Source organism: Streptococcus sanguinis (assembly GCF_019929145.1).
Taxonomy (GTDB): Bacteria; Bacillota; Bacilli; order Lactobacillales; family Streptococcaceae; genus Streptococcus; species Streptococcus sanguinis_U.
Genome location: NZ_JAHZOW010000002.1, coordinates 230686 through 346028, shown reverse-complemented (window position 1 = coordinate 346028; position 115343 = coordinate 230686). Strand labels below are relative to the sequence as shown.

Genomic DNA, 115343 nt, shown 5'->3' with positions numbered 1-115343 from the left:
CAGACGCTGGAATCTCGTTGATATTAAAGCTTGTACCATACTTCTGATTGATGGCCTTGAGCAATAAAGGAATCCCAAAATAGGTCAGCATGAGCTGGACCAGAAGAGGTGTTCCTCTCAGAAAGCTGACAAAGAAAGCCTGAATCGGATACAGGACTTTAACCCGATTAATCTTGACGATAGCAAAAACCATGGCAAGCAGAATACCAAAGACTGCACCACCCGCTGTCAAGAGAAGGGTGATTGGCAGATTTTGCAAAATGCCGGGAATAGCCTCAAAAACAGCCCTTAAACTAAATAATTTACCATCTGGAAGTAGAGGCATTAATGAATTGTAGAATTCCAAGAGTGGTTGCGTTATCGCATTAAAAATGTTAGAGAAAAACTGCCCTATGGCATTAAATACATTTACAATTATTTGCAACAATTTCACAAGTAAATTTGGTATTAAAAGAACCATTGTAACCACTATTATTACTTCCTTTTCTTGATAATGAAATATTTTAACATAATTCTGGAACAAAACAAAGAATTTGCTTCGCTTTTACTGTCTTTTAGCAGTCAAAACATGAGTAGCTAGTGCAAATCTCGTGTTCCTAAATATCAAATAAGCCACACTAAGCCCAATATAAAAATAGACTAGTTTCACTAGTCTATCATATCTATCTCATAAAGACTAATATATTTTTCTTATCACAGCGATAAGAAAAGTATATCACTAAAAGGTTTGGCGCTTAGCCTTACGTTCTGCCCGGCCACGTGCACGATTCTCTGCTCGCTTGGTCTTGCGGCGCTTTTCGTTAACAGCCCACTGGATTTTTTTCTTGTAGCCTGGTTTGATTTTTTTCTTTTTCTTCTTGACCAGCCCCAGCATTTCCGTATCCAGCTTCTCCCGGCTCTTTTCCCGATTGGTCCGACGGTCTCGGTCGTAGGTATCCTGGAACTCGTCATCCTTTATCATCTTGGGAATGAACTTAATCCCCATCTTTTCCAACTCCCGAATATCTGAGTCGTCACTCGGCTGGTAGAGAGTAATGGCTGTGCCGAGAAGACCATTACGGCCGGTCCGGCCTACCCGATGGACAAAGAAAGACAAGTCCTGAGGAATGGCATCGTTGATAACATGGCTGACACCTTCGATATCAATCCCCCGCGCTGCCAAATCAGTAGCGACAATATACTCAAAATCCAGATTCTTGACCTGATTCATGATGCGCTTGCGCTCCCGCGGAGCAATATCTCCATGAATTTTAGCAACTTTGAGCCCTTGAGCTGTCAGATAGCTGTGTAGCTCATCTGCCCTCGTCTTGGTATTGACAAAAATCATGGCCAGATAAGGCTGCAGAAGCTGACTGATTTGATAAATCTGGGCATTCTTGTCTCGTCCCTTGGTTGACAGGAGCCAGTTTTCAATGGTGTCCGCAATGACCGTCTTGGTCTTAATCTGCTCAATGACTGGATTAGACAGATATTTTTTCAAAAAAGGCTGAAGCTTCTGTGGAATGGTCGCTGAAAAAACGAGAAACTGCAGATCTTTAGGCAACCGGCCTGCAATCTTATCAACCGTCGCCAAAAAGCCCATGTCCAGTGTCATATCTGCCTCGTCAACGACAAAGGTCTTGGCCTTGTGAATAGCCAAATCGCCAGACTCTACCAAGTCATAAATCCGACCAGGCGTTCCGATGACGATATGAGGCTGACTGGACTCTAACTTTCCAATCTGACGAGCCTTGTCTGTCCCACCGACATAGTTGGCCACCCGAATCTCTTTTTCAGAAAAGCTAGCCAACTGACGAGCAGCCTGATAAATCTGCGCTGCCAGCTCCCGACTTGGGGCTGTAATGACAGCCTGCACACTGTCTGCTTCCTCATCCAGCATTTGAAAGATCGGCAGCAAAAACGTGTGGGTCTTCCCAGAGCCTGTCTTGGACTCACCGACCAAATCCCGACCTGACAATACCACTGGAATCAGCTTCTCTTGGACTGGAGTCGCTTCAACGAAGTTCAAATCCCTGAGCGCTTCCTGAATATAATCTTTAAACTTAAATTCTGTAAATTTCATCTTGTCCTCTATTCTATTATCCTAACTATTATACCAAAAAATTGACCATCCTGCTTATCCTCAAATCTAAGAAGCAAAAAAGCGAGCCAGAGACTCGCTTCTTGCTATAGATATAAGATAGCTAGGGTCAAAAGACTGCCCACGATACCGATTCCCCAGAAGAAGAAATCGACCTTCCACTCGCTCCACTCCTTGCCGTGGCCAGTTAGGCCTCCCAACTCAAAGTGGTGATGAACCGGGGTCATCCGGAAAATCCGCTTGCCGCCGGTCAGCTTGAAGTAAGTCACCTGCATCATGACCGAGGTCGTTTCAAACACATAGACGATACCAATCAAGAGCAGGGTCCACTCTTGATGAAGGGAAATGGAGATAGCAGCCAGCATACCGCCCAAAGCCAAGCTTCCTACATCTCCCATGAAGATTTTAGCAGGCTTATGGTTGAAAACAAAGAAGCCTAGCAAGCCGCCAATCATACTGATGATGACAATCAAAATATCAAAACGCTTCTGCTCAACAGCAATTACAGCATAGGCCACCAAGCTAATGACCACTGAGATACTGGCCAAACCATCAATTCCATCCGTCAGATTGACAGCATTGGAGAAGCCAATCAGCCAAAAAAGGACGAAAAAGACATAGAGGAAGCCTATCTGGACAGGAACGGTGAAGATATTCAGCTGGTCGCCAACCCCGTGCTGATTGTAAAAGAAGTAAAAGACAACTCCGCCAACCAGCTGCAAAAACAGTTTCTGCTTGGGATTTAACCCCTCGTTGATCTTACGAAACACCTTAAGGAAATCATCCAAAAAGCCGACAACGCCATACAGGACCAAGATAAAAAGAATCATGATGAGGCCATTGGACAGCTGATGCGAAAACAGACCGATAACAAAGCTGGCCAAAACAGATGTCAGGAGAAAGACTGTGCCACCCATGGTTGGCGTTCCGGCCTTGGCCTGATGCTGCTTGACATCTTCGTGCATCTGTTGGCCTGTGATACGAGCCTTATGGTAAAAACGAATAAAGGCAGGAATGCCGATGATAGTTAGGATAAAAGTTACGATTCCTGCAATAAGAGCAATAAGCATATTAGTCTCCCATTGTAATTGTTATTTTCTTGAGATTTTTCAGCGAAGTATTGGTCTTTTCGCTCTGCTTGACGACCTTGGAGCCCTCTCCTTTGAAAGTGACTTCAATGTCCTGCCACTTCGCAAAACGTTCGACATTGGCCTTGGTCCAGCCGTACATATCAGGCAGACTGTCTAAATCATCTGACAAGATCAAAACCTGCTGGTTGGCCTTGAGATTTTTGCCCTCTTTGACAGATACTTTTTTAATCTTGCCACCTGTTCCCAGCACAATTGGTTGGACGAGGTTGCGGCGCAATTCATCTGCCAAGCCGCCAGGACTGACTTGATGTTTCAGACCTAGTTGCTTAGTCAGATCTTCCAGTGATGGCATTTTATAGCTGGTTTCTTCAGTGACTGTTTCAAGAGCTGGAGTCGCTTCTGTCGTCAGATTAAGGCTGTCTTTGAGAGCGACTGCTTCTTCCAAGACCGGATTGACCACTTCCTGCCAGAATATAGGCTGGAATTTTTCTTCAGGCTGCTGAACTGTCACATACATGATAAATTCCGGATTTTCTGCCGGGGTCATGGCAACAACTGAATAGATATAGTCGTTCTCGCCCTCTAGATAACCATTTTCAGAAGCGATCTGAGCGGTCCCTGACTTGACAGCGACATTCTGACCGGCCACTTGAATGACGGGTTCTCCACCGACATTCAGGGTTCCTTTGTAGGGGTCTGTTCCGACCTGAACCATATAATCCCGAGTGGTTTGAGCTGCTTTTTCTGAGACAGGATTTCCGATAATTTCTGTCGCTGTCTTACGAGCTGTATTAGTTTTAGGATCATGGATAGCATTGATAAACTTAGGCTCAACCATGACACCGTCATTGGCTACAGATGAGAAGGCACGAAGCATCTGCACTTGGGTCACACCAATCCCTTGACCGAAGGAGCTCATGGCAATCGTAACATAGTTATCACCTGGCAAGGAACCATAGGTTTCATTGCCCATCCCAAAGCGAGTCGGCAGACCAAACTTAAACTTACTCAAGTAGTCCAGCCACTTGTCATTGCCCATCTTCTGCTCCAGAATAGTCATACCGACGTTACTGGAATAGGTAAATCCTTGGGCAAAGGTCAGGGTTTCCCCTTCTGAAATCCCCATGTTGACGTTCCAGTCCCGAATGGTCGCATCCATGACTTTGTATTCTCTACTGTCATAGGTATCGTTAGGATTAAAGCTGCCATTATCAATAGCTGAAGCTAGAGTCATAACTTTCATAGTAGATCCAGGCTCGTACTGACCTTGATAGAGCATGGTGTTCCAGTTGCCCAGATTTTTCTCATTCAAGCCTTCCTTGGTATCTGCATTATAGGTCGGTCGTTGAGAAGTGGCTAGGATTTCGCCGGTCTTGGCACTGACCAAGGTTGCATTGACAAACTTACCTTTGACTTTTTCCTGAAAAGCATTCATCCGCGTTTCTAGGTAGGTTTGCAAATCAGCCGACAGCGTTGTATAGACGTCCTTGCCATCCTCTGCCTGGACAGAGACTTTTTCTGACCCAGGCACAACATTACCGTTTCGGTCTTTTTCGTAGGTCACAATCCCATTCTGACCGGCAAGAATCCTATCCAGAGCCTGCTCCATGCCAGAAGTCCCTTTCAGCGTCTTATTGCCTTCCTTATCCTCCTGCAGCTGGGCAAGACCGATAAACTGGGAGGCAAAGACACCGTTACTATAACTGCGGTTGGGACTAGTAGTAAAGTCAATTCCTTCAATACCAGCAGCTTCAAAGGCTTCCCGCATAGCATTCATATTACTGTAGGTAATGCCATTGCCCTGTGCCCCGAAGGAAACCTGCTTGAGATTTTTCTGCGACAGCTGGGTTTTGACATAGTCCTTATCCAGTTCTAGGTACTGATTGAAAATCTCTGCCACCTTATCATACTGGGATTCTTCTACGTAGAGAATCTTGCCGGTAGCTGACTTGTAACTCTTGTCAATGATAGCATAGACATTATAAGTCGTGGCATCCTCTGCAATGGGAACTCCATTTCGGTCATAAATCGTTCCCCGCCGGGCAGCGACTGTGACTGTCTTTTGATGGACCACTTCTGCACCCTTTGATAGATTAACCCCGAACTTCTGGTCCGTCCCGATAATGATGGCAAAATTAATCAAGAAAACGAAAAAGAGAAAGATAGCTAAGATGCTCATGCTCTTTCCCACTTGCCGCCGATTGTATTCAGGGGTTTGCCTATTTTTCAGGGCGTATTTTTTAATTCTTTCAAAAATTCTATTCTTCATCCGTTGAACTCACTGTTTTACGATTTCCCTTCTGGAGTTTCATATCCTGAGAGCTGGCCAGCTGGGACAGCCTTTCATAGCGGGTCAGTTCATTGACTTCCTGCTTGATGTCGGCTAGCTCTGTCTGCTCCGCTTCAATCTGGGTATTAACTTCTGTCAAATCCCGGTCCACCTGCAATAGCTTGGTCTGCATAAAGACGATGCTGACCGCTAAAATAATGGCAGTCAAAACGATAGATCCGTAAAAGGCCTTCTCAACTCGGGAAAATTTTCTCATCTGATCTTGAAGCGGGTTTGGTCTTTTTTCTGACATTTCTTCCTCACTTGTGTATCTTACGGGCCACGCGCAGCTTAGCGGAATGAGCCCGATTATTGCTTTCTAATTCTTCTTTGCTTGGTAAAATTGGTTTGCGGCTGACCAGCTCCAGCTTAGGCTGCAGTTCATCAGGGATGAAGGGCAGGCCCTTAGGAACATCCACTGTCGAAGCCTCCTTGAAAAGCTGCTTGGTCAGGCGGTCTTCCAGCGAATGAAAAGTAATGACCGCAATCCGGCCGTCCACCGCCAGCAGATCAATGGCCTGCTGAATAGACTCATCCGCCGCTCCCAGCTCATCATTGACCTCAATCCGAATGGCCTGAAAAATCTGCTTGGCTGGGTGCCCTTTCTTCTTTAGCTCCTTAGCTGGCTTGGCTGACTTGATAATTTCAGCCAGTTCTGTTGTTGTTTCAATAGGCTTGATACTTCTAGCCTGCTCAATCTTGCGAGCAATCTGCTTAGAAAACTTATCTTCGCCGTATTTAAAAAAGATTCGTACTAAATCCTGATAGCTATAATGATTGACAACCTCAAAAGCTGTCAAGGCTGCCTCGCGGTTCATGCGCATATCCAAAGGCGCATCCTGTTTATAGGAAAAACCACGCTCACGCTGATCCAGCTGAGGGCTGGAAACGCCTAAATCATAACAAATCCCATCAATTTCTTCCACACCGGCTTCTTGCAAACGGCTCTTGAGGTGGCGGAAATTGTCCTTGATAAAGGTCACCATCCCCCGCTCTATATAAGGAGCCAAGCGCTTTTTAGCATTGTCAATAGCTATCTGGTCCTGATCAAAAGCATAGAGATGCCCCTCATCTCCGAGCTGGCTCAAAAGATATTCGCTGTGACCAGCACCGCCAAGGGTCGCATCGACATAGATGCCGTCAGGCTTAACTGCCAGCTGGTCAACCGTTTCATGAAGAAGAACCGTAATGTGATGAAATTCGTTTGTCATATCTTACTTATTATATCACATTCAAAAGCAAAAAAAAATTTAAAAGAAAAAGTAAGCGGATGAAATCCTTTTTTAAATTTTTTGTCAGATATACTTGACACTTTTTCCAAAAAGTATTATACTAGCATAAAATAAAAGTCAAATATAACTGACAAACTTGCTGAAAGTTATCAGTTATAGTATTAGAAAGGAAGGGTGTAATGAATCGTGTCAAAGAATTTCGAAAAGAAAAAAAGATGTCTCAGCTAGAGTTGGCCAAATCTATCGGGGTATCGCGGCAAACTATCAATATGATTGAAAACAACAAATACAACCCCACCCTCGAGCTCTGTATCAATCTGGCTAGAGCGCTGGATACTGACCTCAACGCCCTCTTTTGGGATTCCCAGCTGACAGATGAAGATTCAGAGGACTAAGAATTTTTCCCTGTAGCAAATTTCATACCTAAAGAAAGGAAATAAACATGAAAAAAGAAACATTCTCAGACAAGATGATCAAACGATTTTACGGTATTACTGGACCATTGGACGAGCAAAAGCGCCAACAGGCTGAGCACTTAGGAAATATAGGCTTCATCTGGCTTTTCTTTATTCTGATTTTTGGCAATGCCATCGCCTTTCCCCTAGCCTTTCGCTGGCCCAAAATTATCGCTGTTGCCTATCCTATCCTGCTGGAAATCCTTATCCTCGGCTTCTGTGTCTATATAGTCATTCAAGCGCGGCGCAAAGGAATTGATGACCTAGAGCTAGGACTTCAGGATGAAAAAGAAGAAAAAGCTATGAAACATGCTGGTCTCAAAGCAGGTTTCTCCTATTGGCTGCTCTTTTACCCTCTCTTCGGCATCATGATAGCTGTCATGGAAAAGAAAGATATCCTACAAGTTCTGCTTCAGCCTAAACTCATTATAACTGGATTAGCTGCTGGTCTTGGATTTGGACTGATGATGCATTTTATTGCGAAAGGAAAGATTCGCCAAGCACAAAAAAAGGAGGAAGAAGATCTATGAGACTCAATCTCAAAGAAAAAATGGATCTAGGGATTCTGTCCCTCATTACTGCCATCGCTGCTTATTTCTTTTTCCGTATTACAGAGCCTTGGATTTTCTGGCTGGATGTAGCAATCATCGTTAGCTGCATCTATGTAGCCCTCCGCATTTTGAAAAAACGTAAACAAGAATAAAAGAACCCCTCGACAGGAACTTTCTAGCTTCCTAGCGAGGGATTTTTTTATATTTACTTAAGACTCTGGGTCATCCAGACTGCGGCCATGAAGACCTTTCTCGCGCTGAACTTGACGTAATTTTTCAGGCGTCACATCATTGCCATCCTCGTCGACAATCTTGATGCCTTCGATGTGATGACGAACAGAGCGACGGTAGCCCTCGATATACTCTTCACGAAGCTTGGCTTGTTCCACTTTTTCCTCAGCAGTTAAGCCTTCCGTTTTTTTCTTTTTAGCCAGTTCATTGATACGTTCAATTTTTTTAGGATCCATGATTCTACCTCTCTCTTACCTTTTATTTGGTATTAATCTGATTAAACTGAGCCATTTGTCCCGCTTTGGCTGTCAAAGAAGACAGGAGAGCTAGACGGTTGTTACGCACAGCCTCATCTTCAGCCATGACCATGGTATGGTCAAAGAAAGCATCGATAACTGGACTGAGGGCAAAGAGTTGGTCCAAATTGGTAGCTAAGTCAGATGTCAGCTCCACTTTTTCAATAGCTGCAGCCAAGTCTTTTTCCTCTTGATTTTCAAAGAGTGCTGAATTGACAGCTGTCTGCCCTTGGGCTTTCTCAGCAAGATTGAATACCCGCGACAGGCTTTCCACTGCCGACTTAAAGTTGTCTTCCTGAGCTTTTTCTGCTAGGAGCGCAGCTGTTTCTACCAAATCGCGTACGACAAAGTTAGTGCTTTGAAGAACAGCCGTCACGATGTCTTTCGGAATGCCGCGATTCATCATTTTCTCAACGCGGGCACGGAAGAAGTCTAGCACAGCCTCTTGATTGTCATAGCTTAGACTATCAAACTTGAGTTCGTAAAGTCGAGCAAGAAGCTGAGCCAAGTCAATGTTCCAGCCGAACTTGTCCAAGATACGCACAACGCCCTGAGTTGCACGGCGTAGTGCATACGGGTCATTGGAACCGCTCGGAATCAAGCCAACTGAGAAGAAGGACAGAATGGTGTCCAGCTTATCAGCAAGAGCCAAGACCGCTCCGACCTTGGTATCAGGTAATTCACCATCGGCTGAAGTCGGCATATAGTGCTCCCGAATGGCAGCTGCCACCGCAGCATTCTCCCCAGCCAGCAGAGCATACTTCTCACCCATGATACCTTGCAGCTCATCAAACTCACCAACCATGCCAGTCAGCAGGTCAAACTTATAAATAGCTGCTGCACGAGCCAAGTCGGCTGTCTCATCAGCATCCAATCCTGCCTCTTTTGCCAAGAGAGCAGCAATCTTGCCAGTCCGCTCCATGTGCTCTGCCAGAGAGCCAATCTTTTCGTGGAAGGTCACATTGCTCAGCTTTTCAACCAAGTCGGCAATAGCCAGTTTTTGGTCTTCCCGCCAGAAGAATTCCCCATCTTCCAGACGAGCCACCAAGACTTTCTCATTTCCCTTGATGACATTTTCTAAGTGCTCTGCATTTCCGTTGCGGACAGAGATAAAGTGTGGCAAAAGCTTGCCTTCAGCATCTCGCACAACAAAATAACGCTGGTGCTCTTTCATAGAAGTGACCAAGACTTCCTCAGGCACCTCTAAGTATTTAGCATCAAAATTACCCAAGAAAGCAGTTGGATATTCTACCAGATTCAACACTTCATTGAGCAAGTCTTCGTCAATCTCGATAGAAACACCGTGCTCCTCTTCCAGTGCTCGAATCTGCTCGACAATCATATCTCCCCGCTCAAGAGGACTGGCAATGACAAACTGAGTCCGTAGATCGTCTTCATAGGAATCTGCTGAAGCAATCTCCGTCTCTTTGCCCAAGAAGCGATGTCCACGGCTCGTACGGCCGCTCTTGATATCCAAGAAATCCAAATCAAAGGCCTGCTCATCTAGGAGCACAGTCAAGGTGTGGACTGGGCGGATGTATTCAAAGGTATTGTTGGCCCAGTGCATGCTGACAGGGAAGGTCAGAGCTTGCAGAACTTCCGTTACTGCTGGGATGATTTCTTCTACCGGACGGCCGATTTCTTCCTTGGTCACATAGACGTATTCTTCGCCCTTAATTTCGCGGAAAGTAATGTCCTCAACCGTCAAGCCCTTGCCACGGACAAAGCCTTCTGCAGCCTTGGTAAAGTTGCCATCTGCGTCCAGGGCAATTTTCTTAGAAGGGCCTTTGAAATCTTCTGTCAGATCAGACTGCTTATCCGCCAAGCCAACCACGCGCACCGCCAGACGACGCGGTGTGGAGAACATTTCAATTTTCTCAAAGGTCAGACGATGGTCTGTCAGGAAGCCTCCCATCTTGTCGCGCAGCTGCTTCATGCTCGGTGTCACGACATAGGCTGGCATTTCCTCCAAGCCTAATTCAACTAATAAATTTTTTACCATGATCATTCTCCCTCCTCTGCCAAGAGTTTCTCGCGAGTCTCTGCATCCAAAAGTGGGTAGCCTAGACGCTTGCGCTCAGCCACAAAGGTCTTGGCCACGACACGAGCCAGATTGCGAATGCGAGCGATATAGCCTGCTCGCTCTGTCACGGATACAGCTCCACGCGCATCCAAGAGGTTAAAGGTATGCGAGCATTTGAGAACATAGTCATAGGCCGGGTGCACCAGATGCTCGTCCAGACAGCGCTTGGCTTCTGCTTCAAACTTTTCAAAATTCCCCAGGAGCAAGTCTTGGTCGCTGACCTCAAAGCTGTACTTGGAATGTTCATACTCAGGATGCGTGAAAATTTCGCCGTACTTAACGCCATCAGCCCACTCAATGTCGTAGACAGAGTCCACTTCTTGGATATAAGAAGCTAGGCGCTCCAGACCATAAGTCACCTCAGCAGTCACCGGCTGAGTTGGCAGACCTCCGACCTGCTGGAAGTAAGTGAACTGAGTGATTTCCATACCATCCAGCCAGACTTCCCATCCCAAACCAGCTGAGCCAGTTGACGGGTTTTCCCAGTTATCCTCAACAAAGCGGATGTCGTGCTCCAGCGGATTAATCCCCAAGAGCTCCAAAGACTGCAAGTAAAGTTCTTGGATATTGCTTGGAGATGGCTTCATGACCACCTGAAATTGATGGTGCTGGTAAAGACGGTTGGGATTTTCCCCATAGCGCCCATCTGCTGGCCGGCGAGACGGCTCTACATAGGCCGCGTTCCAAGGCTCTGGCCCAATTGCCCGCAGGAAAGTATAGGGACTCATCGTTCCCGCCCCCTTCTCATTATCATAAGCCTGCATGAGCATACAGCCCTGATCATTCCAGAACTGCTGTAAAGTCAAAATTATTTCTTGAAATGTTAATTTTTTAGGCATTTTTTACTCCTTTAGTTTCTTGAGATTCTTGCGAAGCGTTCAAAAAGGAACGATTATTTCCCTTTTGAAAAACTAGTACATCGCCTAGACAAACCGCCCATAGCGGTTGTCGTTAGTCAATCGAACCTTTAGATTCGCAATTGACTTTGGCGAGGTGAAAGGTAAGTTTCTTAGACATTTGTTACTCCTTAATTTGTTTATATTTCTTTGTCTATTATTTTCTGTTCTATGAACCAATCCAACAAGGGAAGTGTTTTATTTGTATTTGTCCAACGATGATAAGAATCAAAGACCGCTTGCACGCTGCCTAGATTTTCTACTAGCTTGTCGACGGTCAAAAAACTGCGCCAGTATTGGTAAAAAATACTAGCATAATTCCCTTGATAAGTCGAAGTACCGAAATCATTCAATGAGTGCCAACCGTGCTTTTTCTGAAAGAGCTCAACAAGAGACTGATTACAAGCTTTTTCCACTCGAAATTCCTCATCTGTAAAGAAATACTTGCGGCTAATATACTCAACCATCCCTTCTTCAAACCAGATATAGGCACCGTATCCATCAAAGTCATCTAAAAAATGCTCCGACCAATGAGCCAACTCATGTCCAACAATCTGCAAGAGAGAATTTTCAGACAAAGACTGATAGTGGTTTGCTATTGCTTGAGTTTGGTGAGAGGTCTCGTAATTCTCTAACTGAAGGAGATACAAATCTTTCCAAATCGTCAATTCTGGAGTCATAACCATCCGCCTATCATTTGTATAGGCCGGTACAGGAATTTCCCGAATGATCTGCGTAGCAGAACCAAAATCGGACCAAATGATGGCTTGCGGCAAGTCATAAACCGCAAACTCGTCTTTTAAAAAAGCTAGATAATCCTGCAACTTTACGGCATTCTTTTCGACGAAATCTCGAAAAGCTGCTAATTGGTTCTCGTCTTTTACAAGGTAAAGGTTCTCCACGAATCTCCTTTCTTTCGAACAATAGACTCAGTACGCAAAAGAACCACATCCGACAGTCCTAGGCTCTTCAACCTAGGGGCGTCAAGACGCGGTTCCACCCTAATTTATTACTTCATTACTTTAAAAATTATAACCGAAAGCGCCATCTGCACTGCTTCCCTATCCGGCTCACACTATCCCGAACTCGCTAAAAAGTAGACAATGAGAATTCTTTCTAAAAAAGATTATAGCAGAAAATAGGGCCAATGTAAAATACTTATCGAAAAATCCCTCAAGTTTCAACTTAAGGGATTTCAACTAATCTAAACCAATTAGACTTGTTTAGGTTTTTTCGGTCTCACAACTCTTGGCTTTCTGCCATCAAGCTTTCTCTTGGCTGCTCTGAGATTGGCGATAGCTTCTTTGACATCTTCCTGGCTGGCACCTGGATCTGCCAATACTGCCTTGGCCTGTTCATAAGCTTCTAGATAAGCCGCCTTAACCGCATCAGTCGCATAGATAAACTTATTGCTGATGGCTTGGTAATGCACCTCATCATCAACTAGCTTCTTGAGATTGGTAAAGTTAGTCGCCTTGCCATCCAGCTTCTTCTCTGCTGTAGTCAGCTGAGCAAGAGCTGTATCGATTTGCTCCTGGGTCACTTTGTCCTGCACCAAGAGCAGAGCCACTGCTTGGAAGGCCTTATCATAAGCTCGGCGAGTCTTATCCTTAGCATTGGCATAAGCACCTGTCTTAGTGGTTGCTGCATAAGCTTCTACAGCTGCTTTAACCGCAGCAATATCAGAGTCCTTGCCGTCTAGATCAGCAGATGCTGTTTCTAGCTTACCTCTTACGGCATCAACTTGCGCTTGGGTCAGTTTGCTTGTCAAGGCTTCCTTGGCTGCTTGATACGCTTGGTCGTAGGCTGTGCGCTTCGCTGCAGAAGCATTGTAATACTGAGCAGTGCCGACCAGACTAGACTGCTGATTGACAGCTGCCAGCAAGCCTGACTTGACGATAACTCCCAGCTTCAGCAGATTATTCTTGCCTTCTTTGACCTCGACAGTCGGCTCACTCTCCCAGAGCTCGTAGCCAGTCGGCAGGTTAACAAAGACAGAGTAGAATCCAGCTGCTACGGATCTTCCGAAAGCATGCTTGCCAAACAGTTCTGCTGGAAGCGTATAGGCATCGCCATTATTATTCTTGAGAACCACTTGGGTATTCTTCGGAACAGCTTGATCAAAGGCAACGCTGACCGGTGCAAAGACCAGCTTCTTGACTAGAAACTCAATCGTCTTAAAGCTATCTTGGGCTGTCAGCTCAAACTCCTGAGTCAGATCGCTGTAGAAACGAAGCCCATCCTTATCATAAGTAAAGATCTCTGCTGTATAGCGGCCAAATGGCAGAGCGTTGATTTGCTTGCCCTTGTCCAGTTCGACATACTTGCCCTTGCTATCCTTGATTCGATAGACAAAGGTCGACGATACATCTTGATGCGTATTAGCATCTACCAGAGCGACACGGATACGACCATCATTTTCAGCACTGACCAGCTCTGACAGAGCTATGGCATCACGATTGCCTGCATAGTCCTCTACCACATAGAAAATTTTGGACTTGTCCACTCCTTTTGGCAAGGTGTAGCTGCCATCCGCATTGGCTGAGATGTAAACTCGACGCTCGTAATCACGCTCAATGCCAAAATCATCCACGGCTTTATAGGTCTCTTTCCCTTTTTCATCTGCTTGCAGATAGAAGACCTGCTCTCTCAAAATACCGCCGTTGCCAACATCTTTTGGCTTGCGAGCCGTAAAGGTTTCTGCGCCATCCTTGGTACTGATATAGCCTGAGCTAATCAAAGGCTTCTGAGTATCAATCTGCAGGTTAAAGGTAATCTGCTGCTCTTTAGCACCTGGTACATCTGGCGTATAGCGAACCAGATAGGTATAGAGGCCGTCCTCCAGCTTCTCACCCTTGCTATCACGACCATCCCAGTATGTATCTTCTAGTAGGTAGGACTTAGGATTGTCTGACTGACCACTATAATAGTTCTTGCGGCCTTCTCTAATCGTGCTGCTCTGCCAGATTGGGAAGCGATAGTCCGTATCATCTGCCGTATAGACACTAGCTGTCAGATTATTGATATTGCGATAGAGAACTGTCCGATACTGGATGCTGTCTTGATTGCCATCACCATTAGGTGAGAAGGCCAAACGAATCTTGCCATCCGCTCCCAGCTGCAGCACATGCTTACCATCCGCATTTTCTGCAGTTCCTAGTACAATTGAGCTGCGAGCAGCTGTTCGACCGGTAGAGTACAGTGTATCATTTGACTCTGTCACAAGGGAAGAGACATTGTCATCAGACAGGATACTCTTGTCCTCTGGCACTGGGTAATAGAAGCCTGACTTACCTTCTTGGACCAGATTATAGATTGGTCTTTCTACAGCTGGAAGATCTTGGAATTGCCCACGGAAGCCCATAAATGGCAGGCTAACCACATCGCCGTCATCCGCTGGATCGACAAAGCGGACAAAGCCTTCTAAGAAATAGCCGTTTGGCATCTGCTTGAGCAACTCTTCCGCAAACTTAGCAGTATTTACCTTGACCGTCACTTTCTGGCTGCTGTGAGCCTTGACGGTGACTTCTGGCCAAACCGTTTCGGTTAGTTTGCGAGGTGTCAGGGTAAAGTAGCCATCCTTGACCGCATCCGTGTTGGTATTGACAATCATCTTCAGCGTCCGGTCCTTATCAGTGATATTATGAACCGTAACATCAAAAGTGAAGCTGTCTTGGACATTGCCCAAGGAAACGCTAGGATATTGGTTATCTCCTGTCACATAGAGGCCGGTAGAAATAGCCGCTGCCGTATCTACGATACCAGCTCCCTGCTGACGCGGAGAGGTGTAGACACCAGTTTCCTTATTGACGTGCAGCTTAGCTGTGGACATGATGAGGGCTTTGACTAAGTCAGCATTCTGGGCAGGTGTCAAGTCTGGATAGTGCTGAAGGAGATATTCCTTGACCAGAGCCGCCACACCAGCCACATGAGGCGTAGCCATACTGGTTCCCTTCATAGAGCCATAGGTGTTATCATTAAGTGAAGAGTAGATATCGCCACCTGGTGCGGTCACATCTGGCTTGAGCAAGCCATCTGTCGTTACACCCCAACTAGAGAAGTCAGACAGACTACCAGCTCCTGGATGCGGCCGATTGACCTTAAGACCATTAAAGGCTACCTTGTAGTTACCGGCTGCCAAAGCCTCTCCATATTCCTTACTGATAAAGGCTGACGGAACCTTTTTAGATTCACTGTCCAGGCTCATAGTAAGGTTAGCTCCGTCAACATTATTGTAAATCAGAGCACCAACAGCACCATGGTTGATAGCATTTCTAACCTTTTCAGCAAAGGTAAAGGAACCACGCTGGATAAGAGCCAGCTTCCCTGTCAGATCCTTACCAGCAAAATCTTCTTCACGGCCAAGACCAACATGGACATACTCATATTCTTTGCCCTTTTCAAAGGTTGCATTTGTCTCACCCATGGAGTAGCTGAAATGACCGTTCAAAAGCTTATCGTTCTTTTCCAGACCACGAACTTCCATGACTTCTTCTGTCAGAACAGTATTATTGACAGAAGCGACTGAGATAGAGCTTTCTGCTGTTGAAGGATTGCCAACTAGACCATAGTCTGGATTTTCAACCAGCGGTTTAGAGTATTCACTTCCGAAGGTGTTGTCATTACCCGCCGCAATGATCACGCTCACCCCCTTGGCCCGAGCGCGCTCAATAGCGGCCTGCAGACTAGGGCTGACATCAACCGTTGAACCTGTTGCTGAACCTAGACTCATATTGATGGTATCTGCTCCCAGAGCCACCGCATCATCAATGGCTTTGATATAGATAGCGTCGCTAGTTGTGCGTTGACGGTCTGAGAAAACCCTCATAAACATAACTTGTGCTTCTGGCGCAACACCATAGACATACTCATCATTAGGAGCTTTCTTGTTAGGATTTCCCGCTGTAATCCCTGTTACGTGCATACCATGTGAGTAACTATTCTTTTCCTTGATATTGTCATCACCATCGATATAGTTATAGGCATAGACAACCTTGTTGTTGTACCATTTCCCGTAGTCAATACCGGCCTTTTTCTTAGCCTCTTCCAAAGCCGCCTCTGTCTGATACTTGGCCTTTGACGGGTCAGAAATCTTCAGAACCTCATGATGAACATCCAGACCTGAGTCGATAATCGCTACCACACGGCCTTGACCTTTATAGCCCTGAGACCAGGTCTGAGGAACCTTGATAATCTCATTGGTACTGATGCTGCTTGGTTTAGCATCCCGAGAAGTTGGTGACTCTGCTACTGCATCAGGATTAGCAGCAGACTTTTCTGAGTTTGCGGCCGCCGGAGACTCTGCTGTTGGACTAGCCGGAGCTATCGGCTTGGATTCCGTGGTAGATGGTTGAGTTACCTTCTCAGCACTTGAAGAAGCCTCTTCCGATGAAGAAGCAGCTCCTTTCTCTACAGGAGCTGCAGCTGCTTCCTTAGCCTCTGCTGTAGAAGGCTGGCTAGCCTGCTCTGTACTTGAAGCTACCGATTCAGAAGAAGCTGGTGCTGCTTTCTCCACAGGGGCTTGAGTTGCCGGCTGACTCTCAGGTGTAGATGATTGAGAAGCAGACTCAGTCGCTGATACCACAGTGGCAGTCGGCTGACCTTGCCCTGACGAACTAGCTGTCGCCTGCTCATCCGCCTGAGCCTGTCCAGCACCAAAAACCAGAGCAGTTCCCAGCAGAACAGAAGCCAAACCGAACTTGTATTTACGGAGTGAAAAACGTTGTCTTTGCATAGAAGTCTCCTTACTTTATTTATAAACCATATTATAATAAAAATTTTCTGACAATTCATACACTCCTAACAAATGTAACAAAAACGTAATAATGACGAATGTTTTAGCCGATAACAGCTATATAATAAAGTTTTAAGCATCTATTTATTTGAAATACAGAACAAATACATCTTAAAATCCGGAAATAAGAAAAACCAATCAGAACAAGTGCGGAATACACCAGCTTGATTGGTTTGTTATGGGATGGTTATTAAATATTATTTCTCATTGATAAATAAGCAAACGGACTACTTCTTGAAATAAGATTCTCATAAAATCAAAAATTCTCAAGAAACAAAGTAATAGTTCTCTTTTAATTCTCTAAACTGCTCATATCCAAGGTATTGATCCTTCTGCAAGCGTCCTAAGACAATACTAGGATGAATATCTATTTCCTCAGCAAAGCAAAGGATATCTGACTTATCAAAGTTCCCTTTTTCAACAAAAGCTTGATAGTCTTCAGGTCTAATCAAGAGATCTTTTGCAAACTGGTCTGCCTGCTCCTCGGAACGAAGGTATGACTCACTATTTCCAGCATCAGATGAAAAATCATTCTCCAGAATATGCCCAATCTCATGAAAAAGTGAGAACCAGAAAATATCGGACGCTTTGTTTCGATCCGTGAGTAAAAGCAGCGCACTGCCATTTCCAAATTTTTTCGTAGCACCATTCAGATTTGCATTTGGCAAAGCTGGTAGACCAACTAAGACAACACCACAGTCTAGCAAGATATCAGACAAGCGTTGAGGAAAGACTTCTGGGTCTTGTCTGGTCAACTTTCTCAAGGCAGGCAAGCTTCTTTCTAGCTTTCTACGATTGAGCTTAGTAGTTGTTTTATCACGTGCTTTTTTAGATGCCAACTCCAGCATGATATTGGAATTCACTATACTTTTAGTAGTGAACTCACGTGTATTCCGATAACTCACTAGATGATTGAAAGTTAAGAGGTTTTCTAAACTTGCAACACCTAGAATCTTGCGAAGTTCGACAATCTTTTCTTTCAAAGTATAGCGCTTTTCTATAACATAGCCCTCTTCCTTAAAATACTTAAAATCAATCATCTCACAGATTTCTTTCTCACAACCTTCTTCTAGCTCTCTTTGTTCTACAATATCTGCAACTTTTACATCGTAAGCATTTTGAAGATTGAGCCAGGTTTGCATGGAAACTCCGCTTAGCTTGGCTAACTTATGAGCTGTTTCTTTACTAATGGACTCCTCAGCATTGACGAGCTTGCTGACAGTCTTTGCAGAAACTCCTAAACGCTTCGCAAATTCTTTTTGCGTTACGTTATAATTTTCAATTAACTCTCCAACATACTGACCTGGATGAAAAGCAATCAGGTCTTTGTATTCAACAATTTTATTACTCATAGTGATTGCTGACCTCCTCTATTTTTAGGATTTCGATTTCAACAGGACTAGGAAATACCTTTTCTAGACCCTCCTCACGAAATTCTACAATCAACCGATAGGAACTCCTTCGACCATCTATATCTAAGGCAAACTGTCCCTGTCTCTTTCCCTTAAGTTGGTGAAAGTGATATTTAGGAAAAGCTGTCACACTAGCCAAAGAATCTGCCGCTTCCAAAAAGTTGATCAACTGATGCAACTTTACAGCAATCTTATCCGAAAAATCTTTTTTCGCTCGCCTCAGCTCTGTGCACTGCTTTTTAACAGTTTTGTTTGTATAGATAAGCTTCATAAATCCCTTTCCGTTGAATTAAATTACCTTTTAGGTAATTTAATTATATAATCTTTAGACAATAAAAACCAGCCAAAAGTAATTTGGCTGGGATTTACTTGTAAGCAATTACTTATTTAACTTTAAACGTGCAATTTTTATAATTTATTTTTATGTTTGGATCAATATTGGGAAGAAAGACATTAAATAGAGACTCTTTCTCTGTCACTGCCTGCAAGTGAATTCCAATTGGAATCTTATCAGCTTTATTTCGATAAATAGGGCGAGAATCAATACAAATTGAACTCTGTTCCAGTTCATCTATAATCTTCTCTTCAAAATACCACTGGCTGAATTTATTGTCAAACCCTTTCTTATTAACATCTTTCCCCATATTGCTCCATGCAGTCTGAATAAATAAGGATTTCAACGCTTTATAATCATGTCCATGAATCTCCTTATCTCCACCTAAAGAATAAGCGATTATATGACCTCGATGAAAATATACTTCATAGTCTTTATTTTTATTTATTTTGTCCCATCCTGCCGGATTTCCAAGTCTCGAACGATTTTTCTTTTTATCCATTGACTTTTTTTGTTTTTTTATACCTTTATAATCATTTTTGTTGATATAAAATATCGCGCCTTTGGGTCTTTTACCTAGCTCCAATGAATGTGGAACAATATAGCTTGTTTTATCTTTATCCGTAAAATCAATTTCTGCAATATTATCATTCACTACAAAATAATTCGATTCATTCTGATTTTCATCTATAATTGTACAGTACTGAACCGAGTTTCCAACTAAATTAGTAAGTTGCTCAATTGGAATATGAATCAAATCTAAAATTTCTTTCTCCAACATAATAACTCCTTCTTATTTAGAAATTTCTACTTTCCCTTCACCCTTTAAATTTCGCTAAAAACTGTTTGAGTTCGTCATCTGCTTCAGACGTTGTGCCTGTGAGTTGGCCCAGCATCTTTACAAGTTCAGCTGTTTTGCTGGCAATCTCCTTATTAGTACGATTAATCTTAGTCACAATCTCAGTCAATGGCTCGACTTCTTCTTCCTCAAAAGTATCTACGTAGCGAGGAATATTAAGATTGTAGTCATTTTCGACAATTTCTTCAAAGCTGGCCAGATGGGCAAACTTATCTACATCTTTCCTAGCCTGATAGGCTTTCAGGATCTTGTCAATATGAGTATCCGTCATGATATTCTGGTTCTTACCCTTTTCAAACTCCTTAGACGCATCAATAAAGAAAACATCACGGTTCGTCCGGTCTTTCTTGAGAATGATGACAGTCGTTGGAATGCTGGTATTAAAGAATATATTAGCAGGGAGTCCAATGACCGTATCAATTGCCCCTTCCTCTAGAAGAGCCTTACGAATCTTACCTTCGGCATTGCCCCTAAAGAGGACACCATGAGGCAGGACGATAGCCATGACACCGCCGGCCTGCTTGAGGTGATAAAAGCCATGCAGGAGAAAGGCAAAGTCTGCCTTAGACTTAGGCGCCAGAGCACCAAAACTAGAGAAACGTGGGTCCTGCAGGAAACCATCTGCTGCTGACCATTTGGCTGAGTAAGGCGGATTCATCAGTACTCCGTCAAAGTTGGTCGGCTCCTGAGTCGGCCAGTCCTCATCCAAAGTATCCGCGTTATGGAGAAATTGGTTCTCAATCGGAACGCCGTGCAGAATCATATTCATCCGAGCAAGGTTATAGGTAGCCGTATTGAGCTCCTGGCCGAAGTAAGAGACAGTCCCTGCCTCATGAGAATAGCGCTTAGCATTGAGTAGCAACGAGCCTGATCCCATGGTCGGGTCATAGAGAGTGAAGCCTTTCTGATCTTCACGCCCTAGAAAAGCAATCTGGGTCATGAGCTTTGCGACGGGCTGAGGCGTATAAAACTCGCCGGCTTTCTTGCCCGAGTCAGTCGCAAACTGACCAATCAGATACTCATAGGCATCGCCCAGCATATCGCCAGCATGACCTGCCACATCTAGGACAGCCAGCTCCTTCATAACCGCAGCTATCGTTTGATTTTGCTTCTGTGGCGTTGCTCCTAGCTTTTTAGAATAGAGGTCAATGTCCTCGAAGAGATTTTCAAAGAGCTCATCGCTCTGCTCGATATTACGAAAGCCCTGGGCTAGATGCTCCAGCTGGAAAGTACCGCTATTGACCTGCAGCACCAAGTTCGTAAAGGTCAGATCTGGCTCCATGGCATAGGACAGCTCCTGTTTGATGACATCGATTAGATCAGCCTTGGTCTCCTCATCCTCATAGTAGCCACGGTAAATATTCAGCGCCTGCTCCAAGTCCTCTGTCTCCTCTCCCATGGTCTCTGCTACGAAAAAGAGCAGCTTGTCGGATAGGTACTTATAAAAGACCATGCCTAATAGATAAGACTTGTATTCATTAGCATCCATCTTAGAGCGAAGCACATCTGCTGAGTTCCAGAGAGCCTGATAAAGCCCCTGGGATGTTTGAATTGTTTCTTGTGTCATAAGTTTCTTTCTAGTTGTTAAGTTTTGAGAAATTGCAGAGCAGTTATCAATAGCCGATAACCTCACGCTCAACTAATTCTATCGTTTCCTTTGGAATGTCTGAGATAGCCAAACAATAAACGACATTCTGTCTAGGATTGTAAAGCCCCAAATATTCAATGCTGCTAAACTCAGGATGAATAGAGCGAGTCCCCATCAGGTAATAAATCAGCAGCTGCAAGGTATGGTCTTTATTAGGTTTTGTCTTTGATACCTTGAAATCCCAAAGGGTATCTGCGGTCAAAAAGTCCCCGTCTCCAATCGTAATCAGGTCCGTATAGGCACCTTTCAAGTCAAAGCCATCTTTGACCACCGGACCATAGTCCGCAAAGAAGGCTAGACTTCTCTCTACCATGATACGAATATTAGCAATGGTCTGCTCGTCTGGATCAATCTCCTCAACCGGCTTATAAAAAGCCATCCCGGCCCGATAGACCACATCAAAGCCGACCATCTTACAAGCGTTTGAAATAGAGCTATCATCCAGATTGGTAATCTTGCTGAGAAACTCCTGCGCCAGTGCTTCCATTCCTGCCATGGAAGCACCTATCAAAGAAATCTCAAAGGCCTGCTCCTTGTCTGAGCCAGTCATAAACCGACTAAGATAGTCCACACAAAGCCCAACTAAATTAGGGGAAACATTTTCTTGACTAAACAGCACTTTCCTATCTGATAGCTTCTCCTCAGAAAAGAGCTTAACCGGCAGAAAACCACCACGAGGCTGTTTGACTAGTGAAATCCGTTGCGTTACTGATGTCATAATAATCTCCTTTTCGTAGAAATTTAAATAAACATATCTTGCAAAAGCTTTTTCTTCAATGTCTCCAACTGAGAAATCTTATCTTGGTAAGAGCTTATAAGCGTGTCAAGGTTGGAGAAGAAATTAGCAATAGCAATTTGTTCTTCTGGGGTAGGGAACATAAATTTTAAGCTAGAAAAATCTTTAAAACTGATACTTTTCCCATCACGAATTCCATATGTAACTGTTTCAAGTAATTTTATAAAACTTGTAGAAGTCAGAATGCAATTCCAAAACTCAGAATTATTCTTCTCCTTTTCAATAAAATCGATAATCGTATAGGCAGGTGAGGTAATGCCCTCAATTTTTGAAAGAGCAAAGCCACCTTGAAAAGATCTCAAATGGATGACAAATTGATTAGGCCTAACTACTTTATAATTTATTAATGTTGTTTCATCGTACTTAATATCAATACCTATTTTATCTCTCAAAACCATACCATCAATTTGAGAAGCTGATAACACAGGCAACGAAGCTTTATTTTTCTCAGATACTGACTTAAAAATTTCATCTGCACGTTTGATTTCCCACTCACCTTCAAATCCATCCAAACGAATCTCAGGAACAGTCTCTCCAGCTTTGGGAAACATCTTGGAGAGCATGGTCGCCTTGAGGGATTGGTAGTTGGTAAGATTGTCCTTGTAGCTAATAAGAAGGTCATCGAGGGTACAGAAAAGGGAGCCGATGGCGGATTGTTCATCTAATGTCGGGAAATCCATCCTAAAGTTTTTCATCTCTGAAGCTAAAATATGCTTAATAGTATTACCTGTAGAAATTAAATCAAGCTCTTTCCTCTTACTGTTAGATTGAAATTGATAATTCAGGAAATGCGGATTTACTTCTTTTTTATAATCAGTAAAAACTATCAGAGCGTGAGCAGCGGTATTATTTAATTCTTCTGGAATGACGGCTGTGTGACCTACATGCCCAGATTGTACCATTACAATATCATTTGTTTTCAACCACTTATCTCTTTGTTTTTCATAAAATTCATCATTTATGAAAATCTGAGAAATATAATTAATTTTGCCATTTTTGACATTATTAGATTCTAAGTAAAACTTACCTTTCTCAACATAATAAGGTGTTGCAGTTCCGACAAAAGCATTTCTTATAGTACCGAAAATATTTATTAATTTTTCTACATGCCATTCTTCTTCATAATTCTGAAACCTAGTTTTGGGTACATTCTTTTTTCTGTCCAATGGTTACTCCTTAATCCTCTTCAATTTTTCCCTTTTTTAAATTTAATAATTATAAATAAAAGTAAAAAAGATAGTGTTAAAACTCCAGAATAACAGATAAAACTTCTATTAAAAGTAAATAAAGTTGATTTGTTTTACATTATTATATCAATTATCCCACATTCTATAAAGTATTTATGCAAAAATCCCCTAGAATTTACAATTCTAAGGGGTTATTTTTTATCCTGTTACTTCCGGTACTGGTACTGATTCAGTTTTAGTTTTCTTATTTGGGCTAGCTAGGCGGCGCTTGCTGTCTCGGATGGTGTTGAAATCTTTGAGGAGTTTGGCAAAGTGAGTCTTCTCTGGATAGGCTTCTGCGGAAGCTGCAGTATAGCGCATAAAGAGGTCATAAGTGCGGGAGATTTCCGTACGCAGCTGCTTGGTCTTACCGATTTCCTTGCTAGACTTGGCTGCACGCGCTAGGGCTTCAGCCTTATCATAGTCTTCCTGAGCAATCGTCACTGCGCTAATCACAGGTGAGAGTCCCAGCGTAGTCACTGCCGCATTGTAGGGCTCTTCCTTGAGAGTTTTGAGGAGACTCTTGATCTCAGCAGTGGCGACATCGTTATTATGCTTGGTGATATCCTTGTACTTAGTCAGGACTGGAGCCAGCGCCTCATGCGCTTCCTTGAACTTTGCTTCCTTTATCTTGGCAAATCCCCTATGCAGGGTAAAGAGCCCGACCAGAGCGCTATCCCGCTCCTTGTCTACCTCTGCTAGACTTGTGGTCTGCTTCTTTTCCACGCTAGCTAGCTGTTTCTGGAACTCTTCTAACTTGCTCGTAAAGGGCTCCAAGTGCGTGCTATACATATCTTCGTTTTTATTTGCCTTGACAAAGTCCGAGATGATTTGACGAGAATCCGTCATCAAACTTTCAAACTCACGGTGAGTAAAGTTGCTATAGGTCAAGGGGCGAATGGTGTAGTTAGTAGTCATAATAAAACCTCTCCAATAATTTGATAAACTAAGTATAGCACGTGGCAATAAATCTTTTGCAAGGCTGCCCTGAAATGTCATTTTTTATCCCTGAAACAACACTTTTTAAAAATCAAAGACATAAAATATCCCCACCTGATAATTTCTTTAACTTCGGATGGGGATTGTTTCTCTTCAAAAATGAATTATCAAGTCATTTCACGCTTAGAATACTTTAAAATTTTAACAAACGCTAATATTCGAACTTTAGAACGCTTTTAAATTATAGCAAACTAGAACATACGACAGATAGAAAGAACGGGTTTTCTCACAAACAGGACTATTCGAAAGTTAGATTATGCAAATATTTTAGTAAGTACTCGTGTTCGGCTTTTAGATTGATTGTTTTTTTAGCCAGAGACTATTCTTCGAAGTTTTGATGATTCCCTTTTTCTCTTATCTCCCCGCTCTCAAGGGCTCGATGACCTCCTCAATCAGTCGGGTAGAGGCTTTTTTGTTTTCTTTTTTATTGGACGCTATTTAACTCTGTTAAAAATCTTTTATACTAATTATCACATGAATTTTTTTAGTAATAAATTGATCAACATTAATATCGCTTGTTTATAAATGTCCAATTCTCATTGTGTTATATTATGAGCGACGAAACATTCTGAAAAATATAACTGTTTTATGCTTTAATTCTTTAAAAAATTCAGAGAAGATTTGCCATCTATTTCTGTACCAAAAGATTTGAACTTCTCCCTTCTCCTCATCTTTTTCATCATATACCTTCAAGATATTTTTAGCTTCCCTAATATCTGCAATTACAAAATCTTTGTTCTTTCTTTGATTGTCAAAATACAGTTCAAACTCCTTCTTATCTTTCAAAAGTTTCACACTTATACTTTTTTCTTCACCGGATTGTTTAATGAATATATAGCTATCCCAAAAATCATCAAATATCTTCAAAAAACTAACTCCGACTATAATATGTAAAATCCACATGCTTCCAATAAATAAATATTGCAAACTATTATCGGAAAATACTTTTACATGTGTCACTATAGTTAAAATTACAGAAAATAGTAATATTCCAACCGCACGTAAAAGATAATTCATATGATAAATGCAATAAATTATACCAACTAGAAACCATAAAATAAATATTATAATTAAAGAATAGAGTATATAATCTGATAACACTCGTTCTCGTTCATACTTTCCAACAATAAATTCATAATGACTGTTATCTAGACTAGCTTTTTTATAAACTTTAAATGTCGATGTTCGAGATAAAAACATTGATGATTTCCCTGGAATAGTCTTTGCAACAAAAGAATTTTTAGCGTTGGGGCCATTGATATTTTTATAGTACTCTTGTTCAAATAACAACTGACTACCTTTTTTTAAAATTATCGTTTGATTAGTTTCTATCCCTAAAATAATTTCTTTATGATTCTCAACTTTCTGCTTCTTAGCATTTTTCTCTGATACAGTACTCTTAACACTAAAGTTCGTTCCTTTCGGGATAGAAAATACAGTACCTTTAGGTAAGATGACAGATCGCCCTAAATCATTAACAACTTGATTTTTTATATCTTCATTAGAAGAAATGTAGAACTTTTCATTTGTTACAAATGGGAAGTTTTCATCATAGTAAGGGTGAATAAAAGACGTGAAAAACATAGCTCCCATAAGTGAGTACATCAGGATAAGTAATAGTGTAACTATCGTATATAAATACGGCTTTATTCTTACCCGTATAGTTTTGAATCTATCAGTTATTATATAACTCTCAGTAATTTTATAACGGAATTTATATTTTTCTCTATTCTCTACATAATATTTACCATCAATCTTGATAACCTCACCCATATCATTTTTAAATGTTGGAAATTTAAAAACAAGGAACAACATAGGAAGGCCGAAACAAAGGATTAATATATAGGCCATTGAATCCCATTCAGGGATTTCTTTAATCATAATAAATATAAAAATGTTTATACTTATATAAAATAAACTTCCTAATATAGCAGTCTTTATAAGCGATTCTTTTAATCTTTTAATAAAGTCTGCATTAGCAGATCTTCCTTTGAAAAAAATAGAGGAAACTTTATCAAAAAATGTAAATACAGTTACAACAGCTCCAAGCCATTTTATCCAATCCATACCTTCTCCCAACTCTTTTTTACTAAAACACTATTAAAAATTCCTCAAAGGCTAACATTTTTAAATTTATCCTTGCTATATTGGGCTATTTCTTCCACACTCAACATTTGGTATTTTTCTTTTATCTTTGTAAAAAAATCTCCGATTGTTTCTTTTGAAATAATTTGATTGGACGGTTCATCTTCTTTCAAGTCTCCTCTAGCGTCTAGCCACGGAGCTTCATCGTGAGTAAATTGTTCCAAAACTTTTCCATTATAAACACTTAAATTTTTTACAATACTATCCAATAAACTAATTTCAAAAATAGTTAGTCGATTCTTGACATCTATCTTATCCTCAATAGCAATAGGGTTACGTCCAAATTCTTGAAATTTAAAATAAATATCTCGATAGACAGGTCCATGAACCCAGCTTTCACAATCACTATCAAAAAGGAAAGTACCTTTAAAAGCAAAGTAAAACCCTTGAACATAATAAAGCAACTTTTGTAAAGCTAAAGGTGTAATTTCACTATTCTTAGAAAGAAGGTAGCGAATAACCAAGTCTTCTTTTGTCATTTCTTCACTATCAAGGCATTCCTTTACTTTCTCTAAGGTCTTTTGATAGGCAACAGCCGTCAGTTGTTCCTTATTTTTTTCAAGAATTGAATAATATACCTTTGGTTCTTTTAGTATCATTTTTAATTGAGCAGAGTAAGTTGGTTTTGGTATATCACCACTAAGATATCTTTGAATCGTATTAATGCCCCAGCCCAATAACTGAGCTAAGGGTTTAGCACCGATGCAATACTTTTCTAAAATAAGATAAATATCATCGTTTGATATAATCTTGTTTACTTTTTTAAACTCTTTGTAAAGCGCCTGTTTATTTAACTCATTAATCTCATCTACATAGATAGTATGACTACACTCTTGACACAAAGCAGTCTTTCCCATAAATGTATAATCCTGACCTTTTAAAGTTCGGGTCAGTTTTTCATCTATTACCTTATAAGAAACAGGTTTTAAACAATATTCACAAAAAATAGATTGATTTGCCATAATGAACTCCTTCTAAGAGAAACTATTCTCTTAACATAGTATCCGCTTTATTCTTACTGAAAATAGTAAGAAAGTGGTTTGTTAGGATCGGGTTCATGAAACGATATAACCGCTAGCAAAGCACGATGGTTCGCATCGTCTTCTATAATGAATTTTACATAGACAGTCACATCGCATTCGTCACCGAATAGATCCTTTAGTTTGTAAACTGGGGCAAATAGAAAGTAATCTTTGTGATTTTGAGTAATATCATTTCTCTGAAGACATTCACAAAAATCTTTATATCTAATCTGCAATAATAACGTACCAACTTCTTCTTTGTTTAAATTATATTCGAACATAAAGGAATCATTGGCCTTTCTCTCCTTACCAGAAGAAATGATGAAAGAATCTCTTAAAACAAGCTCTCTCATTTCCTTCAATAACTCATTAATTTCATCCTCAGAAAAACTTTTCAATCCGCCACACCTTTCTTTATAGCATTATTTTATCCATTTCTACCCTCCTATCCGTACTCTAATTATATCATTCAATAACATTAAATACAATAAAAAGCACTATTTTTTTTAAAATAGTGCTTTTTACCTCCCCGCTCTCAAGGGCTCGATGACCTCCTCAATCAGTCGGGTGTAGGCTTCTTTGATTTCTTTTTTGTATCGCAGAGGATTAAGGGCATTTTCGACTTCTGACTTGTAGTCCTGGTAGCGCTGACTCTGATTAAGCTGGCTTTCACCGGCTTGCTTTTTCGCTCCCTTGCGATAGTTGTTGACAAGGTAGCGAAGTTCATCTGCTCCAACATGCCACTTCTTAGCAAAGGTCTGGACGTGCTGGTCAATGACTGACTGGATCATCTGATCTAGGATGTGGGAGATGGACTGGCCACGATAATTCTCAGGGTCTTTCTGGATTTCCTGCCAGAGGTCAGCGATGATCTGAGCTAAAGCTGGATTGGTCTTGCTGAGGCTGGCGATATAGTCACCAACAGCTTGGACATCCTTTGAACTCAACTCTCGACTCTCTGTATCCTCTTGAGGGATAAAGGCTTGGATGAGGGAGAGGATATAGCTGTAATTGATCTCATCAACATGGACAGATTCCAGCTCATAGAGGATATCCAAAGGCTCATCCTCGTCTGTACCGTCCTTGCGGAGCTTGAGCTCAGCTAGGATATTCTGATACAGGCCTAGATAGTCCTCCAGACTCTCATCGCTGAGACCAGTCTCCTGATAAAGCACCTCCTTATCATATTCCGTATAGACCTGGATAGAAGCTAGATACTTGTCCAGCTGCTGGTAGCTTTTGGCTAGCTTCTTCAGCAAGGCTGTAGGGGCGCTTTCGATAGCCAGTCCTTCCTCGGAGCTACTAGATAGTTGCCCCTGAAAGTCAGCTAAAGCCCGGTCAAAATTAGCTTTCTCCTCTGGCCATTCTGGAGCCAGCACCTCATTTTCTCCCCCATTGGAGTAGAGGCGCAAGGCATCGTCCACTGCATCCTTAAAGGCTAGGGGCTTTTGAAAAGTCATGATATGTCCATAGGATTTACGCTGATCAAAGATCCGGTTAGTCCGACTGAAAGCTTGGATCAAATCCTGCGGCTGCATAGGCTTTCTATCAATATACAGTGTCGATAGGCAAGGGGCATCAAAACCTGTTAGGAGTCTATTGACGACAATGACCAAGTCCAGCTGTTCATCTCGATAGAGATACTTCTCTTTCTTTCTGGAGAGACGATCATTGACATCAGTATTAAAGCTCCCAAGAGTTGATAGACTGTAGTGAGTGCCAAACTCCTGATTGTAGTCATCCAAAGCCTGCTTCATCTTGTCCTGATTGACAGAGGATTCCTCTTCATTCTCTGTCACTGAGTAGGTAATAGTAAACTTAGGAAAGTCTGGCAGCACGCGCTTCGTCCGCTCAGAGACCTTAATTCGAGTCTGACCTTCCTTGACCCGCTTGAGCAGGTCATAGTAGCGTTGTGCCTGATGAATTGACTTGACAGTCAGGATGGCAGTATAAGTCCGGCCAACGCCATTTTCAAGACCCAGCTGACGATGGCTTTTATTAAGGATAGCATCCAGCACTTCCAGCATATGATCTTCATGCTCATAGGCACTATCTGGTATAGCTTCTTCTCCTGCATCCGTGATGAGGGTATTGCGATAGTCCACCTTGAAACCTAGCACAGCATTGTCATGAATGGCTTCCTTGACCGTATATTCATGCAGGCGCTCACCATACTGCTGCTGGGTAGTCTGAGCCAAATCCCCTACCTGCTTGCGTTTATTTTCCCCAAAGATAGGTGTTCCAGTAAAGCCATACCAGAGCGAGTAGATAAAGAACTCGCTGAGAGACTTGTGAGCCTGTGGCGTGACAGCTCGGTGGCACTCATCCACGACAAAGGCTACTCTGAGCTCTTTGATTTTCTTGTATTCCCGCTGGTAATGTCCCTCTTCAAACTTGTGCAGCATGGCATTGATCTTCTGAATGGTCGTAACGACCAGCCCTTTACTATCTTCAGAGAGACGACTGATCAGTTCTTTAGAATTGTCCGTCTCATCAATATCAATGATATCATTGGCTGCATAAGAGAGAAAGCTAGAAGTGGTCTGATCATCAAGCTCTCTGCGGTCTACGACAAAGATTGTTTTTTGAATCGATGGGATTTGCAGGAGATTCCGAGCCACCTTATAGGAAGTCAATGTCTTCCCAGAGCCCGTCGTGTGCCAGATATAGCCCGACTCCTGACGCATGGAGGCTTCTCGGACGGCTTCAATAGCATGCACCTGATAAGGCCGCAGTAAAATAAGCGACTTTCTCACATCATCAATAACCGAATACTGCATGACCATCTGATGGGCACGCGGAATAGACAGCACCTGCTCCGCGAAATCAAAGAGATCTGTAACCGGCTGGTTCTGGCTATCAACCCACCTGGTCAGAAACTGCGCATTGAGCTTGTTTTCCTTTGCGGCTGCGATATAACGGGTGTCAATGACATTGGATACGACAAACATCTGCAGGCTGGAGTAAATCCCGCGAAACTTCCCTTCCTTGTCGTAATTCTGGATTTGCCGAAAAGCGTCCAAAAAAGGCTTCTGACGGCTTTTCAACTCGATATGAATCATGGGCAGGCCATTGATGAGCAGGGTCACATCCAGACGACGGTTCGGATCCATTGGATAGGCCTTGTCACGCTCCACTTGATGGACAATCTCATAGCTAGACTTACCACCTGCCACATTATCTCGCCAGATAACTGAGAGACGAACCTTTCCAAGTCTGGCATCTTCTCGCTGGACCTGGACTTTGGCAATTCCATTCTCACCTGCCAGCCATTTAGCTGCTTCATAGTAGTTGACAAAGTTGAGCTGGTTTTTGATTTGCTCCTTCTCCTGCGCAGTCAGCATCTGATCTTTCAAATCAGGCAGATTATTTTGCTCTAACTTAGCAAAAAAATTCTCCCACAGCTGCTCCTCTGTCCGCAACTCTTTCCGATAAGTCCACTGACTTTCTCCACTTGTCAAGCGCTCAATTAGCTGTCTTTCTGTTTCCAATTCTTGGGTCTTCTTCATCTAGCTCCCCCATCTTAGTGTTTCGTTGGATATTGGTCTCATTTTACATCTCTCATTATAGCATAGAAGCAGTTTGTTTTATAGTTTCTTCTAGTGGTAGAGATAAAAATCCCCAGCTCTTTTCAAACTGGGGATAGCTTTAGATTTTTAATTCATACACTTCCTGCCAGCCGGATGGTCCTAATATCCGCTGGGGCTGTTTGCTAAAACCAGTCTCTCGGTAGAGATAGGAGGGCGACTTGATTTCTCTCATTGACGCCTAGGATGATGCTTTTATACATGGGCAAATGCTCTCTTATGAAATCAGGCAAGAGCTTCAGCGTCTGACTACCGTACCCTCGCATCCGAAAGTCTTCATTCGTTGAAAAACTACGAAGGAGCAGGCTATCTGGCTGACCGCCATAAGTAAACTTCTTTTCTCCAGCATCCAAGATCAGAAAGGTTACGATTTGATCTTCTTCAAGGCCCAAGATGGCATAGCGATTTTCCAAGTCAGCGACAGCCTGACTGGGATGGCTGGTAAATCTCAAGTCGGTTAAATGGTAAGACTGCAAGGCTTCTCTATCTGAGCTTCTATAGAATCGGATTTTCATCTAAAAATCCATCCCATCCGGATTTGGTGCGCCAGATTCAACTGATAAACTCTTCAGAAGTTCCATATCAGCAGCATCTAGCTCAATGCCAAAGCAGTCCAGATTGCTGGCAATCCGGCTCGGAGTGACCGACTTAGGTAGAGGCAGGAAGCCTTCCTGCAAGCTCCAAGCTAGCGCGACTTGAGCAATGGTCTTGCCATATTTGTCTGCCACAGCCTGTACGGCTGGATTTTGGAAGAGCTCGCCTTGACCAAATGGTCCCCAAGCTTCCAGTAAAATCTCGTGCTCACGGCAGAAGTTGATTGCCTGTGTCTGATAGACACCTGGAGCCAGCCGGATTTGATTGACAGCTGGAGTCATGCGAGCTGTTTCAAGCAAGGCTTCTAAGTGATGAGGCAGGAAATTGCTGACGCCAATTGCTCGAATCTTGCCAAGATTATAAAGGTCTTCCATGGCACGCCAGACTTCGGCATTGCGCTTTTTCCAAGCATCGTTTTCCCTCAGGGGTTTGGGATTAGGCCAGTGAATAAGGTAGAGGTCCAGATAGTCCAGTCCCAACCGCTCCATTGAGGCAGCAAAGGCCTCTTGAGCCTCCTCATAAGTATGAATGTCATTCCAGAGCTTGGTCGTGATGAAGAGCTCCTCCCGCGGAATGCCGCTGTCCTTGATTGCCCGTCCGACACTCTCTTCGTTCTTATAGATAGCTGCCGTATCAATATGCCGATAGCCTGCCTTAAGAGCGGCTAATGTTGCTTGATAGGCTTCTTGGCCATCCTGAGCCTTCCAAGTACCGAAGCCCAGCACCGGAATGCCAACACCATTGTTCAAAAGATATTCTCTCATCTCATGTCTCCTTTATAAGTTCCATCTAATGCCTCCAGCAAGGCAGCTGCTATAGTGTTCACAAGAGCAGAACTGCTCACTTTTTTTCCTTTTTCTTCAGTATTGGCTTGGGTTTAAAGATATTTTCCTTAGTCGGCTCCATACCTTTACTGAAAAAGCTATAGATAATGAAAGCTACTCCTGCGACAAGGATTAAGATTCGTCCAAAGATTAGTCCCGCCAGCAGCAAAACAAGTCCCATTATCAGAAATTTCGCATCAATTCGTTTCATAGCCTACTCCTGTTTACATTATAGTCTCATTATATCACGCCTAAGAAAGCAATTCAAATCTAGGCGAAGGTTATCAAGTTGTCCGCCAATCAAAAAGAACAGGTTTCCCTGCTCTTTCTGAAAAATATAAGGAGACTAATTTAAAATACCTGCGGTTCTCATACATGGAATCGTTCTTGACCATCAAGATAAGTAGCTACCAGCTCTAAATCTTTATCTAAAACGATAAAGTCAGCATCGTAGCCTTCCTTGATCTGTCCGCAGACATCATCAATATGGACGGATTTTGCCGGAATCAGGCTAGCCATCATGACCGCCTGATGAGGATTGGCAATGCCCCATTTGACCACATTTTTCAATCCATCCTTAAGTTTGAGGATAGAACCAGCTAGATTGCCCGTTGACTTGAGCCGAGCGGTTCCTTCCGCCACAACCACTGGAAATTCTCCCAACATGTAGTCCCCATCTTCAAGACCTCCTGCGGTCATACAGTCAGTAATGAGGGCAATATTTTCATGTCCCTTCTGCTTGAGCAAGATGTCACAGGCCTTAGGATCCACATGGTGGCCGTCACAAATCAGTTCCGCATAGGTGTGAGGCAACTCATACATGGCACCAACCATGCCCAGCTCCCGGTGGGTCAAGCCCCTCATACCATTGTATGCATGCACCCAGACACTGGCACCTGCTTCGACCGCAGTTTTGGCTTCATCATAGGTTGCGTTAGAATGCCCCAGAGCAACGGTCACACCTTCATCAGTCAGCGTACGGACAAATTCCTCTACGCCTTCACGCTCTGGTGCGAGAGCAATCTTATTGAGCAAGCCATTTGCGGCCTTCTGCCAAGCACGAAACTCATCCATGCTAGGATCTTTCATATAGGCCGGATTTTGAGCGCCTTTATACTTCTCGGTGAAGTAAGGCCCTTCAAAATAGAGACCGCGAATCTTTGCCCCACTGGCTTCTTGATAGCGAGCACCGATATTTTCAGTTACTGCTAAGAGCCGCTCATAGGACGAAGTCAGGGTTGTTGGTAAAAAGCTGGTCACACCGGTAGTCAAGAGACCCTCACTCATGGTATGAAGAGTTCCTTCGATGTTATTGTCCATGACATCAACACCGCCAAAGCCGTGAATATGAGTGTCCACCAGACCTGGTGCAATCGAGTAGCCACTGTAGTCTATGACTTCTGCATCCTGCGGAACAGACTGCACCAGCTTGCCAAATTTGCCGTCAATCAGCTCTAAATAACCGCCCTGACAGATTCCCTGAGGATAGAAAAATTGATCTGCTTTGATATATGTAGGCATAAGACTGCCTCCCTTTTTCTTGACTTCTGTATTCTCTGCCATTCAAAGCGGAATTCTGTGATAGAGCTAGCATCTTTCTATAGCTGCTTTCTAACTCCCGCTTTTGAATCTCTGAGTTTTCTTAACTATATTATAACTCTTTCTTTTTTATTTGTAAATGGTATATACCTATTTTTGCAAAAAATTGTTATATTAAATTAAAAAAACAGAAAACCCAGCCATGATAGCTGGGTTTCCACTTTATTTTTTATCTAAATCGCGCAGCATCTGGTCGATTTTATTGCCATACTCGATGGATTCGTCCTTGACAAAGGTCAAATCTGGAATCTTGTACATCTTCAGATTGTGACCCAGCTCTCGCTTGATAGTACCGGTTGCTTTTTCTAGACCGGTCTGAGCTTTTTGATTATCAGAGGCCAGATTGCTCATAATCGTGTAGTAGACCTTGGCCATGGACAGGTCGCCCAGCATTTGGACATCAGTGATGGTCACTCCCTGCACCCTCGGGTCACGAACTTTCTTCTGCAAGATTTCATTGACTTCACGCTTGATTTCCATGCCTACACGGTCTGTACGAAAATTATTTGCCATGAGATTTCCTTTCTAATTTTTCTCTTCTGCAATATAAGCTAGGCCTAGCCTAGCTTATATTTTAGTTTTAATGAATGAAATTTGATCTAAACTCTTTGTGAAAAAGATGTGGAACTAGAAGTATCAACTTCCACCAACAATGATTTTCACTGCGAGTTTTTAACGGACTTCTTATCTTATTTCTTAATTTCTTCCATGATATAGGCTTCAATCGTGTCATCTACTTGGATGTCATTGTAGCCATCAATCATGAGTCCACCTTCGCGGCCGTTAGTAACTTCCTTAACATCATCCTTGAAATGCTTGAGGCTAGCAAGCTCCCCATCGTAAATCACGACGCCGTCACGGATAACGCGAACCTTGGAATCACGGGTAACTTTACCGTTGATAACCATAAATCCACCGATAGTACCAACCTTGGAAACCTTGAAGGTCTCGCGGATAAGAGCTTCCCCGATGATTTTTTCTTCGTATTCTGGATCCAGCATTCCCTTCATGGCATCTTCCATTTCTTCGATAACCTTGTAGATAATGCTGTGGAGACGAATTTCGACATCGTCAGCTTCTGCCTGTTGGCGAGCCTGAGAAGTTGGACGAACGTTAAATCCGATAATGAAGGCATTTGAGGCTTCTGCCAGTGTCACGTCAGATTCATTGATGGCACCAACCGCTGAGTGGACGATGGTGATCTTAACCCCTTCCACTTCAATCTTTTGCAGGGAAGCAGACAGGGCTTCTACAGACCCCTGCACATCAGCCTTGATGATAACATTGACAGACTTAACTTCACCAGCTTTGAGGGTATCAAAGAGATTTTCCAGACTAACGCGATGAGTAGCTTGACGCTGTTTGAGAAGGGCACGTTTGGCGCGTTCTTCACCGGCTGCACGCGCAGCTTTTTCATCTTCATAGACCGCAAAGTGGTCACCAGCCATCGGAGTTTCATTGAGACCAGTGATAGAAACCGGTGTAGATGGTCCTGCCACCTTAACACGACGGCCCAGATCATTGGTCATAGCCCGAACCCGACCGAAGGTATTTCCAACAACGATTGGATCCTGCACATTCAGAGTTCCCTGCTGAACCAGAAGGGTTGCGACAGCACCTTTTCCTTTATCTAGACGGGCCTCGATAACTGTACCAATCGCTCGAACAGTCGGATCTGCCTTGAGTTCTTGGATTTCAGCCACCAAGAGGACTGTTTCCAGCAAGCTGTCGATATTTTGATTGAATTTCGCTGAGATTTCAACAAATTCAGAATCTCCGCCCCAAGCTGTTGACATGACACCATGCTCAGCCAACTCACCAATCACGCGCTCAGGATTCGCTCCTGGCTTATCGATCTTGTTGATAGCTACGATGATTGGGACATCAGCGGCTTTGGAATGGTTGATCGCTTCGATCGTTTGCGGCATAACACCGTCATCAGCCGCAACGACCAAGATAGTGATATCCGTCACAGAGGCACCGCGGGCCCGCATAGAAGTAAAGGCCGCGTGTCCAGGCGTATCCAAGAAAGTAATCTTCTTGCCGCTTTCCTCGATCTGGTAAGCACCGATGTGCTGAGTAATACCACCTGCTTCACCTGTTGCTACGCGAGAGTTACGCAAGGTATCCAAGAGGGTTGTTTTACCATGGTCAACGTGTCCCATGATGGTGACAACTGGCGGACGCTCTACCAAGGCATCTTGGTTGATATAACCTTCTTCTACGAAGAAGCGCTCAATGTCAGCTGTGTCAACTTCCACCTTCTTCTTAGCTTCAATACCGTAGTCCACCATGAGGAGCTCAATAGTATCGCCGTCAAGAGATTGGTTTTGCGTTGCCATCACACCCATCATGAAGAGTTTCTTGACAATTTCAGCTGGCTCGCGCTTGATCCGTTTTGCGATTTCTGCAACGGTCATTCCGTCTGTATATTCAAATTCAGTTGGCAACTCATGGAACTTACGTTCTGTAACAGGTTTTGGTGCCTGGTTATTGTTGCCCTTTCCTTTTTTATTTTTCTTGTTTTTATTCCAATTACTATTTCTTTGATTTCTCACTTGATTTTGACTGCTTCGATTCTTTTGTTGTTTTCTTGGACCTTCTTCTTCGCGATCAAAATCATCGCGCTTCTTATCTGGTCGAGCTTGCTTCTTACGACGCGTATCCACAGCGGATGGCGCTGGGCTTGGATTCGCTGCTGGTGCAGATGGAGCTGCAGCAGGCTGAACTGGTGCACTTGCTTCTGCCTTAGGTTGCTCCTTGCGGCGGTTTTGCCGTTCCATAACTTCTTTAGCTTCCTGTGCTTGCTTAAAGCGTTCCTCACTTGAGCGAGCGTATTCAGCATTCTGCTCTGCTTTCAAAGCTGCTGCCCGAGCCTTAAAGTCAATCTTCGGTCCTTGAGGCTGTTGGCGGTTTTGACTGTTAAATCCTTGATGATTCTGACCATTGCGGCGGCCATCTTGACCACGATTATCGCGACGGTCATTTGGACGATTGCCCCTATCTCGGTCGTTGCGATTTCCACGATTCTTATTTCGATTGTCGCGGTCCTCGCGCTTGCCTTGCTCTTTGTTTTGCGATTTGCGGTTGCCTTGCTGCTTCCGACGTTCTGCCTCTTCCTTGGCTCTCGCTTCACGCTCTGCCTTAAAGTTCCGGCTTTGCGGGCGCTTGACAGGCGCTGCCGTTTCTGCTTTCGCTTCTGGCTTAGCAGCTGCTTTTGCTTCTGTCTGTTCTGCCTTGACTGGCGCCGCCTCTTTGGCAGGAGTTTTTTGCGGTGATGGCTGAGCTGCTGTAGGCTTTTCTGCAGTAGCTTGAGGTGTGGCTGCTTTTTTCGTAAAGCTGGATTTGATTCGTTCACCAGCGTCAGCTTCTACGCTGGATGAATGACTCTTGACATCCAGACCCAGCTCCTTCGCACGAGCCACTACCTCCTTGCTTTCTTTTCCCAGTTCTTTGGCGATTTCATACAATCTTACTTTAGACAAATCTTGTCCTCCTCTTCTATTACATAAGAGACCTCATTTTCTTTGTAAAACCAGCATCTGTCACGGCGAGCACTTTTCTGGCCTTGCCAATGGCAGAGCTTAATTCCAGTGTTGAAAACACGGTTGATACTTCTACTTGGTAGTAACGACTTTTATCAGTGATTTTCTTGCTGAGATTAGGAGCTGCATCCTGGGCCAAAAAGACCAGATGTGCTTTTCTCTCCTGGATAGCCTTGACGGTTAGCTCCTCACCAGAAATGATGCGGCCAGCCCGCTGAGCCAGTCCCAGCAAATTTGCAAGTTTCTCTTTATTCAAGACCTAACTCTCTTCTTTTGACTTTATGATCGACATAAGCGATTAACTCATCATAGAAAGCCTCATCCACTTCCATACTAAAGCTGCGGTTAAAGACCCGCTTCTTCTTGGCTTGAAGAGCTTCTTGATTGTCCAGCTTGATATAGGCTCCACGGCCGTTGGCCTTGCCTGTCGGATCGATAAAGACTTGACCTTCCTTGTTCTTGACAATCCGCAGTAAATCACGCTTGTCAATCACTTCGTTGGACACCACTGATTTTCTTAAAGGGATTTTTCTTGTTTTTGCCATTCCAGCCCCCTTAGTCTAGTTCTTCAGCTTCGCTTTCTATACCAGCTGTTTCTAGTACAGTTTCCTCTGCAGCTGCGTCAAAGTCTGTTGCTTCTGCTGCTGAAACTTCTGTCTCTAGAACAGCTGCATCCGCAAGGATTTCTTCAGCTTCCTGAGCAAATCCGCCCAGTTCATTTGCTGCTTCCATTTCTTCAAACTCTGTGGCAGACTTAATATCGATTCTAAAGCCTGTCAAATGAGCTGCCAAGCGTACATTCTGTCCGCGACGGCCGATAGCCAGAGAAAGCTTGTTGTCCGGTACGACAACCAAGGCCCGCTTGTTATCTTCTTGGTTAAAGATAACTTGGTCAACCTCAGCAGGAGCAATAGCGTTGTAGATAAATTCAGCTGGATCTGCTACCCACTCGATAACGTCGATATTTTCTTCAGTCGGCACCATACGTCCGCTCTTGGGATCGTATTTGGCAGGATGGAACTTGCTAGTAATTTTCTTAATATTAGCTCCACCGCGTCCAACGATTGTACCGATGGCATCCACATTAGGATTGTGGCTGCGAACCGCTACCTTGGTCCGATCGCCTGCTTCCCGTGACACGCTCATGATTTCCACAGTTCCGTCATAGACTTCTGGGATTTCTTGCTCCATCAAGCGCTTGATCATTTCTGGATGGCTGCGGCTGACAAAGACATTGACACCGCGAGGATTATCTTCTACCTTGTAGACAAAGACTTCGATGCGGTCATGAGAGGCAAAGACCTCACCAGGAATCTGGTCTTGCTTCGATAGTTGCGCTTCGATGCTACCAAGATTGACATAGATAAAGCGATTGTCAAAACGCTCCACCGTTCCTGACATGATTTCATTTTCATGCTCTTTATAGGTATTGTATGTGATTGCTCGGGTCTGCTTGCGCATCTTTTCCATGATGGTTTGCTTGGCAGACTGAGCAGCAACACGGCCAAATTCAGCTGGCGCTTCTTCAAACTTGATCTTATCTCCCAATTCATAGGCTGAACTAATAGCCAAGGCATCTTTGAGACTGATTTCCAAACGGCTGTCAAAGACCTCGTCCACGACTTCGCGAACAGTATAGACACGGAAATCTCCTGACTTTTCGTCAAACTCAATGGCTGCGCTGTCTGCCTGACCATAGCGGCGACGATAGGCTGAGCGGAGTGACTCAGTCACTGCGTCAATGATATCTTCTTTCTTGATTCCTTTGTCTTCTTCCAAAATGCGGAAGGCCTCTAGCATTTCTTTACTCATTTTCATGTGACTTTTGCCGAAACAAAAGTGTTCCTTTCTTTTCTATATTGCTTCTGCGGCTAAAACTTAACGGCTAATCTGGCTTTGGAAACCAGACTGTAGGGAATTTCGACTTCTTTTCTGCGAGTCTTGTCCAGATATTCCATGTGCAGAACATCCTCTTCAAAGCTCAGCAAGGTGCCTTCAAAGACTTTCTGCTTGTCAACAGCCTTATAGAGACTGACATGGATATAACTGCCGACTGCATCGGCTAGCTGTTCCTTGGTCTTGAGCGGGCGCTCCAAGCCTGGACTGGTCACTTCCAGAAAATACTGTTCCGGGAAAGGATCTGGCTTGATTTGATCCAAGATCGGACTGATAATATCCGTCAAATCCGCTGTATCATTGACCGTAATGCCCTCAGGCTTATCTACAAAAACACTGAGAACGTAGTCTCCGCCCATCTTTCCGTACTCAATATCGACTAATTCATAGGGGGCCAAAATGGCTGGTTCAATAACCTCCCTCACCAATTCAACAATCGTTGCGATATGACGACACCTCCTCACAGATAAGAGGCGAAGATACTTCCTCGCCTCTCTTTCCTTATTCATTATTAGTATTATAGCACGACAAGTCCCAGAATGCAAGGGAAATATGCTGTACAAGCTTTTAAAGACGGAATCCCACTTAAAACGATCTTATTTTTAAGCAAAATTCTTTCCTAATAATAAAGTCTTCAAGGAGTATTTCCTAGAAGACTCTTTCTTATTCAAACGCTGCTTCCACCCGATAGATGACTTGTCCCTTGTTAGCAAATTTCTGCTCATACTCAGTCAGGACATTGTCTTCAAAGTCGCTGGCATGCAAATCTAACCACACACCCTTCAACTTCATACCATACTGTGAAAAGCTAACTAAGCTATATTCAAAAAGACCGCGGTTGTCCGTTTTGAAGTGGATTTCTCCATTTTCTGGCAAAATTTGCTGATAGGTTGCCAGAAAGGACTGATAGGTCAGACGGCGCTTTTCATGGCGTTTCTTAGGCCAAGGATCTGAGAAGTTCAGATAGAGGCGGTCAATCTCGCCTTCTTCAAAATAATCAGTCAGATCCGAACCGTCTACCCAGAGCAGCTTGATATTGGGCACAGCCGTTGCCAGCACCTTGTCCAAGGCATAGCTGAGGACCGATTTCTGAATATCAATCCCAATGTAATTGATCTCAGGATTGGCCTTGGCCATGCCGGATACAAAAGCTCCTTTGCCGCTGCCAACCTCTACATGAATGGGATGATCATTGCCAAAAATCTCCTGCCATCTGCCCTTGGCGTCTGCCGGATTTAAAATCACATACTGGGGATGCGCCTCTAGCAGTTCCGTCGCTCCTTTACGATTCCTTACTCTCATTGTCCTCTTCCGTATTTGGAACGGAAGTTTCGTAATGCGTAAATCTCCCGGTTCACATTTTCTAAATCATTGTTTTCATAGTATTTGGCAATCTGCATCAGATAAGAATACTGACCAAACCAGTATAGCTTATTGAAAACAGTCTGATTATACTTATAGCCATAAGCGCTCAGCCACTCTTGCCAGCCTGAATCAGGCACATAATGGCTCAAAATATGAGCTACATCCATCATCCTGTCTGTCAGGCGCACAGAATCCCAATCCACTAAGTAAATAAGCCCGCTGTCGGTCTCTACCCAGTTGCTGTGGCGCACATCTCCGTGAACGATGGTCGCATAATCCTCACGAAAGGCCGGCACAGTCTGTCGCAGGTCTCGGATAACTGATTGCAGATATTGATTATTCCTCAAAGCAAGCGGCACTTGATTGAGCCAAGCATTCAGCAAATCAGTCGGCGTTTCCAAAGTATAGCCCAGCTTGGTCAGCTGCGTCATCAATGGGCGCGAGCGATGCAGCCGTGTTAAAATATTGATCACCTGCTTTTTGGACATATCATTTGGGGTCAGAATAGTGCCTGAAAGCCACTCCTGCCCGCTCATTACGTTGCCGTCCGGCATCCGGCGGCTCCACAAAAGCTGCGGTGCGATTTGTTCTCGAGCTAAGCCTGCTAAGATAGGGGTTGTATTCATCTTGACGAAAACGCGCCCCCCGTCCGGATAAGTCCCCATATAGGCCTTTCCGCTCTTACCAGCTATCGGTGTCAGGGTCAGCTCGTTATCAACCAAGTCCATGTTTCCCCTCCGTAAAAAGTTTCTTTATCATTTTACTAGTTTTACCTCTTTTAGTCAACCAATCTCCGTAACTTAAACGGCAGATAGAACAGATAGAGTAGGGCAGTTGCTCCCAGCATGGCCAGCACTGCTGTCTTGTCTTGGAAAAAGAGCAGAGCAGTCAGCACTTCAGCCAAGAGAACACTGCTGCCAATAGATGTGATAATTTGTCTTGCTCCTTTCAGCTTTTCCCCTCTTTCTATCGGAAAAAGCTGGGTCAAAAACTGATAGTCAAAAGCTTCATACAAAGCCGTCAGCTGGAAGAGCAAGAGGTAATTGAACAAGACCGCAAAAGCTGCAGCAATCCAAGCTTGACTGACAAAAATCAAGGCCAAAAAAGCTAGAATGAGCAGTCTCAAGGTCAGAGCAAAGAAGTCTCCATTTCGCAAGTAAGAACGCAAAAAGAGATTCTGCCAGGTCTTACTATGCTGCTTGCCCACAAGTCTCGTCAAACCATCAAGATAGGCCCTGCGCTTGACACTGTTTGAAATGCCTTTAACATTGGTAAAGAGAGCAAAGAAGCGCAGAATCGTCTGCTTTCGGGCTGCTTCATAAGCCACCAGAGCCTGCCAATCTAGGCCATTTTCAGTAAAGAACTTCTTGGCCTTAGCCTGAAACAAAAACCATTTCAAGACTAGCATAAAGAGACAGTAGAACCCGAAGCCCCAAACAGGCAATCCCAGAGCCAGAAAAAGCGGAGCCAGTAACAGTAAGATTCCAGTCTGTAAGACTGCGTACAAGAGATAGGAACGCAGAATCTGAGCCTTGATAAAAGCCCTGACTTCTGCTTCTCTGACCAAGAGAAAAAGAGCATCCGGCTTTTCCAGATAGGTGGCAATCCGTCCAAAAGGCAAGATAAAGACCGATAGAATAACCAGACTGACAATAATGGGTAGGTGATTGGTCGGAAAATGTCGCAATAGCTGACTGTACTGAACACCTAAAAATCCCATAAAAATCAGCAGAAAGAGCACGAAATGATCATTAAAAACATAGCGCAGGTATTTCAAACATTGCTGACGAAAATCCTGCTTTCGTTTAGCAAATAATTCTTTCATAGCGCCGCCTCTTCTGTCAGGGCTAGATAGATGTCATTCAGACTAGCATCCGGCATTTGGAATTGAGCCCGCAGCTCAGTCAAGCTGCCCTTGGCCCGTACTTGACCCTTGTGCAGAATTACAAAACTATCGCACATCTTCTCAGCAGAGTCCAGAACATGGGTGCTCATCAGAATGGACTTGCCCTTCTTCTTTTCCTCATCCAAGAGCTGGATAAGGTCTGCAATTGCTACCGGATCCAGACCTAGAAAAGGCTCATCTACGATAAAAAGGCTGGGATCAACTACAAAAGCACAGATAATCATCACTTTTTGCTTCATCCCTTTTGAAAAATGAACAGGGAACCAATCCAGTTTTTCCTTGAGTCGGAACATTTCCAATAGCTTATCCACGCGCTTAAAAGCTCTTTCCTGCTCAATGTCGTAAGCCATAGCTACCGTCTCAATGTGCTCACGCAGGGTTAATTCTTCATAGAGACTAGGCGTTTCCGGAATAAAACCGATTTTCTTGCGGTAATCACTGGGATTAGTCCGCAGCTCCAGTCCATCAATTTGAATCTGCCCCTTATAAGGCGTCAAAAGACCGATAATCTCATTGATAGTCGTGGACTTGCCCGCACCGTTGAGACCAATCAGACCAACCAGCTGGCCATTGCCCACTTCAAAGCTGACATCCTTTAAAACCGGGATATTAACATAGCCGCCCGTAAGCTCTTTGATTTCTAACATATTTTCTCCGAATTCTGGTATAATGGTTCTTATATTATAACAAAATCTAGCGAATAGAGGTACCATTTATGGCTGATTGTATTTTTTGTAAAATTATTGCTGGAGAAATCCCTTCTTCTAAAGTCTACGAAGACGAGAAAGTCCTTGCTTTTCTGGATATCTCTCAGGTAACACCAGGTCATACCTTGGTTGTCCCTAAAGAGCATTTCCGAAATGTACTGGATATGGATGCCGACAGCACCAGTCAGCTCTTCGCTCGCGTACCTGACATTGCTCGAAAGGTGATGAAAGCCACAGGTGCAGCCGGTATGAATATCATCAACAACAACGAAGAAATTGCTGGACAGACTGTCTTTCATACCCATGTGCATTTGGCACCGCGCTACAGTGATGCAGATGACCTCAAGATTACTTTCGCAGCCCACGAACCAGACTTCCTAGCTCTGGCTGAATTAGCTGAGAAGATTGCACAAGCTTAAGGAGGGACTATGAAACTTTCAAATATTTTCCTATTTATCGGTGCCGCAGCAGCCAGCTACAAACTGGTTGAAAACCGACAAAAAATTCAAGAAGAAATCATTGAAACAACAGATAGCCTAGACAAAGTAAAGGACAGTCTAGCCAATATCCAACGAAATATTGCCATCATTCAAGAGCAAAAAGAGCAAGTCAAAGACATCGCTCAAGATCTTACTTATAAATATAAAGTCCTTGAAAACCAAGCTCAAGTGCAGATCCAGCAAGTCAAAGACATCTGGGAAAAGTACGAGTCTTGATAGAGAAACGATGGGTGATAGGAAAACAAAAACTCCAATCCACTACCGCGTCAAGAACTTTCCGTCATTACCAAAAGAGGCCGAGACATTTTGTCCCGGCCTCTTTTTATATTAAACTTTTTACTCTGTAGTCGCATTGACTACTGGCTGACTTTGTGGGGTGCTAACACTGACATCTGTAGCTGGGGCAGAGGAAGCTGCTGGAGCAACCGGAGTCGTATTCGTAGTTCCAACTGTTGTATCTGTCGTCGGATAAGAATAATTTTCATAACCATTATTATAAGTAGGCTGACTATAAGAATTCTGGTAACTGCTATAGCTTTCTGTGCTACTAGATGTACTACTGCTATTGCTGCTTCTTAGACTATTGCCGCCCATAATATCTTCATAGAGAACAGCATTGGTCTTCAGACTCTTAACTGTGTCCAAGCCTAGAGACTTGCGGATTAGATTCTGCATGCTCAGCAGATGCTCCGACGTCACCAGCTGATAGCTTCCACCATCAGGCAAGGTCGCATCTTCTCCACGTAGTTGCTCGGACTTGATGTTCTTAAAGGCATCCTGATAGCCTAGCAGTTGAGGAATGCTTTTTGAATCAAGCGCGATATTGGTCTGCATGTTGCTGCTGACAGCTTTTAAAATAGCCTGATAATGGCTGACACTGTTGAGACTGAGAACTTTTTCAACCACTTTCTTAATTACTTCACGTTGACGCTTTTGGCGGCCATAGTCACCCTCTGGATCCTGATAGCGCATGCGAGCATAGACCAGTGCCTGATCACCATTGATGGTTTGCTTGCCAGGTTCCACCTTAGCAGTATACTCAGGCTCATTATCCTCAATAGAAATTGGGAAGTCAAAGGTATTATTGACCTCAATACCTCCTACTGCATCTACTAGCTGAACCAAGCCCTGCATATTGATCATCACATAGCGGTCAATGTGGATATTCATCAAGCCCTCAATGGTCGAAATGGCTAACTCTGCTCCGCCATTCGCATAGGCGGCATTCAGCTTGGCTTCAACTGTCTGACCGTTCTCATCAATCTGAGTCAGAATATCACGTTCCAAACTCATCATGACTGTTTTCTTAGTCTTTGGATTGACACTCAGGAGAATCATGGTATCGCTGTTCCCGACCCAAGTATCCTCGCGGGAGCCGCTCCCTGTATCCACTCCCATCAGCAAGATGGTCATGGGCTTAGTCGCAGAAATGACATCCGTCTCATTTCCCAAGCCCTTATAAGTCTTGGACAGTTCATCGGTTGACTGACCATAAATCGTCCAAGCATAAGTACCGATACCAGCTGTCGTTACGACAAGGAGGCTGAGAAACATCATTATAATCTTTTTAAACATATCTTTTTTAGTCTATCAGTTTACCCATCAGGTAAACATCAAGAAATATCCCTTCTTTTAAATAGGCTCCTCTTTTTTGTAAGCCTTCAATTTCAAATCCTAAATCTTTATAAAGGTGAACCGCTCGTTCATTTCTAACCTGAACGCTCAATTCCAAACGTCTAATAACTTGAGAATCCTCAGCCCAAGTCAGTGCCTCTTCTAGCAATATGCGTCCCAGTCCTTGGTTCCAGAAAGCTTTCTTCACCACGACAAAGACTTGACCAATATGGCGAATTCGCTCATGGAAATCAGCTGTGATGCTGACAAGGCCAGCAATCTCACCATTTAAAAGAGCCAACAAGTAAAGCTGATTACTGGAAGCAGCCTGATGCTCAATGAATGAAGCCATCTCCTCTTGATTCATCAAAATTCCAGCTTCATCCAGCGTCATATAATCTGACTCAGACCCGACCTGATTGAGGAAGGCAATCAGCTCAGCTGCATCTGTTTTTTCCGCTTCACGCAAGCACAATTCATATTCAGTCATTCTGCAGTCCCTCAAGTAGCTCTTGGGCTCGCTTTCCTTGGGCTTCAAAAACCAATTCACGCCCGTCTTCCTTTTTCAAGAGGCTTAATTTGAGATAATCTTCAGGCAGATTTTCTCCCAGCAGCTCGCCCCATTCAATGACCGTCACACCCTCCCCGAAGAGAAAGTCATCCAAATCAATGGAGTCTGGATCGTCTCCGATGCGGTAGACATCCAGATGATAGAGCGGCAAGCGCCCCTCATATTCCCGAACAATGGTATAGGTTGGACTTTTAATCATCTGATTGATGCCCAAACCTAGAGCCAGACCCTTAGTAAAGGTTGTCTTCCCTGCTCCTAAATCTCCCGTTAAAACCAGTACGTCCCCTGCCTGAAGCAATTTGCCCAGACGTTGACCCCACTGAATTAATTCTTCCTCATTATGACTAAACATTCTCTTATTATACCAGAAAAAAATTTTTTCTGCTTAATTTTGCAAAAGAAAAATCAGCCGCAAAAAGCTGATTTTTTATACTGAAAATATAAGCTATCCAAACTTCACTAGACACAAGGAAATCCAGCAATGTTTAGACCTAATTTAAAGCCAGATTTACGAAATTCAAAATAAAGAGAAGATCCAAAATCCAAATCATAGAATGCACATCCTTAGCTTGACCTTTGAAGATTTTGACCAAAGTGTAGGTAATAAATCCAGCTGCTATCCCGTGAGTGATAGAGTAGGCAAATCCCATAAAAATAGAAGTAAAGAAAGCTGGAATGGCTTCTGCCATATCATCCCAATGGATATTTTTCAGACTAGCTAGCATCATAATCCCCACAATAATCAGAATCGGTGCAGTTGCAGCGTTAGGAACAATGGCTAAAAGCGGACTAAAGAAGCTTGACACCGTAAAGCAGATGGCTACGACCAAGGCGGTCAGACCTGTTCGGCCTCCAGCTCCGATACCAGCTGCAGACTCCACATAAGTCGTCACGTTAGAGGTTCCAGCAATGGCTCCAATAGAGGTTCCGATGAGGTCCGAGTAAAGCGCCTTATCCAAACCTTCTGATTCATGGTTTTCCCCAGAAGTCGCCACAATCCCGACCTTTTCACCAGTCCCAATCAAAGTACCAATAGTATCAAAAATATCTGTCAAGGAGAAAGCCAGAATGGCCATACAGGTCTGGGGCCAGCGAGCTGAATCTGCCAAAAGGGCACCCAGACCTTTCGGGCCTACTGCCACCCCAAAAATCTGTTCCAGTTCATTAACAGCAGTACCAATGTTATTCTGCCCAAAATCAATAGATGACAAATCAACCAAGCCAACCAGAATAGCTACCACTGTCGTTACTAGGATGGATAGGATAACACCACCCTTGATATTTTTCACGATAAAGAAGATTGTGATGGTCAAACCAACCAGGGCTACTAGGACCGCTGGATTGTTAAAGTCTACCAGACCGGGAGTTGCTGCTGAATTAGCCGTGATAGCCGCTGCGGCCTTATCAGCTCCCTTGCCAGCTACTGTATAATTACCCGGATCGATTGAAAACTTGAGCAAGCCAGCATTTTTAATACCTACATAAGCCAGAAAGACTCCGATCCCTGCTGAAATTGCTGCGCGCAAGGAGCCAGGAATTGACTCGATGATCATCTTACGCACCTTGGTCAAAGTGATAATGAGCGAAATAATCCCGCAGATAAAGACCATAGCCAAGGCTTCCTGCCAAGTGTAGCCCAAGGCAAAGACGACCGTAAAAGTGAAAAAGGCATTCAACCCCATACCCGGCGCCTGCGCATAAGGCAGGTTGGCAAAGAAGGCCATCATCAAGGTGCCGGCAACAGCCCCGATAATCGTAGCTAGGAAAACACCCTGCTTAGGCATCCCTGTCTGAGCCAGCATGGCCGGATTGACAAATAAAATGTAGGACATGGCAAAGAAAGTCGTCAGACCAGCCAAAACTTCTGTCCGGACATCTGTCCCTTTTTCGGTCAGTTTGAAAAATTTATCCATTTTTCAATAAATCTCCTTTTGAGTAAAATTTCTAATATCTAGTTCAATAACAAAGAAAAACAGATTGAATTTCGTTTATTTGCGAACGATAGTTTAAATTATAATAAAAAACATTCACTTTTTCAAGGTGAATGTCTCGCTGTTCTTATTTTTTATTATCTCTCATCAGAAATACCAAACTCATAAACTGCAAAAAGGTAAAACCAAGAATGAATGGCAGTCGATCAGGATGCAAAGTTTGCAAGAGTTTCTGTAGAACCAGCTGAGGATGAAGCAATAAATCCCAGCTATTAAGGCGATCATAACGTCCTATATAGATAGCCAGACTGGACACAACAGACAGAGCTGCCGTCAGCAATAGATCCAAATACCAGTTAAGCTTCCAGCCTTCCTTGATGACATACCAGCTCTCCATCCCACAGAAAATCCCGAATAAAATACTGGAAACAAAAGCTAAAAAGAGCAGAAAAACACTTGGCTTACTCAGAACATCTGCCACCCAAATCATATGAATCAAATCTGTAATCATATAGAAAGTGTTAGGGAAGAAAAGCAACCACAGCAGGAAAAGAAGAGGATAAGCCCACTTCTGCTTCTTGAATAAAAGTGTCAATACAGCCGCATCATAGCTGATTAAGGCCAAGGTCATATTCCAGATGAGATAGGTCGGACCGCCATTTAGAGATTGGATATAGATAAAAAAAGCAATCATCAGAAAAAGAGCATGAATCATGATCGGTTTACGCATACGAAAAGCTCCTCCTTGGTGTGTCATAATTGTGACTGATTAGAGCACCATTATAACATAAGTCGTGTTATTTACACTGAATTCTGTTATAATAGTCTGTATTATCACTGAAAAGAGACTCACATGACAAAAAAAGTAATCGCTGTGGACTTAGACGGAACCTTGCTGGATTCTAACAGCAATCTGTCTGACTTCACCAAAGAAACCATCAAAAAAATTTCCCAAAAGGGTCACAAGGTCATTATCACAACAGGACGCCCCTACCGCATGGCTTTGAAATATTATAAAGAATTAGAGCTCAATACGCCCATGATCAACTTCAATGGCTCTCTGACTCACATTCCAGAAAAGAAATGGGACTTTGAAAAATCGCTGACGCTGGATAAGTCCTTTCTGCTGGATATGGTTAAGCGCAAGGATGAGATTGAAGCGGATTTCATTGCTGGCGAATACCGCAATAAATTTTATATCACCAATCCCAATGAAGAAATCGCTGATCCTAAGCTCTTTGGCATCGATGCTTTCAAGCCAGAAAACCAGTTTCAAGCCAACTTAGTAACGGAGAATCCTAACGCCATTCTCCTGCAAACGAGAGCAGCTGACAAATATGCTCTGGCAGAGGAAATGAATGCTTTTTACCAGCATGAACTTGCTATCAACTCTTGGGGCGGGCCGCTCAACATTCTCGAATGTGCTCCCAAAGGGGTCAACAAAGCCTTCGCCCTTCAGTACCTGCTTAATGTTCTCAATGTGGATCGCAAAAATCTGATTGCCTTTGGCGATGAGCAAAACGATACTGAGATGCTGTCCTTTGCTGGCACTGGCTATGCCATGAAAAATGCCAATACTGACCTGCTGCCATACGCCGACCAGCAGTTGTCTTTGACTAACGACCAAGATGGCGTCGCCCACGAGCTAAACAAACTCTTTTTATAAAAGTAGACAATTAGGCAAACTCTGTTTGAGAGTTTGTCTTTTCTTATTTGTCTTCTCTCGACCTCAATCATGCTCAAAAGCTTTAAAAATAGAAGCTTATCCGCAGTATCATAGTTTTAAAGGTTACTTTTACTTGAAATTGTAAACGTTTCCTATTTGTTTGAGTTTGTGATATAATTAACATAATCAAAAGCTAAATAACAGGAGGAAATTACTTATGAAAGCAGTTGTTGTAAATCCAGAAGGAACCAATGTCCAACTCATCGAAAATAAGGAACTTCGTCCTCTTGAAACAGGGGAAGCTCTCGTTGACATTGAATACTGCGGTGTCTGCCATACTGATTTACACGTCGCGCATGGTGACTTTGGTAAGGTACCGGGTCGCGTTCTTGGGCATGAAGGTATCGGTATTGTCAAAGAAATCGCTCCAGACGTAAAAAGTCTCAAGGTCGGAGACCGCGTCAGTGTCGCTTGGTTCTTTGAAGGCTGCGGCACTTGTGAATACTGTACAACTGGTCGCGAAACCCTTTGCCGTACAGTAAAAAATGCTGGTTACTCTGTTGACGGTGGGATGGCAGAGCAATGTATCGTAACAGCCGATTATGCTGTCAAAGTTCCTGAAGGACTGGATCCTGCCCAAGCTTCTTCTATCACTTGTGCCGGCGTAACGACCTACAAGGCTATCAAAGAGGCCCAGCTGCAGCCAGGGCAATGGACAGTTATCTTTGGAGCAGGTGGATTAGGTAACCTAGCGGTTCAATATGCCAAGAAAGTCTTTAATGCCCATGTTGTCGCTGTTGATATCAACAATGATAAGCTCGCTCTGGCCAAAGAAGTCGGTGCTGATATCGTCATCAACGGCCATGAAGTTGAAGATGTCGCTGCTCTTATCCAAGAAAAAACTGGCGGTGCGCATTCTGCCGTAGTAACAGCCGTTTCTAAAGTTGCCTTCAACCAAGCTGTTGACTCTGTTCGTGCTGGCGGTCGGGTAGTTGCCGTTGGATTGCCATCTGAAATGATGGACCTCAGCATTGTCAAAACTGTTTTAGATGGTATCCAAGTCATTGGTTCCCTCGTTGGTACACGCAAGGACTTGGAAGAAGCCTTCCAGTTTGGTGCTGAAGGATTAGTTGTTCCTGTCGTTCAAAAACGCCCTGTTTCAGATGCTGTGGATGTCTTTGACGAAATGGAAGCGGGTACTATTCAGGGACGTATGGTCCTTGACTTCACACACTAATACTTTAAAGCATGCCAGTTCCAACATTTACCAAGCTCTTGAAAACATATGATGGACAGACTTAATATTATTAGAAACTTTTGCCATTATAGATGGAGGCTAAAGACATAAGATGCGAATTCTTGTCTTTGGTCCTCCTCTTTCTTTTTTGATAAACAAACACTTTCTCAAACACGATTCTTTTCTTTCATTTCAAAAGTCTCTTTCATATTATTTCAACATTTTTCATATGTTAACCTGTTATATTCTCTGTTTTCCTAATTTATTAAAACATTTCTATAGCTAAGGTTTGCTTATACCTATATTTATCAGGCATTCAGTGAATACTGACATTTTTGAAAGAAAAAGTCGTTTTTAGGAACAAACGCTTGCATTTTTCATGAAAACGTTTTATAATAAACTTGCCTTAAAGTTTTCTTAAAACTTAAGTCAAACATTTTATAAGGAGGAATGTCAATAATGAGTATCGGAATCATTATTGCTAGCCACGGTGAATTTGCTGCTGGTATTCATCAATCAGGTTCTATGATTTTCGGTGAGCAGGAAAAAGTACAAGTTGTAACTTTCATGCCCAACGAAGGACCAGATGATCTCTATGCAAAGTTCAATAACGCTGTGGCTTCGTTTGATGCGGACGATGAAGTGTTGGTCTTGGCTGACCTTTGGAGTGGCTCTCCATTCAACCAAGCTAGCCGTGTCATGGGTGAAAATCCAGACCGCAAGTTCGCTATCATTACAGGCTTGAACCTGCCTATGCTGATTCAAGCTTATACAGAAAGGATGATGGATGCCAACGCCGGCGTTGAAGCTGTTGTTGCTAACATTATCAAAGAAGCCAAGGAAGGAGTCAAAGCTCTGCCTGAAGAGCTGAACCCTGCTGCTGAAGAAGCAAATGTTCCTGCTGCGGCTGCTCCAGTTGCCCAAGCAGCAATCCCTGAAGGGACTGTAATCGGTGACGGCAAGCTCAAAATCAACCTTGCCCGGATCGACACACGTTTGCTGCACGGTCAGGTAGCAACAGCTTGGACGCCAGATTCAAAAGCAGATCGTATTATCGTTGCTTCTGACTCAGTAGCTCAAGATGAACTTCGTAAAGAATTGATTAAGCAAGCTGCACCAGGTAATGTCAAAGCCAATGTTGTCCCAATCGACAAATTGATTGCTGTTTCAAAAGATCCTCGCTTTGGCAACACACATGCCTTGATTCTATTTGAAACTCCTCAAGATGCCCTCCGTGCTATTGAAGGCGGTGTGCCAATCAAGACCCTTAATGTCGGTTCTATGGCTCACTCAACTGGTAAAACAATGGTCAACAACGTACTGTCAATGGATAAGGAAGACGTTGCTACTTATGAAAAGCTGCGCGACCTTGGCGTTGAATTCGATGTACGTAAAGTACCAAATGACTCTAAAAAAGATTTGTTTGATTTGATTAAGAAAGCCAACGTGCAGTAGAATCAAACGTTTTGCTTCAATTAATTTACGAAAGGATTTAGAACATGTCTATTATTTCTATGGTTTTAGTAGTCTTTGTTGCCTTCTTAGCCGGTCTAGAAGGTATCTTGGACCAATTCCAATTCCACCAACCGCTGGTTGCTTGTACCTTAATTGGACTGGTAACTGGTAATTTGGCTGCTGGTGTTATGCTGGGTGGCTCTCTCCAGCTGATCGCTCTTGGCTGGGCTAATATCGGAGCTGCTGTAGCACCTGATGCTGCCCTCGCTTCTGTTGCCGCTGCCATCATCATGGTACTGGGTGGAGACTTCTCAAGCAAAGGAATCGCTGTAGCACAAGGTGTTGCTATTCCACTTGCTGTTGCTGGTCTCTTCTTGACTATGATTGTCCGTACTTTGTCAGTCGGTTTGGTTCACGGTGCAGATGCTGCTGCGAAAAAAGGAGACATTAAAGGAGTTGAACGCGCTCACTTTATCGCTCTTTTCATGCAAGGAGCACGTATTGCTATCCCTGCAGCACTTCTTTTGATGATTCCTGCTGAGTCTGTTAAATCTGCTCTTGAAGCTATGCCAGCTTGGCTATCAGAAGGTATGCAAATCGGTGGTGGTATGGTCGTAGCCGTTGGTTATGCCATGGTTATCAACATGATGGCAACTCGTGAAGTATGGCCATTCTTCGCTATTGGTTTTGCTTTAGCTGCTGTCAGCGAACTCACTCTGATTGCCCTCGGTGCAATTGGTGTCGCTATTGCCCTCATCTACCTAGCTCTGTCTAAAAAAGGCGGAAACGGTGGCGGCGGAGCAACAGCTTCATCTAACGATCCAATCGGCGACATCCTAGAAGACTACTAAGAAAGGAGACACACTATCATGACAGAATTAAATACTGTAAAACCTGATGAGTCAGGAAAATTGACTCTTTCAAAGGCTGACCGTCAAAAAGTTTGGTGGCGTTCTACTTTCTTGCAAGGTTCTTGGAACTACGAACGTATGCAAAACTTGGGCTGGGCTTATTCACTGATTCCAGCTATTAAGAAGCTTTATACTAAAAAAGAAGATCAAGCCGCTGCTCTTGAGCGTCACTTGGAATTCTTCAACACTCACCCATATGTAGCAGCTCCAATCATCGGAGTTACACTTGCCCTTGAAGAAGAGAAAGCAAATGGTGCAGCAATTGACGATGCGGCTATCCAAGGGGTTAAAATCGGTATGATGGGACCTCTGGCTGGTATCGGAGACCCTGTCTTCTGGTTCACAGTTCGTCCTATCCTTGGAGCACTTGGGGCATCTCTTGCTTTGACTGGAAATATCATTGGTCCACTTATCTTCTTTTTAGCTTGGAATGCTATCCGGATGGCTTTCCTCTGGTACACACAAGAATTGGGCTACAAGGCTGGTTCTGAAATCACTAAAGACATGTCTGGTGGTATCCTCCAAGACATTACCAAAGGTGCTTCAATCCTAGGTATGTTTATCTTGGCTGTTCTGGTTGAGCGCTGGGTATCTATTAAGTTTGTCTTTAACGTTTCATCTGTTAAGCTAGATGATAAAGCATATATCCATTGGGACAAATTGTCTAGTGGCTATAAGGGTATCCAAGAAGCCTTTGCTCAAGTAGGTCAAGGACTATCTCAAACCCCTGAAAAAGTTACAACTTTCCAACAAAACTTGGATTCCTTGATTCCTGGTTTGATGGGACTACTTCTAACTTTCGCTTGTATGTGGTTGCTTAAGAAGAAAGTATCCCCTATCACTATCATCATCGCTCTCTTTGTAGTTGGTGTACTAGCTCACGTTGCTGGTTTGATGTAATCAAAAAGAAGGTTTCGGCCTTCTTTTTATTGTGGTATAATAGCTATATTATTTAAAAGGGAGTTACTCTATGGCACAGTCACAAAACAAAACAGTTGAGTTTAATACCACTGGCGTTTCCTATCTTGGATTAGGCGGAAAGGTTGGGAAATTTCTAATCGGCGAGACAGCTCTGGAGTTTTATGCTGATGCCAATGTAGAAGATTATATTCAGCTTCCTTGGACTAGCATCACTGCTATCGGTGCTAATGTTTCTGGCAAGAAAGTCAGCCGCCACTTTGAAATCTGGACTGACAAGGGAAAGTTTCTCTTTGCCTCCAAAGACTCTGGTAAGATTCTCAAAATCGCGCGAGAACATATCGGCAACGACAAGGTCGTTAGATTGCCGACTCTGTTACAAAAAATTGCTGGAATCTTTAAGAAGAAAAAATAGGGTTGAAAAAGTTTCAACCTTATTTTTTATATTTTCGACTAAGACAAAAGCTGCTTGTAACACCAAAATGGAGCTAGCACAAAAAATTGAAAAGTGAAACAGGTTTGAGAATGCACTATTTCAGTCCCTTGAAATGATGGGGTGGGGTAAGCTGATATTATCAATGCAAGACCGCATCATTAGATCTTCAAAAAGGATAAATATCAGCTAATTTTTTCTCGAAAGTCCATGTCTTGACACCTTCAACATCACGGACATCTAGCTGCTTAAATCCGTTCTTTTTGTAAAAACGACAGTTGCTTTCTGTATGAGTAATCAAAGTAAGCCGCTGGCATTTTTCTTCTTTTGCAAGCAATTCAAGTCCCTTTGAGATAAAAAGACCGCCAACTCCCTGTCCTTGATAATCAGGCAGCACACCCAGCAATTCAAGATAAAGAGTTGAAATACCCCTTTTTTTAGCTTCTTTACTGCCCTCCCCAAAGACTTTTTGAAAGGCTAAAAGCTGGGGAATATATTGCCACATCCTCCATGCTCCTGCCCGCAAAAAGGAAAGCATACCAACAGGATGATTACCGAGCTTATGAATGGTAGCGACCGCCATAAGACACCCGTCCACTTCAGCAAGCAGACAAATATGATGACGCATCGCTGCCTTAACCATAACTGCATGCAATCTATTTAGAAAATCAATATAAGACTGGCTGCTGCCAAAGAGAGGGCGGAATTTTTCTCTATAGACCTCATGCTCAGCAAAAGCAGCAGTTAAAACTGAGACTGCAGCAGCAAGATCCCTTTCATCTGCTCTTCTAAAACGAATCATGATAACTACCTCTTCAAATCTTTTCTGCTAGTTTTTCTAAAAAAGCTTGACGTTTTTCAGCTGTAGACTGAGAAATATTCCCGAAATTCAACCAACTGCGCTGTCTAGCACCGATAGACTTAAAGGTATGGCCCAACATGGCTTTCTTGACGACATCACCACAGAAATACTTAAGATAGAAGGTCGGTGCTGCAGAGGTAGTAATAGCCAATACCTCTTTAATATTGGTCAAACGACCAACTAACTGGCGAGTCTTCGTCTCCTCGTAAATCTTATTTTTCAAAAAGACCTTATCTTCAAAGCCCTTGACAATAGCTGGCATATCCGCCCACCAGATAGGAAAAATCATGATAAGGCGGTCACAGGACGCAAGAGCTTCCTGATATTTTAAAACCAGTGGGTCTAGTGCCTGCCCTTTATTAAAAAGCGCTAGCTCTTCCTTGGTATAGACAGGGTTAAAACCATCCTCATAGAGATCAATCAGTTCATAGGTCTGACCTTTCTTCTTCAACAAGTCCTGAACCTGCTCTAAAATAGCATAGTTAAAGCTTTTATCATAGGGATGTGCATAAACAATGAGATTTTTACTCATATTTGTAACCTCCTAGTAAATCATTGAACATTGAGCGATAGACTTCCTCATCAAAAGGTTCCAAACCTTTGGCAATAAAATGCCCATAGCCTGTGATGAAGGTGTCCAGCTTGAGCAAAAGAATCTTTTTCTCTTTCTGACTCTCAATAGGCAGCTGATCCAGATAAACCACTGTCTTATTCCCGATTTCCAGAAGCTCACCTTTCCGGTAAGCCTCTATCGCCACAGGACTGAAAAAGAGAAAATCCATCATCCGACTGTTGGTCTCATATTCTGATAAAAGAAAGAGTCCTATCTGCCAAATGCAATCCAAAGGATTAGACACTCCGTATAAATACTGTTCCTCTAAACGTTTAATCTGCCTCTGGTTTTCCAAAAGACAGACCTGATAGTAAAGTTCCTCCTTATTCTCAAAAGCCTTGTAAAAAGCACCAGTCGTAACCCCCAGCAGAGATGCCAGTTTTCTCAAGGGGATATTCTGATAGCCATACTCTCTGATAAGCTGGCTTGCCTTCTCAATCATACGGTCGCGTGTTGTTTGTTTTACCATAAGAACTCCTTCAGATAACTATGTTACCTTTATTCAAAGATAACATAGTTATCTTTTTCTGTCAAGATTTTTCCTATCCTGGGATTTACATTTTCCGGAAAATCCTGTATAATAGTCGAAACGGATAAGTACTATTGGGCACTTTTCAGAAAGTCTGCGGTGGCTGTGAGCAGATAAGAAGAAAATAGGAAATTCTACCGTTAGTTTAAAAATGAATAATTAAGCAAGTGCACTTTTGTGAAGTTGGATGGAACCGCGGCTATGCCGCTCCAACAGTTTCATAAAGTGCTTTTATTTTTGGAGGTACCTATGTTAGATTTAAAACGTATCCGTACAGATTTTGATTCTGTAGCTGAAAAATTGGCTACGCGAGGTGTTGACGCAGCTACCCTTAACCAAATGAAAACCATTGACAAAGAACGTCGGGATTTATTGGTAAAGGTAGAAGAGCTCAAGGCAGAGCGCAATACTGTTTCTGCTGAAATTGCTCAAGCTAAACGCAACAAAGAAAATGCAGATGATAAGATTGCTGCCATGCAAAAACTCTCTGCTGAAGTCAAGAGCTTGGACGCAAGCTTGGCTGAGCTAGACGCTAAATTGACCGAGTTCACCACCACATTGCCTAATATTCCACATGATAGTGTTCCTGTAGGAGCAGACGAGGACGAAAACATTGAAGTTCGTCGCTGGGGTACACCGCGCCAATTTGACTTTGAGGCTAAGGCTCACTGGGATTTAGGTGAGGATTTGGACATCTTAGACTGGGAACGTGGGGCAAAAGTTACTGGTGCTCGTTTCCTCTTCTATAAGGGGCTGGGAGCTCGATTAGAGCGTGCTATCTACAACTTCATGCTGGATGAGCATGGCAAAGAAGGCTACACCGAAGTCATCACTCCTTATATGGTAAACCACGATTCCATGTTTGGGACTGGGCAATATCCTAAGTTCAAAGAAGATACGTTTGAGCTAAGCGATACCAACTTCGTTCTGATTCCGACTGCTGAAGTTCCGCTGACCAACTACTACCGAGATGAAATTTTGGACGGCAAAGAATTGCCAATCTACTTCACAGCTATGAGTCCATCATTCCGCTCTGAAGCTGGTTCTGCCGGTCGTGACACGCGCGGTCTCATCCGTCTGCACCAGTTCCACAAGGTTGAAATGGTGAAATTTGCCAAGCCAGAAGAATCATATGAAGAGCTAGAAAAGATGACTGCCAACGCTGAAAACATCCTGCAAAAGCTGAATCTGCCTTACCGCGTTGTAGCACTCTGTACTGGAGATATGGGCTTCTCAGCTGCTAAGACCTACGACTTGGAAGTCTGGATTCCAGCACAAAACACCTACCGTGAAATCTCTAGCTGCTCTAACACAGAAGATTTCCAAGCTCGTCGAGCTCAAATCCGCTACCGTGACGAAGCAGATGGCAAGGTCAAACTCCTTCATACTCTCAACGGTTCTGGACTGGCTGTCGGACGTACAGTAGCAGCTATCTTAGAGAATTACCAAAACGAAGATGGTTCTGTAACTATCCCAGAGGTTCTGCGTCCATATATGGGTGGATTAGAAGTCATCGCGCCAAAATAATTCACCTCATCTAACAGATAGTTTGTACCAGGGATATAAGCCTAGCTCATATCAAAAGCCAGCACCAAAAGATGCTGGCTTTTACTTTGTTCAAGCTTCATTGCTCTTGACTCGTCACAAGCCTCTCAAAGAGGCGTTTGCATTACTTACCACTATCTCTACTTAGATATTCACCTTCTTTCAAACTTAATCTATCCATTGCTATATTGTGCTTTTCCTGCTCTTGTATATCTTTCTTGATTGTGGCTTCGTTGAGTTCAACTGTACTCACGTAATAGCTTTCTGCTCAGAAATACCTTTTCTCAAATTTATACTTAGGATTGGCATGTTTACAAAATATCGCAAGAGCACTTTTACCTTTCAAGTAACCCATAAAATTTGAAACGCCTATTTTTGATGGGATACTCATTAACATACATGATCCGGTATAAAGTGTCCTTCTATAATTTCAATATCCTTATAAACACATAATATTCCACCTAAACTACTTTGATATTGATTTTCAATCTATACTTAAGTGTAAAATAATGTGATAGAACGCATCCACTTTATATGTGATAAACTATGTACCTTTTGCGCTTTTTTCTCCTTTCACTTTACAATTGGCTTGAACACCTTTATTGTATCGTGTCTGGAGTTTTTTGATATAATCCTTGATGCGCTGCCGAATAGTGGGTGGTTTATTTATCTTGCACCTAACGAAGTGAGACAAACTAAATGTCACAAATCAAAAAAAGTCAAGACAAGTGTCTCGACCTTCATTTTATTCAACTTATTCAACGATAAATTGACTCAAAATCCCATTAATGAACTTACTGGACTTTTCGTCAGAGAATTGCTTGGAAAGCTCAATGGCTTCGTTGACTGCTACCAACTGTGGGGTGTCAAACTCTGTAATCTCAAAGATCCCCAGACGCAGGATATTTTTTTCGACCAGCGTCAGACGATCTACTGTCCAGCCCTTTTTGAGATGCTGAGCAATTTTCTTGTCCAAGTCGTCCTTGGACTGGACCACACCAGATACCAGATTGAGCAAGAAGGCTGGAATATCAGCTTCCGCCGCTTTGTCAGCCTCTTCGTCCTTATCATAAGAATAGGCAAAACGGCAAGCTTCTACAAGATCCCCTTCATACTCTAGGCTCATCAGGGCCTGAAAAGCCCGCTGGCGCAGACCTCTTCTGGATTCCAACAGTATATCAGTCATTGAGGAAGTCCTCATCAAATAGATCTTTCAAGTCTGGCTTCGGTGCCTTTTCTGGAACAATACCTGCCACATGGATATTGACCGCTGACAGCTCTACCTCAGCCATATCAAAAACAGCACTTTTTACAGCCTTCTGAATCGCTACTGCAACAGTCGGAACACTGACACCGTATTCCAAATACAGATAGATGTCTACAGTCACATCACCTGTCTCATCGGTATGAAGCGATACTCCGCGACCGAGTGAGCGCATGGAAAGACTGTCTGACATACTCTTATTTGCGAAGGAATAAACACCCTCTACCTTTGCCGTTGCAATGGCAATGATTTTTTCCAAAACACGTGGCGCAATGACGATTTCACCTAATTGTTCAGCTGCCATAGTTATTACCTCTTCTATATTATGCGCGAGAAACGTAAGTTCCTTCTGCAGTGTTGATGATTAATTTTTGTCCAACTTCGATGAAGTCTGGTACGTTGACAACAAGACCTGTCTCAAGTGTAGCTGGCTTACCAGATCCGGTAACAGTAGCTCCCTTGATAGAAGGCTGAGTATCTGTTACGACCAATTCAACTGTTGTTGGTACTGTCACACCAATCACTTCTGTTCCGTAGAACTGGATTTTCACATCAGAGTTTTCAAGGATAAATTTCAATTCTTCTTCTACGTTGACTACTGGAATTTCATATTGATCGTAAGTCTCAGTATTCATGAAATAAGCAGTGTCATCCATTTTGTACAAGTATTGAGCTGGAACAGTTTCAATAATGGCTTGTTCAAATTTTTCTTCTGGACGGTAGCTGGTATCGAAGGTAGAGCCAGTACGAACATCGCGCAGTTTCATCCGCATAATCGTATTTCCCTTACCTGGCTTGTGGTGGCTCGCTTCCAAAACGCGGATGAGTTTTCCATCAGCTGTTTCGAAGGTCATTCCAGCTTTCAGCTTACTTGCTTCAATCATTCTATATTACCTCTTTTTAAAATTATATTTCTACTTATTCTATCATAAAGCCTGATAATTCTCAAATAACAATCAACTCTTTCGGCGCAAGAGTTAGGACTTCGCAGCCTGTTTCTGTGATGAGGAGATCGTCTTCGATGCGAACGCCGTATTTGCCATCCAGATAGATACCTGGCTCATCAGTCAGGACCATGCCCGCCTCAATCGGATCTTCTGACTTGCCAAAGTAAGGAATTTCATGTATATCCAGGCCGATACCGTGGCCAATCCCATGGCTAAAGTAAGAACCGTAGCCAACATCGTTAATAATCTGCCGTGGAATCCGGTCAAAATCAATCCGGCTAAGACCAGCCTTAGCAGATTCTATCAGGGCTTGATTGCTGCGCAGGACAATATCATAGATTTCCCGCTCTTCATCTGTCACTTGCCCCACATGAACAGTCCGCGTCATATCACTGACATAGTGATTGTAGTAGCAGCCAAAGTCCATGGTCAGGGTTTCACCTTTTTGAATGACCTTGTCACTAGCCACGCCATGTGGCATAGCAGAGCGGTAGCCCGAAGCGATGATAAAGTCAAAAGAAGCACCTGAAGCACCTAGCTGCCGCATACGGGCATCTAAAAAGTTCATAACAGCTAGCTCTGTCGTCTCACCAGGCTTGATAAAATCCAGCACATCTAGGAAGGCTTGATCCGAAATCTGACAGGCCTTGCGAATGGTCGCGATTTCTTGCTCATCTTTAATCATGCGCAGATTTTCAATAAAGGCTGTCATGGGAACCAGTTCGTAGGCCGAGAAGACACTTTCCAGCATTTTGAAGTAAGCATAGGAAATCTCGTCATCAAAACCGATTTTTTGCAGCTTGTCGTCCGCAATAATCTTGACAATCTCTCCAATCGCGTCGCGCGTTTCTACAATATCAAAACCTTGGACAACTCCCTTGGCAATCAGCGTATAGCGTGCATCCGTCAGGAAAATCCGACGATTCTTGCTGATAAAAACTGTCGCTTCTGTCCCGCTGAAACCAGTCAAATAGTAAATATTTTTCAGATTGGTTACTAAAACAGCATCGCATTCTGTCTGATCCAATGCTGCTTCAAACTTTTCAACTCTTGATAACATGAGCCACCTCCATGAAATAACTAAGCTTATTATATCAAAAAACAAGTCAAATAGGACATTTTTTAATAAGCCTTGCCTAAGACTTAAATCTGACCAGCATTCTCCGACACGAAAAATCCCTGTTTTTAATATCAAACAGGGATTTGATGAATTATTTTACGTGCAGCTTGCCTTTCAAGTACTGGCCGGTATAGCTGGCTGGATTAGCTGCGACTTCTTCCGGTGTACCCGTCGCAATAATTGTACCGCCACCGACACCGCCTTCCGGTCCTAAGTCGATAATATGGTCGGCCGTCTTGATAACATCCAGATTGTGCTCGATAACGAGTACTGTATTGCCATCGTCCACAAAGCGTGATAGCACTTGAAGGAGCTTGGCAATGTCTTCAGAATGCAGACCCGTGGTCGGCTCATCCAAGATATAGAAGGACTTACCAGTCGAGCGCTTGTGAAGTTCGCTGGCCAGCTTCATCCGCTGGGCTTCACCACCTGACAAGGTTGTGGCTGGCTGCCCTAGAGTCACATAGCCTAGCCCCACATCCTTGATAGTCTGGAGTTTGCGGGCAATCTTGGGAATATGCTGGAAGAACTCTACCGCATCATTGACCGTCATGTCCAGAACCTGAGCGATATTCTTCTCCTTGTAGTGAACTTCTAGAGTCTCGCTATTATAGCGGGTGCCGTGGCAGACCTCACAGGCCACATAGACGTCAGGCAGGAAGTGCATCTCAATCTTGATAATCCCATCACCCGAGCAAGCCTCACAGCGGCCACCCTTGACGTTAAAGCTGAAACGGCCCTTCTTGTAGCCGCGAATCTTAGCTTCATTGGTCTTGGCAAACAGATCGCGAATATCGTCAAAGACTCCAGTATAAGTAGCCGGATTAGAGCGTGGTGTCCGGCCAATCGGACTTTGGTCGATATCAATCAGTCTGTCCACATGCTCAATACCGCTGATTTTCTTGAACTTACCTGGCTTGACAGAATTGCGGTTGAGTTTTTGAGCAATGGCCTTTTTAAGGATAGAATTGACCAGCGTTGACTTACCGGATCCAGAAACTCCAGTCACAGCGATGAATTTGCCCAAAGGGAATCTAGCCGTGATATTCTGCAAGTTATTTTCCTGAGCCCCTGTCACTTCGATAAAGCGGCCATTGCCTACACGGCGTTCCAATGGTACTGGGATTTCGCGCTTACCTGACAGGTATTGGCCTGTGATAGATTTCTTACTCTTGGCCACTTGTATAGGGGTGCCGGCTGCGACGATTTCACCACCGAAAACACCGGCTCCTGGTCCCACATCAATCAGCCAGTCAGCCTCCCGCATGGTGTCCTCATCGTGCTCAACCACGATGAGGGTATTGCCCAGGTCGCGCATCTTCTTGAGGCTGGCAATCAGGCGGTCATTGTCACGCTGGTGCAAGCCAATAGAGGGCTCGTCCAGGATATAGAGGACGCCACTTAGATTGGAACCAATCTGAGTCGCCAGACGAATCCGCTGACTCTCACCTCCTGATAGAGTCCCAGCCGAGCGAGACAAGGTCAGGTAATTAAGGCCAACGTTATTAAGGAAGGTCAGGCGGTCATGAATTTCTTTGAGAATAGGCCGAGCAATCGTAGCTTCATTGTCAGTCAAGCTAAGCTTGTCCAACTGAAGCAGATGATCTGCAATGGACAAGTCTGAAATCTCACCGATATGCAAGCCGTTTTCGCCGCCAACCTTGACAGACAAGGCCTGAGGACTGAGTCGATAACCATGACAAGCCGCACAGGTCAGCTCATTCATATAAGCCCGCATCTGTGTCCGAGTAAAATCACTATTGGTTTCATGGTAGCGACGATTGATATTGGTGACAACCCCCTCAAAAGGAATGTCAATATCGCGCACGCCGCCAAATTCATTTTCATAATGGAAATGGAACTCCCGCCCATCCGAGCCAAAGAAAATCAGCTGCTTTTCTTCCTCCGTCAGCTCCTCAAATGGCTTGTCCATATCAATGCCAAAGGCAATCATCGCCTGCTCCAGCATCTGTGGATAGTAGTTGGAGGAGATGGGATTCCAAGGCGCTAGCGCTCCTTCGCGTAAGGTCTTGCCAGCTTCTGGCACAACCACATCTAGATCCACCTCCAGCTTAACCCCCAGACCATCACAGTCCGGACAGGAGCCAAAAGGCGCATTGAAAGAGAAGAGACGTGGCTCTAGCTCTGGCACTGTAAAGCCACAAACAGGGCAGGCATAATGCTCAGAAAAAAGTAGTTCTTGACCGTCCATAGTGTCAATCACCACATAACCCTCAGCAATCCGCAGAGCAGCTTCGACCGAGTCAAAGAGGCGGCTTCGCACCCCTTCCTTGATAACAATTCTGTCTACTACGACTTCAATATCATGCTGCTTGCTCTTAGAAAGCTCTGGTACTTCCGTCACATCGTAAATATCGCCATCCACGCGCACACGGACATAACCGTCCTTCTGAATCTTATCAAAAACAGTCTTATGCTGGCCCTTTTTCTTGCGGATGACCGGGGCCAATATCTGCAGCCGCTGACGCTCTGGCAATTCCAAGACCTTGTCAACAATCTGTTCAACAGATGAAGCCGTAATAGCTCCATGACCGTTGATACAGTAAGGCGTCCCAACACGAGCATAGAGCAGGCGCAGGTAATCATTGATTTCGGTAGCTGTCCCCACTGTTGAGCGGGGATTTTTACTGGTCGTCTTCTGGTCGATGGAAATAGCTGGGCTGAGACCATCAATCGAGTCCACATCTGGCTTTTCCATATTGCCCAAAAACTGCCGAGCATAGGCCGACAAACTCTCCACATAGCGACGCTGCCCTTCAGCATAGAGGGTGTCAAAAGCCAGACTGGACTTGCCCGAACCGGACAGACCCGTTACTACGACTAGCTTGTCCCGCGGAATTTCTACATCAATATTTTTTAAATTATGAGCTCGCGCTCCATGAATCACAATTTTATCTTGCATCTTGACCTCGTTTCACTTATAAACCTTCTCCATTATAACAAATTTTTCTGCAAACTTTTGTCCCAAAAGCCCGAATTTGTAGTATAATAGTACGGTATGCAAAAAACACTCTGGAAAGGAAAAAGAGCATGAAGCAAGTCTTTTTATCAACTACGACAGAATTCAAAGAGATTGATGCGCTCGAATCAGGCTCTTGGATCAATCTTGTCAATCCTTCCCAGAGCGAATCAATCGAAATTGCCAACGCCTTTGGCATTGACATCACTGACCTGCGAGCGCCGCTTGATGCGGAAGAAATGTCTCGGGTCACCATCGAGGATGAGTACACACTGATCATCGTTGATGTGCCCATCACTGAGGAGCGGAATAACCAGACTTACTATGTCACGATTCCCCTTGGTATTATCATCACGGAAGAGGCTATTATCACCACTTGTTTGGAAAAATTACCTCTGCTGGACATCTTCATTCACCGGCGCCTGCGCAACTTCTATACTTTTATGAAGTCACGTTTTATCTTTCAGATTCTCTACCACAATGCCGAATTATATCTGACAGCCCTGCGCTCCATTGACCGCAAGAGTGAGCAGATTGAGAGCCAGCTGCACAAGTCCACGCGAAATGAAGAACTGATTGAGCTCATGGAGTTGGAAAAGACTATCGTCTATTTCAAGGCCTCCCTTAAGACAAATGAGCGAGTGATTAAGAAGCTAACCAGCTCTACTAGTAATATCAAGAAATATCTGGAAGACGAGGACTTGCTGGAAGATACCTTGATCGAGACCCAGCAGGCCATTGAGATGGCTGATATCTACGGCAACATTCTCCACAGTATGACAGAGACCTTCGCCTCTATCATTTCTAATAATCAGAACAATATCATGAAAGCCTTGGCTCTGGTGACCATCGTTATGTCTATCCCGACCATGATTTTCTCGGCCTATGGGATGAACTTCAAAAATAACGAACTGCCTCTCAACGGCGAACCACATGCTTTCTGGATTATCATGTTCATCGCCTTTGCCATGAGTGCTTCGGTCATGGCCTATCTCATGCACAAAAAACTATTTTAACCTTTAGAAAGAACGCCTATGTCACAAGTATCCCTCGACAAACTCAGCAAAAAAAACAAAGAATTTATCCATATCGCGACTAATCAACTCCTACAAGACGGCAAATCTGATCAGGAAATCCAGACTATCTTAGAAGGTATTCTACCGGAAATCCTGGAAAATCAAACCAAGGGAATCACTGCCCGCGGCCTCTACGGAGCCCCAACCACTTGGGCAGCTTCTTTGACCGCAAAAGAGCGCTATGATGCCGAGCATCCAAAGGAAAATGACGATCCTAAATGGATGATGCTGGACTCTGTCCTCTTTATCTTTGGTTTCTTTACCCTTCTGACCTCTATCGTCAATCTGGCTTCCTCTCAGCCATCTGTCTATGGACTGACGACTCTCGTACTCGGAAGCATCGTCGGTGGCCTTTCTTTCTATGCCCTCTACCACTTTATCTACCGTTTCTACGGACCAGATAAGGACCGCAGCCAGCGCCCTAAACTGCTCAAGTCCATCCTTACCATGGCAGCGGCTATTCTCCTCTGGAGCATGTCCATCGTATTGACCAGCCTCCTGCCTGAATTCCTCAATCCCCGTCTGTCCAATGTCGTAGTTGCTATCGTCGGCGCTATCACCCTAGCCCTGCGCTTCTATCTCAAAAAACGCTTCAACATCAAGAGCGCGACTATGGGACCGACGAGATATTGATATCACACAAAAAGAGGTCAGTGACCTCTTTTTGATTTGCTTCGGAAATATTTCCAATAAAGAGAGTAGGGAATGGGCAAACCGAGAATCAACCAAAAGCGATTGACAACAATGTCCGCCTTTCCTGCGCTGTTAAAATGAATGGGAACCTGCTCTGGCAGCAGGCAGATAATCAAAAATATGATTACTGCTAAGATAAACAAAACGAATAAATCTTTCTTTTTCATTAGCCATGAACCTCCTTAAAATATCCTTGTTTTATTAAATGCCTATAAAGGACGGCTGCCAAAAGCAAAAGTCCAAGAGCTGAGATTCGCAGCGAAATCTCGAAGTCCATACCAAATAGTAAGGATAAGCAAAGAGGGAACACAAGAACCAAGATGCCAATTCCTCCAGACAAGATAGTCGAAAAACTTTGCTTAATAACAATCATTTCATTGTCCCAGATGAACTTAGGATAATGAAAATTAACCACAAGTCCCTGAAGAGCTGTAAATAGAGAATAAGCCAGTGAAATAAGGACCAAATCCACTACTTGCAAGCCTCCTAGCGAGAAACGCCAGGCCAGAACAGGTAAACCCAACAGTAAGGCTGTGAAGTGTAAGGACACCGTCAAGGCCAGCTTTGCCATCATTATCTGCCTCATAGAAACCGGGAGTGTCTGAAGCAGCCAAATCTCTTCCCCCTCCAAGGAAATACTGACAGCTGCAGGATTGGAAATACTGAGACAGCCAGCCAGTAATAGGGGTAAAAATTCTCGGCTATCTCTGAGTCCAATCGAAGAAAAGAGGACATCAGGAGTCATAAAACAAAGCGAGATGGCTAAAACGATGATTAAAATGGTTCCCAGTCCACTATTGAGCATATAAAGATAGGAAGTCATAAAATTCGAAATTTCTTTCCTATAAAGAGCCATAAAGGGAGACTTCTGCCGGCTTCTATAGACTTTGCTTTCTGACTTCACCCCTGTTATCATCTGATTTATTTTTAAATAATTTCTACTTAAATACCTTAGAAAAAGCCCTGTCAGCGCAAAAGATATAAGCATCAACAGAAGGCTAGCCCACAAAAAATGCTGAGGGTTAAAAAACAAGCTTGCCGGAGGATAGAGAGAAGTCAGCTGCTTGGTAAGCAAGAGACCAACATTTTCCGCTGACAGTCCAGCTCTCATAGCCCATATACTGCCTGTTGCCAGCCCCAAAAGCAAGAGGAGAGAAAAAAGGAAGGCAACTAGATTTTTATGAGGGGCCTTTGAGGCTATGTAGGCAACGCACAAGCCAAGTAAAGAGGCTAAACAGAGAGGTAAAAGAGGGACAAATCCCATTAAAAGCAGATAAAAAAGCAACTCCAACAAGGACGCACCATATCTAAACCAAACGAGGCCTGCTGGGAGCATGAGAAGGATGGCAAACACACTGTTCAAAAGATAAAGAAAAGCATATTTCTCATAGACGATTTCCCTAATACTGAGCGGTAATACGATGAGCCTGTCAAGTTCCTCTTGGTCAAACAAGATGCCATTTGACTGCATCAGACTGAAAAAGAAAATAATAAAACTAACCAAGGCAATCATATAGGCTGGAATCAAATTTACCTGCCCCAACCTGACCAAACTCAAAGCCGTCAAAAGGTTATAGCCTGAAAATAGAAAAACAAGCAAGAAGAGCAGGCCAAGCTTAAAATACTTGCCCAACCCTCGTCCTTTCCTTAAATCATTAAGCGAAAATGTGCTGTATAATTGTACTTTTAAAAACAAAAGAATATTAGTCATCATCCTGTAACTCCATAAATACTTGTTCCAAACTGAATGCCCCCTTAACTTCAGAGGTCCTTCCATTAGCCACCAAACGTCCCTTTTGCAGAATTGCTACCTTATTGCAGAGTTCTTCCGCAACCTCTAAAACGTGAGTAGAAAAGAAAATCGCATGCCCTTGACTTGCTAGCTCTCTCATGATCTGCTTAAAATAATATGCGCCTTTCGGATCTAAACCGACAAAAGGTTCATCTAAAATCAACAATTCTGGCTCATGCAAGAGGGCCGCTATTAGTGCCAATCGTTGCTTCATTCCATGTGAATAAGCCGATATCAACTGATCCAAAGACGTATCCAGCTCAAACATTTTAGAATACTTTTCTATAGCTGCTTGCCTCTTTTCCATAGAAACCCTATAAATGTCTGCTACAAAATCCAAAAACTGCCTTGCTGTCAGATTTTTATAAAGGTCTGGGTTATCCGGCAGAAACGCCATCTTTTTCTTACAAAGCAAGGGCTCCTTCCTGATAGAGTGCCCGCAGATATAAATCTCTCCTTTATCAAAATCATGAATCCCCACAATGGACTTAATGGTGGATGTCTTACCTGCTCCATTAGCGCCGATGAAGCCATAAATATCTCCAGGCTCCACCATCAGACTAAGATCATCCACAGCCTTTTTACCATTGCTATATACTTTTGTTAAATGTTCTATTTTTAACATGAATTTCTCCTTTTATTTAAACTGACATTTTGTCAGTATTGGCGTAAAATTTTTTTAAATATCAGGATTAAAAGATTGAAAATCCAAACTGACATTTTGTCAGTTCTATTTCTAAATAAAAGGCAGAAAACTGCCGATTATTCTAAAAAATAGATTCTTCTAATCCTAAGCTTCTTTCTAGGATTGCCTGGAAGCTGGTGAGATAATCCTGCAAAGTTTCTGGTTTTTCCTGACTCATCTTGATATCATTGGACACAAATACGTAGGCAGTCATGAGAAAAGAAGCCGTCTCATGCGGATATTTTAAATGAAAATCTCCAGATTTCTGACCTTCCTCCAAGATATGAGTGAAGAAAACAATCATCCGCTCACAGAGTCTATGATAAAAGCGATCCAAGACATAACGATTGGTCTCTAAATTGACTGTTTCCTGCAAGACTTGATTTTCCTGTGTTCTGCTCTCCTCTGGGATAAGGGTTGCCTCAATAAAAGTTCTGATTTTTTCCTTAGCTCCGACATTTGGCTGATAGCTGATTGTTTCGAGCTTTCTCAGCAAGGGCTCAGAGTTCTTTTCAATCAGACAATAGAGAATGTCTTCCTTATCCTTAAAATGATAGTAAAGCAGGCCTCGAGAAATTCCAAGCTTATCAATAATGTCTTGAGTTCTTGTCTTTAGATAGCCTTTTTGGGCAAAGAGCTGTAAGGCTGCAGACATAATCTCCGCCCGCCGTACCTCTACTTCCTTGACATCACGCATGATTTCTGCCTCCTTGTGGTCAGTATAGCACTCCACTGACATTTTGTCAATGATAAAATAAAAAAACAGCAAGCTAGAGCCTGCTGTTAATCGAATTAGTCTTCATTTACGAAAGGCATCAAAGCCATTACGCGAGCGCGTTTGATAGCTGTTGTTACTTTACGTTGGTTTTTAGCTGAAGTTCCTGTTACACGACGAGGAAGGATTTTCCCACGTTCTGAAACGAAACGGCTAAGAAGCTCAGTATCTTTGTAATCAACATATTCAATTTTGTTCGCTGCGATGTAATCAACTTTTTTACGGCGTTTGAATCCGCCACGACGTTGTTGAGCCATGTGTTTTCTCCTTTATATTATAGTTAGATTCGGTCCTTAGAAAGGTAGATCGTCGTCTGAGATATCCATCGGGTTAGAATTGCCGAATGGGCTCTCATCACGAGAAAAGTTCGGTACTTGGTTAGACGAGTCTGCACTGCCATAACTTGGAGCAGAACTGCCGCCAAAGCTGTTTCCACCGTAACCGCCAGATGACTGACCTTCACGATTAGAGCGGCTTTCCAAGAGTTGGAAATTGTCCGCAACAACTTCTGTGACATAGACACGCTGGCCTTGCTGATTCTCGTAGTTACGCGTTTGAATACGGCCTGTAATTCCGATCAGGGCTCCTTTTTTAGCCCAGTTTGCAAGATTTTCTGCCTGCTGGCGCCAGATGACAACATTGATAAAGTCTGCTTCTCGCTCGCCACTTTGATTTTTAAAGTTGCGATTGACAGCCAGAGTAAATGTTGCGACCGCTTGGTTCTGCGGAGTATAGCGAAGCTCGGCATCACGGGTCATGCGACCCACCAGTACAACGTTATTAATCATAGTCTACCTTCTTAAGCGTCAAGTTTGACGATCATGTGACGAAGAATGTCAGCGTTGATTTTTGAAAGACGGTCAAACTCTTTAAGAGCTGCATCGTCGTTTGCTTCAACGTTAACAATGTGGTAAAGTCCTTCACGGAAATCTTGGATTTCGTATGCAAGACGACGTTTTTCCCAGTCTTTTGATTCAACAACAGTTGCACCATTGTCAGTCAAGATAGAGTCAAAGCGTGCTACTAAAGCGTTTTTAGCTTCTTCTTCAATGTTTGGACGAATAATATAAAGAATTTCGTATTTAGCCATTGATTTTTCCTCCTTTTGGTCTAATGACCCCAAGGCTTTGCAAGGGGTAAGTGAGGTTTGCTCACAAATAACTATTATAGCAGACTTCCGGCAGAATGGCAAGGGAAAGTTTTGATATAAAGAAAACTCTCCCTGTCACCAGAGAGAGTCCGAAAAATACGATTCGTTTTTAGAGAGGCTAGACAATTCTACCTTGATCGACGACCAGTTTTCCAGCCTTGTAGACCTGATGGGTCAGGTTAGTCGCAAAGAAATAAAGTGGATAGTCGATATTCTTAGCGTCTAGGATGGTAATGTCAGCCTGCTTGCCAGTATCAAAGCTGCCAATCTTATCTTGACGGTTAACTGAGTAAGCCGCATTGATGGTTACAGCGTTAAGAACTTCTACTGGCGTCAGACGCATCATAAAGCAGCCCAGCTGCATGACGAACTGCAGGTTAGCAGTTGGACAGGAGCCTGGATTGCTGTCGGTAGTCAGAGTGATAGCCATACCAGCTTCCAGCATCTTGCGGGCTGGTGCATAGGTATCTTCCATCAGACTGAAGGTAGTTGCTGGTAGGAGATTGCCGATAACCTTAGCTTCTGCCATCTTGCGAATGCCCTCATCGGTCGCTACCATCAAGTGCTCTGCACTAGTTGCTCCCAGTTCAGCTGCTACATCTACTCCACCAATAGATTCGATTTCATCAGCATGGATACGGAGCTTGAAGCCCATTTCCTTAGCCTTAGAAAGCAGGTAGCGTGACTCATCAGCTGTAAAGACGCCTTTTTCACAGAAAATATCACAGAATTCAGCTAGATTTTCTGCTTTTACCCGAGGCAACATTTCCTCAACGATGAGCTCCAGATATTCCTGAGAATGTCCCTTATATTCTGGTGGAACGGCGTGGGCAGCCATAAAGGTAGAAACGAGATCAATCACGTGGTCACGGTCTAGAGCCCCAACGACATCTAGCTGGCGCTTCTCTGTTTCCCAGTACAGACCATAGCCACTCTTGGCCTCGACAGTCGTCACCCCATGAAGCAGCATATAATCCAGTAACCTCTTGGACTTATCGTAGAGAGTATCAAAAGAAGCTTCTCGTGTCGCCCGAACCGTACTGAGAATACCACCACCTTGAGCAAGAATTTCCAGATAAGGGACACCGGCTAATTTCTTAGCAAATTCATGTTCCCGGCTGCCGCCGTAGACCAAATGAGTGTGACAGTCGATCAAGCCAGGTGTAGCAATCTTGCCCTCATAAGACTGAATCTTAGTATCTGGTCCAACCAGACTGGCATTCGGCTCTCCGCTGCCAACTGCTAGGATTTTGCCGTCTTTGACTGCAATGTAGCCGTCTTCCAAAACCTGAGCTTCCTTCATCTCCTCACCAAAAAGGGGATGTCCGAGGTCCTTGGGACAGAAGACTTGATTAAAGTGAGTTAATAGTAAATCAGCAGTCATGCTTGTTCCTCCATTTCATTTTCCGACATATTTGCTTTTCATCATAATACACTATCGTCAAATTATAGTCAAAAGCTTGTAAAAGATAGGAGCCCCACTTTTTTTACTGTTTTTGTCATTTTCTTGACTCTTTATGGACGGGAGTCTTATAGAATGTAGGAGAAAGATATTTTACACTTGACTAAAAGGAGGATTTTTCATGTCATACTTTAGCGAAAATGAAATTGCAGCAGCAATGACCGTCAAATTAGACGATGTACTGCCTGAAAAAACAGTTTTCCAAGAAGGCATCCGCCGAGCACCTGACCGGGGCTTCCGTTTGACTCAAGCTCAAACCGAAATTGCTTTAAAAAATGCCCTTCGCTATATTCCAAAGAGATTCCATGAGGAAGTGATTCCGGAATTCTTGGAAGAACTGAAAACTCGCGGACGGATTTATGGCTACCGCTGGCGTCCAAAAGAACGCATCTATGGTAAACCAATTGATGAATATAAAGGGAACTGTACTGCAGCTAAGGCTATGCAGGTCATGATTGACAACAACCTGAGCTTTGAAATCGCCCTCTATCCTTATGAATTGGTTACCTACGGAGAAACTGGATCTGTCTGCGCTAACTGGATGCAGTACAACCTGATCAAGAAATACTTGGAAATCATGACCGACCATCAAACCTTGGTCGTGGAATCTGGCCATCCACTTGGACTTTTCAAATCTAAACCAGAAGCACCTCGTGTTATCATCACCAATGGCCTCTTGGTCGGTGAATACGACAACATGAAGGACTGGGAAATTGCAGAAGAAATGGGCGTGACCAACTATGGTCAAATGACAGCTGGCGGCTGGATGTACATCGGCCCTCAAGGTATCGTCCATGGTACTTTCAACACCCTCCTCAATGCTGGGCGCTTGAAACTGGGTGTAGCTGATGATGGCGACCTGACTGGCAAACTCTTCATCTCTTCTGGTCTGGGCGGCATGAGTGGAGCTCAAGGGAAAGCAGCCGAAATTGCTAAAGCTGTGGCAATCGTAGCTGAAGTAGACCAATCTCGGATTGAAACTCGCCATTCACAAGGCTGGATTAGCCAATTGGCTGAAAGTCCGAAGGAAGCCATCGACTTGGCTCAAAAAGCTCTGGAAGCTGGCGAATCAACTTCTATTGCCTATCATGGTAACATCGTAGACCTATTGGAATATGTCAACGAGAACAATATCCATGTCGATTTGCTGTCTGACCAAACTTCTTGCCACAATGTTTATGACGGCGGTTACTGTCCAGCTGGTATCAGCTTTGAAGAGCGGACTCGCCTCCTAGCTGAAGACAAGGAAACCTTTGCTAAGTTGGTTGACCAAACCTTGGAACGTCACTTCAAGGCAATCAAGGCCTTGACTAACAACGGCACCTACTTCTTTGACTACGGTAATGCCTTTATGAAGGCAGTCTATGACTCTGGCATCAAGGAAATTTCTAAGAATGGCTTTGACGACAAAGACGGCTTCATCTGGCCTTCTTATGTAGAAGATATCATGGGGCCAATGCTCTTTGACTATGGTTATGGTCCTTTCCGTTGGGTATGTCTGAGCGGTAAGCACGAAGATCTAGTCGCTACTGACCATGCAGCTATGGAAGTGATTGACCCTAACCGTCGCTACCAAGACCGCGATAACTATAACTGGATCCGTGATGCTGAGAAGAACCAGTTGGTTGTTGGAACTCAGGCTCGGATTCTCTACCAAGACTGTATGGGACGCGTCAATATCGCCCTCAAGTTCAATGAATTAGTCCGCGAAGGAAAGATTGGTCCTGTCATGATTGGTCGTGACCACCACGACGTATCTGGTACTGACTCTCCATTCCGCGAAACTTCCAATATCAAGGATGGTTCAAATGTTACTTGCGACATGGCTGTGCAATGTTACGCTGGTAATGCCGCTCGTGGTATGAGTCTGGTAGCTCTCCACAACGGTGGTGGAACTGGTATCGGTAAAGCGATCAACGGTGGTTTTGGCTTGGTACTGGACGGCAGCGAACGCATTGATGAAATCATCAAATCTGCTATCGCTTGGGATACGATCGGCGGAGTTGCACGTCGTAACTGGGCACGTAATGAGCATGCCATCGAAACTGCTATCGAGTACAACCGCCTCCACCAAGGCACAGACCACATTACCATTCCGTACTTAACTGACGAAGATTTGGTCAAAGAATCTGTTAAGAAATTGTTCGAATAGAAAAAACTTGTCCCCCAACTTCCGGCCTGAGCTGGGTATCAACCTGGCTCAGGAGAAGGTTCTGCTTCATTAAGTTCATATTATAAATTAAAATTATTGATATCACGAGGTAATATCTTATGGCAAAAATTGTTGAATGTATTCCTAACTTTTCTGAAGGCCGCAACCAAGCGGTCATTGACGGTCTAGTGGAAACAGCTAAGAGCGTGCCAGGCGTAACACTTTTGGACCACTCTTCTGATGCCAGCCACAACCGCAGCGTCTTTACCTTGGTCGGCGATGATCAAAATATTCAGGAAGTGGCCTTCCGTTTGGTTAAATACGCTTCTGAAAATATTGACTTGACCAAGCACCAAGGTGAACACCCTCGTATGGGCGCAACTGATGTCCTGCCTTTTGTACCTATCAAGGACATCACAAGTGAGGAATGCGTAGAAATTGCGAAGACCGTATCTGAGCGGATCAATCGTGAGCTCGGTATTCCTATCTTCCTCTATGAAGATGCAGCGACTCGTCCTGAGCGTAAGAACTTGGCTAAGGTTCGTAAAGGACAGTTTGAAGGTATGCCTGAAAAACTCTTGGAAGCTGACTGGGCACCTGACTACGGTGAAAGAAAGATTCACCCAACCGCTGGTGTTACTGCTGTTGGTGCCAGAATGCCGCTCATCGCCTACAATATCAACTTGGATACAGACAATCTGGAAATCGCCAACAATATTGCCAAAATCATCCGCGGATCAAGCGGTGGTTACAAGTACTGTAAAGCGATTGGCGTTATGCTGGAAGACCGCAACATTGCTCAGGTTTCTATCAATATGGTCAATCTGGAAAAATTCCCACTCTATCGTGTCTTTGAAACTGTTCGCTTTGAAGCCAAGCGCTACGGAGTTGGAATCCTCGGCTCAGAAGTTATCGGTTTAGCTCCAGCCAAGGCTTTGATTGACGCAGCAGAATACTATCTGCAAATCGAAGACTTTGACTATGGTAAGCAAGTTCTGGAAAACCATTTGCTGGGCTAGGAGGACAGAAACCTATGAAATTAGTAGATTTAAGTTTGACAGAATTTGCTCAAGTCCTAGGCTCAGATGCTCCTGCACCAGGAGGTGGCTCTGCCGCTGCTCTTTCCGCAGCGAACGGTATTTCCCTGACCAAGATGGTCTGTGAATTGACCCTTGGCAAGAAAAAATACGCAGAATTTGAAGCAGAAATTGCTCAAGTACACGCAGAAAGTGCCCACCTCCAAGAAAGCTTACTCGCAGCTATTGACAAGGACACTGAAGCCTTCAATCTAGTCTCCGCCGTCTTTGATATGCCTAAGGAGACAGAGGAAGACAAGGCTGCCCGTCGGGAAGCTATGCAACAAGCCCTCAAGGAAGCAACCAAGTCACCTTATGGCATGATGGAAGACATCTTGACTGCCCTGCAAACAACTCAAAAGGCTGTTGGCAAGTCCAATACCAATGCTGCCAGCGACCTGGGGGTAGCAGCTCTTAACCTTAAGGCTGGTCTGCAAGGGGCTTGGCTCAATGTCCTCATCAACCTGTCAGGTGTCAAGGATGAAGCATTCGTCGCAGACTACCGCAGCAAGGGTGAAGAGCTCCTGCAAAAAGGCTGCGCCCTAGCAGATGAAATTTATCAAGAAATTTTGAAAGTTGTCTAATAGATAAATGGAAGATAAGTCCGCTCATTCCTATGAATGGACTTCCTCTTCTCAAGAGGTAACAATATGGTTTTATCAGATATTGAAATTGCGAATTCGGTTCAAATGAAGCCCATCAAAGAGGTGGCAGAAAAGCTAGGAATTGCTGAGGACGCCTTGTCTCTTTATGGAAATTACAAGGCAAAAATCAGTGCTGGCCAACTGGAAGCCTTAAAAGACAAGCCAGACGGCAAACTGATTCTCGTGACAGCTATTTCTCCAACACCAGCCGGAGAAGGCAAGACCACGACTTCTGTCGGATTGGTCGATGCTTTGGCTGCTATCGGTAAAAAAGCCGTTATCGCTCTGCGGGAACCTTCACTCGGACCTGTCTTTGGTATCAAGGGCGGAGCTGCTGGCGGTGGGCACGCTCAGGTTGTACCCATGGAGGATATCAACCTCCACTTCACTGGTGACTTTCATGCCATCGGTGTTGCCAACAATCTGCTGGCGGCCCTCATTGACAACCACATCCACCATGGCAATGCCTTAGGCATTGATTCTCGCCGCATCACTTGGAAGCGGGCAGTAGATATGAATGACCGGCAACTGCGCCACATCGTAGACGGCTTGCAAGGTAAAGTCAACGGTGTTCCGCGTGAAGATGGGTTTGATATTACAGTTGCTTCTGAGGTTATGGCTATTCTCTGTCTGTCAGAAAATATTACCGATCTCAAGAACCGCTTGGAAAAAATTATCATTGGCTACAGCTTTGAAGGTAAGCCAGTAACTGCCAAGGACTTGAAAGCTGGTGGCGCTATGGCTGCTGTGCTCAAAGACGCTATCCATCCAAACCTGGTTCAAACTCTGGAACACACGCCAGCCTTGATTCACGGCGGACCTTTCGCCAACATTGCCCATGGCTGTAACAGTGTCCTAGCTACCAAGCTGGCTCTCAAATATGCCGACTATGCAGTCACAGAAGCTGGTTTCGGTGCTGACCTGGGTGCTGAAAAATTCATTGATATCAAGTGTCGTACATCTGGACTTCGTCCAGCAGCTGTAGTTCTGGTCGCTACCATCCGTGCTCTCAAGATGCACGGCGGTGTGGCTAAGAGTGATCTGGCTGAAGAAAATGTCCAAGCCGTTGTAGATGGACTGCCAAACTTGGAAAAACATCTGGAAAACATTCAAGATGTTTATGGATTGCCAGCAGTCGTTGCCATCAATAAATTCCCGCTGGATACCGAAGCAGAATTGCAAGCAGTTTATGACGCCTGCCAAAAACGCGGCGTTGACGTCGTGATTTCCGACGTTTGGGCAAATGGCGGAACCGGTGGCAAAGAGTTGGCTGAAAAAGTCGTGGAACTGGCCGAAGGAGACAATCACTTCCAATTTGTATATAATGAAGAGGACTCCATTGAGACCAAGCTGAACAAAATTGTTACTAAGGTCTATGGAGGCAAGGGCGTTCGCCTGACTCCTGCTGCTAAACGCGAGCTCAAACAACTGGAAGAGCTGGGCTTCTCCAACTATCCTATCTGTATGGCTAAGACTCAGTACTCTTTCTCAGATGATGCTAAAAAGCTAGGTGCGCCTAAAGACTTTGTTGTGACTATCAGCCAGCTCAAAGTTTCTGCTGGTGCAGGCTTTATCGTTGCTCTGACTGGTGCAATCATGACCATGCCAGGGCTGCCTAAAGTGCCAGCCAGCGAAAAGATTGATGTTGACAAAGACGGCAATATCAGCGGTTTGTTCTAATAAATACCAAAAATGACAAATGTAACCCTTCTAAGAGTAAATGATTTTCAAGTTTCCGATTGGTCGGGGGGAAAGACAAAACAGCTTTATCTTTCCCCGCCAACTGGCCACTATGGCAAACGGAACTTTGACTATCGACTCTCAACAGCGACTGTGGAGTTGGCTGAAAGTCAGTTTTCTGACCTCAGCGGCTTTCACCGCATTCTCATGAGCCTGGACCACACACTTCATCTCCACAATGCCAGCCGGCAGGAGGAAACGGTTCTAGCTCCCTTTACTCCCTATGTCTTTGAAGGGAGTGATTCTATCACAAGTCGGGGGACTTGTACCGACTTTAACTTAATCTACAGCGACCATTATCAGGGACAGATGATTGCCATTTCGGATAAACAAGAACTTGTCCGAGATGAAGAGATTCAATTTATCTATGCCTTAGGTGATTTAACGGTGACTGGAACAAACCTGCCAGCACTTAACCTAGAGGCAGAGCAGCTTCTGATAGTGGAAAAAGAGACTCAGGAAACTGAGCTGCATATAATGTTTTCGAGTAACCAGCCAAAGGGAACGCCCCTTGCTATATGGGCTGGTTTGACCCACATCCCTACTAAGTAAAGATACCATGATGCTTTGTCACCATTCTATCTTTACTTGGAAAGGATCCCATATCTCTAAAGGAGAAACATTATTATGGATGCAACTAAACTCACTGCACAAGAACAAGAACAGGAAAAAGCGAAATTCAGCTTTTCCGGTGCAACTCTCTACGGTATCAATGCCGTTATCGGATCAGGGATTTTCCTCCTACCGCAAAAGATTTATAAAGGACTTGGTCCTGCCTCTCTAGCTGTCATGCTTGGAACTGCCCTTCTCGTTATTCTCCTAGCCGTCTGCTTGGCAGAAACTGCTGGTTATTTTAATAAAAATGGCGGAGCCTTCCAATATTCTAAAGCAGCCTTTGGAGACTTTGTCGGATTTAATGTTGGCTTCCTAGGCTGGGCAGTTACCATCATCGCTTGGTCTGCTATGGCAGCAGGATTTGCGAGACTTTTTGTCATTACTTTTAAATCCTTTGCCCCCTATGAACTTCTGCTCAGTGTGAGCCTGATTATTTTGCTCAGTCTAATGAATATATCAGGTCTTAAGACTTCCAAAATGTTCACCTTGACCGCAACCGTAGCAAAGCTCATCCCAATTGTCGCTTTCAGTCTATGTGCGATTTTCTTCATCAAAGGAGGAATTGACAAAGGAAACTTCACTCCGTTTCTTCAGCTAGAACCTGGCGTAGATATCATGAAAGCTATCTCTAGTACAGCCATTTATATCTTCTACGGATTTATCGGATTTGAAACCATGTCTATCGTTGCTGGTGAAATGCGCAATCCGGAAAAGAATGTACCTCGGGCTATTTTGGGCTCTATCAGTATTGTCTCTGTTCTCTATATGCTGATTATCGCAGGAACTATCGCCATGTTAGGCAGCCGTATCCTGCAAACAGATGCCTCTGTACAAGACGCCTTTGTAGAGATGATTGGCCCTGTTGGAGCATGGATTGTTTCTATCGGAGCGCTGATTTCTATTGCTGGACTTAACATCGGGGAATCTATCATGGTCCCACGTTATGGTGCAGCTATCGCAAATGAAGGTTTGCTTCCTAAGAAAATTGCAGAAACCAACTCTAAAAATGCCCCTATTGTTGCTATTATTATTTCAGGAATCCTGGCCATCGCCCTGCTCTTCTCTGGTAAATTTGAAGAATTAGCAGCTCTCAGTGTGGTCTTCCGCTTCTTCCAATACATCCCAACTGCTCTAGCTGTACTAGTATTAAGAAAGAAATATCCAGATAAGAAAGTGGTCTTCCGCGTTCCATTTGGTCCAGTAATTCCAATTTTGGCGGTTCTAGTCAGTCTCGTCATGATTTGGGGTGAAAACCCAATGAACTATGTCTACGGCCTCATCGGTGTCCTTATCGCCAGTGCAGTATACTTTATCTATATAGTACTGATTTGTAAAAATAAAGTTCTTGAACAAGAAGGAGAATGAATCTTATGACACATGTAATCAATTTGGATGGCGAACACCTTACTTTAGAAGACGTCATCGCAGTAGCCCGTCATAGAGCCACCTGCGAAATCGACCAAGAAGCTAAAAAAGCAGTAGAAGCTTCCCGCAAAATCGTAGATGACATCGTCCGCGAAAAGCGGGTCGTATACGGTGTTACAACTGGCTTTGGCTCTCTCTGTAATGTCAGCATCTCACCAGAAGATACGACTCAACTGCAAGAAAACCTAATCCGTACGCACTCTTCAGGCTTTGGTGATCCCCTACCTGAAGATGCAGTCCGTGCGATTATGTTAATTCGGATTAATTCCTTGGTCAAGGGCTATTCTGGTATCCGTCTCTCTACTGTTGAAAAACTCCTAGAATTACTTAATAAAGGCGTTGTCCCTTACATTCCGGAAAAAGGATCTCTCGGTGCTTCTGGTGACTTGGCACCGCTGGCTCACATGGTTCTGCCTATGCTAGGACTGGGTCGTGCTTACTATCAAGGTGAATTGCTCTCTGGACAAGAAGCTTTGGACAAGGCCGGCATCGAAAAAATTGCTCTAGCAGCCAAGGAAGGGCTGGCGCTGATTAACGGAACGACTGTCCTGACAGGTATCGGAGCGCTGGCTACCTACGATGCCATCCAGCTTCTTAAACTGTCAGATGTCGCTGGTGCTCTTTCCATGGAAGTCCACAATGGTATTACCAGTCCATTTGAAGAAGACTTACATACCATCCGTCCTCAGAGCGGACAGCTGGCTACAGCCCGCAATATCCGCAACCTTCTGGAAGGCAGTGGAAATACGACCGTAGCCACTCAACAACGGGTCCAAGACCCTTACACCCTGCGTTGTATTCCGCAGATTCATGGTGCCAGCAAGGACTCTATCGCTTATGTCAAGACCAAGGTTGAGATTGAGATCAACTCCGTTACAGATAACCCTATCATTACTAAGGAAGGCCATGTTATCTCAGGCGGTAACTTCCACGGAGAACCAATGGCTCAGCCATTCGACTTCCTCGGTATCGCTATTTCTGAAATCGGAAATGTATCCGAGCGTCGTGTTGAACGTCTGGTCAACAGCCAACTGAGCAAGCTACCATCCTTCTTGGTCAAACACCCAGGACTCAACTCTGGCTTTATGATTACCCAGTATGCTTGTGCTTCGCTTGCTTCTGAAAACAAGGTCTTGTCTCATCCAGCCAGCGTAGACTCTATCCCATCTTGTGAAAACCAAGAAGACTTTGTCAGCATGGGAACTACCGCAGCACGCAAGGCAGCTGAGATTCTCAAGAATTCTCGCCGCATCGTGGCAACAGAAATCATGGCAGCCTGCCAAGCTCTGGATCTGAAACCAGGAAACCATGAACTTGGTAAAGGAACCAAGCCAGCCTACGACCTCTTCCGTCAGCATGTCCGCTTTATCGAGTTTGATAAGGATATCGAAATCTATGAAGAACTCAACAAGGCTTCTGAGCTGATTGAAAACGAAGAATTCCTAGCAGCCGTTGAAAAGGCTGTGGACTTGAGCATTCACTTCTAAAGCTGATGCCTCTGTAAAAAGCTAACCTAAGAAGCCCGCTCTCATGCAGCTGGGCTTCTTTTCCCGCCAAAAGTCATTGACAGGCTTGGCGGAAACTCTTATAATAAAGTCGCAAGTATCGTTATGGAAAAGGACAAAATCATGTTAGAAGATTACTATCAGCTAGATAACAGCTACTATCATAAGAGACTAGACGATGATTTATATGCTGCCAAATGGGGTATGGTTATTAAGTTTTTGGACTTAAATGATCCCCACTTAAAACCCTTTGACGGGGTCAACTTTGCCTTGATTGGCTTCAAGAGTGACAAAGGGGTTTATATCAACCACGGCCGAGTGGGGGCTGTCGAAGGACCACAAGCTATCCGAACTCAGCTGGCCAAGCTTCCTTGGCATCTTGGCAGAAACGTCCGCGTCTTTGATGTTGGCGATATTGACGGTCCTAACCGCTCTCTGGAGCAGCTGCAGCAAAGCTTGGCTCGGGCAGTCAAACGTCTGCGAGAGCTCAATCTCCGGCCTATTGTCCTAGGAGGCGGCCACGAAACAGCCTACGGCCACTATCTAGGTCTCAAGTCATCACTAGCATCTGACCAAGACTTGGCCGTTATCAATATGGATGCCCACTTTGATTTGCGTCCCTATGACCAGACTGGTCCTAACTCTGGCACCGGTTTTCGCCAGATGTTCGATGACACTCTGGCTCAGAAGCAGGCCTTTAACTACCTCATTCTAGGGATTCAGGAGCACAATAACAATCTCTTTCTCTTTGACTTTGTGGCAAAATCCAAGGCTATCCAGTTCCTGACTGGAATGGATATGTACCAAATGGGTTACAAGGAAGTCTGCAAAGCGGTCGATGTCTTTCTGGCCGGCAAGGAGCAGGTCTATTTGACCATTGATATTGACTGCTTTGCAGCTGGTGCAGCGCCTGGTGTCAGTGCCATTCAGTCGTTAGGAGTAGACCCAAATCTAGCGGTTTTGGTCTTCCAGCATATCGCCGCGTCAGGCAAACTGATCGGCTTTGATATCGTCGAAGTCTCTCCACCTCACGATATAGACAACCATACGGCTAATCTGGCAGCCAGCTTTGTCTTTTACCTGACCCAAGTCTGGGCACAAGCACATGACTAACGGGGATTTAAAAACTTCATTACAAACATCAAAAGAGGATGAACATTGCTTTCATCCTCTCTTATTTTGTGTTTAATGCCTGAGATAAGCCTTGGCATAAGTTTTCTAATTCCTTTAGCTGATGACGATCCCGGTAGGGATTGAGCTGGCTTTTGGCCGTTTCATAGTAGGTCTCAAAGTCCTGATTCAGCAAGTTTTCAAAGTCTGCATTCTGCAAACTGCCAGTCAGCAGACGATACTTAATCACAGCCATCAGATAGTAGATCAGCCCCTTGTCCCGCGGATTTCCGTAGCGACTTATAAGACCATCCTTTTTCCGCAGCAGATCAAGCACCGGCTGGTAGTCTCTCTTCTCACAGCCAATCAAGGCCAAATAAACTTCTAACTGGGTCTCTTTCCAAGGGAAGCTAAGGGACTTCAGAGCTGTTTTCGCCTTGAGGAAAATCCGCTCCGCCTGCTCATAATCTTTCAGCTGATAATAGGTCATACCCAAGCCGATGTAGAAAGCAAAAATCGAAGGCTCTGCTGTTTTATTTTCTGTCAACTTAATGGCCTCCTTCTGATGAGCCAGAGATGCCGTAAAATTCCCGCGAATCTGCTCAATCTCTGCCAAATAGTCTAGAGCCGCCGCAATCTGAATCGAGTACTTGGAACGCAGCGAAGCCGTCAAGCTGAAACAGTCGATAGACTGGTAGAGATGGTGGAGCGACTGCTCCTCATCCCCAATCATGAGATGATAGAGCCCCTTGAGCCGGAGATTGATGGCAATGGCTTCGTGATTGTTGGCCTGGACCGAAGCATCCAGAGCCAATTCCGTATAGTAGCGCATCTCAGGGATATTCTCCGTCTGGATGCAGTAGTAAATCATCTGCCGATAGCCTTCTAGGAGAAACTCCATCTGCTGCAGCTCCTTGGCCGAAGCAATCACCTGCTGGATATTGTCCATCCCCTGCTGGTAATCCCCTGTCCGGATGGCATAGCGCCCTTCTAGATAGAGAAAGCGGAGAACCAATAGCTGAAAATCCTTGTGATTCTGGTGTTTTCTCTCTAAGCCCTCTATCTCCCGACGGATACGGTCAAACTGGTCTAAAACCACTGACTGATTGCTATCATCCGTCTTTTCAATAAAGCCAAACTCCCGTGAATAAATCGGAAAGAGCTCATGATGAAACTGCAAGGTAGCCTCAAGATAATGCAGCTCGTACTCCAGAGACTTAATGGGCTGCTTGGACAGCTTGTAGTGATAGGCGATTTCATTGAGCAGCTGGGCATGATAGAGAGAGTCTCCCAGCTGGTCTTCCATGCCTTGGGCAATCTGGTGATGCAGCATTCGCTTCTTGGCAAGCGATAAACGCTCATAGGCATAGATTCTCAGAAGCTCCTGGCTGAACCGCACCACCAAGTCCTCGCCCTGCTCCTCTTCCATCAAGAGCTGCTTCTGTCCAAACTCCTCAGTGATTTCGACCACTTCTTCCATCGGCAAACCTAGTAGCCTAGCTAAGAGCGAAACCGACGCAGGAGCCCTAAAGCAAGCCAGATAGTCTACCAACTCCTCCTCTTGGCTGCTCAGGTAATCCAACTTCAGAGACAGCTTGGCCTTGATGGCCGGAGTCAGCGGATGAAACTTCTCTCCTCGCAGGAGCTGCTCAGCGTATTCCGACAGGAAGAAAGGGATACCTTGACTGACCCGATAAATATCCTCAAGGCGTGCTTCAGACATGGCTAGATGACCTGTCTGGGCTTGCAAGTAAGCCACACTATCTTTAAAATTCAGCGGCTGCAGCTCAATAAAGCCTAGCTTATAGCGTACCAGCAGATGATTGAAAAAATGTTCCAAATAAGAAGGGGTGCTCAGATGCTTGGTCAGCACAAAGGCAACAGGATAGCCAGTCAAATGATTCATGACCTGCTCCAAGACAGCAACACTGGCCTTATCCATCCAGTGACAGTCCTCAATCAAGACAATCAAAGCCTTTTTCTTAGAAATCTTCTGCAGAATATCCACCACAAACTGAGCCAGCTTGTCCGCATCCAACTGAAGATCTGAAGCGCCTCCTGTCAAAATGGGAAAATAACTCTCCAAAATGACCTGCCACTGGTTGATAGAGAGAATCTGGTGCTGAATGACCAAGTCGCCCAAGCCGTCCAGCAAGCCACGCCAAGGCTGCAACTCTGCCTTCATCTCTTCCTTGAAGCACTCCGCCATGACAATCTGGAAATACTTGGTCTGATTGGCCAGTACTTGACGAGTCACTGTCCGCTTTCCGACACCAGTACCACCGACTAGAACCAGAGCACGCGCCTCCTGAGTCTCTATCACTTTGGAGAAATAAGATTCCAAACGTTTGATTTCATCGACCCGCCCGAAAAAGTGATCCGTATTGCGCAGAAACTGCTTGGTCTTGCGCTCGCTACGGTCCTTAGCAAGCACTTCATGATATAGTTGCTGGATAGGTTCCGTAGGACTAATGCCCAGTTCCTTATCCAAAATATTGACCAATTTATAATAAGTCTCTATCACCTTGCCTGGCCGATCATGATCCTGATAGAGCTTCATGAGCAGATGGTAATTCTTCTCATCAAACTCATCAATGCTGATCAAGCGGCGCAAATTCCGCTCAGCCTCTTCCAAATCCAGCTGGTCTTTTTCTGTTTCCAGCTGTTGGTAGCAGGCTTGGATATAAAGCTGCTCATATCGCGTCCGCATCTTGGAAACCCAATAATCAAAGGCCTCGCTGTCCTTAAGATAGAAGCCCTGCAGAAAATCCCCCTGATAGAGCGACAGATGCTCCGCAGGATGGCTCATAAAAAGTTCTACATCACTTTCAATCGCACACTCGGGATTAAGCGACAGCACAGTCCGGTTGGGAGCGACAATCCATTCCCCACCTAGTAGCTTGTTAGCTTGATAAATGGTATTGCGCAGATTCTTTTTGGCAGTTTGATTATCCTTGTTTTCCCAGAGGATTCCTGCAATCTCCTCCCGATTGACTGCACCATTGATGTGGAGATAGTAAAGCAGAGCATTGATTTTAGCAAAAGGAAAAAAGACTTCCTCCTGATTGAGAAAGACACTCGAACTTCCCAGCAATTTCAACCTCAACTGATTTTTCGTCATGCAAACGCCTCCAAGAAACCTTATAGAACTAATATAAACAAAAAGAGACAGTTTGGCAAGTAAAGTATTATACTAGCCCTTAATTTCCAGTTTTTAAATTGGTTTTATTTAGGATTTTTTTGTTATACTAGGATGAAAATAAAATTTTAGAAAGTTACTTATGAAGAAAAATATTGTTCTTTTCATTTTTCTCCTTCTGAGCGCGATTGGCTTAGAATACGAGACACAAGCCTATACTACTGGCAGTATGTCAGGTACTTCCTATGGGATTGTCGGACTGTCAGCCCTCTTGGCTCTGCTCTATATCGTCCCTGCCCTGCTCTTGATTCGTCAACTGGGAAAAAAATGGCAGACTCCTGCACTTAGCCTTGGGGTAGCTCTGCTAGGCGGCCTTTTCATCTCTGGCTGGATCTCTGGCTTGGCCAATACCTATATCCACGAGTGGGTCAGCACTAGCTTCCCCAATACTCTGCTCAGCGACCTAGAAAATGCTATCGCAGCTCCGCTGGTTGAAGAACCCCTCAAGCTGTTGGCAGTTGCCTTCGCTGTCTATCTAGTCCCAGTCAAAAAGCTCAAATCCTTCTTGATGCTGGGTATAACGGCCGGCATGGGCTTTCAGATTAGCGAAGATTTCTCTTATATCCTCTCTGACCTGCCCGAAGGCTTCTCCTTCACTATCTCTGGTATCCTAGGCCGCATCACTGGCGGCGTCGCCTCTCACTGGCTCTACACCGCCCTGACCACTCTCGGTCTGGCACTCATGCTGCGCTATGCTAAAACTCAGAAAAACTACTTCCGAGTGGGGCTCTTCTACTTCCTAGCAGCTTTCGTTCTCCACTTCTTCTGGAACTCACCGCTGACTGCTATCGAAACGGATATCCCAATCATCGTACCGGCTATGACTGCTCTGGCTGTCTTTATCTTTTACCAAGCCTACCGAACAGCCCATAAAATTGACCAAGAAGAATTGGAAGTGGAATGATACCAAAAAAACGACCGTTAGGGTCGTTTTTTTTTGTTGCTTATTATAAAGACGTCTTTATCTAATACTATTATTCAGCAAGTAGGGTGCGACGAGTTTTATCTACTAAACTACTATACTGATTCTCTTGTTTATGTAAGTTTCTCAAACTTTGATAATTTACTATTACAATGGCTAATAAACAGAATTGACGGACATTGTACAATAAACCAATCTGGTTATACTGCAATAATACTTTAAAAATATTTTTAAAATAGAAGAGAGCCACGACGCAATAGATCATACAAAGAAACATTTGCAGAAATGCTAAAAATTCTAAGTTCTTGTGCAGTAGAATACGTTTCAGAATAAATAACAACACCAAAACAAGCGAGATTGACCATGACATCGATACTAGCAAGTCCAGATTAGAATGATTAATACTATCAACTGATTTCAAATCTGAGATTGACATAAAAACTTTATCATCAATCACTGCAGTAGACATCCAAGATATTCTTTTTGATATAAAGCATTAATTATTTCTCTTAACTCTTTCTTTTAAAAAATGCAATTCCTTAAAAATGTATATAAGAAAAATAATTTGACACAAGTAAAATCCCCAATCTAGTTTATAAATATCTATCTGAATCGTGATGGAGAATATAGTATAAATCATTAAAGTAAAGCTAGTTAAGAAAAATAGAAAAGATTGTAAACTAGCTAAAAAAGGATATCCTCTATTTTTTAAAATGAATTTTAATAAAACGGCTAATGAAGGAAGTACTGAGAGAAAAATAAAAGAATTCTTAAAATAGGAATTACTCCAACCTTCAAATTCTTTCCCTCCAAAAATAGAGTTGTTATTTTGAAAAAGATAAACTTGTGATGTTTTATCATTTAAAAAAGGTAGACCAACAATAGCCAAATAAAGTACAATCAATAGTCCAATCTCCCAAGGAAATGTTAATTTATCTACGTTTTTTTCCTCTGACATCTTTATCTCCCTTCTCTAATTTTTCCTTGTTCAACCACAACAAAATCTCCGTTAGTTTCATCAATAGTCCCAAAGACATAGGCTCCATCAGGTAAGCTTAATTGTTCTAGTAACTGTTGGATTTGGTCTCTCATAGAAAAATGTTCCTTGTATCTTTCTTCTGGCAAGATAATTTGAACATAAACTGCGCTATGTGATAAGGCATCATTTAAAGGCAAATCGTACAATTCTTTAAGAATAGAATGTCTATTCCTAACGGCATCTCTCATACGATCGCTATACCAGAGTATACCTTCAACAAACATATCTTGGTCGGATAGAGTGCTTCTTAACTTAACAGATACCCCTCTTAAATCTGAAGCCTGATTTAACTTTCTCGTCAGAGACTCTTCCAACTTGATTCGCTCAGGATTGATTTCTAAAGTTTTTTCAATAATTGGCGCATATACTCTCATAGATTCATCATAAGTCGCTCCTAACTCAAACATAGGGCCCTTCCTCTCGTCTACATCCATCTTGTCGAAATAAGGCATGACTAATTGTTTGAAGCGGACCGATTTTTTTACAGGAACAGAGATGGTTTTGTCCTTAATTTTTTCAGTATAGATATAATTGACATCTATGCCCCAATTTTGTTCAGCCCAGGAAAATCCTGTTATCTTAACATCTCCCCAAAAATTACGATTGGCGTAAAAGCCTTTGAGATTAGCTTCTAGATTCCGATAGAAGAATAAAGCTGAGACTACTAGAAAACATACAAGTACCATGAAACTTTTTCTCTTGTCCGTATCAATCTTTAAATTCTTTTTCAATGGCTTCCTCCTTAATGACTTGCTTGAAGTCCTCTTCTGTACGGATTATTTCTTCTTTGCCACTCTTTGTATACTTCTCGTCAATGCTCCAGTAAAAAGAGTCGGCATCGGGGAAGAACATTTTTGTTAGGGTGATGCTATCGTTGAGAGTCATGTTTTCTTTTAAAACGACTATAAAGCCGTATTTCTTCAATATTGAAAGTGTCAGGCTATCCTCTGGTTTACTATCACTATCCGTTAAACGTGATTGGTAATCGTTCTTTTTATAACTAAACAAAGTGGGCCAATAGATGGATACATTTTTTCTATCATCCTTATATGCCTCTGTAATAAATGTTGGACTTGAAAGTACTCGATAGAACCCTCCATATCCAAAACGAATTTCTTCTTTGGGCTGTTTTTTTGTTGCTTTTTTACTGGTTAGGTTTACATAGATTTCATCATTGTCTTTTATCTGGATTTTTACATATTCATCTTTTCCATCAGAATACATAAGATTATCCATCTCGCCTTCTATGGTGACATAACCCATATCTTGAACGAGTTTCAAGACATCAATCGTTTGGCCATCTCCTTGCTCCTGACCCAGTTTATAATAACGAATTCGGAAGTATTCTTCTTTGTCCTTTGCTTTCAGTCTACCTCCATACTGCTTGGAATCCTGAAATGCTAAAAATTTCCGTCCGACAGCGAAATCATAGTAACTCCACCCGTCACTCTCTTTAAAAGAAAGAGCAATCATAGGGAATTCTGGCTCAGTCTCACCAATAGTTGTATAATTTGTTAAACGCTGATTCTTTCCTTTATAGACATAATTTTGTTCTTTTGCCACATAAGCAGTTTCTTTTGTGAAAAAGAAAGAACAAGTACCAGCGACCAAAAAAATGACCAGTGCGGCTAAAGCATAAATCTGCCACATCTGCCAAGAGAAATTCTCTAGCTTCTTCATCCTATTCTCCTTTTAGATAGATTATGGACTATTATATCATTTTTTTATAAGATTTCTGCTAAAAGTAAAAGAAAAGTATGATAAAATGGTGTTATTCTATTTTTATAAAGGAAGCGAATATGAATCAAACACCTCTCAAAAAAATTATAAAAATTTCTAGTTTCTTTTTATTGACTCTGATGACCTACATTATATACTATCAAGCCCTCAATCCCTATTCTGTAAAGAAGTTTGAGGACAACAAAAATATCAATCAGACTGAGCAAGAATCTACATATCGAATAGGTTCTAGTCAGGTAAATGATTTTCAGAAAATTGGTAATTTTGCTTTGGCAATCGATAAGTCTGGAGAAGTCCAGAGGAAAGACGGTTATATTATTGCCCAAAATTACCGTCTCCCTAAGGATTCTTATTCAGACGAAGGGAAGGTCTTTTATGATAAAAAAAATACGAAGTATTTTTATCAGATTGATATTTACAAAGAGGATGAAGGTATTCAGTCATTAAGAAAGGTTGATATACGAGCTCTCTTTCTTAAAGAAAAGAAAAAATATAGCATTAAAAGTACAGCGAAATTAGACGTGTTTGACACATCTCCAGATGCACCCTATATAGAAATAGAGCTGGAAGAAATAGAAGGTGATTACAAAAAAATCTTCACTGATTATTGATTTAAATACTTTAAAGAGCCGGATTACCCACTATCTAGGAGCATCACAAGAAGAAATTCTAACTGCTAATGGTAATAGTGAATTAACAATTGCTCGAACGAATCCTGTCTTTACTGAACGTTTAAAGAGTTTGAGCTTTGTTGTTGAAGATCAAAAGGGTGTAAACAATTATGATAAAAAAGCAACTCAAACCCCAGACGATGTAATTACGATGAGACCTTATCAAGGTGGTGAACTAATCAATCTCTACCAAGAATATCCCCATGTCCTCGAAATGGCCAAGAGAGGTAGTTTTACTATCTATCCGATATTTAAATATAATGAGGATTCAACTGAACAAGCTTCTAATTTTGCTAATCTCTTTAATTACCCAGGCGAAGAATCTTTTTGGTCTGCTCAAAAGAAACAAGACTATGAAATAGAACAAACCTTAAAACAGAAGAAAGATCTCTCAACACCACTTACTTATAGCTTGCTTATAAAGAATGCAAAAGAAGAAGGTAAGCTCAATTGGACAGAAGGACTTATCCCGATTGGATTTGATATTGATAGTGAGGAAATAGTTACTGTTGACTTTAAAAAAGGTCCGGTTTATACACAGTATCTTGACCTATATAGCCATATTAAAGCAATCGGAGAACTATCTGATTTTCGGTCTGTGTTCACTTCACTAAATCAAGCTAGTTTCGACCAGTCCAAGAATTATGGGCTAGGTATACATTCTATAAATAGCTACAGAAATCTTATTGAGCAGTCTAAACAGACTAAAACAACCGGTCCACTATATATTAATTGGCTCCAATATAAACCAAACACCCCTTTATCTGAATCTGACATGAATACAGTCAAGGGGATTGTGGAGCAGGGTCCCTTGTACGAAATCTTCTCTGTATTTAGTTTGGAAGACAGACAAATGACGATTAGTCAGGCTACAACTACTGACAATCTTGTGGCAGGAGAAACGCCTGTAATGGTTCAAAATGGCAACCAGGTTCTTCCTCCTCTGCAGTTTCAGGCAAATAATCTTCCTAGCTTGAGTCATGATGAAATGATTAAGTCTGGACGAATTGTTTATGTTCTTATAGATGGTCAGCTTCGTCAAGTAAAAGTTCCGGAGGAAAAATAAGTGATTCAGATAGTTACAAAAATAAAAAAATGTTCCGAAATAAAATCTTTTTGAATATTGGTGGATATACTTTAGCCTTTGCAATTGATTTGTTTTTAGCCTCTTATGTTACTGAAAAGCAAAAAACGACTATACACTCTAAACAAAATCAGACCAAACAGCAAGAAGTCGATGGAAATAAGCTGGATAAGGACATGACATTTAAAATAGAGAAGCTAGGAGATAATCTCTATACGGTCAAAAATCCTAATTTGGCCATCTTGTCTGATAAGTATATCTTACAGCAAGAAATGAATTATCCCGACACAACTTTTTACTACGATAGTTACCAAAAATTTGTCCAAGATGAGAAAAAGAATAACCATATAAAAATTAGCCTTTTAAACCAGTCTGAAGAGACTTATAAAGACTATGACCTGCTTCAGTTAACTCAAAAAATAAATAGCCAAGCCATTCCAGGTAAAGTAAGTCATCAACTGTATCAAGATCCTCAAGATGGGCAACTATATTTTGCCTTTGAAGTGTATATACTAGGTGGGACAAACGAAAGTAACTACTCTAATTCAGAGAGTACGCCTCTTATTCAGACTCTCTATACTAATATTGAAAATGGTCAGACTTTTTCTCTGAATCACTATTTCAAAGCTCTGACAGTTCACGACAAGCGACCTATTTATACTGCTACTGATTTGGATGATAAACTAAATCAGTACGGACTGGTCTTAGCTAATAAGCCGAATAACTATACTCTCATTGAAGGAGAAAAGGATTTAAATATCAAGAGCTTAAAAGTAAGTAAAGAATTACCTGATGTAGAAAAGAAAATTAGCACCGGTTGGAGCTTAATGATAACTGGTGATGATTCTTATGAAAAAAGTCTGAGTCTTCTGGCTTATGAAGGGGAGATAGATCTCTATACAAATGTCAAATTAGATGGTTTTTATTCATCTGATAAGCAAGACCATCTCTTGAAATCTTATCAAGATTTTCTGGGACTATATCAAGAAAATAATCAATAACCAAATTATCTTCATTAAATGATGAGTTTCTTTAGATTTAAAAATCAATATATAACAGAATACACTCACTTTGTATATCTTTGATACCACATGTAAAATAATTAAATATCGACCTAAAGACAACCTTCATGGTTGTTTTTTATTGTATAAATATATTACCTTGATATTTTACATATAAGCCCTGCTAATAGCTCGCTACAATATAATTTCTTTCACTTTTATAAGTATCCACATAAGTGCCTTGCCATACTCTAGCATTCATTTCGCAAAATTATCTCTAATCCTCTCCCCAACGGCATTTCTATCCTATTTTCCCCATGCTCTTTCCTTAAAGAAATGTTAACATTTTCTTAAAACTAACTTATATTAGGAAATTTTAAGCCGCAGTCTATATACTTTCTACAAATCATCTAAGAAAGAGGTATGGATATGGATTATCTAGTGATTCCGGCCTATGAGCCTGATTATAATCTTATTAAGCTGATAAAAAAAATTCACCATAAAAGTGATTTTCATATCATTGTTATCGATGACGGCAGCTCTTCCAAATGCCAGATAGTCTTTGAGCAGGCAGAGCAGTACGCGACCGTGCTCCGTCATCAGGTCAATCAAGGCAAAGGGCAAGCGCTGAAAACTGCTTTCACCTTTATCCAAGCACTAAAGATCTATGGAACGGTGGTAACAGCAGATGCGGATGGCCAGCACGAGGTCTGGGATATTTTCCGCGTAGCTAGCAAGGCTTCTGAAAATCCCAATCGGCTGATTCTGGGAGCACGCGCCTTTACTGGCAAGGTGCCTCTGCGTAGTCGCTTCGGCAACAGTCTGACTCGGGCTCTCTTCAAGCTTCAGACTGGGGTGGGTGTCTCCGATACTCAGACAGGCTTGCGAGCCTTTACGACCAACATGATTCCATTTATGCTAAAGGTAGAGGGCCAGCGCTATGAGTATGAAATGAACATGCTCTTAGAAGCCAGCAAGGAATATCCCATTTTGGAAGTGCCCATTGAGACGGTCTATATCAATGACAATCAAGGCTCGCACTTTCGGCCAATTCAGGATGGGCTCATGATTTATAAAAATATTTTTAAATTTGCCCTGACTTCTCTCAGCAGCTTCGTCGTGGACTATATCGTCTACGCACTGGCTCTCTTGTTTTTAGCTGCTGTGCCGACCAGCCTGAGAATTCTTCTCGCAAATGGGATTGCCCGCGTGACCAGCTCAATCTTTAACTATTCGACTAATAAAAAGCTGGTCTTTAAGAACGATGACAGTATACTCAAGACAGGAACTGGCTATTTCAGCCTAGCTGTAGTGCTCTTTATCCTAGACACACTGCTGATTCGCCTCTTCTACGCTGTCTTTGGTCTTAATCTTTTGATTGTCAAAATCATCGTTGGCATTTTGCTCTTTACCGTCTCCTGGATGGTGCAAAAGAGATTTATTTTTAAAGAAAGGACACACACCGCATCATGAAATTTTTAAAGAAACGCTATGCCTACGCCTCCATTTTCGGGCTGCTTCTGACAGCTTCCTTCAGCTACTCCATGCTGAAAACCTTTGTCATCGCAGAGACCATTTCCACGGTTTCAAGTACGAGTTCGTCGTCCAATGCCAAGGCTGCCAGCAAGGCTGCCGAAACAGCGACTGTGACGGATACCAGCTATTCAGACGACAACATCTCGGTTACGCTAACTAAAAAGACCGTCAGCAACACCCAAGTCTACATCGCTGATGTGACTGTCAGCTCATCGGAATACCTGAAAACAGCCTTTGCCCAAAACACTTACGGAAACAATGTCACCGCCAAGACCTCGGAAACGGCTGCCAACAACAATGCTATCCTAGCGGTTAACGGCGACTACTACGGAGCCAACACAACTGGCTATGTCATCCGCAATGGCGTCGTCTACCGCGATACCGTCCGAGAAGACTCCAGTAATGGTGATTTAGCTATTTACAAAGACGGCTCCTTCAAGATTATCTATGAAGACCAAGTCTCTACCGATCAACTGGTCAAAGACGGCGTGGTCAATCTCTTGGCCTTCGGCCCATCTCTTGTAGAAAATGGTGAGATTGTCGTTGATACCAACTCTGAAGTCGGCCAGTCCATGTCTTCCAATCCTCGGACAGCTATCGGTATCATTGATGAAAACCACTACATCATCATCGTTTCAGACGGACGCACCTCAGAAAGCGAGGGGCTTTCCCTCTACCAGATGGCAGAAATCATGAAATCGTACGGCGTCAAGACTGCCTACAACCTTGATGGCGGCGGCTCCTCTACACTTTACTTTAACGGTCAGGTCATTAACAAACCTACAACCAACGGAAATACTATCTCAGAAAGGTCGGTGAGTGATATTGTCTACATCGGTTACTAATCCCAGCAAAAAACGTTTTAGAAAAACAGCCCTTATCTACACACTATTAACTATTTTCTTCTTTGCTTTCAGCAGAATCTATGAATCTTTCAGTTTCGGCGAGACTTCTAGCCACATGCACTACCTCTTTGCCATTCCTCTGGTGGGTGGCATCCTCCTCCTGCTCTTCATGAAGGTCATCCCTAATCTCTCTCGGCTCAGCCTCAACCTTTGGAACTCAGCTTTAGCCATTATGACAACTGGTATGCTCTTCCGTGGCATCGTCAACCTATCTGGCCGCTCCACGACGCTGGATATGCCCTACTGGTACGTAGGAGCAGCCTTTGCGGCTCTGGCACTACTCTCCATGGTCTTTACTCGAAGTGAGTGGAATAAAGAAATCCAGGCACAGCCAATACCCAGCAAAAAAGAAGATACAAAACTAAGTCGTCGTGAAACCTACAGCCAAGTATAAACCAAAAAACCTCAGAAAAATCTGAGGTTTTTATTGTAGTGATAATCTTTCTGAACTCTCATTATGATGAATGCTCTGCTTCTTCATTCACACTCATACACATCACCCGTCAGCGGGTCAATGACTTCTGCCAGCTTAAAGTGTCCCTGCTCATATTGATAATGGCAGATAGCGCAGTTGCCAAAGCGCACCTTGGGATCCAGAGCTTGGGCCGCAATCTTGAGATAGAAGGCCCACATGGCACCGCCGTGGCTGACGGCCAAGACTGGCTCTGCATCCGCCCGCTCCATGACCTCAGTCAGAGTGACTAGCATGCGCTCACCGACTTGGTCCACACCTTCTCCGCCATAAGGGACAAAAAGGTCTTCAAATGAGGTGGCTCCCAGCCGAAATTTCGGCTGCAGGCGTTCGGGCTGAGCCTCAAAAAGACCAAAGTTCCATTCTTTAATGCCCTTGAGGCGAGTATAGTCGGTTCGGCCAGAGACAAGTTCCAGAGTATCAGAAGCCCGCTCCTGGGTGGAGGAGTAGAGCTGACCAAAACGAATACCCCGCCCTTGCAAATAAGCTCCTGCCTGCCGGGCTTGATCCTGCCCCAGTTCTGTCAAAGGAGAGTCGCAAACTCCCTGCACCAAGCCCTCTTGATTGAAAAAGGTCTGACCGTGTCGCATCAAGTATAAATCTTTCATTTTCCCTCCCAATTGCTAAAATCATGACCGATGGCCTCTTCTAGATAGAATTGGTCATTTTCAAAAGTAAACTTCAAAATCCCACAGTTGGTCATGTGACCTAGGTCATCCAGACGCCAGTTTTTTTGCCAAGCTCTGGCAAAATTGGCCATAGCTCCGCCATGGGAGACCATGAGCACAGACTGACCATCCATCTCTTGCATGAGCTGGAGAATGGTCGCTGCCATACGCTCCTGCACCTGATCTTGTGATTCACCGCCATAGGTCACAAAGAAATCTCCATAAGGCAGGGGCGGATTGAGGTCTTCGCTTTCCCCTTCAAAGGTGCCGAAGTTCCACTCCTTGAGTCCCTTGACACGTTTATAGGGAAGCTTACCGTCCGTTACCAATTCCAAGGTATCACAGGCCCGCTCTTGAGTAGAACTATAAGCATCATCAAATGTAATACCGGCATCCTTAAAATATTGCCCTGCCACCTTGGCCTGATAGATGCCAAAATCAGTCAGAGGAGCATCACACCAGCCCTGCACCTTGTGGCGCAGGTTGAAAAGCGTTTGGCCATGCCGCATCAGATAAAGAGTTTTTGCCATCATTCACATCTCCTTTAGATGAGTTCTAACTTTTCAAAGGCCTTGTAGAGACCGTCTTGACTGACCGAGTCTGTCACCAGATCGGCCATAGCCTTGATTTCCGCTCCGCCATTTCCCATAGCAACGCCGACCTGACAATAGTCCAGCATAGGAATATCAACCTTGGCATCGCCAAAAGCCAGAGTATCCGCCTTATCAGCATGAAGATGCTTCAGAAGAACCTCAATGGCATGCGCCTTGGTAATATCTTTGACTCCTAAGTCACCAAAGAGAGCATGCTCGCCCTTGCCTCCCCAAGTACCCGCCTTGAGCTCAGGAAAAGCAGCCTTGGAATCCAGATGGTCTTGGTAACTCTTTAGGATAAAACTGACTTTGTTCAGATCGTCCCGATAGAGCTCCCCACCATAAACCAGGCCATGAAGAGCTTCTTCTGCCTCCATATTTACGACTTCTTCTGGCTTGGCACCTTTTCCAAGTACATAGGTCCGAAGCACTGATCGCGCTGCTTCGCGGAAGCCCCTGCTTGCAAAGAGACCGTTATTACTCTCCAGGTAAAACTCTAGCCCTCTCTCCTGAAGCCAGTCGACTAGCCTTTTAGCGACATCTCGCGGAATCAGCTGGTGCAGAATAACCTGCCCCTTATGCTCCACATAGGAGCCGTTACCACCAATCATGCCATCAAAGCCAATATCCCAAATTTCCGGTGGCATCTCAGCCTTGCTGCGACCTGTGCAGACATAAACCAGATGGCCCTTTTCCCGTGCCCGTCGAATGGCAAGTACAGCAGACTCCGGTATATGATTATCATAGTCGATGATGGTACCGTCCACGTCCAGAAAGATGATTTTTCTCGTCATAAAACTTCCTCTTCCTCGCATTTGCCGAGTGATTTCTTCTAATAATCCAAATTGGCAAATGCTTTCTTCAATTATTACAAATTCTCCCATAATGACCCAGCTTTATTTTATAAAAGCTTCACCCTATTATATACCTTTTTGAAAGCCTTTTCCTATAGAATTATCAGAGATAATGGTACTATCCTTTTTTTCTCAGAGGAAAAAGCAAGAAGGACAGCTTTTAATCAGCTTGTTCCTTCTGCTCTTTCTATTTCCCATCTTATCTACTCATCCTCTGCTTCAAACAGCCAGAGTTTTGAATCAAAGTCATAGCTTGGCTCTTGCTCAGAATCCTCCAGAAGCTGACCGCTGGAAGCGTCCGTGGTGACCAGTCCAACTCGCATAAGCTCAGCCCCAGTATAGCTACGCCCCTCTAGCCGATAGACCTTATCCACAGCCAGTCCTTTCAGTTGCAAACGCTGATGAGAGCGATTGACTTGATTGAGGACCTTGAAAGTGCCTAAAAGTGCGGTGTTCTGATCCTGACTGACAACCATCCAAGCTGTCTGCCCATCTCCCTTAAATGGCGACTGCAATCGATAAAAAGTTCCATTATGAATCAGTTCTCGATGGCGCTTGTAAAAAGCTATCTGTTCCCTGACTTCAGCCAATTCTTCTGGGCTTAGCTGATTAAGATCCAGCTCATAGCCAAAGGAACCGAAAAAGGCGACATTGCCCCGCGTCTTCAACGGAGTCAGACGGTTGGTCTGGTGATTGGGCACGATGGAGACATGGGCTCCCATAGACGAAAGCGGATAGAGAAGGCTGGTCCCGTACTGGATTTTCAAGCGCTCAATCGCATCCGAATCATCGCTGGTCCAAGCTTGAGGAGCATAGTAGAGCATACCTGGATCAAAGCGGCCCCCACCTGAAGAGCACGATTCAAATAACAGTCTCGGATAGCGACTGATTAAACGCTCATACAAGTCATAAACGCCCAAGACATAGCGGTGAAAAATCTCTCCTTGCTGATCGGCTGGCCAGGCAGCTGAGAAGACATCCGTCAGAGGGCGATTCATATCCCATTTGATATAATCAAGCTGCGCTTCCTCGATAACCGCTGATAGACGCTCAAAAATCTCATCCACTACTTCCGGCCGAGAATAGTCCAAAACAAACTGGTTCCGACCATGGTGGGGCTGTCTATCTGGCACTGCCAGCAGCCAGTCAGGATGAGTTCGGTAGAGTTGGCTGTCCTTATTGACCATTTCCGGCTCAAACCAAAGACCAAACTGCATGCCCAAACCGTGAATACGCTCTGCTAGCGAGCCCAGCCCCTTCGGCAGCCTTTCTGGATTGACAAACCAATCCCCCAGCCCAGCGCGATCGTTAGTCCGCTGGCCAAACCATCCGTCATCTAGCACAAAGAGCTCCACTCCTACATCTTGAGCCTTTTCAGCAAGCTCCAGCAGCTGATTCTCACTAAAGTCAAAATAGGTAGCTTCCCAGTTATTGATGAGAACAGGACGCGCTCGCTCGCGCCAGTAGCCCCTAGCTAGGCGTCGACGAAATAGCTGATGAAAGACTTGACTCATGCCGTTGAGGCCCCGCTCAGAATATACTAGCAGAGCTTCTGGACTGGTAAAGGACTGGCCTGCAGCCAGCTTCCACTCAAAACCAAAAGGATTGATAGCTAGCTGCAACCGGGTCACATCATAGGTATCCACCTCAGCCTGAATGAGAAAATTACCTGAATACACCAAGGCCGTTCCTAGTACTGGACCTGAAAATTCAGTCGTTTCCGGTCGCTTAAGAGCCACAAAAGGATTGTGGTGGGGACTGGAAATGCCGCGGGTTGACTCAATAGACTGAATCCCCTGCTGAAGCGGGCGCTCCTTGATATGGCGTTCCCGGGCCCATGCCCCTGATAACTGCAGCCAGTCATAATCAGCATCTGGCAGATCAAGCGACAGACTAGCTAGGGATTCCAAGTAGCAAGTTTCCCTGCCTTGATTAATCACTTTGCTGGAGCGAGTGATAACCGGCCAATCAGCAAAAATCGTATAAAACAGCTGAACTTCCACCTCTGTCAACGCATCTCGCAGGGTTAGAATAAGAGTTTTAGCCTCCGTTTGAGTCTCTGTATAAGTAGAGGGCAGGCACTCTAAAACTGGCTTACCATCTACTATCTGATGACTGACATAGACAAAGTCAGTAATACGCGAGCCATTTTCCTGCCTCAGACAGATAGCGGGATGGCGAAAGTCTGTCGTGCCGTATTCTGGAAATTCCTGCCTCACATGCTCCAAAGAATAGCGTAAATCCCCTTCTTTTCGATAGGCCGTCATGGGCCGATGCTGCAGCTCCACCAGATAAGAATAATCTCGCTCCGGTACCGCCGCTCCGTAGTAAAGCTGCAAGAGTTTACCATCCTCCGCAACCCGAAAGATATAAGAAACCTCGCCATTAGTCAGATGAAATTGCCTGCACTCTTCGTTAAACAAAACACTAGCCTTATTCATGGTCTTCTCCTTTCACAATCTGCAATCATACTTCTCCTTTCATTATAAAAAAGGCTCCCCCTTTTGGTAAGCCTTTCTTTCTAGTATTATTTATCCAAATGTGACTTTTTACAGCTCCTGCCCCAGATGAGAACTGGCCTTGCGAAAATTCAAGGGCGACTGGCCACGCGCCTTCTTGAAGGCTTTTGAAAAGCTCTGCGTTCCGGCAAAGCCTGTCTTACTGGCAATCTCTTCCACCGAAAGCTGGCTGCCCGTCAGCAAATCAGCTGCCATATTGAGTCGCAAATCATTGCTGTACTCCTTGATCCCCTTGCCTACTTCATCCTTGAAAAGCCGAGATAGGTAGGAAGGGTGCAGCGCCAATTTCTGCGCCAACTCCTGCACAGATAAACTTTCTGGCAGATGACTGCTCAGTAGTTCCAAGACCTGCTGGACATAAGGATTGATCCGACGGCTTTCCGTGATTAAAGAGGTCTGCTTGAGACTCTGGGACAAGAGTTCTAAAAAGCGATAAACTTGCCTTTGCAGAGCTAGTTCAGCTGTTATTCCGCTGCCCTCATAGGCCAAACTTTCAAAGACCAAGGCCTTAAATTCCTGCAAAGAAGTCAGCTCAAAAGACCACTGGCCAGACTGTAAGCCCAGATCCTGCAGATAGCGAGGCAAGAGATGCCCACCCAGTCCCATCCAGACATAAGACCAAGGCTCTTCTCCATCAGCCTGATAAAAGACCGACTGACTCGGCGGCACCACAAAGCCCTGCCCTTCCTGCAAATCATAGCGCTGATTGCCCACGGAGTAAGTCCCCCGTCCCTCCAGTACGATATGAATGACATAAACATCCCGGACAGCCGGCCCAAAGCTATGATGGGCTTCCGTTTTCGAATAACCGCAGAAGGCAAAAAAACAATCTTCTTGGCCAAACTGCATAGACTTAACCAAGATCAGCGAATGCTCCATCAGCCCCTCCTTAGATTTGGATAAAATTTTTATCCTTATTATAAAACAAAAACCACTAAACAGCAACTGAATCTGATTAGTGGTTTCTTCATTCATCTTAAAAAGATTGGACAGATGGATTATGATTGAAGAGAGCATGGGTAGCCTTATAGATATGATAGGCTGTTGCGGCGTTATTCATAGTATAAAGGTGTATGCCCGCCACATCCTGGGTCACCAAGTCAACAATTTGATCCACAGCATAAGCCAGACCAGCTGCTCTCAGAGACTCTGGGTCATGTTCGTACTTATCCAGAATAGCCCGGAATTTTCTTGGCAGCTTGATATTCTCACAGGTCTTGAGCAGGCGCAGAGCCTGATTGCGATTGAGAATCGGCATAATCCCAGCATGGATGGGCACTTCAATACCCGCTAAAATGCACTTGTCCTGAAAGTCGTAAAAACGTTCATTGTCAAAGAAAAGCTGGGTGACCAGACTAGAACAGCCAGCATCCACCTTTTTCTTCAGATTTTGAATATCCGAAATCTGATTTGGCGAATCCGGATGGCCCTCTGGATAGCAAGCTCCGATGATGTCAAAGTGCGGTGCTTCTGTCTTGATGTATTCGATCAAGTCAGTCGCATAAGTAAAATCATCCTTAGGTGCTACATCTGGAAAAACATCCCCTCGCAAAGCTAAAATCTGATGGACACCAACCCGATCTAGAGACTGCAAAATGTTGGACACCATGTCCTTGGTCAGATAAACCGCGGGTAGGTGGGCAATCGTCGGTATCTTGAGGTCGTTGGCGATGAACTCAGTCAAACGAACCGTCGTCTCCTCAATGTCAAACTTATTATTGCTGGCCGTCACACTGATAAAGTGAGGAGCCAAATCTTGCATCTCTCTCAATGCCTGAAAAATCTTATCATTGCCTACTGCCGGATTGGGAGGAAATACTTCAAATGAGAGACTGGGTGTATGACGACGAACCATATAACAAAAAGTTCCTTTCAATGATGGTAGCGATAGCCGAGGACAATCCTAGGAGAACAGCTCCTGCAGGATTGTCAGCTCCGCTTCAATTTTGGTATGTTCCTCCATCAAGATCAACTTTTGAGGTTCCAGGAGGATTATTTCAAGTGTTTTCTAGCTGCTTTGGCTGCTTCTACTAAGCGCACCAAGCTAGCCTTGGTTTCTGGGATACCACGAGTTTTAAGACCACAGTCAGGGTTGATCCAGACCTTGCTGCTTGGCACCTTAGCCAAGATAGCTTCGATGGTGTGGTTGATTTCCCCTTCATTTGGCACGCGCGGTGAGTGGATATCGTAAACTCCAGGTCCTACTTCTGTCTGGAAGTTCTTAGCCTTGAGCTCATCCAGGATTTCCAAGTTAGAGCGGCTAGCTTCAAAGGAAATCACGTCCGCATCCATGTTGTCGATAGCAGGGATGATATCGGTAAATTCTGAGTAGCACATGTGAGTATGGATTTGCGTATCAGGCGCTACTGTTGAGTGTACCAAACGGAAGGCTGGAATTGCCCAGTCAAGGTAGTCTTCGTACCAGTCACTGCGACGGAGTGGCAATTTCTCACGAAGAGCAGCCTCGTCGATTTGGATAATCTTCACACCAGCAGCTTCAAGGTCAAGCACTTCATCCTTGATAGCAAGAGCGATTTGAAGAGTTGAATCTTTAATAGAGATGTCTTCACGCGGGAATGACCAGTTGAGGATGGTTACTGGACCAGTCAACATACCTTTAACAGGTTTGTCAGTACGGCTTTGTGCATAGCTAGACCATTTAACAGTAATTGGGTTGAGACGAGTCACATCACCCCAGATGATTGGTGGTTTCACCCCACGCATACCGTATGATTGTACCCAACCATTTTTAGAGAAGAGGTAACCTGACAGGTTTTGACCGAAGTACTCAACCATGTCATTACGCTCGAACTCACCGTGCACCAGCACGTCAAAGCCGACTTCTTCTTGCCACTTGATCCATTCATCAATCTGCTCAGCCAAGAACTTGTCATAGTCTTCTGCCGACAGCTCACCCTTGCGGAAGGCCAAGCGCTTAGCACGGACTTCCTTGGTTTGAGGGAAGGATCCAATCGTGGTAGTTGGCAACGGTGGCAGATTGAGCGTCTTGTGCTGGATTTCCTCACGCTCTGCAAAGGCTGGCAAACGAGTGTAATCTGCGTCAGTCAAACCAGCGATGCGCGCACGAAGTTCGGCATTTTCACCCACACGTTCAGCCGCAAAGAGTTCTTTGTTAGCAGCAAGCGCTTCTGCACCACCGCCATTGCGGATAGCATCCAAGTCACGAATTTCATCCAATTTCTCCACCGCAAAGGCAAAGTGGTTCAAAATTGCTGGTTCAAAATCTTCATTAGCCGTTGTAAATGGCACATGGAGCAGTGAACATGAGCTTGTCAAGACGATGTTTTCAGCTGGGATTTGCTCAAGCACTGCCAAGCTCTTTTCGTAGTTGTTGCGCCAGATGTTTTTACCATTGACGATACCCGCATAAAGGGTCTTGTCAGCTGGAAAGCCACCTTTGACAAGTTCAAGTGTTTTCTTGCCTTCGACAAAGTCCAAACCAATCGCATCTACTGGCAGTTCTACAAGGTCTGCATAGATGTCACGAACATCACCAAAGTAGGTTTGAACCAAGACTTCCAAGCCTTTCTTGTCTGCCAGAAGCTTCTTATAAAGGTCCAAGAAGAGAGCTTTTTCTTCTGCTGACAGATCCTTGACCAGACTTGGCTCATCCAGCTGGATACGCTCTGCGCCTAGCTCTGCTAATTTTGCAAAAACTTCTTGATAAGCTGCAGCTAGTGCATCTACAAAGTCAGCCGGAGCCACACCGTCTTCAAAGTCAGATACTTGCAGGAGAGTGAATGGACCAACCACAACTGGACGGGTTACCAAGCCCAACTCTTTAGCTTCTGCAAATTCATCAAAAATCTTATGCCCAGCCAGCTTGACTTGGGTTTCTTTTTCAAATTTAGGGACGATGTAGTGGTAGTTGGTGTTGAACCATTTCTTCATCGGAAGAGCACGGACATCCCCTTTTTCGCCCTGATAACCACGAGCCAAGGCAAAATACCGCTCCAAGTCAGTCAACTCCAAGCCTTGCACAGATGACGGCACCACGTTAAAGAGAAAGGCTGCATCCAGTACATTGTCATAATGAGAAAAATCATTTGATGGAATCTCAGAAATTCCTTTTTCCTTAACAATATTCCAATGCTTAGCACGGAGCTCCTTAGCTGCAGCCAGAAGCTCTTCTGCTGAGATTTCATGTCTAAAGTATTTTTCAGTTGTAAATTTCAATTCGCGGAATTCACCCAAACGTGGGAAACCAATGATAGTCGTTGACATAAATGTCCTCCAAAATTTTTCTTGATTTTATCTTATCAGAAAATCCCCCCTCTGTATAATTGGAATTTCCCAGAGTTTGATATAGCCTAAAACTATAACCTGGTTCTCTATACAAGCACAAAAGCTTATTTTTCAACTTCCATTGATTAAGATTATTGTTTGCTATAGGTAGAAGTTATGGCCTTGGAAAAAGAAAAACCAGCGAGAATAAAATCTCGTTGGTTTCTTTTCATTCTTTTACTAACGCTTTTTTCTCTTCCTTCTCCACAACAAACTCTCTAACCAAGCGGTAGATAACTGCAAAGATAGGCGTGAAGAAAATCATGCCGACCAAGCCAAAGAGGTTGCCCCCAATCAGGGCGGCGGCTAGGGTAAAGAGAGTTGGGAGACCGACGGATTGGCCGACCACGCGCGGATAGATAACATTGCCCTCAATCAGCTGCACTCCCTGAAAGACTGCGATAGAGAGAAGGGCTTTCCAAGGGCTGTCGGTAAAGATAAAGATAGCTCCCAGAGCACAAGCTGAGAATGGCCCAATGTAGGGAATGAAAGAGAGCACTCCGGCCAAGACTCCTGTCAAGGCCGCATAAGGCAAGCCTGTCAGAGAGTAGGCGATAAAGACTAAAATCCCAACAATGACGGCCTCAATCATCTGCCCCATCAGGAACTTATCATAGGTCTCAACAATGACAGAACCGACATAGGATAGGCGTTTCACAGCTTTCTCAGGAAGCAGGACCTGCAGGAGACGGCTAGTGATTGTCTGCAAATGCTCCTTGCTGCTCAAGAAAGCAAACATGAGAAAGATAGACATAATGACAGAGAAGAAATTGCCAAAAATAGCAGAGATATTGCCCGTCAGACTGCCCAGAAGAGAGATGGCTCTGTTGACAATGTCGCTGTTTTGCAGTTGCTTGGTCAAATCTTTCAGCTGGCTAGAGGAAAGCAAGCCAGACTGCTGCAGCCACTTGGCTACCTGGGGTGCTACCTTGCCGATTGTTGCGCTCAGCTGATTGACCGCTGTAGTCAGAGTCGGCACGACGATAGAGACAATACCCGTCATAATGAGAGCTAAAATCAGCACCTCTAAAACTAAGGCCAAACCGCGCTGCAACTTTTGTGGGACCCGGCATTTATCCAAGAAGTCTTCCAGCTTTTTCATTGGGACATTAAAGATAAAGGCTAGGACTCCACCCAATATAATGGGTGAAAAAACCGAAGTCAGACTCTGCAGGCCAGACCAGATGTTCCCGATATAGAGAACCAGAGCCAGAGCAAGCGCCGCAAATACGATTAGTTTATAAGATTCATTTATTTTTTTCATAAGGCTTCCTTTTAAGGTTTTGTCATTTCCTTATTTTATCATAATTTTCGAGGGCTTTCGAGCAGGAGAAAGCATGGATTAGTCAGCTTTGTCTTCACTTTTTATTTTTTGAAAATCTTGAAGATAGAGGACCCCAGCTCCTATAGACAAAAGGCCTGCAAAGATAGCTAGAAAAGGAATAAATCCCATGATAGATGCAAAAAGCAGCATCTGATGATTCATCTTATTGACCCTAGAGTCCCCACTATAATGAGACATACCCGCTAAGGAAAGTATCAACAAGAAAACGTTAATTAGCATAATCAGAAGTGCCCATATGTAATTTTCAATGAAGCTACCAATCAAATCAACAAACTCAAAACTCGATCTTTGTAAAGAAAAATACATGATAAGAATTCCCGCTATAATACTCGCAACCCCATTTACCAATAACAATTTATTCGACTTCATAGAAATCTCATTCTTTCTTTTTTAAACATAGTATACCTAGCTACTTTCTAATCTGTCAACCGTTATAAAAGAATGATTGTCACATCCGATAAATCCGTTTTCATTCAAATTATCTTATGATAAAATAACTTTATGCACAAGAAAACGATTATTGATTTTAAGCAATTGGGCCAACGCCTGATTTTTACGAATCCCATCAAGGAGCTAAAGACTCGCCGTCTTGACCAAGTGGAGGAACTTTTGGCAGAGATTGAGGGCTGGCAGGAGAAAGGATACTATGCTGTCGGCTATGTCAGCTATGAAGCAGCGCCAGCCTTCGAGGAAAAGTTCCAAGTTCATGCGGCCCCGCTCCAGAAGGAATACCTCCTCTACTTTACTATCCACGATACGGCCAATCAGGCTTCTATTCCCTTGACCTATGAGGAAGTGGAAATGCCAGCAGCTTGGCAGGGGCTGACTTCTGAGCAAGAGTACCAGAAGGCTATCGAGACTATTCATCACCATATCCGCCAGGGCGATACCTATCAGGTCAACTTCACGATGCAGCTGTGCGCGGAGCTCAATCCTGAGGATAGTTTGGCTATTTACAATAGGCTGGTCGTTGAGCAAAATGCGGCCTACAATGCCTATGTAGAGCATGATGAGACCGCCATCTTGTCCATCAGCCCCGAGCTCTTTTTCGAGGAGCACCGAGGCCAACTGACCACTCGACCTATGAAAGGGACCACAAATCGGGGACTGACCTTAGGGCAGGATAGGGAGCAGGCTGCATGGCTGGCCCAGGATGCCAAAAACCGAGCAGAAAATATGATGATTGTCGATCTGCTGCGTAATGACATGAATCGTATTTCTCAGACGGGCAGCGAACGGGTTGAGCGTCTCTGCAGCGTCGAGCAATACTCTACAGTCTGGCAGATGACCTCTACCATTAAAAGCCAGCTACATGAGGGAGTCGGGCTGGCTGAGCTTTTCAGAGCGCTCTTTCCTTGCGGATCCATCACAGGCGCTCCTAAGATTTCGACCATGGCTATCATCAAGACGACAGAAAAAGCTGCTCGCGGGGTCTACTGCGGTACAGTCGGTATCTGCCTGCCAAACCAGAGACGAATTTTTAATGTCGCCATCCGCACCATTCAGCTGGAGGGGAAAAAAGCCATCTATGGCGTTGGCGGCGGAATCACTTGGGACAGCACGTGGAAATCCGAATACATCGAAACCCAGCAAAAATCTGCCGTCCTCTATCGAAAGAATCCGCGATTCGACCTAATTTCGACTGGAAAAGTAACGGATGGAAAGCTGACCTTGCAAGAACAACACCTGCAAAGACTGACAGAAGCAGCCAGCTACTTCGCCTATCCTTTTGACCAAGACAAACTAGAGCAAGAGTTAGAAGAAACCTGCGCTCAGCTGGATAAAGAACAGGATTACAGGCTGCGTATAGCTCTAAAAAAAGACGGCAGTATTGAACTAGAAACGACTCCTCTACTTCCACTAACGGATACTTTCAGAAAGGCAAAACTGGTCGAGCAGACAGCCAATCTAGCCCAGCCTTTCACCTATTTCAAGACCAGCCATCGGCCACATCTGACCTTGGAGCAGCAAGAGCAGATTTACTACAATGCCCAAGGCCAGCTGCTGGAAACTTCTATCGGCAATCTGCTGCTGGAGCTAGACGGCAAGCTTTACACGCCTCCAGCTGAACTTGGCCTGCTCAAGGGTATCTACCGCCAGCAGCTACTGGATGAGGGGCAAGCTACTGAGAAAGTTTTAACGCTGGCTGACCTAGCTCAGGCTGAGAAAATCTACGCCTGCAATGCAGTCAGGGGACTGTACGAGCTGGAGATTGATAAAGGAGAGCTCTGACATGAAAGTTATCTTTCTGCACGGACTAGGGCAAGATGAGCATTCTTGGAAGGAAGTTCAAGGAGCTCTAGCTGATGTCCCGACGGAGTCGCTGGCTCTTTTTCCGAAGGGCAATGAGAGCTACCAAGACATTCGACATGCAACCCTCCAGCACCTTCAGGCCGAGAAACAGCCATTTATCTTAGTCGGTTTGTCACTCGGTGGCCTGCTAGCACTGGACCTGGCTGACTAAGCTCCTCCTCATCTGAAGGGTTTGATTTTATCGGGGACTCAATACAATTTAGCAGACAATTTTCTCTACAGACTGCAGATTCTCGTCTTTAAACTGTTGCCCAAAAGCGTCTTCACCAGGCAAAGAGCTGATAAAGACCAGATGATACGGATTTTGACCGAGCTGCGTAAGGTAAATCTCACTGATAAAATTACGAAAATCAAGCTTCCCAGCCTGATTCTTTGCGGCAGCAAAGACAAGCCCAATCTAAAAGCTGCCTATGAGCTTAACAAGCTACTTAAAGGGGCTCAGCTTCATATTATAGAAAAGGGTGGCCATACTCTGAATAGCCAAGCGCCAGAAACATTTGCTCAAATAATAGAGAAGTTCCTACATGAGTTCTGACCCTTTTACAAGACAAACCAAAAACTTTAGAAATATTTGAGAAATTCTTTATAAATATTTGAAGGTTTGGCGCTATACTAATTAAATAAGAAGAGGAGTTTTCTCTCCTAGTATCATGAAAAGGAGACTTGATCATGGAAAATGTTTTGGTTTTACAGCAAGTCAGCAAAAAATTCGGCCGGCAGTACGCTCTGACCGATGTGAGTCTGACGATAAAAAAAGGAGATATTTACGGTTTGATTGGCAAGAACGGGGCCGGAAAGACCACTCTGATCAAGGTCATTACCCAGCTCTTGGAAGCAAGCAGCGGTAATGTCTCCCTCTTTGGCTCTCAGAACTATCAAGAATGGACGCAAAGCCTCAAACGGGTCGGATCAGTCATCGAAACACCGGTCGCTCACAACCACCTGACAGCCTATGAAAATCTCAGCTACTACTGTAAGCTCCGCCATATTCCCCATGCGGACAAGGTCATCCGTGAAACCTTGGAATACGTGGACTTGACAGATACCGGCAAGAAGAAATTCCGCTACTTCTCACTTGGGATGAAACAGCGGCTAGGTCTGGCTATCGCGCTTCTTACCAGACCTGACCTGATGATACTAGACGAGCCTATCAATGGCCTGGATCCGGTCGGCATCAAGGAATTCCGCCAGCTGGTGCAGCGACTAAACGAAGAGTTGGGCATGACCTTTATCATCTCCAGCCATATCCTGTCTGAACTCTACTTGGTGGGTAACCGGTTCGGCATTATCGAGGAAGGACGACTGATTCGCGAGATTTCAAAGGCGGAGTTTGAAGAACAGAGCGAAGACTATATCGTGCTTAAAACGTCGCAGTTGGAAGAAGCCAGCCGGCTGATTCACGACCAGCTCATGCATCGTATCAAGGTGGTCAATGCCTCTGACGAGATTCATATCTTTACCCATTCGCATGAGATTAGCAAGATTGTCAAGGAACTTGCGGTCGCAGATATACCGGTGCAGGAGATTTACTATGCACGACAAAACCTAGAAAACTTCTTTACAGACTTGGTCAAATGACAAAGGGAGGCTTATCATGATGGATTTCATTAGAGCCGATTTATACCGGCTCATGCGTTCAAAAGGCTTTTGGATTACTGAGTTTTTATTATTCTGTGTGATTTTCTCAGCAACTTTCTTCCAAGCAAATATTCATTTTGGAGCAAATATCTCCAGAAATGAGGCTGCTACTCAAGCTCTAGGAAAACTAACCGGAGTTCAAGCTCTGGACTATTTTGCAGGCAATACAGACGGTCTGCTCTTTTTCACCATCATTGGTATCGGTATGGTCCTAGGAGTGGACCTGTCTCGGAAACTTTATAAAAACTGCCTGAGCTACGGCATCTCTAAACTCAGCTATTATTTTTCTAAGTTCTTTGTTTGCGTTAGCATCGCAGCTTTTCATTTCCTGCTGATTTTATCAATCTCCTTTGTGACCGCTAGTCTGTCCAACGGAATTGGCAGCGCCCCCAGCTCTTTTTTGCCTCAGCTGGGAACTGCTCTCTTCGTTCAATTTCTCAGCACGGTTACATGGATTGCCATCATTTCTTTTGTACTCTATGCCAGCCACTCCATCGTGTCTATCTTTCTGACCTATTTCCTTGGCGGTACCTTACTGACTATTCCCCTCATCTTTTACCCGGACAATGAATGGCTGATCTATCTGACTCTGCGATTTAACACAGATATGGCAGCAGATAGTGGGGCTGTTATCAAGGCTATCCTGACAGTGGTAACGGTCACCCTGCTCTTTCTAGGTGGCGGGCTGATGGTTTTCAAAAAGAAAGATTTATAAAAAGCAGGAACAATCTTAATCATTCAGAGGAGATTTCATGTTACATACTATTCAGGCGGAACTCTACCAGCTTGTCCGCTCCAAACCTTTTTGGCTAATAGAAGGGCTGCTCTTTTTTCTCATTTTCATCAGCTCTCTTGGTGAAAGCAACTTTAATTTTTATATCTCTACATCTTCTGATCCAGAAGAAATAGTCATCCAAGGTTGGACAGGATTTGAAGCTCTCGGGCAGCTTGCTAAAGATTTCCTGCCCTTTGTCATGATTACTGTCCTTGTGCTCGTTATCTTTCTGTTAGGTCGTGACCTGACTAGAAAATTATACAACAATATATTAACCAGCGGGGTTTCTCGGAAAGAATTTTACTTATCCAAAATAGCTGTTCTTGTCACAATTATCATCTTTCAACTAGTAACAGCCTTTGCTATAGCCTTTATCTTTGGGAGCCTCTTCCACGGACTTGGGACTATGCCAAAGAACTTTTTCTGGAGCTTTTCCTTGTCTTTCTTTCGCTCCTTTCTCTTTATTATGACCTGCAGTTCCGTAGTTACCTGTCTTCTCTATCTGACCCGCTCCACCCTAGTCAGCTATCTCGTCTTTTTCGCCCTGATTATGCTTCAGTCTAGCCTCGTTATCGTTTTCCCTCAGATAAATTCTGAACTATTCTTATTCCTTATCCTAGCTGGTTCTCTCTTAGGTGGTTACCAAGCCTTTCAGCACAGAGACTTATAAATCTAAGCAGTCAGCTCTTTGGCTGCTTTTTTATTACTTTTGGATTGGTTCCGCATTTCTTTAGAAATATTTTAGAATTTCTTGAGAAATATTTGAAATCTAGCTTGTATACTAAAATCAAACCTAAGAAAGCGAGAATATACCATGCAAACTGTTTTAGAAGTAAAGCAAGTTACCAAACAATATGGCCAGCAATATGCCCTTGATCACGTAAGTCTTTCGATCCAGAAAGGTGACATCTATGGACTGATTGGCAAGAACGGGGCTGGCAAAACCACTCTTCTCAAGACCATTAGCCGGCTCATTCATGCCAACAGCGGAACCGTGTCTGTCTTTGGTTCGCAGAACTCTAAGGAATGGAATGAAGCCCTGCGTAAGATAGGAACCGTCATCGAAACACCGGTCGCTTACAATCAAATGACTGCTTATCAAAATCTCAACTACTACTGCAAGGTCCACCAGATTGTCCAACCCGACCAGCTCATCAAGGAAACTCTGGCCTATGTCGGATTGAGCAATACTGGTAAAAAGAAATTCCGCAACTTTTCGCTAGGAATGAAGCAGCGTCTAGGAATCGCTATTGCCCTTATCAGCAAGCCTCAACTCATGATTTTAGACGAGCCCATCAACGGCCTCGATCCGCTTGGCATCAAGGAATTTCGACTGATGATTCAGCGACTCAACCAAGAATTGGGAATCACTTTTATCATTTCCAGCCACATCTTGTCTGAGCTTTATCTGGTAGCCACCAAGTTTGGCGTGATTGACCAAGGACGGCTTGTTGCAGAATTCACCAAAGACGATTTTGACCGAGCCAGCGAAGATTATATCGTCCTTAAGACCAGCGATAGAGATCAGGCTGCCAATCTCATCCAAGGCAAGCTCCACTATCAGCTCAAGGAAGCTGATAAATCTGACGAGTTGCACATTGTCGCCCAAGAACAGGAACTAAATGACATCAACAGGGAGTTGGTCCTATCCAACATTCATGTCAATGGTATCTATGCAGCTCACAAAGATTTAGAAAAATACTTTACAGATTTAGTCCAGTAAGGAGAAAAAACCATGTTACATACTTTTCAAGCAGATTTTTACCGCTTCTTTCGTTCCAAGGCTGTTTGGATTACCGAATTCATCTTTCTACTGACGACCTTGAGCGCAGTCTTTGGCAAATTAAATGCTGTCCAGCTTATACAAGCGGTGTCCAACGCTATCGGTAATAATACTTTTATCATCATTATCCTCTCTATGGTCGTCATCGGGACAGATCTGAACAAACAACTTTACAAGAATACATTAACCAGCGGCGTTTCCCGTACCAGTTTCTTCGTCTCTAAAGCCCTAGTCATGGTCTGCGTAACGTTCCTGCAGTTGGCTCTCTTTTATAGCATCAACTTTATCCTAGCTGCTATCCTAAACGGTATCGGTGATTTTTCCGCCACCTTCCTGCTTCAGTTTATTCTTCTATTCTTTGTGCAGTGCCTGACTGTTATTGCTTGGACAGCCGTTATCTCCTTTATTCTTTATCTGAGTAAATCTATGATTGCTGCTCTGGGAGGTTACCTTTTCTGCGCATCTTTAACCGGAGCTCTGGCTCAATTTTATCCCAAATCTTTATGGCTGCAGCATTTCACCATGAGCTTTGATTTTGAGACGCTTCAAAGCAACGGTGTAACCTTAAGAATTATTCTAATCGCCTTGGTCTTAGGAACAATCTTCACCGCAGCAAGTCTTTATACTTTCCACAAAAAGGATTTATAGTAGAAAATGAGCTGGTTCTCGACTGGCTCATTTTAATCTTTCCAATTTTAAATTTCTTTAGAAATATTTTAGAATTTCTTGAGAAATATTTGAAATTTAGTTTGTATACTAAAAGTATAAACAAAGGAATTAAAGGAGAAACATCATGCAAAATGTTTTAGAAGTGAAAGGACTCACTAAAAAATACGGTGAGCAGTATGCTCTGAAAGATGTCAGTCTTTCCATCAAGAAAGGAGAGATTTACGGTCTCATCGGTAAAAACGGTGCTGGTAAGACCACGCTGATCAAAATCATTACTCAAGTCATCTATCCTAGCGGAGGGACCGTGTCTGTTCTGGGCTCTCAGAACCAACAGGAATGGACAAAAGCCCTCAGCCATACTGGATCTGTTATCGAGACCCCTGTAGCTCATGCCCACATGTCGGCCTATGAAAATCTACGCTACTACTGTACCGACCGGGGCATTCCAAATGCTGACAAAGTCATCAAAGAAACCCTGCAATATGTCGGCCTGACCGATACTGGAAAGAAAAAATTTCGCAATTTCTCTCTAGGGATGAAACAGCGGTTGGGCATTGCCATTGCCATTTTGGGGCGTCCCGACTTGCTCATCCTGGACGAGCCCATTAATGGTTTAGATCCAGTTGGGATTCAGGAATTTAGAGAAATGGTCAAGCGCCTCAATCAAGAATTAGGCATCACCATCATCATTTCCAGCCATATCCTGTCCGAGCTTTATCTAGTCGCAACTCGCTTTGGCTTTATCAATCAAGGGCATTTCATCAAGGAGCTGTCTAAGGAAGAATTTAACCGAGAAAGCGGCGACTATATCATCCTAAAAACGGATAATATCAAGCAAGCTGCTCATTTAGTGCAAGACAAGCTCGGCTACCAGCTCAGACCAACCAACAAGGAAGATGAGCTACATATTTCCGGCCAAGTACAAGAAATTCGCAAGATTGCCAAAGAATTAGTCCTAGCCGACATCCCAATCGGGGAAATCTACTACGCCCACAAAGACTTAGAAAAATACTTTACAGACTTAATCAACCAACAAGGAGGAAACACTCATGTTTAATAGTATCAAGGCGGATTACTACCGTCTCTTCCGCTCCGTAGGATTCTGGGGAGTGCAGGCTTTCTGCATCTTTGGAATTCTCCTCGCCATTTTCACTTCCCAAGTCGCCATTTCCGACAACGGTATCTTTTTTGCCATAGATGTCGTCTCCTACAACATCGGCATGCTCTTTATTGCCTGCAATGTCATGACTAGCTTGCTTCTCGGTGTTGATCTCAATGACAAACTTTATCACAATAACCTGACTACAGGCAAGACTCGGACCCAGTATTACTTCTCTAAAGCACTGGTTATCGCTAGCTTACTTCCTATGCAGTTCATACTGCTCTACATTTTTGGTATTGTCATCGAATTTGTCCGAACCGGCGGTAATATGGGAACTCTGCCAGCTAATTTCTGGGGACAATTCGCAATACTCTTCGTCATGCAGGTCATCTGTACCTATGCTTGGTACTGCATTACCAGCTTTGTCCTCTACTTGACTCGAAACTATAGTGTCGTCTTTATCACCTATATCATGACCTACATCTTACTCGGTCTCCCTAGTCAAATGTTCGATGCCAATAATGAATGGTTCAAGGCTATCAAGATGGAGTTCTTCTACGGAGACGCTTCAATACCAGGTGTCATCATCAAAACAGCTATCTTTGCTCTCAGTCTGATCACGGTCTTTAGCTTAGCAGGACTGGCTACACTGAAGAAGAGAGATTTGTAAAATAAAAACTCAGCTAATCACTAAATTAGCTGAGTTTTTTTGAGGGGATTTCACCCCTTCTGGTCTAGCACCGCTTTATCGGCTTTCTTTCACTGCTTCCAATCTTGCTTTTTCAAGAACAGACTAATGCAGACTCCTAGGATAAGGTAGAAAGTGACAAAGGTAAGACTGGCTGCCAGACTGGTCGGATATGGAAAGATCTTGCCCAGAGGAAAAAGAACATTAGATAGAAATCCGAGGGGAACAAAGAGCAAGAATAAAATCAAGGCTAGCTTAACCTGAAAAGAAGGTCTTACCTCGGATAGATTTCGGCCCGTTCCCCACACCAGCAGCCCTACTCCCTGGACGATCAGCACCGGTGTTAGCAAGACACTAATCTTGAGAAAATCTGCTAGGATAACGGAGAGGATGATACCCAGACCGACCAAGCCAAGAGAGAGTTGATAGCAAATATTGCTGGCTATTCTCCTGTGCTCGATTGACTGCTCTTCCTCTTTCTGGACTACAGGCTCAATTCCCTTGAGCAGATAGTCTGTGGTCACCTCAAAATAGTCACTCATGGAAATGATCTTATCCAAATCAGGCATACTCTGCTCGCTCTCCCACTTGGAAACGGCCTGTCTAGACACACCGAGTTGTTCGGCTAGTCCCTCCTGAGAAATGCCCCGCACTTTTCGCAGGTACTGGATTCTGTCTGATAGATTCATGGATTGTTTTACCTACTCTTTCTTATTTTTTATACTTTCTTTCATTGACACTTATTATAGCACAAGGCGGAGAGACTGCAAAGTCTGATTGTCATCTCTTCATAAAATGCTAGACTTCTTCTTTAGATGGAAGTGCTTTTTCCTCCCTATCCGTCCGATACCAGAGATAGATACTATAAAGTGTCAGGAGAATCACACCTCCAAAGTAAAAGAAGGGATTGACTTGAGAGAAATCCAATTGATTGTTAGCTTGAGCTATCCCAACAAAAGTCGGAATGTGGGTGTTGGAGAGTGCATGAAAGATGTTACAAGCAAGGGCAGACTGGGTCTTCTTA

108 protein-coding genes and 3 pseudogenes (2 of these 111 only partly in view) are annotated in these 115343 nt (G+C 43.8%); 38 read left to right on the top strand and 73 right to left on the bottom strand.

Translation table 11 applies throughout. The features are described 5' to 3' along the window. From K1I94_RS07400 to rsmH, 6 genes are all read right to left on the bottom strand, one after another. Positions 1–325, bottom strand: partial view of an amino acid ABC transporter permease gene (locus tag K1I94_RS07400; protein WP_223314924.1) — the 5' portion only. Its footprint begins 437 nt before the window's first position; only the first 325 of its 762 coding nucleotides appear in the window; it begins with the start codon at positions 323–325; the stop codon falls past the left edge of the window. A 393-nt stretch (positions 326–718) separates the two neighbouring features. Then, positions 719–2062 (bottom strand): DEAD/DEAH box helicase, encoded by a 1344-nt coding sequence (locus K1I94_RS07395; protein WP_223314923.1) that lies wholly within the window; start codon positions 2060–2062, stop codon positions 719–721. Between the two features lie 104 nt (positions 2063–2166). Further along, a complete protein-coding gene (gene mraY / locus K1I94_RS07390) occupies positions 2167–3150 on the bottom strand; it encodes a phospho-N-acetylmuramoyl-pentapeptide-transferase (protein ID WP_223314922.1) in 984 nt (327 codons plus the stop codon). A 1-nt stretch (position 3151) separates the two neighbouring features. After that, positions 3152–5440, bottom strand: a complete 2289-nt coding sequence (gene pbp2x / locus K1I94_RS07385) for a penicillin-binding protein PBP2X (protein WP_223314921.1) — start codon at positions 5438–5440, stop codon at positions 3152–3154. Next, on the bottom strand, positions 5430–5753 hold the full coding sequence (gene ftsL / locus K1I94_RS07380; protein ID WP_002893529.1) for a cell division protein FtsL: 324 nt from the start codon (positions 5751–5753) through the stop codon (positions 5430–5432). The genes pbp2x and ftsL overlap by 11 nt, the downstream gene beginning before the upstream one ends. Positions 5754–5760: 7 nt before the next feature. Then, positions 5761–6711, bottom strand: a complete 951-nt coding sequence (gene rsmH / locus K1I94_RS07375) for a 16S rRNA (cytosine(1402)-N(4))-methyltransferase RsmH (RefSeq protein ID WP_223314920.1) — start codon at positions 6709–6711, stop codon at positions 5761–5763. A 200-nt stretch (positions 6712–6911) separates the two neighbouring features. Between rsmH and K1I94_RS07370 the strand changes: the two genes are divergently transcribed. Genes K1I94_RS07370 through K1I94_RS07360 form a run of 3 tightly spaced genes read left to right on the top strand, consistent with a single transcriptional unit; the run spans position 6912 to position 7890 of the window. Then, the gene (locus K1I94_RS07370) at positions 6912–7127 is read left to right on the top strand and encodes a helix-turn-helix transcriptional regulator (RefSeq protein ID WP_002901315.1); all 216 of its coding nucleotides are present in this window, start codon (positions 6912–6914) and stop codon (positions 7125–7127) included. A gap of 47 nt (positions 7128–7174) precedes the next feature. Next, a complete protein-coding gene (locus K1I94_RS07365; RefSeq protein WP_124765598.1) occupies positions 7175–7717 on the top strand; it encodes a DUF3278 domain-containing protein in 543 nt (180 codons plus the stop codon). After that, on the top strand, positions 7714–7890 hold the full coding sequence (locus K1I94_RS07360; protein ID WP_223314919.1) for a hypothetical protein: 177 nt from the start codon (positions 7714–7716) through the stop codon (positions 7888–7890). The genes K1I94_RS07365 and K1I94_RS07360 overlap by 4 nt, the downstream gene beginning before the upstream one ends. Positions 7891–7947: 57 nt before the next feature. Here the strand turns inward: K1I94_RS07360 and K1I94_RS07355 are convergent, their stop codons facing one another. From K1I94_RS07355 to K1I94_RS07210, 30 genes and pseudogenes are all read right to left on the bottom strand, one after another. Beyond that, positions 7948–8205: a DUF896 family protein gene (locus K1I94_RS07355; protein WP_002916326.1), complete on the bottom strand. Its 258-nt coding sequence runs from the start codon at positions 8203–8205 to the stop codon at positions 7948–7950. A gap of 22 nt (positions 8206–8227) precedes the next feature. Then, positions 8228–10267, bottom strand: a complete 2040-nt coding sequence (gene glyS / locus K1I94_RS07350; protein WP_223314918.1) for a glycine--tRNA ligase subunit beta — start codon at positions 10265–10267, stop codon at positions 8228–8230. 2 nt (positions 10268–10269) lie between these two features. Then, positions 10270–11187, bottom strand: coding sequence for a glycine--tRNA ligase subunit alpha (gene glyQ, locus K1I94_RS07345; protein ID WP_125408127.1), 918 nt, complete (start codon positions 11185–11187; stop codon positions 10270–10272). A gap of 197 nt (positions 11188–11384) precedes the next feature. Beyond that, positions 11385–12146: an elongation factor Tu gene (locus K1I94_RS07340; RefSeq protein WP_223314917.1), complete on the bottom strand. Its 762-nt coding sequence runs from the start codon at positions 12144–12146 to the stop codon at positions 11385–11387. Positions 12147–12457: 311 nt separating this feature from the next. After that, complete coding sequence (locus K1I94_RS07335) at positions 12458–16978, bottom strand: S8 family serine peptidase (protein WP_223314916.1); 4521 nt, start codon at positions 16976–16978, stop codon at positions 12458–12460. 326 nt (positions 16979–17304) lie between these two features. Beyond that, a complete protein-coding gene (locus K1I94_RS07330) occupies positions 17305–18390 on the bottom strand; it encodes a HigA family addiction module antitoxin (RefSeq protein ID WP_223314915.1) in 1086 nt (361 codons plus the stop codon). Beyond that, a complete protein-coding gene (locus K1I94_RS07325; protein ID WP_223314914.1) occupies positions 18383–18721 on the bottom strand; it encodes a type II toxin-antitoxin system RelE/ParE family toxin in 339 nt (112 codons plus the stop codon). Before K1I94_RS07325 ends, K1I94_RS07330 begins: the two co-directional genes overlap by 8 nt. A gap of 112 nt (positions 18722–18833) precedes the next feature. Then, on the bottom strand, positions 18834–19565 hold the full coding sequence (locus K1I94_RS07320; protein WP_223314913.1) for a DNA/RNA non-specific endonuclease: 732 nt from the start codon (positions 19563–19565) through the stop codon (positions 18834–18836). 37 nt (positions 19566–19602) lie between these two features. Beyond that, a complete protein-coding gene (locus tag K1I94_RS07315; protein ID WP_223314912.1) occupies positions 19603–21210 on the bottom strand; it encodes a type I restriction-modification system subunit M in 1608 nt (535 codons plus the stop codon). Positions 21211–21256: 46 nt separating this feature from the next. Then, the gene (locus K1I94_RS07310) at positions 21257–22009 is read right to left on the bottom strand and encodes a hypothetical protein (RefSeq protein WP_223314911.1); all 753 of its coding nucleotides are present in this window, start codon (positions 22007–22009) and stop codon (positions 21257–21259) included. 23 nt (positions 22010–22032) lie between these two features. Next, positions 22033–23253: a restriction endonuclease subunit S gene (locus K1I94_RS07305; protein ID WP_223314910.1), complete on the bottom strand. Its 1221-nt coding sequence runs from the start codon at positions 23251–23253 to the stop codon at positions 22033–22035. 219 nt (positions 23254–23472) lie between these two features. Continuing rightward, a complete protein-coding gene (locus K1I94_RS07300; protein WP_223314909.1) occupies positions 23473–24231 on the bottom strand; it encodes a DUF6261 family protein in 759 nt (252 codons plus the stop codon). Positions 24232–24861: 630 nt separating this feature from the next. Further along, entirely contained in the window at positions 24862–26379 is a 1518-nt protein-coding gene (locus tag K1I94_RS07295; RefSeq protein ID WP_223314908.1) for a hypothetical protein, read from the bottom strand. 44 nt (positions 26380–26423) lie between these two features. Continuing rightward, complete coding sequence (locus tag K1I94_RS07290) at positions 26424–27419, bottom strand: type II toxin-antitoxin system antitoxin SocA domain-containing protein (protein ID WP_223314907.1); 996 nt, start codon at positions 27417–27419, stop codon at positions 26424–26426. Between the two features lie 53 nt (positions 27420–27472). Beyond that, positions 27473–27877, bottom strand: a complete 405-nt coding sequence (locus K1I94_RS07285) for a hypothetical protein (protein WP_223314906.1) — start codon at positions 27875–27877, stop codon at positions 27473–27475. A gap of 123 nt (positions 27878–28000) precedes the next feature. After that, positions 28001–30988, bottom strand: coding sequence for a type I restriction endonuclease subunit R (locus tag K1I94_RS07280; protein WP_223314905.1), 2988 nt, complete (start codon positions 30986–30988; stop codon positions 28001–28003). Positions 30989–31127: 139 nt separating this feature from the next. After that, positions 31128–31581 (bottom strand): annotated as a pseudogene (locus K1I94_RS07275) (GNAT family N-acetyltransferase). After that, a complete protein-coding gene (locus K1I94_RS07270; RefSeq protein WP_223314904.1) occupies positions 31582–32424 on the bottom strand; it encodes an aldo/keto reductase in 843 nt (280 codons plus the stop codon). 76 nt (positions 32425–32500) lie between these two features. After that, positions 32501–32695 (bottom strand): hypothetical protein, encoded by a 195-nt coding sequence (locus K1I94_RS07265; RefSeq protein ID WP_002903311.1) that lies wholly within the window; start codon positions 32693–32695, stop codon positions 32501–32503. Between the two features lie 158 nt (positions 32696–32853). Further along, complete coding sequence (gene nagA, locus K1I94_RS07260) at positions 32854–34005, bottom strand: N-acetylglucosamine-6-phosphate deacetylase (RefSeq protein ID WP_223314903.1); 1152 nt, start codon at positions 34003–34005, stop codon at positions 32854–32856. Between the two features lie 240 nt (positions 34006–34245). Beyond that, complete coding sequence (gene rbfA, locus K1I94_RS07255; RefSeq protein ID WP_002908941.1) at positions 34246–34596, bottom strand: 30S ribosome-binding factor RbfA; 351 nt, start codon at positions 34594–34596, stop codon at positions 34246–34248. A gap of 176 nt (positions 34597–34772) precedes the next feature. Then, positions 34773–37568, bottom strand: a complete 2796-nt coding sequence (infB, locus tag K1I94_RS07250) for a translation initiation factor IF-2 (RefSeq protein ID WP_223314902.1) — start codon at positions 37566–37568, stop codon at positions 34773–34775. Positions 37569–37587: 19 nt separating this feature from the next. Continuing rightward, positions 37588–37884 (bottom strand): YlxQ-related RNA-binding protein, encoded by a 297-nt coding sequence (locus K1I94_RS07245; RefSeq protein ID WP_223314901.1) that lies wholly within the window; start codon positions 37882–37884, stop codon positions 37588–37590. After that, complete coding sequence (gene rnpM, locus K1I94_RS07240) at positions 37877–38173, bottom strand: RNase P modulator RnpM (RefSeq protein WP_002893558.1); 297 nt, start codon at positions 38171–38173, stop codon at positions 37877–37879. The genes K1I94_RS07245 and rnpM overlap by 8 nt, the downstream gene beginning before the upstream one ends. A 10-nt stretch (positions 38174–38183) precedes the next feature. Next, positions 38184–39440 carry a transcription termination factor NusA gene (gene nusA, locus K1I94_RS07235; RefSeq protein ID WP_161800758.1) on the bottom strand — a complete coding sequence of 419 codons (1257 nt, stop codon included), beginning with the start codon at positions 39438–39440 and terminating at the stop codon, positions 38184–38186. Between the two features lie 59 nt (positions 39441–39499). Then, positions 39500–39988 carry a ribosome maturation factor RimP gene (rimP, locus tag K1I94_RS07230; RefSeq protein WP_317627938.1) on the bottom strand — a complete coding sequence of 163 codons (489 nt, stop codon included), beginning with the start codon at positions 39986–39988 and terminating at the stop codon, positions 39500–39502. A gap of 199 nt (positions 39989–40187) precedes the next feature. Beyond that, positions 40188–40826: a tRNA (guanosine(46)-N7)-methyltransferase TrmB gene (gene trmB, locus K1I94_RS07225; protein ID WP_223314899.1), complete on the bottom strand. Its 639-nt coding sequence runs from the start codon at positions 40824–40826 to the stop codon at positions 40188–40190. Further along, positions 40823–41617, bottom strand: coding sequence for a cell cycle regulator CcrZ (ccrZ, locus tag K1I94_RS07220; protein ID WP_002893562.1), 795 nt, complete (start codon positions 41615–41617; stop codon positions 40823–40825). The genes trmB and ccrZ overlap by 4 nt, the downstream gene beginning before the upstream one ends. Before the next feature lie 50 nt (positions 41618–41667). Continuing rightward, positions 41668–42714 carry an ABC transporter permease gene (locus K1I94_RS07215; protein WP_223314898.1) on the bottom strand — a complete coding sequence of 349 codons (1047 nt, stop codon included), beginning with the start codon at positions 42712–42714 and terminating at the stop codon, positions 41668–41670. Continuing rightward, on the bottom strand, positions 42711–43442 hold the full coding sequence (locus K1I94_RS07210; RefSeq protein ID WP_223314897.1) for an ABC transporter ATP-binding protein: 732 nt from the start codon (positions 43440–43442) through the stop codon (positions 42711–42713). Before K1I94_RS07210 ends, K1I94_RS07215 begins: the two co-directional genes overlap by 4 nt. A 68-nt stretch (positions 43443–43510) precedes the next feature. Here K1I94_RS07210 and K1I94_RS07205 point away from each other — a divergent pair, with 68 nt between their 5' ends. Together K1I94_RS07205 and K1I94_RS07200 are read left to right on the top strand one after the other, a co-directional pair. Further along, positions 43511–43921: an HIT family protein gene (locus K1I94_RS07205; RefSeq protein WP_223314896.1), complete on the top strand. Its 411-nt coding sequence runs from the start codon at positions 43511–43513 to the stop codon at positions 43919–43921. Positions 43922–43930: 9 nt separating this feature from the next. Next, entirely contained in the window at positions 43931–44218 is a 288-nt protein-coding gene (locus K1I94_RS07200) for a hypothetical protein (protein WP_002896907.1), read from the top strand. Positions 44219–44338: 120 nt separating this feature from the next. Here the strand turns inward: K1I94_RS07200 and lytR are convergent, their stop codons facing one another. The 5 genes from lytR to K1I94_RS07175 form a co-directional block, all read right to left on the bottom strand. Continuing rightward, on the bottom strand, positions 44339–45577 hold the full coding sequence (lytR, locus tag K1I94_RS07195) for a glycopolymer--peptidoglycan transferase LytR (RefSeq protein WP_002918070.1): 1239 nt from the start codon (positions 45575–45577) through the stop codon (positions 44339–44341). A 7-nt stretch (positions 45578–45584) separates the two neighbouring features. After that, entirely contained in the window at positions 45585–46106 is a 522-nt protein-coding gene (locus K1I94_RS07190; RefSeq protein WP_124765612.1) for a GNAT family N-acetyltransferase, read from the bottom strand. Then, on the bottom strand, positions 46099–46539 hold the full coding sequence (gene tsaE, locus K1I94_RS07185; RefSeq protein ID WP_223314895.1) for a tRNA (adenosine(37)-N6)-threonylcarbamoyltransferase complex ATPase subunit type 1 TsaE: 441 nt from the start codon (positions 46537–46539) through the stop codon (positions 46099–46101). The genes K1I94_RS07190 and tsaE overlap by 8 nt, the downstream gene beginning before the upstream one ends. 139 nt (positions 46540–46678) lie before the next feature. Next, positions 46679–48100, bottom strand: coding sequence for an NCS2 family permease (locus tag K1I94_RS07180; protein WP_223314894.1), 1422 nt, complete (start codon positions 48098–48100; stop codon positions 46679–46681). 145 nt (positions 48101–48245) lie between these two features. Next, a complete protein-coding gene (locus tag K1I94_RS07175) occupies positions 48246–48875 on the bottom strand; it encodes a DUF1361 domain-containing protein (RefSeq protein WP_223314893.1) in 630 nt (209 codons plus the stop codon). A 96-nt stretch (positions 48876–48971) separates the two neighbouring features. Here K1I94_RS07175 and K1I94_RS07170 point away from each other — a divergent pair, with 96 nt between their 5' ends. From K1I94_RS07170 to K1I94_RS07145, 6 genes are all read left to right on the top strand, one after another. Beyond that, entirely contained in the window at positions 48972–49784 is an 813-nt protein-coding gene (locus K1I94_RS07170; protein WP_011837443.1) for a Cof-type HAD-IIB family hydrolase, read from the top strand. Between the two features lie 217 nt (positions 49785–50001). Next, complete coding sequence (gene adhP / locus K1I94_RS07165; protein ID WP_223314892.1) at positions 50002–51021, top strand: alcohol dehydrogenase AdhP; 1020 nt, start codon at positions 50002–50004, stop codon at positions 51019–51021. Between the two features lie 459 nt (positions 51022–51480). Continuing rightward, positions 51481–52476: a PTS sugar transporter subunit IIB gene (locus tag K1I94_RS07160; RefSeq protein WP_223314891.1), complete on the top strand. Its 996-nt coding sequence runs from the start codon at positions 51481–51483 to the stop codon at positions 52474–52476. 44 nt (positions 52477–52520) lie between these two features. After that, on the top strand, positions 52521–53327 hold the full coding sequence (locus tag K1I94_RS07155; RefSeq protein WP_002893578.1) for a PTS mannose/fructose/sorbose transporter subunit IIC: 807 nt from the start codon (positions 52521–52523) through the stop codon (positions 53325–53327). 18 nt (positions 53328–53345) lie between these two features. Next, positions 53346–54287: a PTS system mannose/fructose/sorbose family transporter subunit IID gene (locus K1I94_RS07150; protein ID WP_002893579.1), complete on the top strand. Its 942-nt coding sequence runs from the start codon at positions 53346–53348 to the stop codon at positions 54285–54287. Positions 54288–54357: 70 nt separating this feature from the next. Beyond that, positions 54358–54720 carry a DUF956 family protein gene (locus K1I94_RS07145; RefSeq protein ID WP_002908911.1) on the top strand — a complete coding sequence of 121 codons (363 nt, stop codon included), beginning with the start codon at positions 54358–54360 and terminating at the stop codon, positions 54718–54720. A 187-nt stretch (positions 54721–54907) separates the two neighbouring features. On the opposite strand, the gene K1I94_RS07140 is transcribed toward K1I94_RS07145, so the two are convergent. The 3 genes from K1I94_RS07140 to K1I94_RS07130 are packed head-to-tail and all read right to left on the bottom strand — an operon-like array spanning position 54908 to position 56682. Next, positions 54908–55540: a GNAT family N-acetyltransferase gene (locus K1I94_RS07140; RefSeq protein ID WP_223314890.1), complete on the bottom strand. Its 633-nt coding sequence runs from the start codon at positions 55538–55540 to the stop codon at positions 54908–54910. A gap of 13 nt (positions 55541–55553) precedes the next feature. Continuing rightward, the gene (locus tag K1I94_RS07135) at positions 55554–56132 is read right to left on the bottom strand and encodes an NAD(P)H-dependent oxidoreductase (protein ID WP_223314889.1); all 579 of its coding nucleotides are present in this window, start codon (positions 56130–56132) and stop codon (positions 55554–55556) included. Beyond that, positions 56125–56682 carry a TetR/AcrR family transcriptional regulator gene (locus K1I94_RS07130; RefSeq protein WP_223314888.1) on the bottom strand — a complete coding sequence of 186 codons (558 nt, stop codon included), beginning with the start codon at positions 56680–56682 and terminating at the stop codon, positions 56125–56127. Before K1I94_RS07130 ends, K1I94_RS07135 begins: the two co-directional genes overlap by 8 nt. A gap of 309 nt (positions 56683–56991) precedes the next feature. Between K1I94_RS07130 and serS the strand changes: the two genes are divergently transcribed. Then, on the top strand, positions 56992–58269 hold the full coding sequence (serS, locus tag K1I94_RS07125; protein WP_223314887.1) for a serine--tRNA ligase: 1278 nt from the start codon (positions 56992–56994) through the stop codon (positions 58267–58269). Positions 58270–58411: 142 nt separating this feature from the next. Here the strand turns inward: serS and K1I94_RS07120 are convergent. The 6 genes and pseudogenes from K1I94_RS07120 to uvrA all read right to left on the bottom strand — a co-directional run bounded on the left by K1I94_RS07120 (position 58412) and on the right by uvrA (position 64541). Further along, positions 58412–58821: pseudogene (locus K1I94_RS07120) on the bottom strand (transposase). A gap of 220 nt (positions 58822–59041) precedes the next feature. Then, on the bottom strand, positions 59042–59473 hold the full coding sequence (gene nusB, locus K1I94_RS07115) for a transcription antitermination factor NusB (RefSeq protein WP_002915907.1): 432 nt from the start codon (positions 59471–59473) through the stop codon (positions 59042–59044). Beyond that, the gene (locus K1I94_RS07110; protein WP_002896484.1) at positions 59466–59855 is read right to left on the bottom strand and encodes an Asp23/Gls24 family envelope stress response protein; all 390 of its coding nucleotides are present in this window, start codon (positions 59853–59855) and stop codon (positions 59466–59468) included. Before K1I94_RS07110 ends, nusB begins: the two co-directional genes overlap by 8 nt. 19 nt (positions 59856–59874) lie before the next feature. Further along, positions 59875–60435 carry an elongation factor P gene (efp, locus tag K1I94_RS07105; RefSeq protein WP_002910568.1) on the bottom strand — a complete coding sequence of 187 codons (561 nt, stop codon included), beginning with the start codon at positions 60433–60435 and terminating at the stop codon, positions 59875–59877. A gap of 61 nt (positions 60436–60496) precedes the next feature. After that, entirely contained in the window at positions 60497–61558 is a 1062-nt protein-coding gene (locus K1I94_RS07100; protein WP_223314886.1) for a M24 family metallopeptidase, read from the bottom strand. 151 nt (positions 61559–61709) lie between these two features. Beyond that, positions 61710–64541, bottom strand: coding sequence for an excinuclease ABC subunit UvrA (gene uvrA, locus K1I94_RS07095; RefSeq protein WP_223314885.1), 2832 nt, complete (start codon positions 64539–64541; stop codon positions 61710–61712). 128 nt (positions 64542–64669) lie between these two features. On the opposite strand from uvrA, the gene K1I94_RS07090 reads away from it, so the two are divergent. Together K1I94_RS07090 and K1I94_RS07085 are read left to right on the top strand one after the other, a co-directional pair. After that, on the top strand, positions 64670–65614 hold the full coding sequence (locus K1I94_RS07090; protein ID WP_002926651.1) for a magnesium transporter CorA family protein: 945 nt from the start codon (positions 64670–64672) through the stop codon (positions 65612–65614). 18 nt (positions 65615–65632) lie between these two features. Then, entirely contained in the window at positions 65633–66307 is a 675-nt protein-coding gene (locus K1I94_RS07085) for a DUF1129 domain-containing protein (protein WP_002901378.1), read from the top strand. A 17-nt stretch (positions 66308–66324) separates the two neighbouring features. Here K1I94_RS07085 and K1I94_RS07080 read toward each other — a convergent pair whose 3' ends face one another. The 8 genes from K1I94_RS07080 to hutI form a co-directional block, all read right to left on the bottom strand. Then, a complete protein-coding gene (locus K1I94_RS07080) occupies positions 66325–66534 on the bottom strand; it encodes a DUF1648 domain-containing protein (RefSeq protein ID WP_002926655.1) in 210 nt (69 codons plus the stop codon). Continuing rightward, on the bottom strand, positions 66534–68144 hold the full coding sequence (locus tag K1I94_RS07075; RefSeq protein WP_223314884.1) for an ABC transporter permease: 1611 nt from the start codon (positions 68142–68144) through the stop codon (positions 66534–66536). The genes K1I94_RS07080 and K1I94_RS07075 overlap by 1 nt, the downstream gene beginning before the upstream one ends. Then, positions 68071–68784, bottom strand: a complete 714-nt coding sequence (locus tag K1I94_RS07070; protein ID WP_223314883.1) for an ABC transporter ATP-binding protein — start codon at positions 68782–68784, stop codon at positions 68071–68073. The genes K1I94_RS07075 and K1I94_RS07070 overlap by 74 nt, the downstream gene beginning before the upstream one ends. Before the next feature lie 142 nt (positions 68785–68926). Further along, complete coding sequence (locus tag K1I94_RS07065) at positions 68927–69583, bottom strand: TetR/AcrR family transcriptional regulator (RefSeq protein ID WP_002915922.1); 657 nt, start codon at positions 69581–69583, stop codon at positions 68927–68929. Positions 69584–69636: 53 nt separating this feature from the next. After that, positions 69637–69876 carry a 30S ribosomal protein S18 gene (rpsR, locus tag K1I94_RS07060; protein ID WP_000068664.1) on the bottom strand — a complete coding sequence of 80 codons (240 nt, stop codon included), beginning with the start codon at positions 69874–69876 and terminating at the stop codon, positions 69637–69639. Positions 69877–69912: 36 nt separating this feature from the next. Then, positions 69913–70407: a single-stranded DNA-binding protein gene (locus tag K1I94_RS07055; protein WP_002896496.1), complete on the bottom strand. Its 495-nt coding sequence runs from the start codon at positions 70405–70407 to the stop codon at positions 69913–69915. 11 nt (positions 70408–70418) lie between these two features. After that, a complete protein-coding gene (rpsF, locus tag K1I94_RS07050; protein ID WP_002896497.1) occupies positions 70419–70709 on the bottom strand; it encodes a 30S ribosomal protein S6 in 291 nt (96 codons plus the stop codon). A 178-nt stretch (positions 70710–70887) separates the two neighbouring features. Then, positions 70888–72153, bottom strand: coding sequence for an imidazolonepropionase (gene hutI, locus K1I94_RS07045; protein ID WP_223314882.1), 1266 nt, complete (start codon positions 72151–72153; stop codon positions 70888–70890). Positions 72154–72352: 199 nt separating this feature from the next. On the opposite strand from hutI, the gene K1I94_RS07040 reads away from it, so the two are divergent. From K1I94_RS07040 to hutG, 8 genes are all read left to right on the top strand, one after another. Further along, positions 72353–74383: a urocanate hydratase gene (locus K1I94_RS07040; protein ID WP_223314881.1), complete on the top strand. Its 2031-nt coding sequence runs from the start codon at positions 72353–72355 to the stop codon at positions 74381–74383. Between the two features lie 119 nt (positions 74384–74502). Next, positions 74503–75402 (top strand): glutamate formimidoyltransferase, encoded by a 900-nt coding sequence (gene ftcD / locus K1I94_RS07035; protein ID WP_101771756.1) that lies wholly within the window; start codon positions 74503–74505, stop codon positions 75400–75402. Positions 75403–75416: 14 nt separating this feature from the next. Beyond that, positions 75417–76043 carry a cyclodeaminase/cyclohydrolase family protein gene (locus K1I94_RS07030; protein WP_223314880.1) on the top strand — a complete coding sequence of 209 codons (627 nt, stop codon included), beginning with the start codon at positions 75417–75419 and terminating at the stop codon, positions 76041–76043. Positions 76044–76109: 66 nt separating this feature from the next. Next, positions 76110–77783 carry a formate--tetrahydrofolate ligase gene (locus tag K1I94_RS07025; RefSeq protein WP_223314879.1) on the top strand — a complete coding sequence of 558 codons (1674 nt, stop codon included), beginning with the start codon at positions 76110–76112 and terminating at the stop codon, positions 77781–77783. Between the two features lie 12 nt (positions 77784–77795). Further along, positions 77796–78395 carry a HutD/Ves family protein gene (locus tag K1I94_RS07020; RefSeq protein WP_223314878.1) on the top strand — a complete coding sequence of 200 codons (600 nt, stop codon included), beginning with the start codon at positions 77796–77798 and terminating at the stop codon, positions 78393–78395. A 75-nt stretch (positions 78396–78470) separates the two neighbouring features. Then, positions 78471–79823, top strand: coding sequence for an APC family permease (locus K1I94_RS07015; RefSeq protein WP_125340397.1), 1353 nt, complete (start codon positions 78471–78473; stop codon positions 79821–79823). Positions 79824–79828: 5 nt separating this feature from the next. After that, positions 79829–81370 (top strand): histidine ammonia-lyase, encoded by a 1542-nt coding sequence (gene hutH, locus K1I94_RS07010; RefSeq protein ID WP_223314877.1) that lies wholly within the window; start codon positions 79829–79831, stop codon positions 81368–81370. A gap of 141 nt (positions 81371–81511) precedes the next feature. Beyond that, positions 81512–82501 (top strand): formimidoylglutamase, encoded by a 990-nt coding sequence (gene hutG / locus K1I94_RS07005; RefSeq protein ID WP_317627936.1) that lies wholly within the window; start codon positions 81512–81514, stop codon positions 82499–82501. A 61-nt stretch (positions 82502–82562) separates the two neighbouring features. Here the strand turns inward: hutG and K1I94_RS07000 are convergent, their stop codons facing one another. Beyond that, entirely contained in the window at positions 82563–85619 is a 3057-nt protein-coding gene (locus K1I94_RS07000) for an AAA family ATPase (protein ID WP_223314875.1), read from the bottom strand. Positions 85620–85779: 160 nt separating this feature from the next. Between K1I94_RS07000 and K1I94_RS06995 the strand changes: the two genes are divergently transcribed. Then, positions 85780–86601, top strand: a complete 822-nt coding sequence (locus K1I94_RS06995; protein ID WP_223314874.1) for a PrsW family intramembrane metalloprotease — start codon at positions 85780–85782, stop codon at positions 86599–86601. Between the two features lie 514 nt (positions 86602–87115). On the opposite strand, the gene K1I94_RS06990 is transcribed toward K1I94_RS06995, so the two are convergent. The 3 genes from K1I94_RS06990 to K1I94_RS06980 are packed head-to-tail and all read right to left on the bottom strand — an operon-like array spanning position 87116 to position 89338. Continuing rightward, positions 87116–87577, bottom strand: a complete 462-nt coding sequence (locus tag K1I94_RS06990; protein WP_002910585.1) for a hypothetical protein — start codon at positions 87575–87577, stop codon at positions 87116–87118. Between the two features lie 2 nt (positions 87578–87579). Then, complete coding sequence (locus K1I94_RS06985; RefSeq protein ID WP_002910587.1) at positions 87580–88389, bottom strand: hypothetical protein; 810 nt, start codon at positions 88387–88389, stop codon at positions 87580–87582. Then, positions 88367–89338: a hypothetical protein gene (locus tag K1I94_RS06980; protein ID WP_002910588.1), complete on the bottom strand. Its 972-nt coding sequence runs from the start codon at positions 89336–89338 to the stop codon at positions 88367–88369. Before K1I94_RS06980 ends, K1I94_RS06985 begins: the two co-directional genes overlap by 23 nt. Before the next feature lie 119 nt (positions 89339–89457). Here K1I94_RS06980 and K1I94_RS06975 point away from each other — a divergent pair, with 119 nt between their 5' ends. From K1I94_RS06975 to K1I94_RS06950, 6 genes are all read left to right on the top strand, one after another. After that, positions 89458–90009 (top strand): hypothetical protein, encoded by a 552-nt coding sequence (locus K1I94_RS06975; protein ID WP_223314873.1) that lies wholly within the window; start codon positions 89458–89460, stop codon positions 90007–90009. Beyond that, the gene (locus K1I94_RS06970) at positions 89978–91135 is read left to right on the top strand and encodes a hypothetical protein (RefSeq protein WP_223314872.1); all 1158 of its coding nucleotides are present in this window, start codon (positions 89978–89980) and stop codon (positions 91133–91135) included. Before K1I94_RS06975 ends, K1I94_RS06970 begins: the two co-directional genes overlap by 32 nt. 50 nt (positions 91136–91185) lie before the next feature. Then, complete coding sequence (locus K1I94_RS06965; protein WP_223314871.1) at positions 91186–92154, top strand: hypothetical protein; 969 nt, start codon at positions 91186–91188, stop codon at positions 92152–92154. Positions 92155–92577: 423 nt separating this feature from the next. Continuing rightward, positions 92578–93627: a bifunctional glycosyltransferase family 2/GtrA family protein gene (locus K1I94_RS06960; RefSeq protein ID WP_223314870.1), complete on the top strand. Its 1050-nt coding sequence runs from the start codon at positions 92578–92580 to the stop codon at positions 93625–93627. Continuing rightward, entirely contained in the window at positions 93624–94535 is a 912-nt protein-coding gene (locus K1I94_RS06955) for a phosphodiester glycosidase family protein (RefSeq protein ID WP_223314869.1), read from the top strand. The genes K1I94_RS06960 and K1I94_RS06955 overlap by 4 nt, the downstream gene beginning before the upstream one ends. Continuing rightward, positions 94516–94989 (top strand): hypothetical protein, encoded by a 474-nt coding sequence (locus K1I94_RS06950; protein ID WP_223314868.1) that lies wholly within the window; start codon positions 94516–94518, stop codon positions 94987–94989. Before K1I94_RS06955 ends, K1I94_RS06950 begins: the two co-directional genes overlap by 20 nt. Positions 94990–95072: 83 nt before the next feature. Here K1I94_RS06950 and K1I94_RS06945 read toward each other — a convergent pair whose 3' ends face one another. From K1I94_RS06945 to K1I94_RS06905, 9 genes are all read right to left on the bottom strand, one after another. Then, a complete protein-coding gene (locus K1I94_RS06945; RefSeq protein ID WP_223314867.1) occupies positions 95073–95675 on the bottom strand; it encodes a histidine phosphatase family protein in 603 nt (200 codons plus the stop codon). Beyond that, positions 95672–96268, bottom strand: a complete 597-nt coding sequence (locus K1I94_RS06940; protein ID WP_223314866.1) for a histidine phosphatase family protein — start codon at positions 96266–96268, stop codon at positions 95672–95674. Before K1I94_RS06940 ends, K1I94_RS06945 begins: the two co-directional genes overlap by 4 nt. Positions 96269–96279: 11 nt before the next feature. Next, a complete protein-coding gene (locus K1I94_RS06935) occupies positions 96280–97122 on the bottom strand; it encodes an HAD family hydrolase (RefSeq protein WP_223314865.1) in 843 nt (280 codons plus the stop codon). 263 nt (positions 97123–97385) lie between these two features. Beyond that, a complete protein-coding gene (locus tag K1I94_RS06930; RefSeq protein WP_223314864.1) occupies positions 97386–99623 on the bottom strand; it encodes an alpha-galactosidase in 2238 nt (745 codons plus the stop codon). A gap of 108 nt (positions 99624–99731) precedes the next feature. Beyond that, positions 99732–100676: an AraC family transcriptional regulator gene (locus tag K1I94_RS06925; RefSeq protein WP_223314950.1), complete on the bottom strand. Its 945-nt coding sequence runs from the start codon at positions 100674–100676 to the stop codon at positions 99732–99734. Position 100677: 1 nt separating this feature from the next. After that, the gene (gene metF, locus K1I94_RS06920) at positions 100678–101556 is read right to left on the bottom strand and encodes a methylenetetrahydrofolate reductase [NAD(P)H] (protein ID WP_223314863.1); all 879 of its coding nucleotides are present in this window, start codon (positions 101554–101556) and stop codon (positions 100678–100680) included. 137 nt (positions 101557–101693) lie between these two features. Then, on the bottom strand, positions 101694–103946 hold the full coding sequence (metE, locus tag K1I94_RS06915) for a 5-methyltetrahydropteroyltriglutamate--homocysteine S-methyltransferase (protein ID WP_223314862.1): 2253 nt from the start codon (positions 103944–103946) through the stop codon (positions 101694–101696). Positions 103947–104175: 229 nt separating this feature from the next. Further along, positions 104176–105270 carry an AI-2E family transporter gene (locus K1I94_RS06910; RefSeq protein ID WP_223314861.1) on the bottom strand — a complete coding sequence of 365 codons (1095 nt, stop codon included), beginning with the start codon at positions 105268–105270 and terminating at the stop codon, positions 104176–104178. A 78-nt stretch (positions 105271–105348) separates the two neighbouring features. Then, entirely contained in the window at positions 105349–105720 is a 372-nt protein-coding gene (locus tag K1I94_RS06905; protein ID WP_223314860.1) for an insulin activator factor, read from the bottom strand. A gap of 132 nt (positions 105721–105852) precedes the next feature. Here K1I94_RS06905 and pabB point away from each other — a divergent pair, with 132 nt between their 5' ends. The 9 genes and pseudogenes from pabB (at position 105853) to K1I94_RS06860 (ending at position 114301) form a co-directional block, all read left to right on the top strand. Further along, the gene (gene pabB, locus K1I94_RS06900) at positions 105853–107583 is read left to right on the top strand and encodes an aminodeoxychorismate synthase component I (protein WP_223314859.1); all 1731 of its coding nucleotides are present in this window, start codon (positions 105853–105855) and stop codon (positions 107581–107583) included. Between the two features lies 1 nt (position 107584). Further along, positions 107585–108199: pseudogene (locus K1I94_RS06895) on the top strand (alpha/beta fold hydrolase). A 134-nt stretch (positions 108200–108333) separates the two neighbouring features. Next, positions 108334–109242, top strand: a complete 909-nt coding sequence (locus K1I94_RS06890) for an ABC transporter ATP-binding protein (protein WP_223314858.1) — start codon at positions 108334–108336, stop codon at positions 109240–109242. 16 nt (positions 109243–109258) lie between these two features. After that, complete coding sequence (locus tag K1I94_RS06885; protein ID WP_223314857.1) at positions 109259–110017, top strand: ABC transporter permease; 759 nt, start codon at positions 109259–109261, stop codon at positions 110015–110017. Positions 110018–110054: 37 nt separating this feature from the next. Next, positions 110055–110747, top strand: a complete 693-nt coding sequence (locus K1I94_RS06880) for an ABC transporter permease (RefSeq protein WP_223314856.1) — start codon at positions 110055–110057, stop codon at positions 110745–110747. 144 nt (positions 110748–110891) lie between these two features. After that, the gene (locus tag K1I94_RS06875) at positions 110892–111800 is read left to right on the top strand and encodes an ATP-binding cassette domain-containing protein (protein ID WP_223314855.1); all 909 of its coding nucleotides are present in this window, start codon (positions 110892–110894) and stop codon (positions 111798–111800) included. 12 nt (positions 111801–111812) lie between these two features. Beyond that, positions 111813–112508 (top strand): ABC transporter permease, encoded by a 696-nt coding sequence (locus K1I94_RS06870; protein WP_223314854.1) that lies wholly within the window; start codon positions 111813–111815, stop codon positions 112506–112508. A gap of 145 nt (positions 112509–112653) precedes the next feature. Continuing rightward, positions 112654–113586, top strand: a complete 933-nt coding sequence (locus K1I94_RS06865; RefSeq protein WP_223314853.1) for an ABC transporter ATP-binding protein — start codon at positions 112654–112656, stop codon at positions 113584–113586. Continuing rightward, entirely contained in the window at positions 113579–114301 is a 723-nt protein-coding gene (locus K1I94_RS06860; RefSeq protein ID WP_223314852.1) for a lantibiotic ABC transporter permease, read from the top strand. The genes K1I94_RS06865 and K1I94_RS06860 overlap by 8 nt, the downstream gene beginning before the upstream one ends. 89 nt (positions 114302–114390) lie before the next feature. Here the strand turns inward: K1I94_RS06860 and K1I94_RS06855 are convergent, their stop codons facing one another. Together K1I94_RS06855 and K1I94_RS06850 are read right to left on the bottom strand one after the other, a co-directional pair. Beyond that, on the bottom strand, positions 114391–115008 hold the full coding sequence (locus K1I94_RS06855) for a helix-turn-helix domain-containing protein (protein WP_223314851.1): 618 nt from the start codon (positions 115006–115008) through the stop codon (positions 114391–114393). 109 nt (positions 115009–115117) lie between these two features. Continuing rightward, positions 115118–115343, bottom strand: the 3' portion of a protein-coding gene (locus K1I94_RS06850; protein WP_223314850.1) for a CPBP family intramembrane glutamic endopeptidase. Its footprint extends 608 nt past the window's final position; only the last 226 of its 834 coding nucleotides appear in the window; the start codon falls outside the window, past its right edge — the gene reads right to left on this strand; the stop codon is at positions 115118–115120.

What these genes read in the sequence shown, in the direction of transcription:
- K1I94_RS07395 (WP_223314923.1), bottom strand. Translation starts at nt 2,062, where the DNA reads ATGAAATTTACAGAATTTAAGTTTAAAGATTATATTCAGGAAGCGCTC.
- mraY (WP_223314922.1), bottom strand. Translation starts at nt 3,150, where the DNA reads ATGCTTATTGCTCTTATTGCAGGAATCGTAACTTTTATCCTAACTATC.
- pbp2x (WP_223314921.1), bottom strand. Translation starts at nt 5,440, where the DNA reads ATGAAGAATAGAATTTTTGAAAGAATTAAAAAATACGCCCTGAAAAAT.
- ftsL (WP_002893529.1), bottom strand. Translation starts at nt 5,753, where the DNA reads ATGTCAGAAAAAAGACCAAACCCGCTTCAAGATCAGATGAGAAAATTT.
- rsmH (WP_223314920.1), bottom strand. Translation starts at nt 6,711, where the DNA reads ATGACAAACGAATTTCATCACATTACGGTTCTTCTTCATGAAACGGTT.
- K1I94_RS07370 (WP_002901315.1), top strand. Translation starts at nt 6,912, where the DNA reads ATGAATCGTGTCAAAGAATTTCGAAAAGAAAAAAAGATGTCTCAGCTA.
- K1I94_RS07365 (WP_124765598.1), top strand. Translation starts at nt 7,175, where the DNA reads ATGAAAAAAGAAACATTCTCAGACAAGATGATCAAACGATTTTACGGT.
- K1I94_RS07360 (WP_223314919.1), top strand. Translation starts at nt 7,714, where the DNA reads ATGAGACTCAATCTCAAAGAAAAAATGGATCTAGGGATTCTGTCCCTC.
- K1I94_RS07355 (WP_002916326.1), bottom strand. Translation starts at nt 8,205, where the DNA reads ATGGATCCTAAAAAAATTGAACGTATCAATGAACTGGCTAAAAAGAAA.
- glyS (WP_223314918.1), bottom strand. Translation starts at nt 10,267, where the DNA reads ATGGTAAAAAATTTATTAGTTGAATTAGGCTTGGAGGAAATGCCAGCC.
- glyQ (WP_125408127.1), bottom strand. Translation starts at nt 11,187, where the DNA reads ATGCCTAAAAAATTAACATTTCAAGAAATAATTTTGACTTTACAGCAG.
- K1I94_RS07335 (WP_223314916.1), bottom strand. Translation starts at nt 16,978, where the DNA reads ATGCAAAGACAACGTTTTTCACTCCGTAAATACAAGTTCGGTTTGGCT.
- K1I94_RS07330 (WP_223314915.1), bottom strand. Translation starts at nt 18,390, where the DNA reads ATGAGTAATAAAATTGTTGAATACAAAGACCTGATTGCTTTTCATCCA.
- K1I94_RS07325 (WP_223314914.1), bottom strand. Translation starts at nt 18,721, where the DNA reads ATGAAGCTTATCTATACAAACAAAACTGTTAAAAAGCAGTGCACAGAG.
- K1I94_RS07320 (WP_223314913.1), bottom strand. Translation starts at nt 19,565, where the DNA reads ATGTTGGAGAAAGAAATTTTAGATTTGATTCATATTCCAATTGAGCAA.
- K1I94_RS07315 (WP_223314912.1), bottom strand. Translation starts at nt 21,210, where the DNA reads ATGACACAAGAAACAATTCAAACATCCCAGGGGCTTTATCAGGCTCTC.
- K1I94_RS07310 (WP_223314911.1), bottom strand. Translation starts at nt 22,009, where the DNA reads ATGACATCAGTAACGCAACGGATTTCACTAGTCAAACAGCCTCGTGGT.
- K1I94_RS07300 (WP_223314909.1), bottom strand. Translation starts at nt 24,231, where the DNA reads ATGACTACTAACTACACCATTCGCCCCTTGACCTATAGCAACTTTACT.
- K1I94_RS07295 (WP_223314908.1), bottom strand. Translation starts at nt 26,379, where the DNA reads ATGGATTGGATAAAATGGCTTGGAGCTGTTGTAACTGTATTTACATTT.
- K1I94_RS07290 (WP_223314907.1), bottom strand. Translation starts at nt 27,419, where the DNA reads ATGGCAAATCAATCTATTTTTTGTGAATATTGTTTAAAACCTGTTTCT.
- K1I94_RS07280 (WP_223314905.1), bottom strand. Translation starts at nt 30,988, where the DNA reads ATGAAGAAGACCCAAGAATTGGAAACAGAAAGACAGCTAATTGAGCGC.
- K1I94_RS07270 (WP_223314904.1), bottom strand. Translation starts at nt 32,424, where the DNA reads ATGAGAGAATATCTTTTGAACAATGGTGTTGGCATTCCGGTGCTGGGC.
- K1I94_RS07265 (WP_002903311.1), bottom strand. Translation starts at nt 32,695, where the DNA reads ATGAAACGAATTGATGCGAAATTTCTGATAATGGGACTTGTTTTGCTG.
- nagA (WP_223314903.1), bottom strand. Translation starts at nt 34,005, where the DNA reads ATGCCTACATATATCAAAGCAGATCAATTTTTCTATCCTCAGGGAATC.
- rbfA (WP_002908941.1), bottom strand. Translation starts at nt 34,596, where the DNA reads ATGGCAAATAATTTTCGTACAGACCGTGTAGGCATGGAAATCAAGCGT.
- rnpM (WP_002893558.1), bottom strand. Translation starts at nt 38,173, where the DNA reads ATGGCAAAAACAAGAAAAATCCCTTTAAGAAAATCAGTGGTGTCCAAC.
- nusA (WP_161800758.1), bottom strand. Translation starts at nt 39,440, where the DNA reads ATGAGTAAAGAAATGCTAGAGGCCTTCCGCATTTTGGAAGAAGACAAA.
- trmB (WP_223314899.1), bottom strand. Translation starts at nt 40,826, where the DNA reads ATGAGAGTAAGGAATCGTAAAGGAGCGACGGAACTGCTAGAGGCGCAT.
- ccrZ (WP_002893562.1), bottom strand. Translation starts at nt 41,617, where the DNA reads ATGGACTTGGTTGATAACGAGCTGACCCTGACACCGATAGCTGGTAAG.
- K1I94_RS07215 (WP_223314898.1), bottom strand. Translation starts at nt 42,714, where the DNA reads ATGAAAGAATTATTTGCTAAACGAAAGCAGGATTTTCGTCAGCAATGT.
- K1I94_RS07210 (WP_223314897.1), bottom strand. Translation starts at nt 43,442, where the DNA reads ATGTTAGAAATCAAAGAGCTTACGGGCGGCTATGTTAATATCCCGGTT.
- K1I94_RS07205 (WP_223314896.1), top strand. Translation starts at nt 43,511, where the DNA reads ATGGCTGATTGTATTTTTTGTAAAATTATTGCTGGAGAAATCCCTTCT.
- K1I94_RS07200 (WP_002896907.1), top strand. Translation starts at nt 43,931, where the DNA reads ATGAAACTTTCAAATATTTTCCTATTTATCGGTGCCGCAGCAGCCAGC.
- lytR (WP_002918070.1), bottom strand. Translation starts at nt 45,577, where the DNA reads ATGTTTAAAAAGATTATAATGATGTTTCTCAGCCTCCTTGTCGTAACG.
- K1I94_RS07190 (WP_124765612.1), bottom strand. Translation starts at nt 46,106, where the DNA reads ATGACTGAATATGAATTGTGCTTGCGTGAAGCGGAAAAAACAGATGCA.
- tsaE (WP_223314895.1), bottom strand. Translation starts at nt 46,539, where the DNA reads ATGTTTAGTCATAATGAGGAAGAATTAATTCAGTGGGGTCAACGTCTG.
- K1I94_RS07180 (WP_223314894.1), bottom strand. Translation starts at nt 48,100, where the DNA reads ATGGATAAATTTTTCAAACTGACCGAAAAAGGGACAGATGTCCGGACA.
- K1I94_RS07175 (WP_223314893.1), bottom strand. Translation starts at nt 48,875, where the DNA reads ATGACACACCAAGGAGGAGCTTTTCGTATGCGTAAACCGATCATGATT.
- K1I94_RS07170 (WP_011837443.1), top strand. Translation starts at nt 48,972, where the DNA reads ATGACAAAAAAAGTAATCGCTGTGGACTTAGACGGAACCTTGCTGGAT.
- adhP (WP_223314892.1), top strand. Translation starts at nt 50,002, where the DNA reads ATGAAAGCAGTTGTTGTAAATCCAGAAGGAACCAATGTCCAACTCATC.
- K1I94_RS07160 (WP_223314891.1), top strand. Translation starts at nt 51,481, where the DNA reads ATGAGTATCGGAATCATTATTGCTAGCCACGGTGAATTTGCTGCTGGT.
- K1I94_RS07155 (WP_002893578.1), top strand. Translation starts at nt 52,521, where the DNA reads ATGTCTATTATTTCTATGGTTTTAGTAGTCTTTGTTGCCTTCTTAGCC.
- K1I94_RS07150 (WP_002893579.1), top strand. Translation starts at nt 53,346, where the DNA reads ATGACAGAATTAAATACTGTAAAACCTGATGAGTCAGGAAAATTGACT.
- K1I94_RS07145 (WP_002908911.1), top strand. Translation starts at nt 54,358, where the DNA reads ATGGCACAGTCACAAAACAAAACAGTTGAGTTTAATACCACTGGCGTT.
- K1I94_RS07140 (WP_223314890.1), bottom strand. Translation starts at nt 55,540, where the DNA reads ATGATTCGTTTTAGAAGAGCAGATGAAAGGGATCTTGCTGCTGCAGTC.
- K1I94_RS07135 (WP_223314889.1), bottom strand. Translation starts at nt 56,132, where the DNA reads ATGAGTAAAAATCTCATTGTTTATGCACATCCCTATGATAAAAGCTTT.
- K1I94_RS07130 (WP_223314888.1), bottom strand. Translation starts at nt 56,682, where the DNA reads ATGGTAAAACAAACAACACGCGACCGTATGATTGAGAAGGCAAGCCAG.
- serS (WP_223314887.1), top strand. Translation starts at nt 56,992, where the DNA reads ATGTTAGATTTAAAACGTATCCGTACAGATTTTGATTCTGTAGCTGAA.
- nusB (WP_002915907.1), bottom strand. Translation starts at nt 59,473, where the DNA reads ATGACTGATATACTGTTGGAATCCAGAAGAGGTCTGCGCCAGCGGGCT.
- K1I94_RS07110 (WP_002896484.1), bottom strand. Translation starts at nt 59,855, where the DNA reads ATGGCAGCTGAACAATTAGGTGAAATCGTCATTGCGCCACGTGTTTTG.
- efp (WP_002910568.1), bottom strand. Translation starts at nt 60,435, where the DNA reads ATGATTGAAGCAAGTAAGCTGAAAGCTGGAATGACCTTCGAAACAGCT.
- K1I94_RS07100 (WP_223314886.1), bottom strand. Translation starts at nt 61,558, where the DNA reads ATGTTATCAAGAGTTGAAAAGTTTGAAGCAGCATTGGATCAGACAGAA.
- uvrA (WP_223314885.1), bottom strand. Translation starts at nt 64,541, where the DNA reads ATGCAAGATAAAATTGTGATTCATGGAGCGCGAGCTCATAATTTAAAA.
- K1I94_RS07090 (WP_002926651.1), top strand. Translation starts at nt 64,670, where the DNA reads ATGAAGCAAGTCTTTTTATCAACTACGACAGAATTCAAAGAGATTGAT.
- K1I94_RS07085 (WP_002901378.1), top strand. Translation starts at nt 65,633, where the DNA reads ATGTCACAAGTATCCCTCGACAAACTCAGCAAAAAAAACAAAGAATTT.
- K1I94_RS07080 (WP_002926655.1), bottom strand. Translation starts at nt 66,534, where the DNA reads ATGAAAAAGAAAGATTTATTCGTTTTGTTTATCTTAGCAGTAATCATA.
- K1I94_RS07075 (WP_223314884.1), bottom strand. Translation starts at nt 68,144, where the DNA reads ATGGAAGGACCTCTGAAGTTAAGGGGGCATTCAGTTTGGAACAAGTAT.
- K1I94_RS07070 (WP_223314883.1), bottom strand. Translation starts at nt 68,784, where the DNA reads ATGTTAAAAATAGAACATTTAACAAAAGTATATAGCAATGGTAAAAAG.
- K1I94_RS07065 (WP_002915922.1), bottom strand. Translation starts at nt 69,583, where the DNA reads ATGTCAGTGGAGTGCTATACTGACCACAAGGAGGCAGAAATCATGCGT.
- rpsR (WP_000068664.1), bottom strand. Translation starts at nt 69,876, where the DNA reads ATGGCTCAACAACGTCGTGGCGGATTCAAACGCCGTAAAAAAGTTGAT.
- K1I94_RS07055 (WP_002896496.1), bottom strand. Translation starts at nt 70,407, where the DNA reads ATGATTAATAACGTTGTACTGGTGGGTCGCATGACCCGTGATGCCGAG.
- rpsF (WP_002896497.1), bottom strand. Translation starts at nt 70,709, where the DNA reads ATGGCTAAATACGAAATTCTTTATATTATTCGTCCAAACATTGAAGAA.
- hutI (WP_223314882.1), bottom strand. Translation starts at nt 72,153, where the DNA reads ATGACTGCTGATTTACTATTAACTCACTTTAATCAAGTCTTCTGTCCC.
- K1I94_RS07040 (WP_223314881.1), top strand. Translation starts at nt 72,353, where the DNA reads ATGTCATACTTTAGCGAAAATGAAATTGCAGCAGCAATGACCGTCAAA.
- ftcD (WP_101771756.1), top strand. Translation starts at nt 74,503, where the DNA reads ATGGCAAAAATTGTTGAATGTATTCCTAACTTTTCTGAAGGCCGCAAC.
- K1I94_RS07030 (WP_223314880.1), top strand. Translation starts at nt 75,417, where the DNA reads ATGAAATTAGTAGATTTAAGTTTGACAGAATTTGCTCAAGTCCTAGGC.
- K1I94_RS07025 (WP_223314879.1), top strand. Translation starts at nt 76,110, where the DNA reads ATGGTTTTATCAGATATTGAAATTGCGAATTCGGTTCAAATGAAGCCC.
- K1I94_RS07020 (WP_223314878.1), top strand. Translation starts at nt 77,796, where the DNA reads ATGACAAATGTAACCCTTCTAAGAGTAAATGATTTTCAAGTTTCCGAT.
- K1I94_RS07015 (WP_125340397.1), top strand. Translation starts at nt 78,471, where the DNA reads ATGGATGCAACTAAACTCACTGCACAAGAACAAGAACAGGAAAAAGCG.
- hutH (WP_223314877.1), top strand. Translation starts at nt 79,829, where the DNA reads ATGACACATGTAATCAATTTGGATGGCGAACACCTTACTTTAGAAGAC.
- hutG (WP_317627936.1), top strand. Translation starts at nt 81,512, where the DNA reads ATGTTAGAAGATTACTATCAGCTAGATAACAGCTACTATCATAAGAGA.
- K1I94_RS07000 (WP_223314875.1), bottom strand. Translation starts at nt 85,619, where the DNA reads ATGACGAAAAATCAGTTGAGGTTGAAATTGCTGGGAAGTTCGAGTGTC.
- K1I94_RS06995 (WP_223314874.1), top strand. Translation starts at nt 85,780, where the DNA reads ATGAAGAAAAATATTGTTCTTTTCATTTTTCTCCTTCTGAGCGCGATT.
- K1I94_RS06990 (WP_002910585.1), bottom strand. Translation starts at nt 87,577, where the DNA reads ATGTCAGAGGAAAAAAACGTAGATAAATTAACATTTCCTTGGGAGATT.
- K1I94_RS06980 (WP_002910588.1), bottom strand. Translation starts at nt 89,338, where the DNA reads ATGAAGAAGCTAGAGAATTTCTCTTGGCAGATGTGGCAGATTTATGCT.
- K1I94_RS06975 (WP_223314873.1), top strand. Translation starts at nt 89,458, where the DNA reads ATGAATCAAACACCTCTCAAAAAAATTATAAAAATTTCTAGTTTCTTT.
- K1I94_RS06960 (WP_223314870.1), top strand. Translation starts at nt 92,578, where the DNA reads ATGGATATGGATTATCTAGTGATTCCGGCCTATGAGCCTGATTATAAT.
- K1I94_RS06955 (WP_223314869.1), top strand. Translation starts at nt 93,624, where the DNA reads ATGAAATTTTTAAAGAAACGCTATGCCTACGCCTCCATTTTCGGGCTG.
- K1I94_RS06945 (WP_223314867.1), bottom strand. Translation starts at nt 95,675, where the DNA reads ATGAAAGATTTATACTTGATGCGACACGGTCAGACCTTTTTCAATCAA.
- K1I94_RS06940 (WP_223314866.1), bottom strand. Translation starts at nt 96,268, where the DNA reads ATGATGGCAAAAACTCTTTATCTGATGCGGCATGGCCAAACGCTTTTC.
- K1I94_RS06935 (WP_223314865.1), bottom strand. Translation starts at nt 97,122, where the DNA reads ATGACGAGAAAAATCATCTTTCTGGACGTGGACGGTACCATCATCGAC.
- K1I94_RS06930 (WP_223314864.1), bottom strand. Translation starts at nt 99,623, where the DNA reads ATGAATAAGGCTAGTGTTTTGTTTAACGAAGAGTGCAGGCAATTTCAT.
- K1I94_RS06925 (WP_223314950.1), bottom strand. Translation starts at nt 100,676, where the DNA reads ATGAATGAAGAAACCACTAATCAGATTCAGTTGCTGTTTAGTGGTTTT.
- metF (WP_223314863.1), bottom strand. Translation starts at nt 101,556, where the DNA reads ATGGTTCGTCGTCATACACCCAGTCTCTCATTTGAAGTATTTCCTCCC.
- metE (WP_223314862.1), bottom strand. Translation starts at nt 103,946, where the DNA reads ATGTCAACGACTATCATTGGTTTCCCACGTTTGGGTGAATTCCGCGAA.
- K1I94_RS06910 (WP_223314861.1), bottom strand. Translation starts at nt 105,270, where the DNA reads ATGAAAAAAATAAATGAATCTTATAAACTAATCGTATTTGCGGCGCTT.
- K1I94_RS06905 (WP_223314860.1), bottom strand. Translation starts at nt 105,720, where the DNA reads ATGAAGTCGAATAAATTGTTATTGGTAAATGGGGTTGCGAGTATTATA.
- pabB (WP_223314859.1), top strand. Translation starts at nt 105,853, where the DNA reads ATGCACAAGAAAACGATTATTGATTTTAAGCAATTGGGCCAACGCCTG.
- K1I94_RS06890 (WP_223314858.1), top strand. Translation starts at nt 108,334, where the DNA reads ATGGAAAATGTTTTGGTTTTACAGCAAGTCAGCAAAAAATTCGGCCGG.
- K1I94_RS06885 (WP_223314857.1), top strand. Translation starts at nt 109,259, where the DNA reads ATGATGGATTTCATTAGAGCCGATTTATACCGGCTCATGCGTTCAAAA.
- K1I94_RS06880 (WP_223314856.1), top strand. Translation starts at nt 110,055, where the DNA reads ATGTTACATACTATTCAGGCGGAACTCTACCAGCTTGTCCGCTCCAAA.
- K1I94_RS06875 (WP_223314855.1), top strand. Translation starts at nt 110,892, where the DNA reads ATGCAAACTGTTTTAGAAGTAAAGCAAGTTACCAAACAATATGGCCAG.
- K1I94_RS06870 (WP_223314854.1), top strand. Translation starts at nt 111,813, where the DNA reads ATGTTACATACTTTTCAAGCAGATTTTTACCGCTTCTTTCGTTCCAAG.
- K1I94_RS06865 (WP_223314853.1), top strand. Translation starts at nt 112,654, where the DNA reads ATGCAAAATGTTTTAGAAGTGAAAGGACTCACTAAAAAATACGGTGAG.
- K1I94_RS06860 (WP_223314852.1), top strand. Translation starts at nt 113,579, where the DNA reads ATGTTTAATAGTATCAAGGCGGATTACTACCGTCTCTTCCGCTCCGTA.
- K1I94_RS06855 (WP_223314851.1), bottom strand. Translation starts at nt 115,008, where the DNA reads ATGAATCTATCAGACAGAATCCAGTACCTGCGAAAAGTGCGGGGCATT.